Genomic DNA, 104858 nt, shown 5'->3' with positions numbered 1-104858 from the left:
CGGCGCCCCCCCGCGCCGCGGGCCGGCGCCCCCCGCCCCCCCCCCCCCCCCCGCGGCCCCCCCCCCCCCCCCCCCCCCCCCCCCCCGGCCCCCCCCCCCCCCCCCCACGAACGGAGGTGTGGCGGCACAAACGAAAAGGGCCGACCCTTTCGGGCCAGCCCTTTACACGTTCCGGGTAAGGAGGATCAGCCTTCGACGTGTTCTGCCAGAACCGTCAGGCCGTTCGCGCCGACTTCGGCAAAGCCGCCCTGAACCTTGATCTCTTCAGGGGCAGCGCCCGCCGACTTGTAGACCTTGATCGAGCCGTCCTTGACCGTGGACATGAACGGCGCGTGGCCTTCCAGTACGCCGAACTCGCCGTCGGTGCCGGGCACGACGACCATATGGACGTCTTCCGAACGGACGAGGCGGGCCGGGGTGACGAGTTCGAAGTGGAGCATCTTGGACCTCTACTCCCCTCCCGCTTGCGGGAGGGGCTGGGGGTGGGTTTGTTCGTTTCAGGAGCGGGTGCCCAACAGGCCCACCCCCGCCCCCTCCCGCAAGCGGGAGGGGGGAAGAAGGTTAAGCTTCTTCAGCCAGCTTCTTGGCCTTGGCGACGGCTTCGTCGATGCCGCCGACCATGTAGAACGCGGCTTCGGGAAGGTGATCGTATTCGCCGTCGACGACAGCCTTGAACGACTTCACGGTGTCTTCGACCTGGACGAACTTGCCCGAGATGCCCGTGAACACTTCGGCCACGTGGAAAGGCTGCGACAGGAAGCGCTGGATCTTGCGGGCGCGGGCGACGGTGAGCTTATCTTCTTCCGAAAGCTCGTCCATGCCCAGGATCGCGATGATGTCCTGCAGCGACTTGTACTTCTGCAGCGTTTCCTGAACGCGGCGGGCAGTCTGGTAGTGCTCTTCACCGACAACGGCGGGCGTCAGCACGCGGCTGGTGGAGTCGAGCGGATCGACCGCCGGGTAGATGCCGAGTTCCGAAATCGCGCGGTTCAGCGTGGTCGTTGCGTCCAAGTGGGCGAACGAGGCGGCTGGCGCAGGGTCGGTGAGATCGTCGGCGGGAACGTAAATGGCCTGAACCGAGGTGATCGAACCCTTGGTGGTCGAGGTGATGCGTTCCTGCAACTGGCCCATGTCGGTAGCGAGCGTCGGCTGATAGCCCACGGCCGAAGGGATACGGCCGAGCAGAGCCGACACTTCCGAACCCGCCTGCGTGAAGCGGAAGATGTTGTCCACGAAGAACAGAACGTCCTGGCCTTCTTCGTCGCGGAAGTATTCGGCCATGGTCAGACCCGATAGAGCAACGCGAGCGCGGGCGCCCGGAGGCTCGTTCATCTGGCCGAACACGAGAGCAACCTTCGAACCTTCGGGGGTCGGGTTGCCGTCGGCGTCCTTGGCGATAACGCCGGCGTCGAGGAATTCGTGGTAGAGATCGTTGCCTTCGCGGGTGCGTTCACCCACGCCTGCAAAGACCGACACGCCGCCGTGGCCCTTGGCGATGTTGTTGATCAGTTCCTGAATGAGAACCGTCTTGCCCACGCCTGCGCCGCCGAACAGACCGATCTTGCCGCCGCGCGCATAAGGCGCGAGCAGGTCGATGACCTTGATGCCGGTCACAAGGATCGCGGCTTCGGTCGACTGGTCGATGAATTCCGGTGCCTTGGCGTGGATCGGGTTCGACTTGGCAGCGCCGACCGGGCCACGCTCGTCGATCGGTTCGCCGATGACGTTCATGATGCGGCCGAGCGTCATCGGGCCAACCGGCACCGAGATTTGCGAACCGGTGTTGCGCACCGGGTTGCCGCGGGTCAGACCGTCGGTCGAGTCCATCGCGATGGTGCGGACGGTGTTTTCACCGAGGTGCTGCGCAACTTCGAGAACGAGGCGGTTGCCGTTGTTGTCGGTTTCGAGCGCCGAGAGGATCGAGGGCAGTTCGCCGTCGAAGGTCACGTCGACGACGGCGCCGATGACCTGGCTGATCTTGCCGGTAGAGGTGAGCACGGTGGCCATGGTTGTTTCCTTGCCTTCTAAGCCGTCGTCAAAGCGCTTCAGCGCCAGCGATGATTTCGATGAGTTCGGTGGTGATCGCAGCCTGACGGCTACGGTTGTACTGGATGGTCAGCTTCTGGATCAGGTCGCCTGCGTTGCGCGTGGCGTTGTCCATCGCGTTCATCGATGCGCCCTGTTCCGAGGCCTCGCGTTCGAGCAGCGCGCCGAACACCTTGGTGGTGACGTAGCGCGGCAGCAGTTCCTCGAGGATTTCCTCCTCGCTCGGCTCGTATTCGACCACGGCGCCGGATTCGGTCGTGGCGACAGGCGCGGGGACCGGGATCAGCTGGGTGGTGACCGGGTCCTGCGAGAGGACGGTCTTGAACACTGGCGCGATCAGGTGGGCGACGTCGAATTTGCCGGCTTCGAACATGGCGATGACTTCGCGGGCAATAGCACTCGCTTCGTCATAGCCGGGCGTGCGCACGAGGCTGGTGTCGAAGTTCTCGGCGATGGCGTTGGGGTAGTCGCGCTTGATCGGCGCGCGGCCCTTCTTGCCGACGAGGTAGAACGTGACCGTCTTGCCCGCCGCTTCAAGCTTGCGCGCCTGAATCTTGGCTTCCTTGACGATGTTCGAGTTCAAGCCACCGCACAGGCCCTTGTCGGTGTTGACGACGACGAGCAGGTGGCGCTGGTCCGAGCCGGTGCCGCGCATCAGCAGCGGGCCGTTGTCTTGTCCTGCAACCTTGGAGGCAAGGCTGCCCATGACTTCGGCCAGACGGCTGGCGTAAGGGCGCGCGGCTTCGGCAGCAGCCTGCGCCTTGCGCAGCTTTGCTGCCGCGACCATCTGCTTGGCCTTGGTGATCTTCTGGGTCGACTTGACCGAGTTGATGCGGCCCTTGAGTTCCTTGAGTGAAGCCACTCTCGTTTCCTTCCTCTTTCGTCATTCCCGCGTAGGCGGGAAACCAGTTCGGCGGTTCGTCTGTCGATCTGGATCCCCGCCTGCGCGGGGATGACGAAGGTGGACTTGGTGTTGACGAAGTCCGACGTTGCGGCCGAACTTCGACGTTTAACTTACGCGAACTGCTTGCCGAAGGCGGTGAGCGCTTCGACGACCTTGGCCTTGGTATCGTTGCCCATGTCCTTGGTCGTGCGGATTTCGGTCAGCAGATCGGCCTTCTGCGTGCGCAGGAAGCTGAGCAGTTCGGCTTCGTATTCGCCGACGCGGTTCACCGGGATGCTGTCCAGATAACCGTTGGTGCCAGCGAAGATCACGATGGTCTGCTCTTCGAAGCCCAATGGCGAGAACTGCGGCTGCTTGAGCAGCTCGGTCAGGCGCGAACCACGGTTGAGCAGCTTCTGGGTCGAGGCATCAAGGTCCGAACCGAACTGGGCGAAGGCCGCCATTTCGCGGTACTGCGCCAGCTCCAGCTTGATCGAGCCGGCAACCTTCTTCATCGCCTTGGTCTGAGCGGCCGAACCGACGCGCGAGACCGAGAGGCCGACGTTGATGGCCGGACGGATACCCTGATAGAACAGGCCGGTTTCAAGGAAGATCTGCCCGTCGGTGATCGAGATCACGTTGGTCGGGATGTAGGCCGAAACGTCGCCAGCCTGGGTTTCGATGATCGGCAGAGCCGTCAGCGAACCGCCGCCCAGCGAATCGTTCATCTTCGCGGCGCGCTCGAGCAAACGAGAGTGCAGATAGAACACGTCGCCCGGATAAGCTTCGCGGCCCGGAGGACGACGCAGCAGCAGCGACATCTGGCGATAGGCCACGGCCTGCTTGGAAAGATCGTCGTACACGATGACGGCGTGCATGCCGTTGTCGCGGAAGAATTCGCCCATGGTCACGCCGGTGTAGGGCGCAAGGTACTGGAGCGGAGCGGGCTCGGAAGCGGTTGCGGCCACGACGATGGAGTATTCCATCGCGCCGTTCTCTTCGAGCTGGCGCACGATCTGCGCGACGGTCGAGCGCTTCTGGCCGATGGCGACGTAGATGCAGTAAAGCTTCTTGCTCTCGTCGTCGCCTGCGTTCGGACCCTTCTGGTTGATGAAGGTGTCGATCGCGACGGCGGTCTTGCCGGTCTGACGGTCGCCGATGATCAGTTCGCGCTGGCCACGGCCGACGGGCACGAGGGCGTCGATCGCCTTCAGACCGGTCTGGACGGGTTCGGAAACCGACTGGCGCGGGATGATGCCCGGAGCCTTGACTTCGACGCGCTTGCGCTCGGTGTACTGGATCGGGCCCTTGCCATCGATCGGGTTGCCGAGGCCGTCGACGACGCGACCGAGCAGGCCCTTGCCGACGGGAACGTCGACGATGGTGCCGGTGCGCTTGACGACATCGCCTTCCTTGATTTCGGCGTCCGAGCCGAAGATCACGACGCCGACGTTATCGGCTTCGAGGTTGAGGGCCATGCCCTTAACGCCGTTAGAGAATTCGACCATCTCGCCGGCCTGGACCTGGTCGAGGCCGTGGATGCGGGCGATGCCATCACCGACCGACAGCACGCTGCCGACTTCCGAGACCTGGGCCTCGGTGCCGAAGCTGGCGATCTGGTCCTTGATGACCTTCGAGATTTCAGCGGCGCGGATTTCCATTTTCAGCCTTTCACAGAGCCTTGAGGCTTCAAGCCTTCATCGCCATGGCGAGGGAATTGAGACGGGTGCGGATCGAACTGTCGATCATCTGGCTGCCGATTTTCACGACAAGGCCACCGAGAATATCGGGATCGACGTTGGTCTTGAGTTTGATGTCCTTGCCTTCGCGCACCTTGAGCTTTTCAGTCAGGGCGGCAAGCTGGGCATCGTCGAGCGGGTGGGCGCTGGTGACTTCAGCAGTCGCTTCGCCGCGATGGGCAGCAGCGATCATGCCAAAGGCACGGATCATGTCGGGCAGCGCCGAGAGGCGGCGGTTGCTGGCAAGCACGCCGAGAAAGTTCTTGGTCAGCTGCGACAGGCCGAGGAGACCTGCAACGCCATCGATCGCACCGGCAGCGGCCTGGCGGCTCACTTGCGGGTTGTTGATCAAGGCTGAGAGGTCAGCCGATTCGTGCAGCGCCGCGCCAAGCTTTTCGAGATCGCCTTCGACAGCCGAGACGAAGCCCTGCTCATTGGCCAGATCAAACAGCGCCGAGGCGTAACGCCCTGACAAGCTGGCTGTAATGCCGCCGGAATTCTCCACGCGCCGAAGTTCCTTCATCCAAGGATAAGCTTATGCAGACCAAATCCGGGAGGTGAACACCCGGTGGCCTGCAGACGGGGCGCGCCTAGCAACGTCAGGCCAGAAAGACAAGACCGACTTGAGCACATCCGCATAGGTATGAGGACGATGCTGCACTTGCGTCATTTTACGGAGCGACCTGGCAGTTATAGCGCATGCGCTCGTTGGGCTCGGGCGGAAGCAGCGCCTTGATGGCCTGTTGGCTCGATCCGAAGCGTCGCGCGGCGTCTTCGCCCGCGCCGCAAGCAGGTGCGCTGAGCTTTGCGCGTTCGGCGCGGGCCTTGGTCATGGCCTCAAGGCCGACAAGGAATCGCTCAACCGTATAGGTCTGCGTATCGGGGTCGTAGCTGTTCACCGAGATCGTTTCCTCGCCATTGGGAACGAGGATCCGCGACCAGCCGTCCTGAGCGAGGCCATACTGGGTCTTGCCGTTGACGCAGCCCTGTTCGCTCCATTCGAGCGGCACGTCGGTGATCTCCGAGACGGTGACCCGGCTCCGTTGCGGGTCGAGCACGCAGAGCAGCGAGCCGTTGTCGGACTTGGCTGGCGATGCGCTTCCGCTGGCGCTGGTTTCGGGCGCGCCTTGCGCCAGCGCGTCCTTGGCGCGGCTTTCGATTGCCGAAAGTGGCGGGCGAAGGAACCATGTGACGACCGCGGCTAACAACAGAGTGCCGGCCCCGAAGATGTATTTGCGTTCGAAGCGACCGCGATTCTTCGACGCCTGGACCATGCCCCAGCCGCCTGCGGCGAGCGCGCCAACCAGCAGCAGGGCGGCAAGTGCGAGGCCGTTGTCGCGTTCGGAGAAGACCGCGAGTTCGGCTTCGCGCCGGGCTTTGTCCGTGCTCATGCGGCGCTGTTCGGCCTGCGCTTCGGTCTGCGCAGCCCTGCGCGCCTGTTCGCCTGCGGCTCGTTCCGATTCGGCGCGGTCGAGATCGGCGATCGAGCGGCACGGCAGGCCGCTGACGTGCGGTTCGACTTTCGCCCGCTTCAGAAACGCGGCCAGTTCGCGCATCGAGATGGCGAAGTAGAATGCCGAATCGGTGCCGTTATCGCTGACCGTGCCGAACGAATTGATGCCCAGAACGCGGCCGCATGTATCGAGCAGCGGGCCGCCCGAATTGCCCGAGCCGATGGGGGCGGTATGCAGCAGCGTATCGAATGAGCGCGACGAGCGTCCGCCCGAGAGGTAGCCGCGCGTCTTGACCGCCTCCTGCGGCGTCACGAGGTCGGCCATCGACAGGCCCTGCGCCAGATCGACATTGCCGGGGTATCCCAGCGCGTAAACCTCTGCGCCGTCGTCGGGTGCGCCGGGGAATAGCGTGATCGGGGTCAGGGTGCCTCCACCTTCGATCCGGAGCAGGGCAAGGTCGTTGGCGGGGGAATAAGCGATCAGTCTTGCGGGGTAGCCGTTGCGGCCTTCTGCGGGCACGACGCCTGCGATCAATGTGTCGTCGCGGCGCAGTTGCTCGACCACGTGAGCGTTTGTGACGATCAGATTGGGCGTGACTGCGAAGCCCGATCCGTGGGTGATCAGACTGGCGCGATCGCCATCGTTCTGGATGATCACCACGCGCACGACCGAGCGGCTTGCGGCAGATATGTCGGCCGGGTCTGCCAGCGCGATCGGCGCGGACAAAGCCAGCAAGAGTAGGGCAAGGAGGGCAGTTATCTGTTTGGCGACACGCATGGCGCTGCTTCTTGCGCCGATTTGGTTTGACCGCAAGGTGCGGGATGCATCGCCGACTGCGCACCGGCATTGTGTCTCCACAACAAGGAGGACCTCAAATGGCTTATCGTATCGAGGGACTATCGCATCGGTCTTTCAGTCACTTGTTCGGGCTAGGCGTTGATGATCTGGCGCGCGATGGCGTGGTCCGTGTGATCGCGACGAGCGATCGCGGTTTTCCCTGCCGCGTTTCACTGGTCGATGCGCGTAAGGGCGAGTCATTGATCCTGCTGAACCACATCAGCCATGATGTGGGCACGCCCTACCGCAACGCTTACGCCATCTTCGTGCGCGAAGGGGCAGAACAGGCAGCGGCGCATGTCGACTGTGTGCCCCCGGTATTCGAAGGGCGGCCATTGGGCCTTCGCGGTTTTGATAGCGATGGCATGCTGAAGGACGCGCGTCTGGCGCTGCCCGGTGAAGCCGACGCCAGGATTCGTGAATTGCTTGCCGATCCGCTTATCGAATCTATCTATGCGCACAACGCAGCGCATGGCTGCTTTGTGGCGCGGATAGAGCGTGACGACCAAGGAGATGCCGAGTGACATCCGATGACGAAGCATGGCGCGCGGTGCTGGCGCGCGATCGTGCATTCGACGGGCGGTTTGTGACGGGCGTTTTGAGCACGGGTATCTACTGCCGCCCATCCTGCGCGGCGCGCCATCCCCGGCGTGAGAACGTGCGATTCTATGCCGATGGTGGCGCGGCACGTGAGGCGGGATTGCGGGCGTGCATGCGCTGCAGTCCGGATGACGTATCGCGTGATGAACGCGCAGTGCTGGCTGCGATTGCGGCGATCAAGGCGGCGGGGCAGCCGTTGGCGCTGGGCGATCTGGCGGCGCGGTGCGGCTATTCGCCCGCGCACTTCCAGCGAGTGTTCGCCAAGGCTACGGGATTGTCGCCCGCTGCCTATGCCCGCGCGTTGCGGCAGGAGCGACTGGCGGATGTCCTGACAGGGGCGGAGCGGGTAACAGATGCGATCTACGATGCGGGGTTCTCCGGGCCATCGCGATTCTACTCGGCGACAGAGGAGCGGCTGGGCATGACACCTTCGGCTTGGGTCCATGGTGGGCGCGGTGTGACGATTCACTGGGCGGTGGTTCCGACCTCCCTGGGCTCGATGCTGGTTGCCGCGACCGACAAGGGCGTTTGCCGGTTGTCGTTCAACGAGGGTGAGGCGGCGCTCTTGACGCGGTTCCCCCACGCCACGCTGCTCCAAGGCGGTGCCGGGTTCGAAGCACTTCTGGCGCAGGTCGTGGCGGCTGTCGAAACCCCGGGAGACAATGCGAACATACCGCTCGATGTAAAAGGCACTGCCTTTCAGGAGGCCGTATGGCAGGCACTGCGACGCATCCCCACCGGAGAAACGCGATCCTATGCGCAGATCGCAGCCGCCGTGGGCAGGCCCGGGGCGGTGCGGGCGGCGGGATCGGCCAATGGCGCGAACAATGTGGCCGTGCTGATCCCGTGCCACCGCGTGATCCGGTCGGACGGCTCGCCGGGCGGTTATGCTTATGGGCTTGAGATCAAGCAGCGATTGCTGGACAAGGAGCGCGAAGCGAACGGGGGATGAGGATGGACGACGTGCTGGCGCCAAAGCCGGGGATGTTGCGGCGGCTGATTGCGTTTCCGCTGACCCTCATGATCATCGAGTTTTTTGCGGTGGCGATCGGGGCGTCACTTCTCACGGCTCTTTTTCGGCGATTTTTCGTGAAGGATACGCCGGGATATTTCCTCGGCGGACTCAGCGTCGCGGTGCTGGCGATCGTCATCTATCTGGCGGCGCGGCGGTGGATCGAGCGGATTGCCAACGATGAGTTGCCACTGCCGCTCCTGCCGCGCGAACTGCCGCTCGGGCTGTTGATCGGGGCAGGCCTGTTTACGCTGATGACCGGGGTCGTTGCGCTGATGGGCGGCATCGTCGTCGAACGCGTGAACGGCATGGGTGCCTTGTGGGGCATGCTGGCGATGGCGGTGACGTCTGGCACGATCGAGGAGATCATGTTCCGAGGGGTACTGTTGAGGCATCTCGAGGCGCTGCTCGGGACATGGGCAGCGCTTGCCATCACGTCGGCGCTGTTTGGTCTCGCGCATTTGACCAATCCGGGAGCGAGCCTGTTTGCAGCATTCGCGATCGCGATGGAGGCGGGCATCCTGCTGGGCGCAGCCTATTTGTGGAAGCGGCGGCTGTGGATTCCGATCGGCATCCATGCAGCGTGGAACTTCACGCAAGGCTGGGTGTTCAGCGTGCCGGTTTCAGGGGGCAAGGCGCCAGAGGGATGGCTGATCACATCGCGCAACGGGCCGGAGTGGCTGACGGGCGGAGCATTCGGTCTGGAGGCCAGCGTGATTGCGATGCTCGTGGCTACCGTGGCGGGGCTGTTGTTGCTGTTGCGGGTGGCGAAGCAGGGCGGGATCAGGCCGCCGATGTGGGTGAAGACAGCGCCCGAGCCAATCACGTACCATTGATCAGCTGCGGGCCCAGCCTGGCTCGGCGGGTTCAAGAGTCTCCAGAAATGCCTCCGCGCTGTCGAAATACGCCGCACGCTTTTCGTCGCTCATCCGCCGCCACGTGGCGTAGGGGTGGGCGAGGCGGGGGTTGCGGCCTAGCGTCTTTTCGTTGCGCGCAAGAAAGTGCCAGTAGAGCGCGTTGAACGGGCAGGCATCGGGGCCAGTCTTCCGTTTTACGTTGTAGGCGCACGAGCCGCAGTAGTTGCTCATGCGGTCGATGTACGCTCCGCTCGCCGCGTAGGGTTTGGACGCCAGGCGTCCCTTGTCGGCATGAAGGATCATGGCGGCAACGTTGGGAAGTTCGACCCATTCATAAGCGTCGGCATAGACCACCAGATACCAGTCGGCGACCTGCTGGGGGCTGATGCCCGCAAGCAGCGCGAAGTTGCCGAGCACCATCAGGCGCTGGATGTGGTGGGCATAGGCGTTGTCGCGCGTGGTGCGGACGCAGTCGGACAGGCAGTGCATTGCCGTGTCGCCGGTCCAGTAGAACTCGGGCAGGGGGCGTGTGGCATCCAAGCCGTTGGCATCGGCGAGACCGGGCATTTCAAGCCAGTACATCCCCCGGATATATTCGCGCCAGCCGATGATCTGGCGGATGAAACCCTCGACCGCCTCCAGCGGCGCGCGGCCTTTGCGCCATTCGGTTTCGGCACGGCGGCACAGGTCGAGCGGGTCGAGCAGGCCGAGATTGATCGCGGGCGATAGCGCGGCGTGGAACATGAAGTCCTCACCCGCGACCATGGCGTCCTGATATTTGCCGAAGAGGGGCAGGCGGTGCTCGAGAAAGTTGTCGCGGGCAAGGTCTGCCTGAGCGCGGGTAGTTGGCCAACCGAAATTGTCGAGCGATCCGAAGTGATTGGCGAACTTGCCTGCAACCATGTCGAGGACTTCGCGGGTAATGGCATCCGGTTCGAACCGCGCGATCGGGGGTGGGTCGAGGTCCTTGTCCGGGCCCCCGCGATTCTCGGTGTCGTAGTTCCACTTGCCGCCCTCCGGCTTGTCCCCTTCCATCAGCAGCCCGGTCTTGCGGCGCATGTCGCGATAGAACCATTCCATCCGCAACTCGCGACGGCCAGCAGCCCACTGGAAGAAATCGGTCAGCGGACAGATGAAGCGCGTGTCGGGCAGAATGCGAACGCGGACGGGGAGGGTGGTGCGCCAGTCCTCCATCACCTGTGCCACACGCCATTCGCCCGGTTCGGTTACCAGCACTCCGCGAGGCGTGTGACGCGCGACGGCGCGTGTGACTTCGCCGGTGAAGCTCCCGGTGTTGGCGGGGTCGTCGAGGCGGACGTAATCGACGGTCCATCCAGCCTCGCGCAGCTCCTCTGCAAAGTGGCGCATGGCCGACAGGATCAGCGCGATCTTTGCCTTGTGGTGGCGGACGTAAGTCGTCTCCTCTGCGACTTCCATCATCAGGATCAAGGTGTCGTCTGGCGTGCGGTCGGCAAGGCTGGAGATATCGAGCGATAGCTGGTCGCCGAGGATGGGTACGAGGACGGGGCCGGTCATCATTATGCAATGGCCGAGCGGCTGATTGGTTCAACCTGCCCGTTGGGGTCACACGAAGCTATAAGGATCGATGTCCACCGCCACGCGCACGCCGGGCGGGAAGCGCAGCGGATCGAGCCATTCGCGGATCACGCGCTGCAGTTCGGTCGAGCGGCGGGCGTTGATCAGCAGGCGGTAGCGGTAGCGGCCGCGCAGCAGCGACAGCGGGGCTGGTGCCGGGCCGAGGATCATCACGTCGGCCAAGTTGGGCGCGGTGCCGCCGATGCCGCGCGCCGCGTCGCGCGCTTCGGCCTCGTCCTCGCTCGATACGATGATCGCCGCCCAGCGCCCGAACGGCGGGGCTCCCGCATCGCGGCGGGCTTCGGTTTCGGCGGCGTAGAAGGCGTCACGGTCGCCGCTGGCGAGAGCCTCGATCACCGGGGCTTCGGGATGGCGGGTCTGGATCAGGACCTCGCCGGGTTTCTCGCCTCGGCCCGCGCGCCCGGACACCTGGGCGATCTGCTGATAGGTGCGCTCGGCCGCGCGCAGATCGCCGCCCTCGAGGCCCATGTCGGCGTCGATCACCCCTACAAAGGTGAGTTCGGGGAAGTGATAGCCCTTGGTGACCAGCTGCGTGCCGACGATCACGTCGATGGCTTTGGCACTGGCCCTTTCCACGAATTCGGCGGCCTTGGCGGGGCTGGTCAGCGTGTCCGACGTAACCAGCGCGACGCGGGCTTCGGGCAGGATCGCGGCGACCTCATCGGCGATGCGTTCGACGCCGGGGCCGCAGGCGACGAGGCAATCGGGCTCGCTGCATTCGGGGCAGGCTTCGGGCGTAGGCACTTCGTGGCCGCAATGGTGGCAGGCGAGGCGGCGCGAGAGGCGGTGCTCGACCAGCCACGCCGAGCAGTTGGGGCACTGGAAGCGATAGCCGCAGGTGCGGCACAGCGTCAGCGGCGCGTATCCCCTGCGGTTGAGGAACAGCAGCGACTGCTCGCCCTTTTCCAGTCGCTCCTTCAGTGCGCGAACCAGTGGCGGCGCGATCCAGTGGCCGCGTTCGGGCTGTTCGATGCGCAAGTCGATGACCTGAATATCGGGCATCGTCGCGCCGCCGAAACGGGCGGGCAGGACGACGCGTTCATAGCGCCCGCTCTCGGCCATCTGCAGGCTTTCGAGCGCTGGAGTGGCGCTGGCAAGAACCACTGGCACGCTTTCGAACCGCGCGCGCATCACCGCGACGTCGCGCGCGTTATACCGCACACCGTCGTCCTGCTTGAACGAAACTTCGTGCGCTTCATCGACCACGATGAGGCCGAGCTTGGCGAAAGGCAGGAACAGGGCCGAACGTGCACCGACGACGACCTGGGCATGGCCAGCCGCCACTGCGCGCCAGGCGCGGCGACGTTCGGACGACTTGAGCGAGGAGTGCCAGGTGACCGGGGTGACGCCGAACCGAGCTTCGAAGCGCTTGAGGAAGGTCTGAGTCAGCGCGATTTCGGGAAGGAGGACGAGCACCTGCCGTCCATCCTCGATCGCAGCGGCGACGGCTTCGAAGTAGACTTCGGTCTTGCCCGATCCGGTAACCCCGTCGAGCAGGAACGGCTGGAATTCGTGGGCGTGGACTGCGGTGACGAACTGGGTGGCAACTGCGGCCTGTTCGACCGACAGGTCAGGCGCCGCGTGGGTGGGATCGGCGGCCGGGTAAGGGCGGTCTGAATCGACCAGCACCGCCTCCAACAGGCCGGCATTGACCATCCCACGCAGCACCGCGTCGGACACACTCGCCATTGCTGCCAGTTCGCGAATGGTCGCCTGCTGCCCATCAAGTGCTTCGATGGCCTTGGCGCGCTGAGGGGTAAGGCGGCCCGGTTCCTTGTCGGTTAGGCGATACTCGGTGACGGTGCTGCTGCCGCGCAACGCGCCGGTGCTCGACAGCGCCATGCGCGCGACCGATGCGAGCGAGGCGAGGTAGTAGTCGGCGGTCCACTCGATCAGGCGGCGCAAGGGGGCAGGCAGCGGCGGAACCGGCAAGACCTGCAGGAGCGGGCGCAACTTGTTCGCCGGAACTTCATCTCCGGGCAGCCGTTCTGCGTCCCACACGATCCCGATGATCTGGCGAGGGCCGAGCGGGCAAACCACCACGCTGCCGGGTTCGACGGTCATGCCCTCAGGGACGCGATAGTCCAGTGGACCCAGCGCGGCATTGAAAACGAGGCATCGGACACGGTTCATGTTACGCGGTCTATATGGGGCGGGAACGCGGTGGGCAAAGCCTGCCGGGCACGGAATTGAGGAGAAAACGATGTCGCAGCTTTTGAATGGTGCAAGTCGGCGCGCAGTTCTTGGCGGCATGACGTCACTCGGAGTGCTGTCTTTGGCCGGTTGCGCGACGTTCCCGTCGTTCACACTGGAAGATGCGGTGCGCCGCTTGCTGTTCGTATCGACCGACCGTGCGTTTCAGAGGCTGCTCCAGCCGGGCGGGTTTTGGGACGATCAGGTCGCGCGGCTCGCCTTGCCCGAGGCCATCGGAAGTCGTGGCGGGATCATGCAGCGCATCCTGACCGGGCCGATTTTCCGCGAGCGACTGCAACGCGCGTTCAACGACATGGCCTATGACGCGGCGGAGCGCGCGGCTCCGGCAGTGACCGATGCGGTGCGCACCATCGGCATCCGCAATGCGCTGGCGCTGCTGCGCGGCAGCGATCCGATGGCGGCAACCAACTTCCTCCACCAGGAAATGGGCACGAGCCTGATCGAAGTGATGCTGCCCGAATTTGGCGACGCGCTGCGCGTCAGCCGCGAACCGCTGGTCGGCGAAGTGCTTGCGGCGATGACCGGCGTGGACGTCGGCGCGATCGCCAATTCGCTCGCCTTTGAGGCAGACAATGCGATCTTCCGGGCGATCGGGCGCGAAGAAGCCGCCATCCGCGCCGATCCGCGCTCGACCAACGATCCTGTCCTGATGGGTGCTTTCGGAATCAGGTGATGATTTGGGGGGAGGCCTTGCCTATAGGCAATGGGAATCATTCATCCTGCCCGGGAAGGCCTACCCCATGAAGTTCTTCGTCGACACCGCCGATACTGCCGAAATCGCGGATCTTGCCGCGACCGGGTTGCTCGATGGCGTGACCACGAACCCGACACTGATCGCCAAGGCGGGCAAGGACTTCATCGAAGTGACGCGCGAGATCTGCGGTCTGGTCGATGGCCCGGTTTCGGCAGAAGTCGTCGCGCTCGACCACGCGACGATGATGCGCGAGGCCGAAGTCCTGCGCAAGATCGCCGACAACGTCTGCATCAAGGTGCCGCTGACGATCGACGGACTGAAGACTTGCAAGGCGCTGACCAGCGATGGCACGCAGGTCAACGTGACGTTGTGCTTCTCGGCCAACCAGGCGCTACTCGCTGCCAAGGCTGGCGCGACGTTCATCTCGCCGTTCGTGGGGCGTCATGACGACAACGGCTTCGATGGGATGGACCTGATCCGCGATATCCGCCTGATCTATGACAACTACGCGTTCGAAACGCAGATCCTCGTCGCGTCGGTCCGCCACGGCGTTCACGTGCTGGAAAGCGCGCGCATCGGTGCAGACGTGATGACCGCGCCGCCCGCGGTGATCAAGGGGCTGTTCAAGCATGTTCTTACCGACAAGGGCATCGAGGGCTTTCTTGCCGACTGGGCGAAGACCGGTCAGAACATCGTTTGAATCGACGCGTTGGGCCTGAGGCCCCCGCTTTCGCGGGGGCGCGGGTCCGTGATTTGTGAAAGCTTGCTTTGGCTGACGAAACACCTCTCGACCGCTTTCGCTCGGTATTGACCGGCACGGCGCGCGCAATCTCGCTCGATCCCGAGGTTGAAGTTGCGTGGACCGCTGACGCGCCGGTGCAGTCGGGCAGTTCGATGCGCGTGCCGATGCCGGGGCGTGCGCTACCGGCGGCGCAGGTTGCCGAAGCGCGCGGTCATGCCGATTCGATGTCGCTTCGGCTTCGGCACCACAATGCCGCGCTGCACGGACGTCATGCGCCGTCCGAGGCGCTGGCGCGGGCGTGTTATGACGCGGTGGAGCAGGTACGCTACGAGGCGCTGGGGTCTAACGACTTCGCCGGGATGCGGGGAAATCTGGACGCGGCGCTGGCCATGCGCATGGCATCGGACCCGATCGCGCGCGCGACCAAGCCTGAGGAAGTGCCGCTGCCATCGGCGCTGGCGCTTTTGGTGCGCGAGAAGCTGACGGGACAGGCGTCACCCGCAAGCACCGATGTCGGCATGGCGATGGTGCGCAGCTGGATCGAGGGCAAGGTCGGCGACGATGTCGATCGTCTTGGCGGATTGCTCGATGATCAGCGCGCGTTCCAGCAACTGGCGCTCGACATGCTCCAGCACCTCGAACTCACGCAGTCCGCCAATGAGCAGGACGAGGAGAACGAGGACGAGGAAGGCGAGCAGGACGAGGACGAGGGCGAGGAACAGCCCGATACCTCTGACGATCAGGAGCAGCAGCCGTCTGAGGTCGCGGGCGACACCAGCGAGGGCGACGAGGATTCGGAGTCAGAAGAAGAAGTCGAGCAGAACGACGATGCCGCCGATGCGGACATGGCGGATGAGGGCGAGGAGGGCATGTTGCCAACCCGGCCCAACCGGCCGTGGACCGACCTGCCCGAGAACTTCGATTACAAGGCCTATACCTACCAGTACGATGAGGTGGTGGCGGCGACTGACCTGTGCGACGAGGAAGAGCTGAACCGCCTGCGGGCCTACCTCGACACGCAGTTGAAGGGGTTGCAGGGCGTGGTCACGCGTTTGGCCAACCGGTTGCAGCGCCGGTTGATGGCGCAGCAGAACCGGTCATGGGACTTTGATCAGGAAGAAGGCCTGCTCGATGCCGCACGGCTCGCGCGCGTGGTCATCTCGCCGGGGCATTCGCTGTCGTACAAGGTCGAGCGCGACGTCGAGTTCAAGGATACGATCGTCACGCTGCTGATCGACAATTCGGGATCCATGCGCGGACGCCCGATCTCGATCGCGGCGATCAGCGCCGATATTCTGGCGCGCACGCTGGAGCGTTGCGGGGTCAAGACCGAGATACTCGGCTTCACGACGCGGGCGTGGAAGGGCGGGCAAAGCCGGGAATCCTGGCTGACTGGGGGAAAGCCTGCACAACCGGGCCGTCTCAATGACTTGCGGCACATTGTTTACAAGAAGGCTGATGAACCATGGCGCCGCGCGCGCCGCAACCTCGGCCTGATGATGCGCGAGGGTTTGCTCAAGGAGAACATCGACGGCGAGGCGCTGCTGTGGGCGCACAGCCGCTTGCTGGCGCGGCCCGAGGATCGCCGTATCATGATGGTGATTTCGGACGGCGCGCCGGTCGATGACTCGACGCTGTCGGTGAACAATGCAGGCTACCTCGAACAGCACTTGCGCAAGGTGATCGACTGGATCGAGAAGCAGTCGCCGGTGCAACTTGTCGCCATCGGCATCGGCCATGACGTAACGCGCTACTATCGCCGCGCGGTCACGATCATGGACGCCGAGCAACTCGGCGGGACGATCATCGAGCAACTCGCCGACCTGTTCGAGGACGAATAGGCGCGGTTGACCGGCTCGGATTAACCGGGCAGCAGACGGGCCATGAGCACCATGTCCGTCACCGAAGCAGTCGTTACGCGCCGATCCGTCCGGCGGTTCCTGCCTGATCCGGTCTCGCGCGAGGTGCTCGAGCGGGTGCTGGAGAAGGCCCAGCGGTCACCTTCGGGTGGGAATATTCAACCGTGGAATGCGCAGGTGATTACCGGCGAGCCGTTGGCGCAACTGGTCGCGGGGGTGGGCGAAGTCATTCCGCAAGGGCGCGCGGCGCATTCTCCGGAATATGTGCTCTACCCGGTCGAGCTTGCAGGGGATTACGAGGCGCGTCGTTTCGGGGTTGGTGAGGCGATGTATGCTGCGCTCGGGATCGGACGCGAGGACAAGCGCGGGCGACTGGCGCAGTTCATGGACAACTTTCGCGGCTTCGGCGCGCCGGTGCTGATGCTGGTGCACACGCCGCGCTACATGGGACCGCCCCAGTGGTCGGACATCGGCATGTGGTTGCAGACGGTGATGCTGCTGCTACGCGAGGAGGGTCTTGATTCCTGCGCGCAGGAAGCATGGGCGGTTTACCAGAAGCAGGTGCGCGCCTGCATAGCGATTCCCGAAGACCATGTGTTCTTCTGCGGGATGGCCATCGGATGGCGTGATCCCGGTGCCGCGGTCAATCATTTCGCCGTGCCACGCGCTCCGATCGGCGAAGTCATTGGCTTTGAAGGCTTCTGATGTCGCATTGATACAAGGCCGGTTGCGGGTTCGCGCGTATCGCCGCTGGCAGTAAGGCAGCAATGCGCCTATGGCGTGCGCAACAGCATAAGACTCTTCGGGCATCGCAGTTATTCGTGGCAAAGCGCTGAGCGGCAACGTCGCGGCGCGGGGAGCGGACCGATGCGTTTTCGTGTAGCAGGTACTTGGGCGGCATTGATGGCGGGGGCAGCGCTGCTGTCACTCGCGACTCCGGCAGTCGCGCGCAACGAGTCGTTGTTGCTGAAGGACAGTTTTCCGTTGGGATCGGGCGGCGGCAAGGCGCTCTGCCAGGTACAGTCGCGCACGGTCGATCCGGCAAACCGCAGCCCGATGGATCGCACATGGGCGATTGTCTGCCGGGATTCAGCGCTGCCCGTCGGACATGTCTTCGCATTGCGTCAGGGGCAGGACGACGTGCTTGCCCGGTTGGCCGAGCGCCGCAAGGCGAGCGTGGACTGTGCCGGGGCGATGGCGGCATCTGTCGCGGGCCGCATGAGGCTCGATTGCCGGTGGCGCGATCCTGCACTCGACTATGAAGTTATCAGTGTAAGTCGCGGAAAGACAACGTATGTTGTTGAAGGCTTTTCAGCGTATCATGGTGCGCTCGATCTTGCGTTGCGCTCGATTTATGCTGACCGAGCGATCGACGAACCGATCGAAGTGGCGACGACATCGGTCAACGATTCCGAGGCCTATGCCCGCATTCAGGCTTTGACACTCGATCCGTCGACCGCGCTTGCCGAGGGGTACCGGCGCAACAATTCGGGCGACTATGCCGAGGCGGCGGCGTTTTTCGAGACGCTCGAGCAGCGCCAGGCAGCGGCAGGCGATGTGCCGATCGATCGCGTCGAATTCCTCGTCAATGCCGGGCTGCAGCGATCCAATCTCGGCCAGTTTACCGACGCAGATGCCTTGTTCGCTCAGGCGGCGGCGTTGCCGGCCGGCAGCGGCGTGGTCGAGCGGCTGCGCCGCAATTACGAGGCGATTCACCTGCTCAACAAGGCGCAGTATGACAAGGCGCTGGAGCGATTGGGTGCGCCGCTGCGTCAGGCGAGTGCCTCTGGGGCCAACACTTTGCGCGAAACGCTTGAACTGACACCTTCGGTGTCGCGCCGGATCAACGCGTCGGATGTGACTGCAAATGCAATGGGGCTGGTAGATGATCTCCGGCTGACCGACGACGAGCGGGCGGTGATCCTCGATGCGCAGACGCTTCAATTGCGGGGAACTGCCCTGCGGCTGCTGGGCAAGCGGGCCGAAGCGCGGGTAGCGCTCGAGCAGGCGCAGGCGCGGGCCATTGCAGTACGCAACGGTCGCGTCGTCTCGATTGTGCGGATGCGCGCGCAACTCCTGAACGAACTTGCCACGCTGGCCGAGGATGAGGGTCGTATGGGCGATGCCGAGGCATTGCTGCGCTCGGCCGTCGATATCGTCAGCGTGCAGTACCCGGATACACGGAGCATGGCTGCCACGCAGGCGCGGCTTGCGGCGTTTCTGGTGCGGCATGGCAAGGCCGCGGAAGCCGAGCCAATCTATCGCGAGGTGGTAGCCCGTTCGGTCGAGCGCGAGAATGGCTTGTCCGGACTTTCGAAGCAGATGGCGCCGTGGTTCGACCTCTTGAGCCAAAAGATGGCCACCGATCCGGCAGCGAGCGAGGCGTTCTTCACGGCATCGCAAGTGCTTGTTCGGCCGGGCGTTGCCGAAACACAAGCTGTCTTGTCACGTGAGCTTTCTGGCGGAAGCGACGATGCGGCAAGGCTTTTCCGGCAATCGAACAGCCTCACGCGCGCGATCGAACGGGCGCGTATGACCTATGCAGCATTGCAGCGGCTTGAGGACGCAGCGGCGCGCACGGCTGAGATAGCGGAGGCCGAAGAGCGGGTCCGCGCGCTTGAGGCACAAGAGCAATCGACGGTCATAGAGCTCAGTAAGTTTGCCAAGTATCGCGTTGTTTCGCAAAGGGTTCTTGGGCAAAAAGAGCTCCAGGACGGGCTCCAGCCTGGCGAAGTCTATGCCAAGATGGCGGTGCTTGGCCCCGATGTGTTCGTGTTCTTTGCGAACAAGGACAAGGCGGTTGGCTATCGCGCAACGGTGACGGCTGATGGGCTTGAAGCAGCGGTGCAGAAGATCCGGGACTCGATCTCGCGCTTTGACGGCAAGCAATATGTGACAGGCGAATTCGCTGCTGCAGATTCCTATGCCGTTTATCAGGCGCTGTTCGGGCCGGTCATGCAGGAACTGGCGGCGGCGCATCACCTGATCTTCGAGCCCGACGGCGCGATGTTGAGCTTGCCGATCAACGTGCTTGTCTCGGATGAAGCCTCGGCGAAGGCATACGCGGCACAAGTCGCGAGCCCGGCGGGCGACCCGTTCGACATGCGCGGGGTCAAGTGGCTGGCAAAGGACAAGATCGTTTCGACCTCGGTCTCGGCGCGGTCGTTCATGGACGCGCGCAGGCAGCCGGGATCGATGGCGCGGGAGGCCTATCTCGGGCTTGGACACAACGCGGCCGTATCGTCGGTGGCCGCGCTGGCCCGATCATCGGTACGCGGGGTGGACGGCATGACCATGGCGGACTGCAACTGGCCATTGGCGATGTGGAACCGCCCGATCTCGGAGGCCGAGCTGGTCAAGGCGCGGTCTCTGCTGGGCTCACAGGGCACCGACCTGATGGTCGGAGCCGCATTCTCGGATACCGCGATCAAGTCACGGCCGGATCTCAACAACTTCCGCATACTTCATTTTGCAACGCATGGCCTTGTCACGCCGCCGCAGGAGACTTGTCCGGCGCGTCCGGCACTGGTGACGTCGTTCGGGGCGAGCGGATCGGACGGGTTGCTGAGCTTTTCGGAGATCTTCGACCTCAAGCTCGACGCCGACATGGTCATCCTTTCGGCCTGCGACACGGCGGGGCAGGCGGACGTCTCGGCAACGCGCGATGCGGGCATCGTCAGCGGCGGCGGATCGGCGCTCGAGGGTCTGGTGCGTGCTTTCATCGGCGCGGGAAGCCGCTCGGTCCTGGCGAGCCACTGGCCTGCACCTGATGATTTCAACGCGACCGAGCGGTTGATCAATGGCCTGTTCGAGGCACCTGCCGGAACATCCTCAGGCGACGCGCTGCTCAAGGCGCAACAGGGGCTGATGGCAGACGTGGATACGTCGCACCCGTATTATTGGGCTGGATTTGCGGTGATCGGGGATGGGGCACGGCCACTGGTGTCGCGAGGTGCGCGGATGGCATCGGTCGACGGCGTTGGCGGGGACAAGAGGAACTAGGGGATGGGGGAGCAGGTCAAGGCGCTAAGCTCGGGCCCGAGTGAAATCGGCAGGTCCGCCCGGCGAAGCTTCCGGCAGCTGGGTTGGCAAAGAGTCGGCGTGGCAATCCTGCTGCTGTGCCTGGCGCTGTATTTTGCGTTCAATTCCTGGCGGTTGCCACTGCTCCGCGATGCCGAATCCGCGCTGTACGATATTCGCGCCGCCAACTTTGCGCCGCCGACCGATACCGACAAGCGGGTGACGCTGGTCGTCTATACTGCCGATACCAACCGCGCCACGGGCCAGATCTCGCCCGTAGACCGCACGATCCTGGCCAAGGCGCTGACGCAGATCGATGCGTTGGGTGCCAAAGGCGTGGGTATCGACGTGCTGTTCGACAGCCCGCAGGACGATGACGAGGTGTTGCGCGCCTCGCTCAAGGCGATGAAAACGCCGGTCTACCTCGCCTACGCCGACAATCGCACCAATCCTGAGGCGATCACTTACGAGCAGGAGCAGGATCTCAAGGCGTTCATGGCGAGCGCGCGGACCGCAATGGTCAAGCCTGCAAGTATTCTGCTCGAGACCGATTCTGATGGTGTCGCGCGGCGCTGGCCGCGCCAATATGCCGGGTTGCCACCGCTGCTGTCACTCGCGCTAACCAATGACGGGGCAGATGCGGACGGGCGGTTCGCGTCCTATACTGGGCCGATCCGCTATCGCGTGCCGACGGCAAGCGACAGGCCGGTTTTCGACAAGATCCCGATCGACCTGCTCGCCGACCCGGAGACCGCGCCGTTGGTCGCCGATGTGGTCAAGGGGCGCTACGTCCTGATCGGCGGCGATTTTTCGGACTTCGACCAATTCGACACGCCGTTCACGCGCACGGGCAATCCGGTGACCGGCGAGACGCGGATGATCGGCGTCGAAGTGCATGCCTCAATGCTCGCGCAGCTTCTCGACAAGGCCTGGAAAGCCCCGCCTGCCGAATGGGCGCGGGTGCTCGCGGCGTTGATCGCGGTCGGATTAGGCGCTGCGACCGCGCTGCTTCAGGTCCGCACGTGGGTGCTGGCGCTGGCGGTTATCGGCCAGTTCGCGGCTTTTCTGGCGGTTCCATTCGTGATCGAGCGGGCAGGGTACGACACACTGGGGTTGCCTGCGACCGGGTGGCTGGTCGGGTGGCTGATTGCCTACACCGCCATCAGTTCGAGCCTTCGCGCGATCAATGCGGCGCAGCGCGAGTTTGCGCAGGGCGCACTGGGCAAATATCTGCCGCGTTCGGTCGCGGCCGAAATCATGCGCAACCCGGATCGGCTGTCGCTGCATGGCGAAAAGCGCGAGATATTCTGCCTGTTCAGCGATCTGGAAGGCTTCACCAAGCTGACTCATGCGGTCGAGCCGGAGATGATTGCACGACTTCTGAACGATTATCTGGACCGGTTGAGCGCTGTGGTCCTGCAGTATGGCGGCACGCTCGACAAGTTTGTCGGCGATGCGGTCGTCGCGTTCTGGGGCGCACCGATCGCGTACCCTGACGATGGCGAGCGCGCGGTCAGGGCAGCGCACGCGATGTATCTGGCTGGCGAGGCTTTCCGCAGATCGGTGCCCGAGGGCGCGCCGCCGATCGGCCGCACCCGAGTCGGCCTGCATTATGGCGAGGCCGTGGTCGGCAATTTCGGCGGGGAAGGGCGGATGCAGTACACCGCGCTTGGCGACGCCATGAACACTGCGGCCCGCCTGGAGGGCGCGAACAAGCCGCTCGACACGACGGTGCTGGTCAGCCGGGAGGCAGCGGAACGGTCGGGCCTCGACTGGTTCCGGCCGATGGGCACGGTCACCCTGCGCGGGCGGCGCACTCCGGTAGAGGTGTTCGAGCCGGTACCGGACATGCCCCCAGCGCTGCGCGGCCTTGCCAACGAAGCTGTTGCCGCACATTCAGCCGGAGAAGAGGAACGAGTGCACGCACTCACAGACAAGGTCCTCGAATCGGCGCATGACGACGACGCGATGATCAATTTGATCCAGAGATTGCGGCAGACGCACAAGGGAGAGAGTTATGTTCTTGGTTGAACGCAGGGCCGCGAGGGCCTTGATTGCAGGGCTGGCAGGCGTTGCCAGCCTGGCCATTGCACAAGGTGCATCGGCACAATCGGTGGTCGTCCGCTCGACCGGACCTTCGGCGGGTATGTATGCACAGGGCAAGAAGCTACCCGCTGGCGCATCGGTCGTCCTCAAGGCCGGGGATCATGTGACTGTCCTCGACAAGTCGGGCACGCGGGTTCTGTCAGGACCGGGCACGTTCGCGCTGAACGGTGCGGTCAACCGCGACGCAGCGCCGGGCGGGACTGCGCTGGCGACGATGATGGCGCGCGGCGGTGGCGCGCGGACTCGTACCGGAGCGGTGCGCGGTGCCCTGACGGGGCCGGTCGCACCTGCGCCGACGGGGCCGGAAAACGTGTGGTATATCGACGTCAGCAAGGGCGGCACCTATTGCGTGGCCGATCCGGCGACAGTCGTGCTGTGGCGCCCGGCCAAGACCGAGGACGGCACGGGCAAGCTGTTGTCGCAGGACGGCAGCACTGCCGAAGTCGCCTGGCGCGCAGGCAGTGCGCTCAAGGTGTGGCCATCAGCAAGCGTGCCTTTGGTCGATGGACAGAGCTACACGTTCAACAACGCGGTCGGCGCCCCGGTCAAGATTCGCACGATGCTGTTGAGCGACGTACCGAGCGATGAACTCGACATCGCTGCCGTGATGGCGGCAAAAGGCTGCACGGCGCAGCTCGACCTGCTTGCAAACCTTGCTGTGCCCGTAGCGGCGGGAGGCTGAGGTGGGCCGGTTTCTGAACAGGGCAACCACGCGCAAGTTCGCGATTGGTGCAGCCGCCGTGATCGGCATTGGCCTTTCCGCACAGGCCCTTGCGCAAGCCGTGGTCGTGCGGTCGACCGGGCCTTCTGCCGTGGGTTATCCCAAAGGCAAACGACTGGCGGCCTCCGAAACGGTGGTGCTGAAGCAGGGCGACGTGGTGACGGTGCTCGACAAGGCCGGGACGCGGGTTTTACGCGGAGCGGGTTCGTTCGTGCTCAACGGCACGGTGAACCGCGATCGCAGCGGTGCGGCATTGCTGGCGCGATCGCTCAGCAATCCGGCGTCGGTGCGGGCAGGGGCCGTGCGCGGCGCGGGCGACACTTCGGGTGAGAGCGTGATGCCGGTCAGCATCTGGCTGGCGGACACCGATCAGGGCGGTAACGTCTGCGTTCCGCGCGGTAGCGACCTCTATCTGTGGCGCGGCAAGGGTACCAAGCGCAGCTTCACCTGGCTGACCGAGGCAACCGGCGGCGAAATGGTGCGGATGCAGTGGCCGCCAAAGACTGTCGGCATTGCCTGGCCCAAGACCATGCTGGCGCCGCAGGAAGGCCGCACCTATCGTATCTATGACGAGGCGACGCCCGACACCGTAGCGGAATTCCGGATCGTGATGATCGAGCCCGAAGTGATTCCGGCCGATGCGGCCTCGCTCGGCACTTTGTTGCTGGACAATGGCTGTCGCGCGCAGTTCGATTGGCTCGCAGCGACGCTCGATGAGGAGGACACTGCGCAGGAAGCGCCTTAACGCTCTTCCCCGCAGCATTTTTCCTTGGAAAATGAGGCAAAAATAAGCCTAAGGGACTTGTACATCACGGGTCGCGCCTGATGGAGTTTCGAGTCGAATGGCCGATCGGTATGCAGCGCGGCCCCGTTCAGGGGTTATTTCCGAAGTCTCGATCCGGGGCCTGCTCGGCCCTGAACGAGTGCGACGTCCAAAACTGCGAGGGGGGCGCGTCGCCGCGCTGGCTCTCGCCACGTCGGCGTGCCTGTGGGGCAATCTCGCATTTGCTCAAGCTACGCCTCCGGTCGGCGCGCAGCCGCCGACGCGCGAATCGGTCGAGCGTGGGGTTGCCGAAGGAACCTTGAGCCGCAGTGGCCCGGTTTCTGTCGACACCTCCGAAGTCGAGCGCGCGCCGTGCCCGCTGGCATCGCCCGATTTTGCCGGTATCCGCCTGAAATTGACATCGGTCAGCTTCGGCGGAATGAGTGACCTGCCGGGCTTCGACCTGAGCGGCAGCTACGCCGAATACATCGGCACCGAGCAGCCGGTCTCGGTGATCTGCGAAATTCGCGACCGGGCGGCCACTGCCCTGCGTCAGGCGGGCTATCTCGCCGCGGTGCAGGTTCCGCCGCAGAAGATCGAAAGCGGCGCGGTCAAGCTGGACGTGCTGCTCGCCCATCTTGCCCGTGTACAGATCAAGGGTGATCCCGGGGCCTCGGAAGGCATCCTTCTGAGGTATCTCAACAAGCTGACGCAGGACCCTGTCTTCAACACACATACGGCCGAGCGCTATCTGCTGTTGGCCAAGGACGTCCCGGGCCTCGACGTGCGGCTTGCGCTGCGGCCGATCGAGGGCTCGCCCGGCGAAGTAGTCGGTGAAGTGTCAGTGCGGCGGGTGCCGGTCTATGCCGAACTGGGCCTGCAGAACTACGGTTCGCGCAGCGTGGGCCGTTACAACCTGCTGGCCCGCGCGCAGCTCAATGGCCTGACCGGGCTTGGCGATGCGACCACGTTGAGCTTCTTCACCACGACCGATCTTGACGAGCAGAAGGTGTTGCAGATCGGCCATGACATGCGTCTGGGTGGTGAAGGACTCATGCTCCACGGCGATTTCACGTACGGCTGGACCAATCCGGCGGTGACCGGTGCTGCGTCGGATTTTCATTCGCGCACGCTGTCGGCCTCCTTGGAGGGCGCCTATCCGGTGGTGCGCTCGCAATCGTACAATCTGTCGATTGCCCTGGGCGGACAAATCGCAAACCAGGATCTCGATTTCGGCAACATCCCGCTGACGCGCGATCGTCTGCGCGTGCTCTACGGACGTGTTGAAACCAGCGGCGTGTCGAAAGCGAGCCTAACCGGCCGCGACGGGTTCACGCCTTTCGAACCGCACTGGTCGTGGGGGATGGTAACCGAGGTTCGGCAAGGGCTGAACATCTGGGATGCGACCAATGGGTGCTCGGGAGCGGGTTGCCCGGTGCTGGTCCCGGGCAGGGTGACGCCGAGCCGCGTGGAGGGCACGGCCAAGGGTTTCGTCGTGCGCGCAAGCGGTGTGTTCGACTATCGGCCGGTGCGGGCGTTGACGTTGAGCCTGCAACCGCGCGCGCAGTATTCGCCGGACAGGCTGCTGTCGTACGAGGAATTCTCGGGCGGTAACTACACCATCGGGCGCGGATACGACCCCGGCGCGATCATCGGCGACAGCGGCGTCGGTGTGCGCGGCGAAGTGCGCATCGGATCGCTGATCCCGCGCGTGGCGGGCGGCAACGCGCTCCAGCCGTATGGCTTTGTCGATGCGGCCTGGGTGTGGAACCACGATAGCGGCACACCGAATGATCCGGACAAGATCGTCTCGGTCGGCGGCGGTTTGCGCGCCGCCATCCATGACGCAATCAGACTCGACGTCGGGGTGGCCGTGCCGCTCCGCGAAACCCTCGGTACGAACGTCAAGGGCAAGGCCCGGTTCATGCTCAATCTCTCGTTCCAGCTTCTCCCGTGGAGGCTGTAATGACGGAGGCGACGATGCACAGGCAGGTCACGATTTCGCGCAGCGGTCACATCATTGCGACGGAGGCCTGGTTGCGCAAGCCGGTGCGGCATGAGGTTGTGCGAGCGCAACCGCGTCATAAATCCGCGATGAGCCGACTATTGGCGGGCGTATCGGCCGGCGCTGCGGCGCTGGCGTTTCTGGCCGGGCCGACGCACGTCCGCGCTCAGGCCGTGATCGGCACGCCTACGATCCAGTTCGGTATCGAAAACGTGGACCGCACGGTCCCGGGCACCGACACGGTCAATGTATCGGCGCCCGAGGCTTTGCTCGATTGGACGTCGACCAGTGCGTCGGGCGTATTCCTGCCCGAAGGCTCCACGTTGCGGTTCAGCCGCGACGGCGATTACACCGTTCTCAACCGCGTGACGTCGGCTGTTTCGGGTGGGCCACTGTCGATTTCCGGCCTCGTGCAATCGGACAGTGGCGGCAAGGTCTGGTTCTACAATCCCGGCGGCTGGGTCGTCGGTGCGAACGGCGTGTTCAACGTGGGCAGTCTGGTGCTGACGTCGTTGCCGATCACGGTGGACTCCGCGACGGACACGGTCTCGCGCCTTTTCGGTGACAAGGGTGAGATCCGTTTCGGTGCGGCGACGGTTCCGACGTCGTCCGTCACGATCAGCAACCAGGCCCGGATTAACGCCGATCTTGCAACCGGCAGCTACGTTGCGCTGGTTGCGCCCAAGGTGTCGCAAGGCGGGACCGTGCGCGTCGATGGCTCGGCTGCCTATGTCGCAGCCGAAGCGGCAACGATGACGATCAACAACGGCCTGTTCGACATCGTCGTGGATAGCGGGTCGAGCGACACGACCGGAATCTCACACACCGGCACCACAGGTGGTCCTGCGGGTAGTCTGTCCGACCCGAACCATCGCATCTATCTGGTGGCCGTGCCGAAAAACCAGGCAATGACCGCAGTGGTTGCCGGGTCGCTGGGCTACGACGCGGCGGTTTCGGCTTCGAGCGAGACCGATGGCTCGATCGTGCTTTCGGCTGGCCGCAACGTCCTTGGCGGCTCGATCGATCTGGACAGTGCGGTCGGAACCAACGCTTCGCTGCTGGTCCAGGGACTTAACGCGTCCAACGTCGTGAACGGCGCGGCCTCGGGCGGAATCGGGATAGACGCCACAGCTGCCGACGTGACGTTTGGGGCTGACGCATTCCTCAAGGCGCAAGGGGATATCAAGGTCGATGCGTCTGGTGGCAACGATCTGACTGTGGGCGGTGCGCTCGATCTGCGGACGAGCAATGCCGTCACGTCCGGCGCGATTACGGTCAACGTCGGCAGCGGCAGCGCGTTCGTTGTCGATGGCGACTTTACTGCGAGCACAGTCGCCGAAGGGCTGATTCAGGTCGATCCGGACAACGGCGATGTGTTGCTGGCCGACAGCGTTGGCTCCGACGCGGCGTCAGGCGATGTTCATGTGATCGTGCGCGACGCGGACTTCAGCGTCGGCGGCGAAATGACCCTGCAGTCGATCGCGACCGGGGGCGTAGGCGCCTTGTCGGCGGGCAAGGCCACGGCGGGAAGCGTCTTGTTCTCGGCATTGCAGGATCAGCCGACCTCGCCGACCCGCCAGATCGACCTTGGGCCGGTCCAACTGACTTCCAACGCCGGAACCGCCGGGTTCTCGGCACCGCAGTTGCCGGTGGCCGGATCTGCGTCACAATCTGGCGCTGTCGAATTCTCGGTCGATGGCGGATTCCTTTCGGCATCCAACATCAATCTCTCCACCAGCGCGCAGGCAAGCCTGGGGGTCAATTCAGCACCTCAGCAGGCGACCACGGGAAAGATCGGTTTCAGCTTTGCCAATAGCGACAGCGAAGGCTTTTCCACCGGTTCCCTGAACGCCAATAGCTACGCTTTTGCCGAGAGCGGCGGCTTGGTGACGCAGGGCGATGTCGGACTGTCGCTGGACAATGCGGATCTGGTTTCCGGCGGTGGCATCTATGGCTACATCGGTCTGCGATCGTCGGCGTATGGCACGCTGACCTTGCCCAACACCGTGCGCGTGTCGCTGACCAATGGCTCGACGCTAGACTTGGGCGACGGCTACCTTTCGCTCGAAGCGAGCGGCGGAAACGGCATCGGCATCCAGAAGAGCGCAAACATCGCGATCTCGCTCGATGACAGTACGCTGACCGGCAGCAGCGTCTATGCCTACAGTTCGGCGCGAGGCACCGGAACCGGGGCGAGCGCACTGGCGGGCAACATGTCGTTGTCGGTCGTCAATGGCGGCGCGCTCGATGTGGCCAACTCGGTTTATCTCAACACTGACGGTTATGGCGGCAACGGTGCCGATGCGGGCAATGGCACAGGCGGCAATATCGATGTCGTGATCGATGACGGGGCGATCGGCACAGGCTATTTCAGCGCTTCCTCAACCGGAACTGCAGGATTTCGCGATAGCGGATCGGGTCTGACGGGCACGGGCCGCGGCGGCACGACCACGATTGTTCAACGTGGAGCGAATTCGAGCGTCACCGTCGATACCTTCATTGCCGAGAGCCTCGGTTTCGGGTCCAGAGGCGGCGAAGGCAAGAGTTTCAATAGTCAGGCCAGCAGCGGGGCCGGTGGCGGCGCAGGCATTGGCGGGACGGCAACCTATTCCATCGAGAGCGGTAACCTTACGGCAACCGATCTGTCGGTGCGCGCCGATGGTGAAGGCGGCGAAGGCCGCAGCGTCGAAGGCTTCAGCCCGGCCAAGGGTGGCGAAGGGGGAGGGGGCACGGCTTCGTTCACGCAATCTGGCGGCACGGCAACGATCAACACACTGCGTGTTTCGGCCTCGGGCGTCGGTGGCAACGGCGCGCAATTCGACAGCTACCTGGGCATCGACGGCGGCAACGGCGGCGATGGCTTCGGGGGGTCGGCATCGGTCGGCCTGACCGGCGGAACGCTGTATTCGGATACGCTTTCAGTTGAGGCAAACGGCAACAAGTCGATCGATTACGGAAACGGCTATGTCGCGTATTTCGGCAATGGCGGTGATCTGTTCTACGACAACGGCAGCGCCGGTAACGGCGGCACCGGGCGGGGTGGAGATGCGCTGCTGAGCGTAAACGGCGGTTCACTGCTCGACGCTGCGGACAGCAACGCAGTATCGCTTGCGGTGACCATCAACGCAATCGGCGAGGGCGGTGCGGGTGGTGCAGCCTACATCGAATCCGACGAGATCGCGAATTCCGGTTCGGGCGGAGCCGGGTTCGGCGGTAACGCGACGGCCAGCTTCGCTTCAGGCGCATTCGATGCCACGCGGCTCGACATCAACGCCAACGGTCGGGGCGGCTTGGCGGGCAATGACGCGCAACGCATCTCCAGTGACGCCAACCGTGCCGGCGCGGGCGGAAGCGGGACGGGCGGCAGTGCTGCGTTCGAAATCGGCACCGCGTTCGACAGCCTGACCTCCTCGGACAACGATCGCATCACGACGATAATCGCCAATGGGATCGGGCAGGCTGGCGAAAGCGGGCGTATCGGTGGCGCAGGTGGCGCCGGGACCGGCGGCTCGGCCACAATCCGCGCAGTCGGCGGGATCACCGACCTCGTCGCGCCGCAGGTTTCGGCAACGGGAACCGGCGGAGCCGGGGGCAACGGCAACCTCGACGGGAATGGCGGCGCTGGCGGCAATGGTACCGGAGGCAGCGCAAACATCGTCGCGGACGGCGTCGGCACGCGGCTGAGCCTCAGCAATCAGGCGCTCAGCGCGCGTGGCCAGGCAGGTAGCGGCGGTGAAGGTGGCTCAGGGTCCACACAACTCGATGCAGCCGGAAACGGTGGCGCGGGTGGCGTGGGAAGCGGCGGGACGATCTCCTACCTCGCATCGAACCTTGCACGGCTGGGCGTGCCCGGCCAGACCAATCCCGAGAACCATGATGTTGGTGGATTCGGCGGCGATGGCGGACTGGCGGGCAACGCTACCGTCTTCGAGCAGAACGCGGTGGGCAACGGCGGTGCCGGTGGCGCGGCGGTTGGTGGCAACTTCATCGGTCGTGCCGAAAGTGGCGGCGATCTGACGTTTGGCGCAGTGACCATCGCCGCCGACGGATTCGGTGGCGATGGTGGTCGACTGGGTAATGTATCCAGCGTCCAGACCGGCCCTTCGATCGGAGGCATTGGCGGTGACGGCACGGGTGGTTCGGTCAGCTTGACCACGGCCGGCATCGGATCGTCGCTTACTGTTTCGGCGCTGACGGTCACGGCGAATGGTTCAGGCGGAGACGGCGCAAGCAGCGTCGGAAACAATCTTGCGACCGGTGACGGATCGATCGGCAGCGCTGGTGGTTCCGGAGTTGGCGGAGCGATCACGATCCAGGCTGACGATGAAGCGCTACTGACGCTCGCGCCTGATGCTGTCCGCATTGATCTGATGGCGAATGGCATGGGCGGTTCTGGCGGACGCGGTTCTGCGGCGCTGGCGGGATCCGGTGGGGACGGCGGTGCCGGCGGCGTGGGCGGTCTTGGCCAAGGGGGAGGCATTGCGCTTGCAGCCAATGCGTCGGGCGAAGCGGAAATAGCCGCTGCCGGAACCACGTTCATCATGGCCAATGGCTTTGGCGGATCGGGTGGTCGCGGTGGCAACGGCGCAAGCACGACCGCGCCCAACACGCTCGGTGGCAATGGCGGCGATGCGGGCATCACAGCGCCGGGCGTCGGAGGCACGGTTGCCTTCAACGCTATCGGCGGCGCGCTGACGGTCGGAACGCTCGATGTGGCGGCGCGCGGCTTCACCCAAATCACGACGGGGCCGGGTTCTCCCGGTAACGGGCCGGCAGGGTTCGGAGCGCAGGGCCAACGCAATTTTGCCTTGCCGTTCGGCGGCGATGTGTCGTTTACCTCGGGTGACGACGAAGGTGGCGATACGGGGCGGATGCAGATCGGCGCTGCATCGATCGATGTTACCAGCCAGATCGTGTTCGACGGGTTTGCTTTTGGCGGAGCCGGAGGCAAAGTCGATCTGCTGGCGCAAAGCTCGCAAGCCAGTGGCGCGATGCGGTTCTCACGCCTTGCTATCAATGCTACCGGCATTCCGGTTGAGGGATCGAACGTTACCGTCACCGCCGTATCGGGACCGATCGAGGTCGATTCCGACCTGCTGGTGCAGGCGGCAGGGTTTGTGTCGGTGACCACGAATGGCAGCGCGGGCGTTCTGGTCGGCGGGCTTGCCGACATCTCGGCACCCCTTGGGCTGACGATCACCGGCAACAATGGTGGCCAACTCAGCGCCGACACCATCAACCTGATCAGCAGCGGATCGATCGACATCGCCAGCGTCGATTGTCCGAACGAAACTTGCGCGCCCGTTCATGCCACTTCGCAGCTCAGGGCCCTGGCGGAGGGCGATTTCAACCTGACCGGACCGGCATTCATCGCGGGCCTTGGGTCGGTCGACATATACGCGTCAGGCACGATTAGCGGCGAACGCGGCAGCGGGTATTTCTCCAATGGCGATGTGCTCGTCCGTGGCGCAGGCGATGTCACCGTGCGCAATGCGACCGGAGGCCAGATCAACGTCGCGGCGGGGGCCGTCGAAGACGGAGAGATCTTCTACCAGCCCGCCACGCTGACGCTGGGCGAGGTCGAAGGCGGCGGGCTGTTCGACAGCGCCCACGGTGCGAACTTCGTCAGCGGTGGCGGCATCACGGTCACAGATGGCAATACGATCTCTGCGCGCGCCGAGCTCACATTCTTCAGCGGTAACGACATTGCCGTGGGCGCAGGTAACCTGATCGAGGCAAACACCGATCAAACCTTCGAACCCAGCTCGATCTCATTCCGGGCTGGCGCGGTCGATATCGCTTACACTCTCGCCATCGGCGATATCGCGACGGTCTCGTTCGGCAGCGGTACGACCGTGAATTCCAACAGCGGTGCGATCGATCTGTCGGGCGCGGCGATCGACGCGCGGTTTGCAACGTTTTTCGCTAATCAGCTCCGCGCCGATGTCACCGGGCAACTGGCGTTGACCGATCCGCGTGGCGACGACGGCGGACGGCTCGACCCTGCGTGTCTGGAGGGTGCGATCTGCATCGGCAGTGCAACGACGTCGGGCAACATCCTGATCGGCAAGGGCGGCATCAGCCCGCTGGACGTGCTGGCAACCGGAAGCCTGTCCGGGCGAAACGTGGGCATATCCGCGTTGGGTCGCATCGCTCTCGACCCGGCGGCACAAGTGCTCGCGGTCAACTCGGTAAACATCGCTTCGGCGCAAGGTGACATCGCGCTTGGCGCAGGCGCGCTCGTGCGCGGCGGGACGGTTGCGCTTTCGGGAGCGGGCTCGCTTACCGGCAGCGGTGCTATCGAGGCGACGTTCGACGATGTCGGATTGACCTTCGGTGGTGACATCGATGCAGCGTCGATCAGCGCCGCGCGTGAGCTTACAACCGCCAGTCTCGTCGGCGGAGTTACAGAAGGCTCGTTCCGGGCGCCGGGATCGTTGCGCGTCGGACAACTGACGCTGGGCACCGACGCCGATATCGGCGCGCGGGATGACCTCGTGATCGGCAGCATCGCCCTTGGCGGCAAGAGCGCGCTCCTGACTGCCGGTGGCTTGCTCGATCTTTCGGCAACGCAGAACGTACTCAATCTGGATCTGTCTGCGCCGACCGTGACATTCGGTGCGCTGAATGTGGCAGGCGACGTGTCGATCGAAGGGGGCTCGGTCTCAGGCATGGCGGCCGTTGCAGGTGGCACCCTGACGGTCGATGCAGACGACCTTTCGGCACAACAACTGCAGTCGGCGGGCGATCTGAGCCTGACGGTAGTCAACACCGCCGCCTTGGGCACGGTTGCTTCGACAGGTGGGTCGGTGACGATCGATCCTGCGCTGCTGACGTTCGACGCGATCACTGCGGCTGATGCTGTCAACCTTGCCGGCGGCACGATTACCGGCGGAACGGCGTCCGCCGGAACCGGCCTCGATATCACGGCAACCGGCGCGCTGACGCTGACGTCGGCGTCCTCTGGCTCGACCATGACGATCAACGCCGCAAGCATGCGTTCTGGTGCGCTGGTGGCGGGCACGGATCTGTCGTTGACCGTTGCTAACGCGGTGATCCTGACCGATGCGGCGCGGGCAGGTGCCAACCTGTCGGTGTCATCGGCCAGCCTGGTTGCACCATCGCTTTCGGCGGTAGGCAACCTCAGCGTGACGGCACCCGGTGCGGCGACGCTCGGCACGGCAACCGCAGGGCAGGCCCTGACCATCGACGCGGGTGATTTGCGGTTCGATGCGCTCAACGGCAACACGATCGGGGTCAAGGCCGGATCGGTGCTGGGCGGTTCGGTGCGGAGCACGGGATCATCGAACATCGCCGCGACGGGGCCGCTTTCGGTCGCTAGCGTTGATGCTGGCATGGCGATTGCTCTGGCAGGGTCGAGCGTTGCGGCAAACGCGCTGACCGCCGGGGCGGGCGTTTCGGTCACCAGCGCTGGCGCGGCCCGCTTCGGTACGGCCTCGGGCTCAGCGATCAACGTGACGACGGGTTCGCTCACCTTCGACACGATCACCTCGCGCGGGATCAGTTCGATTACCACGACAGGCAACGTCGCAGGTGGCACAATCACTTCGGTCGGGGCGCTTGCAGTGTCGTCGGGCGGTTCTGTGGGCTTCACGAAGCTTGATGGCGGGTCGGTTTCCGTAGCCGCTCGGTCGGTTGCGGGTGGAGACGTGACTGCTCGCAACGGAGCGATCCGCATTTCGGCAAGCGGCCCAGTAACCACGGGCGCGCTGTCCGCAACGGGCAACATCGGTCTGGATGCGGGCGCGTTGACGTTCACGACCGCATCGGCCGGTGGGCGTTTCGATGCCAACGTGTCGTCACTGTCGAGTGGCGCGATTACAGCGGCAGGCGACGTGTCGATCTTCTCTGGCGAAGACCTGACGCTTGGCAGCCTGACAGGCGCAGCGGTGTCGCTGGGATCAAGCGGCGTGGTCAATGTCGCGGCGCTTGTCGCCAGCGGCCTTGTCTCGGTTTCGGCCGACGCCGTCAGCCTGACCTCGCCGGGTGCTCTGCAGATCAGTACGATCAATGCATCGAACGGAAATATCGAAGTCATCGCGAACGGCTCGATATTGGGGCAGACCATCAACGCGCGCGGCGATGTCCTTCTGCGCTCGATAACCAGCGATGTTACTGTGACGCGCGTGTCGGCAGGCTACGCCAGTGCGTCGAGCGACAGCCTACGGCCACAAGCGACTGCGGTTTCGGGAGTGATCGGCCAGGGCGATATCCGAATCGAGGCAGCGCGCGATATCCGGATCGACAGCGTCGCCGATGCTGCGAATGCTTTCATTGCGAACGCTGGCCGGACGATCATCCTCAATGGGCTGGCCACCGGCAAGACGATGGCGTTGTCATCGACCGATCTCGGCATCGGCACGACCGGCCAGCTTGGCGAAGCCGCGCATACGACATCGATCGAACTGATCAACTCGGGGCAGGGCGTCACCTATCTCGGCGACAATGCGCGTACCGATGCCAGTGGCGGCTACACTGTTTCGCAAGGCGAATTTTCGCGCATCCAATCGGGCGGCGACCTGCTGGTGCAGGGTGGAAGTGCGATCAGGGTCGGCGACTTGTCAGTCGTCGCCCAGGCAGGGACCACGCCGGGGCAGATCGGACAGACGGGGCGGTTGGCGCTGGCAGCACAAGGCCCGATCACGTTCGTCGGCGGGGTGACCATGAGCAACGCGGCCGGCAACACGCTGGCGGTGAATAGCGGGCAGGCCATCGCGCTTGATGCGACGACGGGGTCGATCCGGCTGCTCGAAGGGCAGGCGCGGGCAGGTACGCTTTCGCTCTCGGGCGGCAGCGTCGCAATGGTGACGGCGCAGGCGTCGGCGGACATTGCCAATGTGACGGACACCGCGCCGATCACCGAGCGGCTTTCGAAGAACGACGGGGTGACTGCCGATCGTACTCTGGTCGAGGCCGAGACGATTTCGCTGCGGTCTGACCGCAAGGTCTACATTCAGAACACGTCTGCCAGCACCGAGTTCGCGGATCGGCGCGGGCTGGTGGCGACCAACCTTTCGATAGACAGCCGTGATGGCGGGACGCTCGATGTCGTGATCAACGGCACGGTGGGCGGTGCAACGGGCATCGACGCGATCGGCGTGATCGGTTTCAACGAGGATCTGACCGCGCTTTCATCGGTCAATGGCTGCGTCGTCGCCAATGTCGAGGCTTGCGGCGTCGACCCGGTCGAGGAGCCGATCATCGAGGAGCCGTTTAGTGCGATCAATACGCGTGACGTGATCGAGGAGGTACTGGACGAAGCACCGGAAGACAGTGCGCTGGTGGTGATTGACAGCTTCATGCAGAGCCCGCTGATCCAGCTCAACCAGATTGCGCCCGCCGGGTTCGAGCCGCTGATCGACGAGCCGGTGACGGGCACGGGCAATGACGATATGCTCGGAGAGGAGCAACCGGGCGAATAGCTTGACCGGACGCAGGCGCACGGGGCAAGGGCTGGGGTCATGACGACCTCGCATTTGCCCTCCGTCGCTGCGTCCGCGCCGCTGAAGCTGTTCAACAGCCTGACCCGCGCGGTCGAGGCGTTCGAGCCGGTCCATCCCGGCGAGGCGCGGGTCTATTCATGCGGGCCGACGGTCTACAACTACCCGCATATCGGCAACATGCGCGCCTATGTCTTTGCCGACGTGCTCGGACGGGCGCTGTCGTTCAAGGGTTACAAGCTGACCCACGTCATCAACATCACCGATGTCGGCCACCTGACCGACGATGCGGATGCGGGCGAGGACAAGATGGAGCGGATGGCGGCTGCCAAGCAGCAATCGATCTGGGACATCGCCGAACACTACAAGCAGGCCTACTGGGCCGACGTGCGCGCGCTGAACATCCGCCAGCCGGCGCAGTGGACCGTGGCGACGGATTACGTTGCGCAGATGATCGCGTTCGCTGCGGGGATTGCGGACAAGCACTGCTACGAACTCGACAGCGGGCTCTATTTCGACGTCTCGACCGTGGCGGATTATGGGCGGTTGGCGCGCGCCCAGACCGACGATGGGGAAGGCCGGATCGATGCGGTCGAGGGCAAGCGCAACGCGGCCGACTTCGCGATCTGGCGCAAGACCCCAGCCGGTGAAAAGCGCCAGATGGAGTGGGACTCACCGTGGGGCAAGGGCGCTCCGGGCTGGCATCTCGAATGCTCGGTGATGTCGGGCGAAGTGCTCGGCTTTCCGTTCGACATTCACACCGGCGGCATCGATCACCGCGAGATCCATCACCCCAACGAAATCGCACAGAACCAGGCGTTCTGCTGCACCAACGGCCTCGACGTACCCGCCAATTCGGGCGCGCGGGTGTGGATGCACAACAACTTCCTCGTCGAGCGCTCCGGCAAGATGAGCAAGTCGTCGGGCGAATTCCTGCGGCTGCAACTGCTGATCGACAAGGGCTATCACCCGCTCGCCTACCGCATGATGTGCCTGCAGGCGCATTACCGTAGCGAGCTGGAGTTCTCGTGGGAGGGGCTGGGTGCGGCGCTGACGCGGTTGAAGCGGATGGTGATGGCGGTTGCGCAACTGAAGGAGCGCGCTGAGACAGGCGAAGTCCAACCGGGGCCACGTTTCGCGCCGTTCCTCGAACGGTTCGATGCCGCAGTTTCGGACGATCTGAACACCGCAGTCGCGCTGACTGTGTTCGACGAGGTACTGGCGCTCAAGAAGGTCGAACCGGCGGAGAAGCTGGCCGCGCTCGGCATGATGGACGCGGTGCTGGGGCTGGGCGTGCTGACGCTCGAGCGCACCGATCTGCGGATCAAGCCGAAGGACGTGGACGTCGACGAAGCGGATATTGCCGCTACTTTGGACGCGCGCAGGGAAGCCCGTGCCGCAAAGGATTTTGCCCGCTCTGACGCGCTTCGCGATGAACTCGCGGCCAAAGGCGTTGAGGCGATGGACGGCGATCCGCTGGGCTGGGAGTGGAAACTGGCGTAATGCTCCGTCAGCGTTAAGACGACGTAGCCAGCGGGAGAGCTCATTATGACCGTCCTTGTAATGAACTCCCTTGCTGCGCCGATGGTTCAGAGCCGGTTGCCGGACTGGGTGAAGCCGCGCTTTTTCAGCACGACGCAGGAGTTGCTCGAGCTGGCTCCCGACGCCGAAATTGGGTGGATGGATCTGAACGAGAAGGACGCGATGGTGACGGCTATTGCCAGCGCGACGCGGCTGAAGTGGCTCAATTCGATCTATGCGGGTGTCGATGGCATGCCGCTCGACATGCTGCGCGAGCGCGGGGTGGTGCTGACCAATGGCGTCGGGATCAACGCGATCACGATTGCCGAATATGTCGTCATGGCGTTGCTGACCGTCGCCAAGGGTTATCGCGAAGTGGTGCGCGCTCAGGACCGGCATGAGTGGCTGCTCGACGCGCCGGGCAAGGTCGAGCTGGCGGGAAGTCGCGCGCTGATCATCGGCTACGGCGCGATCGGGCAGGGTGTCGAGCGGCGGCTGGCAGGCTTCGATGTCGATGTGGTAAAGGTTCGGCGATCGGCGGGTGAGGGCGCGCTGGGGCCGGAGGAATGGCGGGGACAACTGGGGGCCTTCGACTGGGTGATTCTGGCGGTGCCCGCAACGGCTGAAACCGACGCGATGATCGGGGCGGCGGAGCTTGCCGCAATGAAGCCGACGGCGACGTTGATCAATGTGGCGCGCGGAAGCGTGATCGATCAGGACGCGCTGGTTGCGGCGCTGACGGCAGGACGCCCGGGCAGCGCGTTTCTCGATGTAACCACGCCCGAGCCTCTGCCAGCCGACCATCCGCTGTGGAGCCTGCCCAACGCGCATGTTTCGATGCACCTTTCGGGTCGTTCGCAGACGCGCATGTTCGAGCGGTCGGTTACGCGCTTTCTGGAAAACCTGGACCGGTTTGGACGCGGTGAGCCACTTCAGCCGCAAGTTGACCTTTCTTTGGGCTATTGAACGCATGGCGTGACACCGCCGCTATGGTTTGTTAGGCCTGTCCGCAGGGGCAGGTGCGGCGGCCATAACGGTACGCACCGATGACACGCTCCGTGGGGTCGCATCCAGTTTGGGAAGAGAGGCGCTGGCTTGCCCTGCGTCTCCTTGCAGGAGCGACGCGATAATGTCCGAAGGCAGCAATCATTCCACCGGTGGCCAGAAGGCTTCCGATCTGTTCATCGAGTGCCTCGAGGAAGAGGGCTGCGAGTACATCTTTGGTGTCCCGGGCGAGGAAAACCTCGACTTCCTCGATTCGCTGTCACGCTCGACCAAGATCAAGCTTATCCTGACGCGGCACGAACAGGGCGCGGGCTTCATGGCCGCGACTTATGGCCGTCACACCGGCAAGACCGGCGTGTGCATCGCGACATTGGGCCCGGGCGCGACCAACTTCGTGACCGCTGCTGCCTATGCCACGCTGGGCGGCATGCCGATGATGATGATCACCGGGCAAAAGCCGATCAAGAAATCGAAGCAGGGTCGCTTCCAGATCCTCGACGTGGTGTCGATGATGGGGCCGATCACCAAATTTACGCACCAGATGGCGTCATCGGACAACATCCCCAGCCGCGTGCGCGAAGCGTACCGCTTGGCCGAGGAGGAAAAGCCCGGCGCGACGCATATCGAGCTGCCCGAGGACATCGCCGACGAACACACCGATTCGCGTCCGCTGAAGCGTAGCCTGGTCCGGCGTCCCAACGCCGACGCCAAGTCCATCGCGCAGGCGATCGAGGCATTGCACGGTGCCAAGGCGCCGGTGCTGGTGATCGGCGCGGGTGCCAATCGCAAGCTGACCGGCAAGATGTTGAGGGAATTCGTCGAAAAGTCGGGCATCCCGTTCCTGACGACGCAGCTTGGCAAGGGCGTGATCGATGAGCGGCACCCCAAGTTCCTGGGTTGCGCGGCCCTTTCTGCGGGCGATTTCGTCCATCGTGCAGTCGAAGATGCCGACCTGATCATCAACGTCGGCCACGACGTGATCGAAAAGCCGCCGTTCTTCATGCGTGAAGGCGGGACGCCGGTGATCCACGTCTCGACCAAGACCGCCGAAGTCGATCCGGTCTACTTCCCGACGATCGAGGTGATCGGCGATATCGCCAATGCGATCTGGCAGATGAAGGAAGCGATCACGCCGAATCCTGCCTGGAACTTCGACCATATGCTGGCCTACCGCGCGGCGGAAGTTGCCCACACCGCACCGCTTGCCTCCGATGCGCGCTTCCCGATCTTCCCGCCGCATCTTGTGCAGGCGATCCGCGATTCGTTGCCGGAGGACGGGATCATCTGTCTCGACAACGGGGTCTACAAGATCTGGTTCGCGCGCGGATTTACCGCCTATCATCCCAACACGGTGCTGCTCGACAATGCGCTCGCCACGATGGGCGCGGGGCTGCCGTCGGCGATGATGAGCGCGATGCTCTATCCCGATCGCAAGGTCATGGCGATCTGTGGGGACGGCGGGTTCATGATGAACAGCCAGGAGATGGAAACAGCGGTCCGGCTCGGGCTGAATCTGACGGTGCTGATCCTCAACGACAGCTCCTACGGAATGATTCGCTGGAAGCAGGCCAATATGGGCTTCGAGGATTTTGGACTTACTTATGGCAACCCCGATTTCGTCAAGTATGCCGAGGCTTACGGCGCGAACGGGTATCGCGTGGAGAGTGCCGCGCATCTGCGTGAGCTGCTCGATCACTGCAACTCGACGCCGGGGGTTCATCTGATCGACTGCCCGGTCGACTATTCGGAGAACGACCAGATCCTGAACAAGGATATCAAGGAACTGTCGAAGGCGCTTTGACGCGTTTTCCCCCTCCTGCTTGCGGGAGGGGGCAGGGGTGGGCATATCTGCTGCCCCAGCAAGGCCCACCCCCGGCCCCTCCCGCAGGCGGGAGGGGGGAGAGATCCATGACCCAGCTCAAAGACGTCTATCCGCTCTATCTCAACAACAAGGCAGTGCAGCCCAACACCGACCTCAAGGTGACCGACAAGTTCACCGGCGAAGTCGCGTTTCGCACCGCTCTCGCCACGCCCGACGTGATCGACGAAGCAATCGCGGGCGCGGTGCGCGCGGCCGAGCCGATGGCGCGGTTGGCGAGCTATGAGAAGCGCGACGTGCTCGACCACTGCGTAAAGCGGTTTGACGAGCGCAAGGACGAGCTGGCCTATGCGCTCTGCGTCGAGGCGGGCAAGCCGATTGCCGATTCGGAAGGCGAAGTGGGCCGCTTGATCGACACGTTCCGCATCGCTGCCGAAGAAGCGACGCGCAATTATGGTGAGGTCCAGCCGCTGGATATTTCGCCCCGCGCCAAGGGTTACATGGGCATGTGGAAGCGCGTGCCGATCGGGCCGTGCAGCTTCATCTCGCCGTTCAACTTCCCGCTGAACCTGGCTGCGCACAAGATCGCCCCGGCCATCGCGATGGGCTGTCCGTTCGTGATGAAACCCGCTTCGCTGACGCCACTGGGCGCGATCATCATGGGCGAAGTGCTGGCCGAATGCGATGTGCTGCCCGAGGGCGCGTTCTCGATCCTGCCGGCCAGCCGCGACGGCGCGGACCTGTTCACCACCGATGAGCGGCTCAAGCTGCTCTCGTTCACCGGATCGCCGGGCGTGGGCTGGGAGCTGAAGGCCAAGGCGGGCAAGAAGAAGGTCGTGCTGGAGCTGGGCGGGAACGCTGCGGTGGTGGTCGACAAGGACGCCGATCTGGATCACGCGCTCGCGCGCGTGATCTTCGGCGGGTACTATCAGTCGGGCCAGTCGTGCATCCATGTCCAGCGTGTGATCATCCACGCCGATATCTATGACACGTTCCGCGACAGGTTGGCCGATCAGGTAAAGGCGCTCAAGTCCGGGGATCCCAAGGTGCGCGAGACGTTCATCGGACCGATGATCTCGGCCAAGGAAGCGCAGCGCCTGAAGGACTGGATCGACGCGGCGGTGGCTGGTGGCGCGCGGTTGCTGGCAGGCGGCGGGTGCGAGGGCAACATGCTCGAGGCGACGCTGCTCGAAGGCTGCACGCGCGAGATGGACGTCTATACCGAAGAAGCATTCGGCCCGGTGGTGATTCTGTCGAAGTTCACCGACTGGGATGCCGCGCTCGACGAGGTCAACGACAGCAAGTTCGGCCTGCAGGCGGGGCTGTTCACGTCCGATCTGCACAAGGTTATGGACGCGTGGGACAGGCTCGACGTGGGCGGAATCGTGGTCAACGACGTGTCGAGCTACCGCGTCGACAACATGCCTTATGGCGGGGTGAAGGATTCGGGCCTGGGCCGCGAGGGCATCCGCTTTGCCATGGAAGACATGTCAGAAATCCGCAACATGGTCATCCGCCGTCGGTAAAGGTTCTGCAAAGCGCCGGAAATCTGTCGGAAACATGAATAGTGACTTGAATCGCAGGGGCATCGTGCCCTAGTCTGTCCATATCGGGGTCGCATTGCAGCACTTCCGGCAGCGCATGATAAAGGGCAAAGCCCGATCATGCGGGGACCGGTGGGGACGAGGGGCAATGCTCGATATTTTCGTGTCTTTTCGGCGGCTAGCGGCGTGGTGCCGCGCTGTGCCTCGTGCAGGAGCGCTGGCTGTCGCCGCGTGCCTGGCTATGGCCGGTGCTGCGTTGGGCGCTTCTGCGCTGATTTCACCCGCTGCGGTCCAGGCGCAAAGCGCCGGGGCGACGTTGCGTGGACATCAGGGCGTAGCCTCGTGCGCGGGATCGACATGCCACGGTCGCAGTGCGGCGGACGGCACAGTTGTGCGCCAGGACGAAGTTTTGCGCTGGCAGGAGGAATCCTCGCCAACGGGTTCGCACAGCCGCGCCTGGGCATCGGTGCAGGAACCCCGCGGGCAAGCGATCGTGCGGCGGATGGGTCTCGATGCGGCAGGCGTTCAGCGCGAATGCGCCGGATGTCATGCCTCGCCAGGAGCCGCGCGCGCGTCGGACGGCGTCGATTGCGAAGCATGTCACGGCGCGTCAAGCGGCTGGCTCGCCTCACATTACACGGTCGGCGCAAGCCACGCGCGCAATGTCGCGCAGGGCATGACCAATCTCGTCAACCCCCAGGTCAAGGCGCAGGTCTGCCTCGATTGCCACTTCTCGGGCGACGCCAAGGGGCAGTTCATCGCGCACCGGATCATGGCGGCCGGCCACCCGCGGATCTCGTTCGAGCTCGACCTGTTCACGACGCTGCAGCAGCATCACGATGAAGACGCCGACTATGTGCGGCGCAAGGGCGGCAAGACCAATTCGATGCGGATGTGGGCTGTCGGGCAGGCCGAGGCGGTCAAGCGCAGCCTCGAACTGTTCAGCCAGCCGGCGCGCGCGATGGACGGGATCTTCCCCGAATTTACGTTCTACGATTGCCATTCCTGCCACCGCCGCATCTATGACAACGAGGAAGGCGGTGTATCTGCCGTCGCCAACCCGGGTCGCCCGATCGCGCGGGGCATGCCGCCCTACAACGACGAGAACATGATCATGCTGCTGGCAGCGGCGCGCGCTGTCGCCCCGGATGCGGCGGCTGCGTTCGACGCGAAGAGCAAGGCGTTCCACCGCGCGATGGGTGCAAACCGTGCGGAGACGGTCGCTGCGGCACAGGCCTTGCGCCAGTCGGCCGATCAGCTCTCATCGCGCTTTGCGTCGGCGGCATTCACCCGCGAGCAGACCTTTGCGATCATGGATTCGATTGCCAGCGATGCCATCGGTGAGCGGTTCACCGACTACGAAGGCGCGGTGCAGTCGGTCATGGCAGTGGACACGCTGCTCAACGGACTGGTCAATCAGGGCATGGTGCCGGCGGGGTCGGCGACCAACCTGCGCGTGCAGATCAACCAAGCCTACGCAGCGGTGCGTGACCCTAATGGCTTCCAGCCGCTTGCATTCCGGCGCGCCCTTGGCGGAGCCGTGCGATCGATCCGGAGCCTGCGTTGATGCGTCTGCCCTTGGCCCTGCGCCAGACCACGGCGATTGCCCTGTCGTTTTCGCTTGCGCTGGCAGGCTGCGGGGGCGGCGATTCTGGCTCTGGTACGACGTTCGAACCGACGCCCACGCCAGCCGCCGCATCGCGCTTCTTTGCCGACCCTGCGCAGGAATCGCTGTCGGTCAGCGAAGTTCAGCAGATCGTGGCCCAGGCGGTGGGTGAGGCGCGCGCGCTCAACTATCCGGCGATCATCGCCGTGGTCGATCGCGTCGGTAATGTGCTCGCGGTGTTCCGCATGAATGGCGCTGCGACGCGGATGTTCACCAGCCGCCGCACCGCAACGGGTGAGATTTCGCCGCGTGAGGTCGATGCACAGGGGCTCGAAGTCGAAGCGACGATGGGCGCGATCTCGAAGGCTGTTACAGCCGCCTACCTGTCATCGAGCGGCAATGCCTTCTCTACCCGCACCGCCAGCATGATCGTGCAGGAGCATTTCCCGCCCGCGCCGAATACGCCGGGACTGGAGTCGGGCCCGCTGTTCGGTGTGCAGTTCAGTTCGCTTCCGTGCTCAGACCTGGCCGCGCGGTTCAGCACAGGCAACGCGGGCGCTGCGGCGTTCATCGGTCCCAAGCGCGCGCCGCTCGGCCTCGCGGCCGATCCCGGCGGGTTGCCGCTGTACAAGAACGGCGTGGTCGTGGGCGGCATCGGCGTGATGGCCGATGGCGATTACGGCTTCGATCCGAACGTGACCGACGTCGATGGCGATCCGGAAGAGTTCATGGCACTCGCCGGGATTCAGGGTTTCGCGCCCGCCGCTGACATTCGCGCGGACAGGATCACGGTCGACGGATCGACGTTGCGCTTCGCCGATGCGCGGATCGAAGGACTGCACCCGCTTCAGACCAGCTTCGCCGCGATCAGTGGCTCGATCGGTACGCTGATTCCGGTGCGGGGCTATTATGATGGCACCGGCGTTGTCGCTGGTACGCCCTATGGCACGGAAAAGTCCGGCATTCGCCGCGCGACTTCCGCCGAGTTTTCACTTGCCGATGCCTATGTGCTTTCGAACGGGTCGGGCGCCAATCGCTACCCTGTCAAGGCAGCGACCGACGGCGGCACGACCAGCCAACCGCTGACCGCTGCCGAAGTACGCGCCGTGCTGGAAGAAGCGTTCACGATCATGACGCGCGCCCGCGCGCAGATCCGCCGCCCGCTCGACAGCCGGGCGCAAGTCTCGATCTCGGTCGTCGATACATTCGGCGAGGTGCTCGGGCTGGTGCGCGGCCCGGACGCGCCGATCTTCGGGATCGACGTTTCGTTGCAAAAAGCGCGAACCGCCGCGTTCTTCTCGAACAGTGTCGCCGCGCAGCAGTTGAATGATGACACCGACGCCGAGATTCCGGCGTTCGTGCAGCGCGCGCGCGACTTTTTTGGGGACCAGACCGCGTTGACCGGCAAGATCGCGTTCGGCGACCGGTCCGGCGGCAATATCTCGCGTCCGTTCTATCCCGATGGCGAAGTGGGACGCCCCCATGGCCCGCTGTCGCGCCCGATCACCGATTTCAGTCCGTTCGCCACCGGCTTGCAGATCGCGCTGGTCAAGGCGAACCTGCTTCAGCACGCGGTGTTTGTCGAAGGTCGGCTGAATGCGCGCGATGTCGTCCAGACCTGTACTGCCGTGCCGGACGGCCCGACCGGCAAGAAGCGCCTCGCCAATGGCATTCAGATCTTTCCGGGCTCGGTCCCGATCTATCGCGGCAACCAGCTTGTCGGCGCGATCGGAATTTCGGGCGATGGCATCGATCAGGACGACATGATCTCGTTCCTGGGCACGCACAACGGCGGGTTGAAGGTGGGCGGTATCGGCAATGCGCCCAAGGCCATCCGCGCCGACACGCTGACGCCGGCCGGGGTGCGGCTGCGCTACGTCAACTGCCCGTTCGCGCCGTTCCTCGACACCCCTGAACAGAACGCCTGCGAGGGCAAGTGATGCAGCAGGTCCTTGCCTTGATCGCACCAGCGCTGGGGATTGGTCATCCGGCTCCCTTGCCCGCGAATATGCCGTATCGGGCGCTTCTGGCGCAGCAGGCGGGTGAAGCTGGGGCGATGGCGTCGCAAGAGGCTCCGGCTGCAGAGCAGCTGGTCGTCGCGCTGCCACCTTTACCCGATGCCAACGCATTGCCCGGGGGCGAGACCGAAGCGGATCAAGCGCTGATCGACGGTCGCCGCCGTCCCGGCTTCAACAAGCAGCTTCCCGATCGCGTCGAGCAGGACAATCCCGGCGCAGTCGGTGCGCCACCGCCCGAAGCGTTCTACGACAAGTACGAAGGCGAGGGGCCGGTCGGCGATCTCGGGCTGGACGTAGCGCTTCCCGATCGCTGGCGGATCATGTCGAGCCTGTGCCCGCAAAAAGACAAGGCGACCGGGCAGACGGATCGTGCGCTGTACACGCTGTTTCCCAAGCTGGCTTATGTATGTCACTCCAAGCTCGATCCGTTTCATCACAACCTGCTGAAGGGCGATTTGCCGCTGGCCAAGGGTAAGCGGCCGGGCTTCCTGAAGGGTGAGGACTGGTTCCTGCTGCTTGGAGGTGTGTCGGACACAGTGGTCGAGCCGCGCAGCTTCCCGATCCCGGTCGGCAACCAGACGACGACCAACCCGAACGAAATCGATACGTTCGGGCGCAGCCACAGTCTGGTGCTGTCGCAGACGTTCATTGTCAGCGCGTCGCTGCTCAAGGGCATGACCGCTTACAAGCCGCCGGTCGTGGAATATCGCATCGCGGTGGCGGGCAACCTCAACCATGTGCAGGTGCCTGAACGCCGTGTGCTGTTCGTCGAGCCGTCGAAGGGCACGCGCCGCACCGATGGTTTCATCGGCCTGCAGGAAGCGTTCATCGACTATCACATCGGCCGGTTCGACACGAAGCGGTACGATTTCGTCTCAGTCCGTACCGGCATCCAGCCGATGCAGTCCGATTTTCGCGGGTTCCTGTTCAACGACAACCAGCTTGGCGTGCGCCTGTTCGGCAACCGCGACAACAATCGTTTCCAGTTCAATCTGGCAGCGTTCTGGCGATTGGAGAAAGAGACCAACTCCGGCCTCAACGATGTCAGCCGCGCGCCGCGCAACGATTTCGTGTTCATGGCGAACCTGTACCGTCAGGATTTCCCGGTCGTCGGCCTGACCAGCCAGATCTCGGCCACTTACAACATGAACCGTGAGCGCAACGAGATTACGGTCGATACCAACGGCTTCCCCGTGCGCCCTGCGCTGTTGGGCGACTTGCGCGGGCGCGAATACGATGTGGTCTATCTGGGCTACGCTGCCGATGGACGCATCGGACGCGTCAACCTGACCGGCCAGTTCTATGCCGCACTGGGCGAAGATCGGAACAACTTCCTGACCAGCCGCCCCGCTGAAATCCGCGCGTTCATGGCGGCGGCCGAAGCCAGCTATGATATCGACTGGACCCGCATCCGCCTGTCGGGGCTGTGGGCGAGCGGCGACAGCGACCCTTATGACAAGGTCGAAGGCGGGTTCGACGCGATCTTCGAGAATCCGCAATTTGCGGGCGCGGACACCAGCTACTGGATCCGCCAGACCATCCCGTTCGCAGGTGGCGGGCGCGCGGTCTCGCTTAACGGTCGCAACGGCATCTTGAACTCGGTGCGCACCTCGAAAGAGCAGGGGCAGTCGAACTTCACCAATCCCGGCACGATCCTGGCCGGGCTGGGAGCGGACTTCGACCTGACGCCGACCACGCGCGTCTCGACCAATATCAACCACTTGTGGTTCGCCAACACCAAGGTGCTGCAAGTTCTGCGCAACGAAGGCTCGATCGCGCGCGATATCGGGTTCGACGTCTCGGTCTCGGCAATCTGGCGGCCGAATGCGTCGCAGAACCTGGTATTCCGCCTGTCGGGCGCGGTGCTCGAGCCCGGTGGCGGGTTCGATGACCTGTTCGCCCAGCAGGGCAAAGCCACCCGTTTCTACTCCGTCCTCGCCAACGCGACTCTGGCTTTCTGATGACCCAACCCATGACCCTTCAGCGCCGCAAACGTTCGATCCCCCTGGCTTGGGCAGTGGCGGCGCTTGCTGCGCTGCTGGTGCCGAGCGCGCTTTACGCCTCGGGCGAGGAACCGGCGCAGAAGGTTACGCATACGCGCGCGCCGGCCGCACCGCGCGGCCAGCCGGGTGATACGCCTGAAGAGCAGTGGGCCTATGTCGACAAGCAGAATACAGGCTGCGTCAGCTGCCATACGCAAAGCGATCACCGTACGATGCACGCCAGTCCGGCGGTCGTGCTGTCGTGCGTCGATTGTCATGGTGGCGATACCAAGGTCGTCGCCGATCGGTCGTGGAACCCGAAATCGATGGAGTACATGGGCGCGCTGAAGGATGCCCACGTGCTGCCCAAGTATCCCGTTGCATGGGGCTGGCCGTCGTCGGCTAACCCGAAACGGTCGTACGCGTTGATGGGCAAGGAAAGCCCTGAATTCATTCGTTTCGTCAACCCGTCGGACTACCGCGTCGCGCGCGATTCGTGCGGCGCGTGCCACATGCAGATCATCGAGGCGTCGGAACGATCGCTGATGACGACGGGCGCGATGCTGTGGGGCGGCGCGGCCTATAACAACGGCATCGTGCCGTTCAAGAACTACCTGTTCGGCGAAAGCTTCACCCGCAACGGCGAGCCTGCGCTGGTCAAGTCGGCGTCGAAGGAAATCGGCCCGGACGGTAAGCCAATGTGGGGCACGGTCACCCCGAGGGAGAAGGCGCGCGGGGCGCTGCCAGTCATGTATCCGCTGCCTCGCTGGCACACGATCCCGCCGGGCGACGTGTTCCGCGTGTTCGAGGATGGTGGCCGCACGATCAATCCGCAGTTCCCCGAAATCGGATTGCCCAACTCGACCGGGTTGATCCAGCGTCTGGACGAGCCGGGCCGTCCGGACCTCAAGCAGTCGAACCGTGGTCCTGCGACGGGCTTGCGCGTGGCAATTCCGGTGCTGAACATCCACAAGACGCGCCTCAACGACCCGTTCCTGTACCAGATGGGCACGAACGACCAGCCGGGCGATTATCGCTCGTCGGGTTGTGCCGCGTGCCACGTCATCTATGCCAATGACCGCGAACCGCGCCACAGCATGAACTACGGCAAGTGCGGGCGTGACGGTCAGACGGTTACCGCCGATCCCACGATCAACGGCTTGCGCGAAGGCGAGCATCGCAAGGGTGCCTACGGCAGCTACGATGCAGCCAAGGAAGAGCATCACGACAAGGTTCGCGGCACCGTGCTTGGCGGCAAAGCCGCTTACAAGGGCGGCGATCGGTCGGATCCGGAGCAGTCTGCCGACATGGAAGCCGACTGTGCCCGCGCAATCTCGTCGGCCGAGCAACTGGTCTACGCGCCTGCGAAGGGCGTTGCCCCGCATGGCACGATGGACAGTGGCAAGATGGATCAGGCGTCGGCCCACGCGATGGCGGGGCTGGACGAGAAGGGCCATGCCAAGACCGGTGATCATGGTGATGAGCATGGCGCTGGCGGCCCGGTGAAGTTGCAGGATCGCGAACGCGGACACCCGCTGGTCCACGCATTCACGCGCGCGATCCCCACCGCGCAATGCATGAACTGCCACATGCACCAGCCGAACATCTTCCTGAATTCCTACCTCGGCTACACGATGTGGGACTATGAATCCGACGCGCCGACGATGTGGCCCGGGCCCGAGAACAAGGCGCCCAAGCCTGCGGGCATGTCGGACGAGGATTACGCCAAGACGTTCAAGAAGCAGTTCTATCCGAACATCGACGAGCAGCGTGAAGTGCTCGACCGCAATCCCGAGGGTGCGTCCACCCGTGGGCTGTGGCGCGATGTCGAGTTCTTGCGCAACGTCTATGACGTGAACGATCAGACCAAGGACACGCAGTTCGCCGATTACCACGGCCACGGCTGGAACTTCCGCTCGATCCTCAAGCGTGACCGCCGCGGCAACCTGCTCGACGAGGACGGCGACATGACGTCCTACGGCACTGACACCGCGCACATCATCGACCCGAGCGACCCGCAGAAGTTCCGCAAAGCTGGCGAGGGCAAGTTCGTAGATGCCGGGGAAAATCCGGGCAAGAGCGTCCACATGATGGACATCCATGCCCAGATCGGGATGCAGTGCGCCGATTGTCACTTCTCGCAGGACAGCCACGGCAATGGCATGATCTATGGCGAAGTAGCCAACGCGGTCGAGATCGGATGCAAGGATTGCCACGGCACGCCCGACGCCTATCCGACGCTGCTCACGTCGAACTTGGCCGCGCCCGAAAAGGGCAACAACCTGTCGCTGCTGCGCAACGCCGATGGCCAGCGCCGCTTCGAATGGTCGAATGAAGCCGATGGTCGGCGGACGCTGACACAGCGGTCGATCATCGATCCGAACCTGTCGTGGCGCGTCAGCCTGGTGAAGGATTCAGTCGACGCGCGCTATGCCGGAACGATGGACGCTTCGGGCAAGCCGATCTTCAATCCCAAGGCGGCGCGTGCCAAGCTGATGGCCAAGTCCGCGTCGGATACCGGCGAATACAAGTTCGGCACGGGCATTCCCAAGGCCGAGCGCGCGCATGGCGACGACGATATGGCGTGCTTCACCTGCCACCTTTCGTGGACAACCTCGTGCGCGGGCTGCCACCTGCCGATCGAGGCAAACTGGAAGTCGGCCACGCACAAGTACGAGGAAGACTACACCCGCAACTACGCGACCTATAACCCGCAGGTCGCGCGCGATGATATGTTCCAACTGGGCAAGCATCAGCGCAACAAGTCTTCGGGCAGCGATCCGGTGAAGTTCGACGCCAGTGGCAACCCGGTTTCGGGCAAGGCGATTACAGCGCCGATCCGTTCGACTTCGGCGCTGATCCTGTCATCGACCAACATCAACCGCGAGCGCATCTATGTGCAGCAGCCGCCGATTTCCTCGATCGGTTACTCTTCGCAGGCCTTCGCACCGCACTTCCCGCACACGGTTCGCAAGAACGAAACCAAGCAATGCACCGATTGCCACGTCAGCAAGGATGACGACAACAACGCGACAATGGCGCAGCTGCTGTTGCTCGGCACGAACTATGTGAACTTCGTCGGCATGAATGCGTGGTTCGGACTCGATGGCGGGTTCGAGGCGGTACGCGTGACCGAATGGGACGAACCGCAAGCCGTGATCGGATCGTACCTGCACCGCTACGCCTACCCGGATTACTGGAGCCAGCACGTCGACAAGAACGGGCGCGAGCTGAAGAACTGGACGCGTGGCAAGATCATAGATGGCAAGCTGTCGGGTGAAACCACCGGGCAGGAACAGTTCGCCAACGTGGTCGAAGGCACCAAGGACTCGGTCCGCTGCTTGCAGATGCGCGGCGAATACATGTTCGTGGCCGAGGGCAAGGGTGGCTTCCGCGCCTATGACATCGCGGCCATTGGCAACAAGGGCTTCTCGGAGCGGATCGTCAAGGCACCGTTCTCGCCGCTCGGGCATGACACGCACGTCGCCTCGACCAACGCCACCTGCATGGCGCTGCCGACCAATCAGGCGATCGCGCCTACCCGCAGCACGCCTGAACTGCGCGGGCTCAACCAGGAACAGCCGTTCTCGCCGATCTACCACTATGCGTTCGTGACCGATGCGGTCGAAGGGTTGATCGCGGTCAATGTCGATACGCTGGCAGATGGCGAATTCCGCAACAACTACTTCGAACGCGCACTGACCTTCAATCCGGACGGTGTGCTGAGCGGCGCGCGTCACATCACGCTGGCAGGCGACTACGCCTACGTCGTCACCGACAAGGCACTGGTGACTGTGCACCTCACCAAGCCGTGGTCACCGGACAAGCCCTGCGAGGTAAGCGCGGCCAAGGGTGGTGAAACCTGCCTCGATCCGCGCATTACCTCGGTAGTGCCGTTGCGCGACCCGCGCGCTACGGCGATGCAGTTCCGCTACCTGTGGGTGACGACGGCCAATGGCCTCGAGCTGATGGACGTGACCAACCTGGCGCAGCCAAAGGCGGTTGCGGGCGCGGTGGTGCCACTGGCCGATGCCCGCCGCGTCTATCTGGCGCGCACTTATGCCTATGTCGCTGCCAAGTCGCAGGGGCTGGTGATCGTCGATATCACCGCGCCGACGCGGCCGTCGATCTACGCCAGTTATACCGCCGACGGGCAATTGAACGATGCCGAGGATGTGATCGTCGCATCGACCAACGCCTCGCTCTTCGCGTATGTCGCCGATGGTCGGAACGGGATGAAGGTGCTGCAGCTGACATCACCATCGAGCCAGCCCAACTTCTACGGCTTTTCGCCGGAACCCAAGCCCGAGTTGATCGCCTGGGCGCGGACGCCGACGCCGGCACTGGCGTTGTCGAAGGGGCTCGACCGCGATCGCGGGGTGGATGAGACGGGCGGACAGATGGCGGTATTCGGCCGCCTTGGCTCGCGCCCGTTCAACCGAGCAGAAATGGAAGAGCTGTTCCTCAACAGCAAGGGCGAATTGTTCCGCGTGTCGAATGCGGTTGATATGACCAAGTGGGTCGGCGCGAAGCCAGCGCCGATGCTGGCACGCTCAGCACCCTGATCATCCGAGATGGAGAGGGCTGGGCGCCAGTGCTGGCGCCCAGTGTGCCCTTAGTCCTCGTCGAGCAGGAGGATTTCGCACTCGACTTCCATGAGCGGGGCAGGGAGCAGTTCGTGATCGACGCGCACGACGCTCGCGTCGGCGACAAGCTTGCCCCGCAGCCGAAACTCATGATCGGGCAGGAGCGCGATCAGACGTTCGCCGTCGCTGACAGCATCGCTTCCGGAAAAGCGCATGACGATCGCGTGGCGCGCACCCGAAAACGTTATGCTGGCCCACGGGGATTCGCGGTGTTCGATCAGCTCGACCAAGGGGCCGGCAAGTTCGCGGACCTCGCGCAGCAGGCGTTCGCCGGGTGGCAAGCGACGTGGGGGGAGAGTTGTCGTTGCTTCGGACTTGGTCTCGAAAGCCGTAACGTCAAGCAGCATGGACATATCCTCCAAATTCGTTCATGAAATGTTCCACGCGCTGCACCATCGCGGTACGTGGCTCGCGGCCGTTGCGCAGGTCGCCCACAAGGCGGGGGTCCTGCGCAGCCAGACGCCCGAATTTGGTCACCGGCATGCCAGTGCTGCTGAGGAATTTCTCGATCTTGCGAATGAGCATCGTAGCGGACCTGCCGAAGAAAACTGTGAACCGACTCGAAATAGGATTTTTCCTATATTGACGACGAAGTCCTACAAGGCTAGGAAAAGTCCTTCGACAATGGAGTGACGGTCATGGAAGCTGAAACTGATGCCGGCGCGCGTTCGCGATTGGTCGTGCTCGCGGCAATGCGCGGTATCAGCCTGGCTTCGCTGTCCGCGATGATCGGTCGCAACCAGACGTACCTCCAGCAGTTCGTACGCAAGGGAAGTCCCCGGAAACTCGAGGAAAATGACAGGCGCACGCTGGCCCACTTCTTCGGTGTGAACGAAGCGGAACTGGGTGCACCCGTGGCTGCGAAGATCATCGGTGGTGGTCGCGAGGCCGCGGCCAGATCACCTGCGGCGTATCGCGCCTCGCTCGCCGAATGGGCTGACGTGCCGCGCCTGCCGCTGGGTGCCTCTGCGGGGCCGGGGGCGCATGCGGCGGAGGAAATTCCCTCTGGCCGCCTGCGCTTTTCGAACCGCTGGCTCAAGGCGCAAGGGCTTGAGCCAGTGATGCTGTCGGTAATCGAGGTTGAAGGCGATTCGATGGAGCCGACGCTGCGCGATGGTGATGAGATTCTTGTGGATCGGACGCCGCGACCGCTGCGCTCGGGCATCCATGTGATCAGGCTGGATGACGTGTTGCTGGTCAAGCGGCTCGAAACAGGCCCTGGCGGCACCTTGCGGGTAATCTCTGACAACGCGGCTTATCCGCGCATGGAGCGATCAGCGCTGGACGTCGAGATCGTCGGCCGCGTGGTGTGGAAGGGTGGCAGGCTTTGATTTGGCGGCCATTGCAATTCGCGTGAGCAGCCGCCAAATCCAGCTGATGACCCAGCCAGCACTCGCGCCGCCTATGAAGGTGGCGATCATCCCCGTTACGCCGCTTCAGCAGAACTGCACGTTGGTGTGGTGCACGAAGACGATGCGCGGGGCGTTCATCGATGCGGGCGGGGATATCGACAGGCTCAAGCTGGCGGTGGAACGCTCCGGCGTGACGATCGAGAAGCTGTTGGTGACGCATGGTCACATCGACCATTGCGGGATGACCGGTATCCTCGCTCGCGATCTCGGCGTGCCAATCGAGGGTCCGCATGAGGCCGACAGGTTCTGGATCTCGCGGTTGGACGAAGATGGCAAGCGCTGGGGCATCAACGGCGAGGTGTTCGAGCCGACCCGTTGGCTGAACGATGGCGACACCGTCACGATTGGCGAGCTTGAGCTCGATGTAATCCACTGCCCAGGCCACACGCCGGGCCATGTCATCTTCCACCATGCGCCCTCGCGCTTTGCGATCGTAGGCGACGTGTTGTTTCAGGGCTCGATCGGGCGGACCGATTTCCCAATGGGAAATCACCAGGATCTGATCGACTCGATTACGCAAAAACTCTGGCCGCTCGGCAATGACGTGACGTTCGTGCCGGGACATGGCGATACCAGCACGTTCGGGCGCGAGCGCCAGACGAATGCCTATGTGAGCGACTACGCGCTGGCTTGAACTGCGGCGGGCCCGCGCGAGCCCGCCAGCGCTCTTACATGTCCAGTGCGATCGATACCGCCCAGACGCCGAGGCCGAGCAGCGTGAGCATCGTGATCAGGGTGCCGACGGCGCGTAGCGAGCCGAGCTTGCCGCCGTCCATGCCGATGCCGTGGGCGACGCGGCCCAGCATGTAGAGTGCGGTGACGCCTGTCAGGAACGGGTTTCCGGTGCGCGCGAGTTCGATCACCGCAATCATCACCAGCACGATTGGCGTGTTTTCGATGAAGTTGGCCTGCGCGCGCATGCGGCAGACCAGGTCGGCATCGCCGCCATCGCCGATGCTGATCTTCTTGGCGGATCGAACCATGCCGATGCGCATAGACAGCCAGATGTTGATCGCGGCGGCTGCTGCGACGGCGCACAGTGTGATTGGCAGAATTGTCATGTAAACGTGGACTCCCCCTCGGGCGGCCAATTTCGACCGGCTCCCGTGACCTTGCTAGCGCGCGCGAGCTTGCAAAGCATCAGGAAATCCGTATAGGCGCGCCTTCGCCTGCGTTGGGCGAATCCCGTTCCTGTTGCGCTTGTCGCAGCGTACGGGTCCCGACCCCGACTTTCATGGTCGGGTTGGGGCTTGTGCGAGGGTACGGTTTTCCCTATCGCGCCCGAGACAAACGTTAGCAATATTCAGGAACAGGTGCCGAAATGGCCGTCCCCAAAAGAAAGACTTCGCCCTCCCGTCGGGGCATGCGCCGCAGCCATGACGCGCTGTCGCCCGATGCATTCCATGAATGCTCGAACTGCGGTGAACTGAAGCGTCCGCACAACCTGTGCAACGCTTGTGGCCACTATAACGGTCGCGAAGTCATCGCCGTCGGGCTCTAAGCCCATCAACGGGGGGGTATCGGGATCATGAGTCTGCCGCGTATCGCCGTCGATGCGATGGGCGGCGACGTGGGCGTGCGCGTGATGATCGAAGGCGCGGCGCTCGCGCGTCGTCGTCACGATCGTTTCAAGTTCCTGCTGGTCGGGGACGAGGAGCGCATAAAGCAGGCGCTTGAAAACCACCCGAATTTGCGCGGCGCGTCGGAGATCCTCCACGCGCCCGATGTCGTCAGTGGCGACGAAAAGCCGACACAGGCGCTGCGTCGGGCCAAGACCACATCCATGGGCTTGGCGGTCAACGCAGTGAAGGTCGGTGACGCCGGCGCTGCGGTCAGTGCGGGCAATACCGGCGCGCTCATGGCGATGGCCAAGCTTGCCCTGCGCACGATGCCGGGGATCGATCGGCCGGCGCTTTCCGCGCTGTTGCCGACGCTTGGCGATAACGACCTCGTGATGCTCGACCTTGGCGCGAACACCGATTGCGACGCACGCAACCTGGTGCAGTTCGCGATCATGGGCGCGGCTTATGCGCGCATCGTCAGCAATCTCGATGCGCCCCGCGTGCGGCTGCTCAACATCGGAACCGAAGAGAACAAGGGCACCGATTCGCTGCGCGATGCGGCGAACCAGCTCAAGGCGCTGGCGGACGAACTCGCGATGTCGTTCGATGGCTTTACCGAGGCGGACAAGCTTTCGCGCGGCGATGTCGACGTGGTCGTGACCGACGGATTTTCGGGCAATATTGCGCTGAAATCGATGGAAGGTGCGGCGCGCTTCGTGGCCGATCTGCTGCGCCGCAGTTTCTCGTCGTCGTTACGCTCGAAGTTCGGTTTCCTGATCTCGCGTCCGGCGACCGAGCTACTCAAGCATCACCTGGACCCGAACAATCACAATGGCGCGGTTTTCCTTGGACTTAACGGCATCGTGGTGAAGAGCCATGGCAGTGCTTCGGCCGGTGGCGTGGCCAATGCGGTTGCGGTTACTGCCCGATTGCTCGAGGAAAATCTGACCGAACGCATCCAGGCCGACCTCACTCGCGTGGGTGCCGAAGCGATCCGCACAACCGGGCGCGGACGGTCTGCAGCAATGAGCAACGAGAGCGCAGCATGACCATTCGCGCAGTATTTCGTGGCAGCGGTTCGGCCCTGCCAAAGCGGGCGGTGTCGAACGCCGAGATGGCGACGATGGTGGACACGAGCGACGAATGGATCGTCGAGCGCACCGGCATTCGCAATCGCTATATCGCAGGTGAGGGCGAGACCACTTCGACGCTGGCGACCGAAGCTGCGCGCAAGGCTTTGGAATCGGCTGGTATCGAAGCGTCTCGCGTCGATCTGATCGTGCTTGCGACCGCCACGCCCGACCAGACGTTTCCGGCTACCGCGACGATCGTGCAGGACAAGCTGGGCTGCAACGGCGGCGTGGCGTTCGATGTTGCGGCGGTGTGTTCGGGCTTTCTCTATGCGCTGGCGACTGCGGATTCGATGATCCGCACCGGCATGTCGAAGTGCGCGCTGGTGATCGGTGCGGAGACTTTCAGCCGCATTCTCGACTGGGAAGATCGCACCACCTGTGTGCTGTTCGGCGATGGCGCGGGCGCGGTCGTGCTTGAAGCACAGGACGTGGACGAGAGCGATGCGGCGGCCCCGGGGATCATTGCGACCCGGCTGCATGCCGATGGCGCGCACAATGAAATGCTGTTCGTTGATGGCGGGCCTTCGACCACGGGAACGGTCGGCAAGCTACGCATGAAGGGGCCTGAGGTGTTTCGCCACGCGGTCAAAAATCTGGCAAGCGTCCTTGTCGAAGTGCTTGATGCGTCTGGCAAAAAGTCCGACGATATCGACTGGGTCGTGCCGCATCAGGCCAATCTGCGCATCCTCGATGCCACTGCGCGCAAGCTCGGGCTGCCATCCGAAAAGGTCGTGGTGACCGTCAGCCAGCATGCCAACACCAGCGCAGCGTCGGTGCCACTGGCTTATGACACGGCGGTGCTCGACGGGCGGATCAAGCCGGGTGATCTGGTTATGTTCGAAGCGATGGGCGGCGGCTTTACCTGGGGTGCCTGCCTCGCGCGGGTCTGAAGTCTCAAAGTCGGACATATCCCGTCCCGGCAATTCCCGTGCGATTGCATTGCGTTCCATGAAAATGACGTTATCCTGCGTGATGGTGGGTCGTTTTGAAATCAGGGAGAGCGGGGGGAATGCGTTCCATAGGTACTTTGACGCGGGCCGATCTGGCCGAGAGCATCAACCGCAGGGTTGGGCTTTCGCGGGCGGATTCGCTGGAGATGGTGGAGTCGATACTCCGCCATATGTGTGGGGCGCTGGCCGACGGCCAGAACGTCAAGATTTCGGGCTTCGGCACGTTCCTGTTGCGCGACAAGGCGGAGCGGGTGGGGCGCAATCCCAAGACAGGTATCGAGGTGCCAATCACCCCACGCCGTGTCTTGAGCTTCCGCGCCAGTCAGATGCTGAAGGACCGTATCGGCACGGCCTGAGTGCCGTGACGTGAGCGCATCCGAACACACTGATTCTGCGGCAGAACTTCCCGATTTCGGGGATGGGAAGGACGCTGGTGCCCTGCGCACCATCGGTGAGGTGACGAGTGCGCTCGGCATCAAGCAGCATGTTTTGCGGTACTGGGAAGAGCAGTTCCCGACCCTTCGTCCGCTGACGCGGGCGGGGGGGCGGCGCTATTACCGCCCCGAAGATATCGCATTGATAATGCGGATAAATCGCCTGCTGCACCACGAAGGCTATACTATCAAAGGTGCCAAACAGGCGCTGAGTGGAAAGTATGGGGGTTCACGGGGAGGTACCGGGGAGAAGTCGGGGAGACCTACCGGAGATCCGGGTGAAACCGCACGCGTGGCGGCGGGGTCGGTGGCTGGCGGAGAGCCGGATGCCGCATCGTCGAATCCGTTGGCAGAGATACTCGCTTCGATCCGCGAACGGTTGGCTGCTGCGATCGAGGATTAGATCGCCTATTGCACAGCTGAGACGTGCTGAACCCTTGCTCCATGACAAGGCCTGAGGCCCCCGCCTTCGCGGGGGAGCGGTGATAATAGACGGGACGCGCTGTTGCTGTCGGTGCGCGCTGCCGTCAGTCCACCAGTTGCGGACCGAGCGCCGGGTCCAAGTCCCGCGGGCGCTTCAGTTCCACCAGTCGCGCGCCGCCTTCCGCCAGATCCGACCAGCGGTCGATGTCCAGTTCCAACACGGCGAAAGTGGCGGTGGGGAACTTTTCTTCGACCAGATCGCGCAGCGGCGAGCTGCCGTCGTCGGGCACCAGATCAAAAATCAGGTCTTCGAGGCCGGGGTTGTGGCCGACCATGAGGACGCTGGCAGGATCACCCTCTATTTCCTTGAGCAGGTCGATCAGGGTGGCCGAGCTGGCGAGATAGATGCGGCGGTCCCATTCGACCTTGAAGGTGCAGCCCCAGGCTTTGCTCGCTTCTTCGACCGTTTCGGCGGCGCGGACGGCGGGGGAGGCGATCATGCGGTCGAAGGTGCGGCCCGTGTCGCGGATGTAGGCACCCATCGCCTGTGCGCCGCGTTGACCGCGCGCATTGAGCGGGCGATCGAAATCGCGGGCGCGGGCATCGCTCCAGTCCGACTTGGCGTGGCGGAAAAGGGCGAGTGTCTTCACGAAATCCCCTCGGGTCGCTTGGCGGCGGCTTCGGCTCCAGAAACACTGGCGGCGACGCTTTGTAAAGCCGCATCCAGCGTAACGCGGCGGATCGGCGTGCCGGGCGGGAAGGCGCTGAGCAGGCGCGAGGGAAAGGCCGAGGACAGGACGACGAAGTGGCCCTTGTCGTCTGCAGAACGGATCAGGCGACCGAATGCCTGGGCAAGGCGAGCGCGGATGATGCGGTCATCATAGGCCTGGCCACCGCCCCCTTTGCCATGGTTGGCGAGGCGGCGGGCGCGGTGGAGGATCGAGGGTTTGGGCCATGGCACCTGTTCCATGATCACCAGCCGCAGCGAGTGGCCGGGGACGTCGACGCCATCGCGCAACGCGTCGGTGCCGAGCAGCGAGGCGCGCGGATCGTCGCGGAAAATGTCGACCAGCGTGCCGGTGTCGATCGGATCGACGTGCTGCGCGAACAGCGGCAAGCCCCCGCGCGCCAGTCGGTCGGCAATGCGGCCATAGACCGCGCGCAACCGGCGGATCGCGGTGAACAGGCCGAGCGCGCCGCCGCCCGAGGCTTCGATCAAGCGACCGTAAGCAGCGGCAAGGCCGGGAATATCGCCCTTGGCGACATCGGTGACGATCAGCACTTCGGCCTGATTGGCGTAATCGAATGGGCTGTCGGCGGCGAACAGGCGCGGGGCGAGGTCGAGGTGGGGTGCGCCGCTGCGCTGGACTGCGCTGTCCCAGTCGTCACCATCGCGCAGGGTGGCCGAGGTCATCATCACGCCGTGGGCAGGAGCGAGGACAGTTTCGGCGAACGGCTTCATCGGATCGAGATAATGGCGGTGCAAGCCGACATCCCATTCGCGCCCGTCCGAGCGTTCGACGCTGAGCCAGTCGACGAAATCGGGATCGCCGGGGCCGCCGAGGCGGGCGAGCAGCGCGATCCATCCGGCTAGCAGGTCGGTGCGCCAGCCGATGGCACCGCGTGCGCCTTCGATGCGGGCGCGGGCAGGGCCGTCGAGCCAGTCGGGGCCGTCCTCTATCAAGGCTTCGAGGCGGAGCCCCAAGCGGACCAAGGGTTTGCGCAGCGATTCGAGCGCTTCCTGCGCGCGTCCTGCGACTTCGATGAACGCGCCGTCGAGTTGCGCGACTTCGGTTTCAAGCGCGTAGCCCGCGTCCTGTCCGCCGCTTTCATCGCGGGCGTAGGTAAGCGCGCGTGCGGCGCTGAGCAGGTCCTCGATCGGGCCGAGGGGTGTGCCTTCGACGATGCGGGCGAGCCAGCCTTCGGACGGCAGGGCTTCGGCGGCATGGCGGGCCTGTTCGACGGCACGGCCGCCCTCTTCGTCATAGCTGGTGACATCGGCGAGGCGGGCGGAGAGGCCGCGTCTGCGCCCGCGCGATTTGGCTTCGGGGCCGATGACCCAGCGACGCAGCTCGATGGTCTCCGCGCCGGTCAGGGCGGAGGAGAAAGTGGAGTCCGCCGCTTCGAACACGTGGTGGCCTTCGTCGAACACGATCCGCGTCGGGCGTTGTGCCGGATCGCGTCCGCGTGCGGCGTTGACCATGACCAGTGCGTGATTGGCGATGACCAGTTCGGCCTGCGCAGAGGCGCGCGAAGCGCGCTCGATGAAGCATTTGCGGTAGTGCGGGCAGCCGGCGTAGACGCATTCGCCGCGCTGATCGGTCAGTGCCGCAATGCCGCGCTTGCGGAACAGCGTACCGAGCCAGCCGGGCAGGTCGCCGCCGATCATGTCGCCGTCCTGCGAATAGGCGGCCCAGCGCGCGACCAATTGTGCGAGGATTGCCGCGCGTCCGCCAAACCCGCCCTGGAGCGCATCTTCGAGGTTGAGCAGGCACAGGTAGTTCTCGCGGCCCTTGCGCACGACGACGGGCGGCTTGCCGTTACGCTCTGCCGGGAAGGCGCGGCGGCTTTCGCGGCGAAGCTGGCGTTGGAGGGCCTTGGTGAAAGTCGAGACCCAGACGGTGCCGCCCGACTGTTCGGCCCAGAGCGAGGCGGGGGCGAGGTAGCCGAAGGTCTTGCCGGTGCCGGTGCCTGCTTGCGCCAACACGACGTGCGGCTGGCGCAGTGCACCGCGCGGGGCGAAGGTGCGCCCGGTTTCCCGGGCGTATTCGCGCTGGGTGGGGCGGGTTTCTGCGCCTGCGCCGGTAAGTTCGGCAAGGCGGGTGGCAATGGCCTGATCGCTGAGCGTGACTTGCGCGGGCTGCGGGCGTTCGGGCGCTTCTTCCCATTCGGGCAGGCGTGCGAAGAGCCAGCGTTCGGCTTTCTCGGGCTTTTTGATGCGCGGAGTGAGCAGGGTGGACCACGGCCAGCGCATGCGGACCAGCGATTGCAGCGCGGTCCAGGCGCCTTCGCGTTCGGCCCAGTCGGTTCGCTCACACGTGGCGAGAAGGGCTTCGGCGGCTTCCTGCAGCAGCAGGGGCACCTTGTCGTCAGCCACCGGCTCATCCAGCCCTAGCGCGTGGGCCAGGCCCTTGGGGGTGGGGACGACGAACCGGGCTGGGTGAATAAAAGCGTAGAGTTCGAGCAGGTCCAGCCCGGACAAGTCGGGATAGCCGAGGCGACTGGCGACGAGCGGGGCGTTGATCATCAGCAGCGGCGTATCGGCTGCGGCGACGATCGCCTCACCCTTGCCGACACCGCGCGTGCTGTCAGCCATGCCGCCGCGCAGCCAGCAGCCGCCGTGGCTGGCATGGATCGCGGGCAGCGAGAGGGCGGGGCGGACCGTCACCCGCCCTCGATAGAACAGGAATGGAACACGGGGCAAGGGTCCAGCGGCTCGGGCCGGGTGAAATCGGCTTATTTACCGGCGGGCTTAATTCACCCGCCCCGCCGCCGTCCTATGCATCAGTACCAATCTGCAGGGTGTTACTGGCCCTGCCCCATAGTGGAGAATGGGCAATGGCTGTCATCAATACGAACATCAGCGCAATCCGCGCGAGTAACGCTTCGAATTCCGCCAACATGATGCTGGGCACTGCGATGGAACGCCTGTCGACCGGCAAGCGCATCAACGGTGCCAAGGACGACGCGGCTGGCCTGGCCATCGCAACGACCATGACCTCGCAGATCAAGGGCATGGGCCAAGGCATCCGCAACGCTAACGACGGCATTTCGCTCGCTCAGACCGCAGACGGTGCGCTCAACGAAGTGACCGCGATGATGCAGCGGGTTCGCGAACTTGCCGTTCAGGCCAAGTCGGCAACGTACCAGAACACCGACCGCGGTTACATGGACGCCGAGGTTCAGGAACTGAACACGCAAATCAACGACGTGCTCAGCAACGTGAAATTCAACGGCAACAACGTGTTCGGCGCCGCGGACCAATCGTTCACGATCCAGGTTGGCGCGGAAACGACCGATACTGTCGATGTCGTCAGCAAGGGCATTACCGCTGTTGCATTCGATGTGACATCGGTTGCCACCGCCACCACGACGATTACCGGTGTGGACACCTCGCTTGCCGAAGTCAGCGCCGCGCGCGCTTCGTTCGGTGCGGCGCAGAACCGCTTGGAATCGGTGATCAACAACCTCAACGACAATGTCACCAACCTGTCGGACGCACGGTCGCGCATTCAGGATACCGACTATTCGGCAGAAACCACTGCGATGGCCAAGGCCCAGATCCTTTCGCAGGCCTCGACCGCGATGATTGCGCAGGCCAACCAGTCAACGCAGAACGTGCTTTCGCTCCTGAAGTAATTGCCTCCCTCAGGAGCCTCCATGGAAGGGCGGGACCGCGTGAGCGCGGCTCCGCCCTTTCGTTGTGACAGCTTTTGCTTGCGAAACGATGCCCCCCGCGCAAAAGGGCGGGCATCATGACAGACGCCCTGCACACCGCCGCACAGACTTCGAAGGCCTGGCCGTTCGAGGAAGCCCGCAAGATCGTAAAGCGGTATCCGGGCGGCAAACGCGATGCGGCAGGCGTGCTGGTGCCCGTGCTGTTCGAGACCGGCTATGGGCCGTCGGGCCTTCCGCATATCGGCACGTTCCAGGAGGTGCTGCGCACCACGTTCGTGCGGCGGGCTTACGAGACGCTGACCGGGGGGCACCCGACGCAGCTGGTGGCATTTTCGGACGATATGGACGGGCTGCGCAAGGCACCTGACAATGTGCCGAACAAGGCGCTGCTGGAAGCGCATCTTGGCCATCCGCTGAGCCGTATTCCCGACCCGTTCGAGAAGTTCGAGAGCTTTGCCCATCACAACAACGCGATGCTGCGCGCGTTTCTGGATCAGTTCGAGTTCGACTACGAATTCGTCTCGGCATCGGACCGCTACAACGCGGGTGGTTTCGACGAGGCGCTGAAGAACGTGCTGCGCAATTATCAGGGCATCATGGACATCATGTTGCCGACACTGCGCGAGGAACGCCGCAAGACCTACTCGCCGGTGCTGCCGGTGTCGCCGACCAACGGTCAGGTGCTGCAGGTGCCGATCGAAGTGGTCGATGCCGATGCCGGCATCGTGCGGTTTGAGGACGTGACCGGCGAAACGATCGAGCATTCGATCCTGGGCGGCTGGTCGAAGCTGCAGTGGAAGGTCGACTGGGCGATGCGCTGGGTCGCATTGGGCGTCGATTATGAAATGTGCGGCAAGGACCTGACCGACAGCGTCACGCAATCGGGGCGGATTGCCAAGGTGCTCGGCGGACGGCGTCCCGAAGGTTTGATCTACGAGCTGTTCCTCGACGAGAAGGGCGAGAAGATCTCCAAGTCGAAGGGTAACGGCCTGACGATCGAACAGTGGCTGGACTATGGCAGCGAGGAATCGCTGGGGTTCTACCTGTTCCGCGAGCCCAAGAGCGCCAAGTCGCTGCATGTCGGGATCATCCCGCGTGCGGTCGATGAGTACTGGCAGTTCCGCGAGAAGCTGGCCGAGCAGCCGGTCGAACAGCAACTGGGCAATCCGGTGTGGCATTTGTTGCGCACCAATGGCGAGCGCGCAGGGGCGGGCGAGCGGTTGCCGGTGACGTATGGGCTATTGCTGAACCTGGTCGGCGTGCTGGGGGCGAGTGCGACGCGCGAGCAAGTGTGGTCGTATCTTGGCAATTACGTCGAGGATGCGCGGCCCGAGGCGCATCCGGCGCTTGACGTGCTGGTGACCTGTGCGCTGGCCTACAACCGCGATTTCGTCGCGCCGACCCTGCAGAGGCGCAAGCCGGAGGCGGGCGAGGCGCTGGCGCTGGCGGCGCTCGACGAGGCATTGGCGGGCATGTCGGACGATGCGACGGCGGAGGAATTGCAGAACATCGTCTATGAGATCGGCAAGGACCCGCACTATGGCTTCGAGGCCTTACGCGACTGGTTCAAGTGTCTTTACGAGACGCTGCTGGGATCGGCGCAAGGGCCGCGCATGGGCAGCTTTATCGCATTGTACGGCGTGGGTAATACGCGCAAGCTCATTGCCGAGGCGCTTGACTAGCCTTTAGTCCTCGCGATCCACGCGCGGACTTTGGCTTCGAGCACGGGCATCGGGAGCGCGCCGCTGCCGAGCACCTGATCGTGGAACTGGCGGATGTCGAAGCGGGGGCCGAGGGTGGTTTCGGCTTCCTTGCGCAGGCGCTGGATCGTCAGTGCGCCGATCTTGTAGGCGAGGGCCTGGCCCGGGTTGGCGATGTAGCGATCGACTTCGGCCTCGGCATCGCTGCGGCCCATGCCGGAATTGTCGAGCATGTATTTAACCGCCTGTTCGCGGCTCCAGCCCTTGGTGTGGAGGCCAGTGTCGACGACCAGCCGCATGGCGCGGAGCATCTCGTCATCGAGCGTGCCCCAGTGTTGCATGGGGTCTTCGTAGAAGCCCATCTGGTAGCCCAGCGTTTCGGCATAGAGCGCCCAGCCTTCGATGTAGGCGGTGTTGCCGCCGAAGCGCTGGAAATCGGGCAGGCTTTCGTTTTCCTGCGCGAGGCTGATCTGGAAGTGATGGCCGGGCGCACCTTCGTGGAGGTAGAGCGTGGCGACGCCGGTGAGGAAGCGGCTTTTCAGGTCATAGCTGTTGAAGAAGAACACGCCCGGTTGGCTGCCGTCGACCGAACCCTGCGCGTAGCTGCCGCCCGCTTCGAAGCGGGCGCGGTAGGCGGGGTAGGACTGGATCTGCAACGGGGTGCGGGGCAGATGGAGGAAGTAGCGCGGGGCGAGCGTATCGACCTTGCGGCCGACCGCGCGGAAGCCCTGCGCCAATTCTTCCTCGGTGCGGGGGTGATACTTCGGATCGGTGCGGATGCGTTCGAAGAACGCGGGGAGCGGGCCGGTGAAGCCGAGCTGGAGCTTGACCGCCTCCATCTTCGCCTGGATCTGCGCCACTTCACGCAGCCCGAGATCGTGTACCGCAGCGGGATCAAGGTCGAGCGTGGTGTGGACGCGGGCCAGCAGGCGGTAAAGCTTGTCGCCGCCGGGAAGTGACGAAAGACCGACCGTTTCGCGCGCGGCGGGGCGGTAGTCCTCGGCGAGGAAGCGGCGCAGGGTGCGGTAGGCTGGGTAGATGCCGTGCGTGGTGACATCGGTGAGTTCACGCGTCAGCTTCGTCCGTTCGGCTGGTGGGATCGAAGCCGCAAACTGGCGGGCGGGCGCGGTGAACGGGGAACGCGCGACCGGCTGGGCCAGCAGGCCGTCGATCTGGACAATCATGTTGTCGACGGTCAGGCGCGGTTCGGTCACGCCGCTGGCCATGCCTTCGCGGAAGCGGGCTATGGCCTGGTCGATCACGCGCGGAAAGGCGCGGTGGCGGGCGATCAGCAGGTCGTAATCGGCAACTGTATCCAGCGCGAGGCCGCTACCGGGGGCGGACAGTTCGGGGTATGCTACATGGAAGCCGCCGAAATGGTTGAACGGCTGCACCGCGAGCTGGGCCTGAACATCGCGGGCGAGCACCGCGCGTTCGCTGCGTTTGGCATCTTCGAACACGGCGCGCGAGATGCGGTGCCGATCATCGAGCCGCGCGGCTTCGATGCGCGCAAGGTCTGCGAGCGCGCGGGCGTTGGCATCGCGCCGCAAACGTTCGAGTTCCGGGGTGAACAGCAGTTCGAACTGGCGCACGGGTACGTGCTGGCCCTGTTCGAGCGCGCCCAGCGGGTCGAGTGCCATGCTTTCACGCGCGTCTTCGGCAAAGATCCGGTCGAGCGCGGTGTTGGCCGAAAGCTGCGGGGTCGCGGGAGGGGCACCATCGATCCTTGCACGGGGCGTGGGTTCGAGCGGGGGTACTTTGCCGGAGAGGGCAGGGGCGCAACCCGATAGTGCGAACGCCAGCGCGATCGCGGCAAGGATAGGGCCGCGCTGGCTTACGACCACGGCCGCGCCCGATACCACCTTGTCAGAACGTATTTCGTGCCATGAACGACCGGAGTCCCGGCGTGCATCGCGTTGGGGTTGGGTGAGCCGTCGGGCTTCATGTTGTTCCAAATCAGGAGGGCACCGGGCTGTGGTGGAATCGTCAGGTCGAGGCGGGTAAATTCGGTGATCCCACCCTCCTCGACGTGATTGAGATAGGCCATCGCAGTCCAGCTACGCTGGCCACCACGCTTTTGTTCCGAATCCCAGAATGGCTGACTGGGCAGGAAGTGGTCGTAATGACTGCGAAATTCCTGACCTGGCGTATAGCGCTGTCCCTGGATGGTCTCGCCGAACGTTGGGTCGATGCCCATCAAGTCGTCGATACGGCGCTGGAGCATGAGGACGAAAGGGTCGAACGGATCGACATCGCCGCTATAGCTGGTGCGGCCGCTGCCATCGGTACCTTTGTATGTGTGTGACGGTCGTGCGACGCTATCCACGATTGCAATCAATCGCGCACATTCATCCCATGTGAAAAAGTCCGCGACGCCGAATATCTCGAGCCCATCGACCGGGATGCGATAGGCGCCCGGATCACCGGACAGGCGCTTGCGCACAGTATCGCCGACCTGCCGCAGCGACTTCTGTTCCGATGAAATGGCTGATTTGCGGTTGAAGATCGTCATGGTCCAAGACGACATGCTTGATCAGCCGGATCAGCGCAAGTCCACGTTGATTGGTCCGGATTGGACACATGGTGACGATTCCATCAAGCATTTAGCGTCACGATCGTTTAACCATGATGACAACGTGAAATCGATTGGGTCGCCGATCGCATTGCTTGTGGTTTCGATGGCTGCCGCTTGGGCAACGGCAGTGTCGAACGCTTGGCCGGGGGGTCGGGATAAGCATGCGGCCGAAGTTTGGAAGGATTGGGGCTTGAGCGCCTACATCGATACGCAGCCTGCAGGCTTGCAGCTTGCCGTTTCGCTATATGCTCTTCGCCGGAAGCGCGATGCTGTAGCTGATCGCAAGGGTCTTTTCGGCGAACCGGGTTGGGACATCCTCCTGGATCTGTTCATCGCTGAGAAGCGCCGGTCCGAGCTGCAGGTGTCGAGCGTCTGTCTCGATGCCAGCGTGCCTTCAACCACGATCCTGCGCTGGATCGCCAGGCTTGAACGTGATGGCCTGATTTACCGTATTGCGGACAACAGCGATGCGCGCCGTCGCTATGTCAGGCTGACCGATGATGGGCGCGCGCTCATGCAATCGGTGTTCAATGCCATTGGCAGCGTCCCCGCCTGACAAAACGAAGACGCCCCGCGCAGGTTGTGCACGGGGCGTCTGTTCGCTTGCCGAAGACTTCCGTCTTGGGCGGATTTACCAGAAGAAGTCGTAGATCACGTCTGCCACTTCGCCCGTGTAAGTGTCCACCAGCAGCACGTCGTCGTAATAGCGGACCCAGCGATACCCGGCGTAAGCCGGCGGCAGACGGTAAGACCACGGATCGTTGATCCAGTAGTTGTTGCCGTAGAAGCCCGAGTTCAGAAAGAACCCGATCGACAGGCGGCTGTAGTTGTAGCCGCGGTACGGCGCGTTGTAGCGCGGCAGCCGGTAGTGGTTGCGATTGGAGCTGCGATAGGAACTCCAGTTGTAGCGGTTGTCGCGACGCCAATCGTTGCTCCAGCGGCGGTCGTTGCGATCGTTGCCGCGCCAGCTGTCGCCGCGATAGTTGTTATCCCTGCGCCAGTTGTCGCCACTGCGGTAGTCGCGGTTGCGATCACGATCCGAGTAAGACGGATTGCGGCCGTTCCAGGTCGTCCCGCGATCGCGATTGGTGCTGCTCCAGTTACGGTCGCGGTTGCCATCGCGATCACGGTTCACATCGCGCGTTTCGGTGCGCGTCGGACCCGAGCCGTTCCAGCGGTTGCCATCCCAGCCGCGTTCCGGGGTGCGGGGCGTGGCTGCGCGCTCGGCCTGCTGCGGGCGGTTTACCGTGCCGCGTTGCCAATCGCGGCCGGGGCGCTCGGTGGTTGCGCGATCCTGCGTGCCCCAACGGGGTGCGTTTTCCGCATTGCCACGGCCTTGCCAGTTCTGCGTAGCAGGGCGTTCGACGCGAGCCGGTTGACCTGGCTGCACGACGCGCGGTTGCGGTGCTTGCTGCGTACGGACCTGGGCCTGAGCTTGCGCGCGATAATCGCCACCGCCGCGTTGACCGTCATTGCGCTGGCCCCGTTCGCCGCCGCGCTCGCCGCCCCACGAACGACCGCCGCGTTCCTGACGCTGCTGGTCTTGCGCAAAAGCGGTTGCGGGAAGCGCCGTCGCGATCATCGCTATCGCTAGCGCACCCAAGGCGCTGTTCTTGAAGAATGATTTGCCGGACATGGTCGCCGACCCTTTCCCGATCTGGTGCCGCAAACATTTTGCGACTTGATAACCGGGGTTTAACCGATTCGCGCTGTCCGATGTCTGAACCGCCTTGGTAGCCTTTCATTCAGGTTTGCGGTTGGTTTGATGAATGGGAGAGGGAAGGGGTAAAGGGGTTCGCGCAGAGGCGCAGAGGAGGCAGAGAGCGCGGAGGAGGAAGGCGCGAGGGGCTTGTCTCCGGCCGATAGGCCCTTGCCAATTCGGTACTGGCTCCCAGTATGTCCTGGGTTGTTGCGGCTTCGCCTAGCGCTAGATTCTGTTAGCCTTCTCCGCGCTCTCTGCCTCCTCTGCGTCTCTGCGCGAAACCCTTCCTGTGTCTCGACTTCGCTCGACACCAACGGGAGCGGGTTTACAAAGACTGAGCGTGGGAGGCATCGTTGCGCTCGTTGGTCGGTCTCCATAGGGGGTGGTATCATGAAGTTCGCGCTGTTTGCAGTTGCTGCGTTCGTTCAGGGTTCGGTTGCGATGGCGGCACCTGCTGCGACATTGGCCGACCTGTCGTGGCTGCAGGGGTCATGGGAAGGCGAGGGGATCGAGGGTGCGCCTGCGCTCGAGGCCTATGCTTCGGCGGCGGGCGGCCAAATGGTCGGGCACTTTCGCCAGTTGAACAAGGATGGGTCGGTGATGTTCTACGAACTGATCACCATCGTCGAGCAGGGCGGGTCGCTGGCCTACAGGCTCAAGCATTTCAACGCCGACCTGACCGGCTGGGAAGCCAAGGACGAAGTCGAGGCCTTCCCGCTGACAGCACGTGGCAACGGGCGCTGGGATTTTTCGGGGTTGGTCTACGAACGCAGCGGACCGGACGCGATGACCGCGAGCGTTGTGGTCAACGGAGCTGGTGGCAAGCAGGAAACGCTGGTGTTCCGCTTCCGCCGCAAGTGAGCGGAGCGGAACACCTGTAGCGACGGATCAGCGCGTCAGCTTCTTGTAGGCAAGGCGCGTCGGACGGTCGGCGGCATCGCCGAGGCGGCGGCGCTTGTCTTCTTCGTAGGCCGCGAAGTTGCCTTCGAACCATTCGACGTGGCTGTTGCCTTCGAACGCGAGGATGTGCGTGGCGAGACGATCGAGGAAGAAGCGATCGTGGCTGATGACCACGGCGCAACCTGCGAAGTTCTCGATCGCGTCTTCCAGCGCGCCCAAGGTTTCGACGTCGAGATCGTTGGTCGGTTCGTCAAGCAGGAGGACGTTGCCGCCGAGCTTGAGCATCTTGGCCATATGGACGCGGTTGCGTTCACCGCCTGAAAGCTTGCCGACGTTCTTCTGCTGGTCCTGGCCCTTGAAGTTGAACGCACCGACATAGGCGCGGGTGGACATCTCCTGCTTGTTGACGGTCATGTAATCGTGACCGTCGGAGATTTCCTGCCAGACGTTGTTCTTGGGGTTGAGGTCGTCACGGCTCTGGTCGACGAAGCCGAGGTGGACGGTCGAGCCGATTTCCACGGTGCCCTCGTCAGGCTGTTCCTTGCCGGTGAGGATTTTGAACAGCGTCGATTTACCCGCGCCGTTCGGCCCGATGATGCCGACGATGCCGCCCGGGGGCAGCATGAACGACAGGTTTTCAAACAGCAGCTTGTCGCCATAGGCCTTGGTGATGCCCTTGGCTTCGATCACCTTGCCACCGAGACGTTCGGGGACTTGAATGACGATCTGGGCCTTGCCGACGGCGCGGTTGTCCTGCGCGTTCTGCAGTTCCTCGAACTTGCGGATACGCGCCTTGGACTTGACCTGGCGCGCGGCAGGCGTCTGCCGGATCCATTCGAGTTCGCGTGACAGTGCCTTCTTCTTGCCGCTCTCTTCGCGGTCTTCCTGTTCGAGGCGCTTGGACTTCTTCTCGAGGTAGGTCGAGTAATTGCCCTCGTAAGGGAAGTACTTGCCGCGATCGAGTTCGAGAATCCAGCCGACGACGTTATCGAGGAAGTAGCGGTCGTGGGTGATCATCAGCACCGCGCCGGCATATTCCTTGAGGTGGTTTTCGAGCCATTCGACGGATTCGGCGTCGAGGTGGTTGGTCGGCTCGTCGAGCAGGAGGATGTCCGGCTTCTGGATGAGCAGGCGGGTCAACGCGATGCGGCGGCGTTCACCGCCCGAGAGGCTGTCGACCGGCCAATCGCCGGGGGGGCAGCGCAAGGCTTCCATCGCGATCTGAAGCTGGTTGTCGAGCGTCCAGCCATCGACTGCGTCGATCTTGTCCTGAAGCTCGCTCATCTCCGCGCCGAGGGCGTCGAAGTCGGCGTCTTCCTCGCCCATCTCCATGCCGATCTGGTTGAAGCGATCGACCATGTCGGCAGTAGCGCGCGCGCCTTCCTTGACGTTTTCGAGCACGGTTTTGGTCGCATCGAGCTGGGGTTCCTGCTCGAGATAGCCGACGGTGATGTGTTCGCCCGGCCAGGCTTCGCCGGTGAAGTCCTTGTCGATCCCGGCCATGATCTTGATCAGCGTGGATTTACCCGCGCCGTTCGGGCCCACGATGCCGATCTTGGCACCCTGGTAGAACTGCAGGCTGATGTCGCTGAGCACGGGCTTTGGAGCACCGGGGAAGGTCTTCGTCATGTTCTTCATGACGTAGGCATATTGGGCAGCCATATCGGGTCCTTGGGAAAATGGCGGAAATGAGTTGCGCCGCCTCTATCCGAGCGCGGGGGCGCGGGCAAGCGGGGTTCATTTGGGAAGGGCTTCGGTGGGGCTTGGCAGGGGCTGAGTGGAAATATAGGCTCAGTTTCATGCGAAACAAACTTTGCGCCGCTGCGCTCTCCGTCCTTGTCCTGTCCACCGCTACACACGCGCAGGAGATGAAGGGCGACGTTGCATGGGACATTCTGGCGGGCCTGACGAGCGAAGTCGGGCCGCGCATGGCGGGCAGCGAGGCCGAGGCGCGGGCGCGGGTCTGGGCGCAGACGCGGTTGACCGCGCTGGGCTTTACCGGGGTGGCAAGCGAGCCGTTTCCGATCCGGGGCTATGTTCGCGGGCGCGATGAGGCGAGCCTGACTGCGCCGATGCCGTTCAGGCTGGCGGTGACCGCGCTGGGCTATAGTGAGACGACGCCGGACAAGGGGATCGAGGGCGATGTCGTGTATTTCGCCACGCTCGATGCGCTCAAGGCCGCGCCTGCCGGATCGCTCAACGGCAAGATCGCGTTCATCGATCATGCGATGAAGCGGAGCCAGGACGGCAGCGGTTATGGGCCTTATGGACAGGTACGACGCGCGGGGCCTTCGATCGCTTCGACAAAGGGCGCGGCTGGCGTGGTCATCCGGTCGATCGGGACCGACAGCCACCGCAATCCGCACACCGGGGTGACGAACTTCCCAGAGGGCGTGAAGCCTATTCCGGCAGGCGCGGTGTCGAATCCGGACGCGGACCTGATCGCGCGGATCGCGGGCAGCGGAAAGCCGATGCGAATATCGCTGACGCTTACGGGCAAGACTACGCCCAACATGACATCGGGCAATGTGATCGGCGATCTGGTCGGGAGCGACCCTTCGCTTCCGCCGATCCTGGTCGGATGCCATCTGGATAGCTGGGATCTGGGGACGGGCGCAATCGACGATGCGGCCGGGTGCGCGATCATCACTGCAGCAGCGTTGAAGGCGCAGGAGGGCGGTAAGCTGCTGCGCACGATCCGGGTGTTGTGGGCAGGGTCGGAAGAGATCGGCGGCTTTGGCGGAAAGGCCTATGCGGACAAGCACACGGAGCCGCACGCGCTGGCGATGGAGAGCGACTTTGGCGCGGCGAAGGTGTGGCGGGTTAACACCAACTTCTGGACGAGCAACAAGGTGCTGGCCGACAGGATCGCCGACTCGCTTTCGCCGATGGGGATCGTTCGCGGCTCGGGTCCGGTAGAGGGTGGCACCGATGTCGAGCCGGTGATCGAGAAGCAGAAGCTGGCGGTGGTCGATCTCAATCAGGACGGGACGCACTACTTCGATCTGCACCACACGCCCGACGATACACTCGACAAGGTCGATCCGGCTGAACTGGCGCAGAATGTCGAGGCGTGGTCGCGAGTGCTGAAGATCGTGGGCAACGAGCCGGGGGTTATCGCGCCCTAATCGAGGTCTTCGGGGAACTCGACTACCGTCGTGACCCCGTTGCTGCCATCGACGTACAGGGTGCCGTTGAGCTGCGAGGCGAAGCCGCGGATGATCGTGGTGCCCAGGCCCTTGGTCCTGGCCGAGCTTTGGTCTTCCTCGATGAAGCCGCGCCCGTTGTCGGCGACGGTCAAGCGCAGGCGGCCCTCATCGATGCGGGAGAGGGTGAGGTGGACCTGCCCGGGCTGGCCTTCGGCGAAGGCGTGCTTGATCGAATTGGTCAGGACTTCGGTGACGAGCAGCATCAGCGTCATCATCCGGTCGACCGCGATGCGGGCATCGACAGCCTCGACCGTGACGGCGACGTGGGTTGCGCCCGCGACGTCCTGCGCCTGCCGAACGACCTGGCCGATCTGGTCGGTGAGTGCGGTCTGGCGTGCGGCGGGATCGTAGAGCTGGCGGTGGACGCGGCCCATCAGTTCGATGCGGGCGTTGGCGCTATCGACCAGAGCAAGCGCCGAGCCGGGTTCGCGTTCGATCCGGCGGCGTTGCAGGCGCAGCATCGACGAAATCGAGGCGAGGTTATTGGCAACGCGATGCTGCAGTTCTTTGAACAGCAAGGTCTGATGGTTGGCCATCTCTGAAAGCTGGCGCTGGTTTGCGACGAGTTGCTGCTGGCGGCGCAAAAGCCCGTCGATCAGTGCGATGTCGACCGCCACCACGAACGCATAAAAGGTTAGCGCGGTTAGAACCGGGCGATCGGCGTGAAACGAGTGGAACGGCGGAATGAACCAGTACCACGCGGAAAGCCCGCTGAGTATGGCGCAGAGCACGCCGGGGCCGCGACCCGCGATGAACGTGCTCAGGATTACGACCGGGAAGAACGTCAGGAAAGGGAAGCCGGGCGGCAACATGCTGTCCGACGCAAACCGGACGATCGTGGCCAAGCCCGCCAGCAGGATTGCCGCGCCGTAACGAGGCACGATGCCGCGAATGGGGCGAAAAATTGTACGCGGCACCGAGTTCATCTTACGCGTCTGTGCCAGCGACTTTTGCCAATTGCAAATAGTTCGCGAAAAGGGCCCCTGCAGCGGGGGCCCTTCAACACGGTTCGTTGTGGGAACACCCAGTTCAGATGCGTTCGATGATGATCGCTGGCGCCATGCCGCCCGCCGCACACATCGTGACGAGACCGTAGCGTCCGCCCGAGCGTTCGAGCTCATCGAGCGCAGTGCCGATCAGGATCGAGCCGGTTGCGCCGATCGGGTGGCCGAGCGCCATAGCGCCGCCGTTGATGTTGACCTTCTCACGCGGCAGGTCGAGATCACGGATGAACTTTTCGGCGACGACGGCGAACGCCTCGTTGATTTCCCAGACGTCGATGTCGGCAACGGTCAAGCCGGCCTTGGCGAGGACCTTCCTGGCGGCGGGCACGGGCGCGTTGAGCATCAGCGTGGGATCGTCGCCCTGGTTGGCATAGGCAACGATGCGCGCGCGCGGCTTGAGGCCGTGCTTTTCGGCATAGGCGGGTGAAGTGATAAGCAGCGCGGCTGCGCCATCGACGACGCCCGACGAATTGCCGGCGTGATGGAAGTGCTGGATCTCAAGATCCGGATAGCGGCGGTTGATCTGCTTGCGGAAAGTGGTGCCGCCAAGATCGAAATCGGCAACGCCTGCAAAGCTGGGCTTGAGCGCGGCGAGGCCTTCGGCAGTGGTTTCGGGGCGGGGAAATTCCTCACGGTCGAGTGCCACCGAGCCGTCCTCGTTAAGGACCGGGACGACCGACTTGTCGAAGCGGCCTTCCTTGATCGCCATGTCTGCCCGCTGCTGGCTGACCAGCGCCAACGCATCGAGAGCTTCGCGTGAAATGCCTTCGATGGACGCGATAGCGTCGCCGCATACGCCTTGGTGCGATTGTGGATGCAGCGCGTCCAGGGCCATGTTGCCCGAGCCCATGCCGAACGGCTTGAACCCGGCGTTCGCCTGTTCCGCGCCGTGGCTGGCTTGGAAGCTCATCATCTCGGTGCCGCCCGCGATAACGCAGTCTTCCATGCCGGACATGACCGACGCGCATGCAAGGTTGACCGAGGTGATGCCGCCGCCGCAGAAGCGATCGAGCGTGGTGCCGCTGGCCGAGATATCATACCCCGCAGCAAGCGCCGACATGCGGCCAAGATCGCCGCCCTGCTTGCCGACTTGCGATGAGGTCGACCAGATGATGTCGTCGACCGTCGCGGTATCGAGATCGTTGCGATCCTTCAGCGCCTTGAGCACGGTCGCGGCAAGGTGCTGCGGATGCAGGTGCGAAAGCGCGCCCTTGCCGGGCTTGCCTACGCCACGCGGGGTGCGAACGGCGTCGATGATCAGGGCGTCAGGCATCGGGGCTCTCCGTCGAGTTGTTTAATCAATCGATTAACCTGCGAGGCTGGCGCGCGCAAGTACAATTCGAAGGCTCGACAGTGTTTCACGGCCATGCCAGCAGTGTTGTGAGACTTTGGCAAAGTGAGAGAGGGTTAAGCTTGATCTGGTGGAACAATGAGATGCCGGCGATGGAGCGACTGACTGCGCTGGGTGATGGCCGTCTTTCGGGGCATCTGGGTATCGAGTTCGTCGATTGCGGCGATGATTGGCTGCGTGCGCGAATGCCGGTCGATCAACGGACGCATCAGCCTTACGGACGCTTGCATGGCGGGGCTTCGGTGGCGCTGGCAGAAACCGTCGGGTCGGTCGCCGGGGCATCGGTGATCGATCCGGATCGGTTCGGCGCCGTCGGCATGGAGATCAACGCCAATCACCTTCGGCCGGCGCGCGACGGCTGGGTCTATGCGACCGCCCGGCCCGAGGCCATAGGCCGTACCACGCAAGTCTGGTCGATCAGGATCGAGGACGATGCGGGCAAGCTCGTCTGCATTTCGCGGCTGACCCTGGCGGTCATTCCGCTGGACCGCAAATAACCTATGATAATGAACTAATTATCGGAACCAACAGGCGGCACCGGCATTTGAGGCGGCAGGTGCCACAGACATGCATGATAATCGTACAGACAAAAATTTCTTTTCCGGATCTGCAACTCACGCCGACATACCGCTCGATCCAGCGGTGACCGGATTTCGCGAGCGGCATCCCGACGATACATTCGAAGGGGCCTCCGGCGTGTTGTACGAGCAAGCAATGGCCAAGACGCGTATGGCGATATGCCTTTGTGATCCCCATCAGGCCGACATTCCCATCGTGTTCGCAAACGCTGCCTTCAGGGACCTGACCGGTTACGAACAGGACGAGATCGTCGGCCATAACTGCCGTTTCTTGCAGGGGCCGGATACGGATCGCGACGCCGTGGCACGCATTCGAACTGCCGTCGAAAAAGAAGAAGTCTGCGTTGTCGAATTGCTGAATTATCGCAAGGACGGCACGCCGTTCTGGAATGCGCTGCACCTTGGCCCGGTCTATGACGCGGATGGTCGGCTGGTCTATCTGTTCGGCAGCCAGTGGGACGTGACCGAAGTGCGCACCGCGCGCGCCGACGAACGCCATGCGCGCGAGTTGGCGCGGGAACTCTCCCATCGCATGAAGAACATGTTCGCGGTGATCGGTGGTATCGTCAACTTTACCGGGCGCGCACGCGGCATCGAAGGTGAAGCGCGCGAGATCAATGAGCGTATCCAGGCGCTGGGCCGTGCCTATGAAACGACGCTTGACGACTCGCACCGTGGCTCGGTCGAGGTCGGGCAGGCAGTTCGCGCGGTGCTGGCGCCTTACGACCCAGATGCGAATTGCTTTGCGTTCGACGGCAACGGGCTGCGATCCGACTTCGCGTCGGTATCGGTGCTGGGGTTATCGCTGCACGAGCTTGCCGTCGATTCGATCAGGCATGGTGCGCTTGCGAGCGCAAGTGGCCGGGTGTTTGTCAGCTGGACGAAAATGACGACTGACGAGGGTGCGGCAATCCGTATCGACTGGGTCGAACAAGGTGGCGGGCCGCGCAAGGTGCCAGCCGCGCCGTCCGACGGGATTGTCGATCGAATGCTGGAATCGGCAAGAGGGGGCATCGTGCGCGAGTGGCATGAGGATGGAATGCGGGCATGTTTGAACATACCCCTGAGGGAGACCGCGCAGTGACGCTGTTGCGGTCTTCAGGCAACGAACCCTGTCGCGTGCTGGTGCTCGATGACGAGCCGCTGATCCTGCTCGACCTGGAGTTTGCGGTCGAAGATGCCGGTTGCAAGCCAATGACCGCGCTCGATTTGGTCGAGGCCTTACGGATCGTCAAGAACAACGCGATTTCCGCTGCCATTCTTGATGTGTCGCTCGGGCGCGGCCAGACTTGCGAGCAAGTCGCGCGGACATTGTCCGCGATGGGTGTGCCCTATGTCCTGCATACGGGCGATCTGGATCGCATGGATGAGACGGTTCGCGAACTGGGCGGGACACTCGTACCCAAGCCGACGCCGGCAGCGGTGGTCGTCGCGCGCGCGCTCGAGCCGCTCTCGAAGCGATTGTCCTGACGGTTTTGCGCTTGTGCGGGTTGCCAGTGTCGCGCCAATGACGGACCATGATGGCATGGCGTCGGGGCCGGACTTCAGGGACGATCAGACAATGCAGGACCGCGTTCTCCCGTTACGGGGAATCCACAATTTTCGGGACTACGGCGGATATGCGGCGCGCGGCGGTCGGCTGCGGCGGGGCGTGCTGTGGCGTTCGGGTCAGCATTGCGATGCGTCGCCCGAGGACCTGGACGTGGTGCACGAACTGGGATTGGGCACGGTGTTCGATCTGCGCGGGGACAGCGAGCGCGCCGCCAATCCGTGCTTGAGGCATCAGGATTTCGCGGGCGAAGTGCTGTTTCATCCCGGCGAAACCGCGAGCGAACACGGGCGCGCGGTGCACGAAGAAGCAGCGCGCGGCGTGGTAACGGCCGAAGACGCGCGAAAGGCGATGTTGCGGTTGTACGAACAGCTCGCATATCGCGAAGTCCTGGTCGGGACGTTCCGGTTGTACTTGAAAACGCTGGCAACTCGCGATGCACCCAGCCTGCTGCATTGCCTTGCGGGCAAGGACCGGACCGGCGTTGCCGCCGCGATCGTGCACAGCGTGCTTGGGGTTCACCATGACGACATCGTCGCGGATTATCTGCTGACCAACACTGCGGGCGATGCCGAGGCGCGGATAGCAGCGGGCGCTCGGCATGTGCGCAGCGGCTTTGGCCGGAGCATGGACGATGCTGCCGTGCGCGTGCTGATGGGGGTGGAGGCTGCGTTCCTCGACCGCGCGTTCAAATCGATGACAGAGCGGCACGGGTCGGTCGAGGGTTACGCGCGCGATATGCTGGGGCTGACGCCGGAAATGCTGGCCGGGCTCGAAGCGCGGCTGGTCGCCTAGAATTTCTATACGATAGCTGCGGAAAAAGAGGGGTGGGCGGACTCGCTTTTGGGCTCGGTCCTGCTTATCTCGCGGGGCTCTGGAGGAGTTCCCATGGCGACGACGCACAAGACCCGCATGCTGATCATCGGTTCCGGCCCGGCTGGGCTGTCCGCGGCCATCTATGGCGCGCGCGCCGGGATGGAGCCGATCGTGGTGCAGGGGCTGCAGCCCGGCGGACAGCTGACGATCACCACCGATGTCGAGAACTATCCCGGTTTCCGCGACGTGATCCAGGGGCCGTGGCTGATGCAGGAGATGCAGGCGCAGGCAGAACACGTCGGCACACGGATGATGTGGGATACGATCCTCGACGTCACCATGGACGGATCGCCGTTCCGCGCGACGGGCGATAGCGGCGACATCTACGAAGGCGACGTGCTGGTGATCGCCACGGGCGCGCAGGCCAAGTGGCTGGGCGTTGCCGGAGAGCAGGAGTTTTCGGGCAAGGGCGTTTCGGCCTGCGCGACCTGTGACGGGTTCTTCTATCGCGGCAAGAAGGTCGTGGTCATCGGCGGCGGCAATACGGCGGTCGAAGAGGCGCTGTACCTGACCAACCATTCGCCCGACGTGACGCTGATCCATCGCCGCGATTCCCTGCGTGCCGAGCGTATTCTGCAGGAGCGGTTGTTCGCGCATCCCAACGTCAAGGTGCTGTGGAATCAGAAGGTCGACAGCTTCGTGGGCGAGGTGGGCAAGGGCCTGACCGGCGTAAAGCTGGTCGATACGGTGACCGGCGCTGAATCGGTGGTCGATACTGATGGCGCGTTCGTCGCGATCGGGCATGCGCCCGCGACAGAACTATTCAAGGACAAGCTGGAACTGGACGATGGCGGCTATATCGTGGTCGAACCCGGCACGCCCAAGACGGCGATCCCAGGCGTTTTCGCGTGTGGTGACGTTATGGACCAGATCTACCGGCAGGCGGTGACGGCGGCGGGTACGGGCTGCATGGCCGCGCTCGATGCCGAGCGGTTCCTGGCCGAGATGGAGTTCAAGGCCTCGCAGGCGGTTCCGGCGTAAGCGCCGCGACGAGCCGCGCGAACAGCCATTCGCGCGATGTGTCGTCGGAAAAGCTGTGCGAGTGGCTGTCGATCCGCGTGATGCGCGGGTCGGCTGGATCCCATGCATCGGCAAACATCTGCGCGGTGCGATCGCCGGTTGCGAGCAGGATCTGGACGGGGCCGGTGAAGCGATCGAGTGCGGCCTGCATCTCTGAGACCAGCCCTGCGGGAGCGGCGGACGGCGCGGCGGCGCTGCGCAAGCCTTTGGCGAGCTTGGCGAGATTGACCCCGCCGGTGAGCAGACGCCAGATTTCGCGCGGGTTCGTCAGCTTGGCGAGGTAGCGGCTACGGATGGCGGCGGCGGGCATCGCATCGGGCGCGGATTCGCCGTCGATGGTCCACGGATTGGCAAGCACGAGCGCGTTTATGGGCAAGCCTTGCGCGAACAGCATCAGCGCTGCGGCGGCGTCGCAATTGCCGAACGCGACGATGTGGGTGAGGTGCGGCGCAGCGGCGAGGAAAGCTTGGGCTGCGGCGGCGATGTCGGGCCTGGAGTGGCGGAAGGTGGGGTTTTCGCCGTTGCTGTCGCCGACGCCTCGGCGATCGTAGCGGAACACGGGGAAGCCTGCGTCGGCAAGCCGCGCGGCGAGTTGCGCCTGCCCGTTCCACGCGCCCGAGCGCAGTTCATTGCCTCCCGAGACGAGCAGCAGGCCGGAAGAGCCGCTGGCCGCGCCGATATCGAGCGTGCCCACGAGTGTTGCACCTTCGCACACGAATGTGAGGTGTCGGCGGGTCATGCGGGCAGTTCCGCTGCGATCAGCCGCGCGAGACTGGCGGACTGTTTGGGGGCAGCGGCGGGTTCCGCGCGGAGCCATAGGCCGCCGCCGCCGACTTCGCCCTGCATGATGATCCGCTGGCTTTCAATTTCGGGCAGCGCATTTTCAAGCCCGGCAATCAGCGAGGCGCCGAAGCGGTAGCCGGCGAGTTCCAGCCCAGCGGTGCGGCCTTGTTCGAGCAGGGCGGCGGTGTCCTCGCTGCGCCCGGCCTCGCGCGCGGCGATGGTGCGGGCGCGCAGCAACTGGCGCAGGATGTTGGGGCCTTTTGCGGGCTCGTAGACGATGCCGGGGAGGGTTTGCGGCATGACCAGCACGCCGCCGCGAATGGTCAGCACGCAAGTGGCGCGGAAGTGGCGCGCGGCGTGCTGCATGGCGGTTCGCCAGCCGTGGAGGCTCTGTCCGGTGAAGTTCTGGCGGCTTTCGTTGCAACCGGGCAGGTCCGGCAGGAAGCTGTCGATCCCGGTGGCGTCGAGCAGGCGCATCGTTTCGACGATCATGCGCCGCGTGCGGTTGGCTTCGTCGAACAGGGCGGGCACGATCAGCAGGCGGCGGGCGCGGCCTTGATCGAATGAGAGCGCGTATTCATCGGTCTGGCCGGACGGGCCGGGGCAGGGCCACGCGGCGATCACGCGGCGAGCTTGTCCTCGACGAAGCCGAGCAGGTTGCCGTAGGTTTCGAGCAGTTCGCCATCGACTTCATCATCGTCGATGACGATGTCGAGCCGGTCCTCGATCTCGGTCAGGAGGCCTGCGACGGCCATCGAATCGAGTTCGGGCAGATCGCCGAACAGGCCGGTCGAGGCATCGAACCGGGCGACGCGTTCCGCCGAAAGGCCGAGAACGTCCTGAAGGATCGCGCGCAGGGTACTGTCGGTCTGGTTCATCTTAGCCCTGATAAAAGTGGGACGTTCAATTGCGCCCTTAACCATCGCGGTTCGGCGAAACAAGGGGTCGGAGCACTTTGCGCCCGAACGCCCTTGCCAGCGAGGGCCAATGCCGCATTGCCAAGGGACGCCAGGCGCGCACCCGCCAGCGGGTGCGCGCCTGTTCCATCCAGTCGCGCTTGTAGGGATCATCGCCCGTGCCGAAATCGACGAGGGTGACGCGGTCGGTGTCGATCACGTGTTCGAACAATGCGGCGGAAAGCAACGTGCCGGGTGACTGCTTGCGGAAGTTTTCATCGTGCGCGAGCTTGTGAATGAAGGCGGTGCCCCCTTCGACGGTCCAGAACTGCGCAGCGACCGGCTGGCCCGAGATTTCGGCAATGCCGAGGCGCAGACGTCCGGTCGCGGCGTCCATCAGCGCCCACTTGCGCAGGAACTCGGGGCTGCCTTCGCCGGGTTTCCAGCTGAGTTTGTAGACGGTTTCGTAGGCGGCCCAGTCCGCTTCGGAAAATTCCGTGACGATGCGCAGCGCGACGCCGCCCTTCTTGCCCTTGCGGCGGACAGTTTCGCGTAGGGCGCCGGGGCGTTGTGCCCAGTATTCGGCGAAGCTGCGGCCTGCAATGGGGAGGACGTGGTTGGTGTCGCAGGGGTCTGACAGCACGATCCAGCCTGCACTGCGCAGCGCCTTGACGAGGGCGGTGGCATCGTCTTCGGGCATGGGTGCGAAAGTAAGCCGACCGTGAGGCAGATTTTTCGCAAGGGCCGGAAGCAAGGCAGGATCGCCCAATGGACGGATGTAGAAGTTGTACCAGTTAGCGAGCGATTCGATGTGACCGTCGGCGTCTTGCCATGGCAGCATGGCCGTGCCGGTGTCGCTGGTGACCACGCTGAAGCGGGCGGTGGCCGGGTCGAGGCATTCGTCCGCCAGCAGCGCCAGCCAGTCGAGCCGTTCGAACGGAGAGGCACCCGCTACAGAAAGGGCGCGCGGGTCCGCTTGCGCTTCTTTAAGACTGTGGTGATAGACGTTCACTCAAGATCCAGTCCTATGCCGAGACCCGCGCGTGCCCGCTGTCCCTGATTCTAAAGTATTTCCGCTCGATCATCTGGCCCTGCGAGGGGACCGTGATGCGCCAGCGCTCGTGCTTCGGAACGCCACGCTTAACCATGAAGCGTTAAACGCGCGTGTAGGTCTGCTTGCGGGCTGGCTGCAATCGCGCGTGGGCGAAGCGGGTGGCAGGGTCGCGACGTGGCTGCCCAAGACCGAGCTTGCCTGCCTGATGCCGCTGGCGGCGGTGCGGGCGGGGCTGGTGCATGTGCCGGTCAATCCGCTGCTCAAGCGCGCGCAGGTGGCACATATTCTGGGCGATAGCGGGGCGGCGCTGCTGATTTCGAACAAGGCGCGGCTGGATTCGCTGGAGGCGGGCGATGTTGCCTGCCCGATGATCGACGAACCCAGCGCTTGGAACCAGGCCGAGTCGTTGGGCAGTGTCTTGCCGCCATCCGACGCTTTGCCAGATAGCCTTGCCGCGATTCTCTATACCAGCGGATCTACCGGGCGTCCCAAGGGCGTGATGCTGAGCCAGGCGAACCTTTGGCTCGGCGCGGTCAGCGTGGCGCATTACCTGAAGCTTACACCGGACGATCGGGTGCTGGCGGTGCTGCCGTTGGCGTTCGATTACGGTCAGAACCAGTTGCTTTCGACGTGGTATGCAGGCGGGGCGGTGGTGCCGCTCGATTACCTGACGCCGCGCGATGTGATGAAGGCGGTGGAGCGGTTCGGCATTACGACGATTGCGGCGGTGCCGCCGTTGTGGCTGCAACTGACGGAACTGGACTGGCCTGCGGATGTTGCGGGCCAGCTTCGGCGGCTGACAAATAGTGGTGGCGCTTTGACGGAATCGCTGGTGAGGGGGTTGCGGGCGAAGTTTCCGGCGGCAGACCTTTACCCGATGTACGGGCTAACCGAGGCGTTTCGGTCGACCTATCTCGATCCGGCGCTGGTCGATGCGCATCCGACTTCAATCGGTGGGGCCATTCCGTTTGCCGAGATACTGGTGGTCAATGACGCTGGCGAGTTGGCCGGGCCTGACGAGGAAGGCGAACTGGTTCACACCGGGCCGCTGGTTGCGCAAGGCTATTGGCAGGATGCCGCGCGCACGGTGGAGCGGTTCAGGGCTGCGCCTGCTTTTTCGGCTACGGGCGGAACGGCGGTGTGGTCGGGGGACCGGGTGCGGCGCGACCGCCAAGGTCTGCTGCACTTCGTCGGTCGGCGCGATGCGATGATCAAGACGAGCGGCAATCGCGTCAGCCCGCAGGAGGTGGAGGAGGCGGCCATCGCTACAGGGCTTGTCGCCGAGGCGGTCGCGCTGGGCTTGCCCGATGCGCAACTGGGGCAGGCGATCCATCTGGTCGCACGGGCTGTTGCGGGTAGCGATCGCGATGAACTCATCCCTGCGCTGACGCGGGCGCTGCCAAATTTCATGGTTCCGCGCCATGTTCATTGGCGCGAGGAAATCCCGGTCAGCCCGAACGGCAAACTTGACCGTGTCGCGCTCGCCAAGGAATTTGAGGCATGAAACCGCTTGGGCCGATTCCACCGGGATATATCGCGATCGACGGCGAACTGGCGATTTCGGGAAACATGGCGTCGGCCTTGGTCGAGAGCGCGGGCGAGACGCCGTTGTTCGTGTACTCGCGTGACATGCTGACGCAGCGGGTCGCGGCTTTGCGTGCGGCGATGCCAGCGCGGCTGGCGATCCATTATGCCGTGAAAGCCAACCCCTTTGGCCCGGTACTCGACCATATGGCGGGGCTGGTCGATGGCTTCGATATTGCCTCGGGCGGGGAACTCGCGATCGTGTTGCGGGCCGGGATCGATCCCGCTCGCGTGAGCTTTGCCGGGCCGGGAAAGCGCGATTCGGAACTGGAAGCGGCGATCATCGCCGGTGTGACGCTTAATCTGGAATCAGAAGGCGAGGCGGCGCGGGCGCTGGCGATTGCGGGCCAGATCGGGCGCAAACCATGCCTGGCGATCCGGGTCAATCCGGACTTCGACCTTAAGGGGTCGGGAATGAAGATGGGCGGCGGGGCCAAGCCGTTCGGGATTGATGCGGAGCGCGTGCCGGCGCTTGCCCGCCACTTGATTGCGCAAGGCGCCGAGTGGCGCGGGTTCCACATCTTTGCGGGAAGTCAAGCGCTCTCGGCCGATGCGATCATCGAGACGCAGGGGCAAACCCTGGATCTTGCCGCGCGGTTGGCGGAGGAGACCGGCGTGGCCTTGCCCAAGTGCAATCTGGGCGGCGGGATGGGGATTCCCTATTTTCCCGGTGACGAGCCGGTCGATGTCGCGCGTGTCGGCGCGGCGCTGGCGGAGCGCTTCGAAGCGCTGCCCGAGGTGTTGCGCGACACCCATTTCTGCATGGAGCTGGGCCGCTATCTTGTTGGCGAAGCTGGCGTTTACCTGACCACGATCGTCGATCGCAAGGTGAGTCATGGCGAGACATACCTTGTAACCGATGGCGGTCTACATCACCAGTTGGCCGCCAGCGGCAACTTCGGCACGGTCGTGCGACGGAACTACCCCAGTGCGATCGCGACAAAGTTCGGCGCGCCGGTCGAGGAAGAGGCGAGCATCGTGGGATGCTTGTGCACGCCGCTCGACCGCCTGGCCGACAAGGGTGGCTTCCCGCGTGCCGATGTCGGCGATCTTGTGGCGATTTTCTGTGCCGGCGCTTATGGCGCAAGCGCCAGTCCGGCGATGTTCCTTGGACAAGGCCCAGCGCGGGAAATCCTTGTCTGACAAGGTGATGCCGCAAGTGCGTTAACCCGCGTTCGGCGACAAGTCCTGTTACGGGACACCGCGAAATCCGTGCTTTGCGGCTGCCTTAACTGCAATCAAGGCTAACGCAATCTTCACCCTTTTTGGCGATAGCTGACGGTGAATTGCGGTCCTGCGTCCTTTGCCTGTGTGGGCATGTGGGCGCCATGGTCGCAGCAAGCAAGGACAGGCCATGCCGTTGAATTCGCGCGTTACCCGTATGCTCGCAGGCACGGCGATGTTGAGCCTTGCGCTGTCGGGATGCGGTGGCGTGGGCGCAGGTGCACAGCTTCCCCCAGCCTCGTTCGTTGCACTGCAGGAAGGCCCGGGCGAGGAATACGTGATCGGGCCGCTTGATGAGCTGACGATCTTCGTGTGGCGCAATCCCGAACTTGGCGCTTCAGTACAGGTGCGGCCCGACGGGCGCATCACCACGCCACTGATTACCGACATGCCGGCAGTCGGCAAGACGCCTTCGATGCTGTCCGAGGACATCAAGCTCCAGTTGTCGCAATACATCCAGGAGCCGATCGTCTCGGTCATCGTCAACAAGTTTGCCGGCACGTTCAGCCAGCAGGTGCGGATCGTCGGTGCGACCGAAAAGCCCGCCTCGATCCCGTTCCGCGCAAACATGACGCTGCTGGATGCGATGATCGCTGTCGGCGGTTTGTCGGAATATGCGGCCGGCAACAAGGCGCGGCTGGTGCGCTTCGACAAGCAGACCGGATCGCAGAAGGAATATGCGGTGCGCATCGGCGACCTGCTGCGCAAGGGCGATACCAAGGCCAATGTCCTGCTGATGCCCGGCGATGTGATCATCATCCCCGAGAGCACGTTCTGAGCGGCGGGCCGGGGACATGACCAACATCTATGAAGAAGTGCGCATCGCGCTACACGGCATCTGGATCCGGCGCTGGATCGCGCTGGGGATCGCCTGGGGCGTGTGCATGCTGGGCTGGCTGGTCGTGGCGATGGTTCCCAACAGCTATGAATCCAAGGCGCGGATCTTCGTCCAGATCGACGACGTGCTGGCCGACCAGATTGGCATCGGCGGCGATCGCAAGCGCGACATCGAGCGCGTGCGCCAGACGCTGACCAGCACGGTGAACCTGGAAAAGGTGATCCGCGCGACGCGGCTGGGCGACAAAGTGACGACGGACAAGCAGATGCAATCTGCGGTCGGCAGCCTGAGCAAGCACGTCACCGTCGTCAGCCAGCAGGACAACCTGTTCGAAATTACAGGCGTCGCGAGCGGCGGCGGCAACAACGATGGCGTCAATGCCAAACTGTCGCAGGACATCGTGCAGAAGATGATCGACATCTTCCGCGAGGAAAACCTGGCGGGCGGGCGCGGCGAGATGACCGATACGCTGGCGTTCATGGACCAGCAGCTGTCGGACCGGAAGAAGCTGCTCGATGCGGCCGAACTGAAGCGCACCGAGTTCGAATCGCGCAATGCCGACATGATTCCGGGCAGCGGTTCGCTGACGACGCGGCTCGAAGCGGCGCGCGGTGAGATGCGCGATATCGATTCGAACCTGCTTGCAGCGCAGAGCGCGTTGGCCTCGATCAACGGCCAGCTTTCGGGCACGCCGCAGTCGATCGCCATTCCGGGCGTGCAGGGCGGTGCCAAGGGTGCGCTGGCGCAGGCGCAGTCAGATCTCGGTTCGATGCGCGCACGCGGCCTGACCGACAGCCATCCCGATGTGATCGCTGCCAAGGCGCAAGTCGCCAACCTGCAGCGCTCGGCCAATGCCGAAGGGCCTGGCGGTGGCACGCCTAATCCAGCCTACAGCTCGCTGATCTCGATCAAGGCCGACCGCGAGGCAAGCCTGGTGGCGCTGCAATCGCGCAAGGCCTCGTTGCAGGCCGAAGTCGCACGGCTTTCGGCGCAGCAATACGGCGAGCCCGCAATTGCGGCAGAAGCATCGAGGATCGGGCGCGATTACGACGTGCTCAAGGAACAGTACGACAAGCTGCTGCGTGACCGCGAGGCATTGCGTCTGCGCGGTCAAGTCGAGACCGAGCGCGATGCGGTGAAGTTCGAGGTGATCGATCCGCCGACGCTGCCGACAGGTCCCGCCGCGCCTGACCGTCCGCTCTTGCTGATGCTGGTGCTGATCGTGGGTATTGGTGCGGGCTGTGGCGGTGCGTTTGCGCTCGGCCAGCTGAAATCGGCCTATTCGACGACGGGTCAGCTTGAGCGAGCGACTGGGCTGCCGGTGCTCGGCTCGGTCTCCGAGGCGATCACCCATGCGACGCGTGCAGCGCGTATGCGGCAGCTCAAGTGGTTTGCCGGCGGATTTGCTGGGTTGTTCGTGGTCCTGTTCGTCCTGCTTGGCGTTGAAATGCTCAAGCGCGGCATGGTGGCATGAAGGGGAACCGGCCAATGACCGACCAGACCAAGATCCCCGTGCCGCCCTCGGGTCCGTCGCTGATCGAGCGCGCCTCGGGCAGCTTCGATTTCCGCACGCTGACGCGTCCGCCGATCACTGACCTGCCGCCGCCCGCAATTGTGCCTGCGCCAGTAATGCCGGTTGAGCGGGTTGAAGCGGTTGCTCCCGTCACTCCTCCAACGCCTGCTCAGCCTGCTCCAAAACCGTTCACGGGCGTGTATCATGCCATCGACCGCGCCCATCTGCGCGAACAGTGCCTGATCGAGCCGGAGAGCGCGGTTACGAGCGTGCTGGAAGAGTTTCGCATCGTGAAGCGGCAACTCCTGCGCACCGCGCAGCAATCGGATGCGCCCCACGCCGAGCGCATCCTGATCTGCTCGGCCCATCCGGGTGAGGGCAAGACGTTCTGCGCGGTCAATCTCGCTTTGTCGATCGCGGCCGAGAAGGACAATGAGGTCCTGCTGGTCGACGCCGATTTCGCCAAGCCTTCAGTGCTCTCGACGCTCGGCCTGCCGGGAGGTCCGGGGCTGATGGACGCGTTGGCGGATCCCTCGATCAAGGTCGAGGATTGCATCATCGGCACGGATATCACCGGGCTTTATGTGCTGCCTGCGGGCAATGCGACGGGTTCGGACACCGAATACTTGGCTTCAACGCGCACCGACGAGGTTCTGGCGCGGCTGACCAGCCATGCGCCCAATCGCATCGTGATCTTCGATTCGCCGCCCGCGCTTGCAGCCTCGCCTGCATCGGTGCTGGCGAACCACGTCGGGCAGACGGTGATGGTCGTGCGCGCGGACGTGACCGGCGAGGCCGCACTGCGCGACGCGGTGAACCTGCTGGCTGCGTGCGACGATATCAAGCTCCTGCTGAACGGAACCCGCTTTTCGACGACGGGTCGTCGCTTCGGCACTTACTATGGATACAAGGAATGACCCGTCCGGTGATCCTGACGCGCCACGCACTGGCGGTGGGAGTGGGGATGATCCTCGCCGCGCAGCCGTTGCATGCGCAGACGATGTCCTATGAACCCGTCGATGGCGAAAGCGCGTCTTCGGACAAGGGCGAGAGCCGTGGCGGCATTTCGGCGCGCGGTGCCGGTGGTGGCGCGCGGGTGACGATCAAGCCGTATATCGAGGCGACGCAGAATGTGCTCGCCGAACTGTCGCCCGGTGACGAGGTGCTGACCTACAGCACGATCGCGGCAGGCGTTGACATGGCGCTGAACGGGCGCCGCACGCAGGGTGCGGTTTCGGTACGTTACGAACGCCGGATCGCGCAGGGCAACAACCTGACCGATGGCGATACGCTGTCGGGCCTCGCGCGGGTCAAGCACGACCTGATCCCGCGCACGCTGTCGGTCGAGGCTGGCGCGCTTGCCGCGCGTACCAGCGTCGAGGGAAGTGGTGCGTCGTTGCTCAACCCGTCTGCCAATGGCGATGCGGTGAGCCAGGTTTATTCGCTTTACGCCGGACCGGCTTTGTCGACCCATGTCGGCGATGTGGCGCTGTCAGGCTCGTATATGCTCGGCTACACCAAGGTTCAGCAGAAGGACGCGATTCAGGTCGCGCCGGGTCAGCCGCTGGTCGACGTATTCGACGATTCGATTGCGCATTCGGCGCAGGTTTCTGCCGGAATAGCGCCGGGAACGGTGCTGCCGGTGGGCATCACCGCGAGCGGATCGTTCTATCAGGAGGACATCTCGAACCTCGACCAGCGCGTACGCGATGCTCGCGCGGGAGTTCAGGTGACACTGCCGGTCAGCATGGAATTGGCGCTGATCGGCGCGGTTGGGTATGAGGACGTCTCGGTTTCATCGCGCGATGCGGTACGCGATGCCAATGGCGATCCGGTGATCGGCCCCGATGGTCGCTACACCACCGACAAGAGCCGCCCGCGCCAGTTGGCCTACGAGACCGATGGGTTGACCTGGGACGCAGGCGTGATGTGGCGCCCGAGCCGTCGTACCGCGCTGTCCGCCTTCGTCGGACGCCGCTACGACAGCATGACCTACTACGGCAGCTTCTCGTACAAGCCCAATGCACGCAGTTCGCTGACCGTCTCGGTGTTCGACAATGTCTCGGGCTTCGGCGGTCAGGTTAGCCGCGCGCTGCGCGATCTGCCGACCGATTTTCAGGTCAACCGCGACCCGTTCAACGGCCAGATCAGCGGTTGCGCGATCGGGTCGCAAAGCGGTGGTTGCGTCAACAACGCGCTGTCGTCGGTCGCGGCATCGGTGTTCCGTGCGCGCGGCGTCAACGCGACCTATTCGCACCGGATCGGCCGGATGCAGGCCGGGGTCGGCGCTGGCTATATCCGTCGCAAGTATATCGCGCGCGACGATTCGGTGCTGGGCGTGGCCAACGGTCAGGTGGACGAGAGCTTCTATGTCGATGCCGGGTTGAACGGCCCCATCGACCGGCGATCGAGCTTTGGCGTGTCGGCCTATGCTGCTTGGTTCCAGAGCGGGGCGTCGAGCCTTGGCGATGTCAGTACGATCGGGGCGAATGCGGCGTACTTCCGCAACCTGACCGATCGGCTCGTGGCAACCGCAGCAGTCGGTTTGGACTCGGTTAACCGAAAAGTGATTGAAGATGAAGTAATTGCATCGGGCCAGGTTGGCCTGCGCTACTCTTTCTGACGCCCGGAGACGGCTTCGATGTACGATGAATTCTATGGCCTGAGCGGCCGCCCGTTCCAGCTGACGCCCGATCCGCGCTTTTATTTCGAGAGCGGAACGCACCGCAAGGCGCTGTCCTATCTCGGCTATGGGCTCGCGCAGGGTGAGGGCTTCATCGTCATCACCGGTGAGGTCGGCGCGGGCAAATCAACGCTGGCAGCGCACCTGATGGCGTCGGTCGATCGGGCGCGGCTGACGGCGGCGCAGATCGTGACCTCGGCTTTGGACGGCGAAGAACTGATCCATGTGACCGCGCGTGCCTTCGGGCTCGAGGTCGCGGGCCACGACAAGGCCACCGCGCTCGCCAGGATCGAGGCGTTCCTGCATCATGAAGCGCGCGAAGGCCGTCGCTGCCTGCTGGTGGTGGACGAATCGCAGAATCTTTCGGTCGAAGCGCTGGAAGAGCTACGCATGCTGTCGAACTTCCAACTGGGCGCGCATCCGCTGCTGCAGATCCTGCTGCTGGGCCAGCCTGAATTCCGCACGCTGTTGCAGACCTCGCCCGAGCTGGAGCAGTTGCGCCAGCGGGTGATTGCCACGTACCATCTCGATGCAATGGAGCCTGAGGAAGTCGGCACTTATGTCGAACATCGCCTCACTTGTGTCGGGTGGAATGGCAATCCGAGCATCGACAGCCAGGTGTACGTTGATCTGGCACGCGCCAGTGGCGGCGTGCCGCGCCGGGTCAATCAGATCGTCAACCGCCTGTTGCTGATGGGCGCGGTCGAGCAGCGTCCGCATATCGATGCAGCGATGCTTCAGGCCGTGTTGGCGGACCTTGCGGGCGACAGCGCGGTGTGCGCGCCGCAGCAGGTCGTTACGCCGGCTCAGGCGGTTCAAGCTCCTGCGGTCGAAGCACCGGCGGTGCAGACCTTCGCAGCACCCGCTTTCGACGACAGCGCGTGGCGCGCGGCACTGGCCGAGCGCGATGAGCAGATTGCAGAATTGCAGCAGGCGATCATCGAACTGGCCGACATGCGGCCTGCGCCGGTCGAAGCGCCTGCCGTCGATGGCGAAATCCTTGCGCAGTTGGAAGAAGCCAACCGCCGCATCGCGGCGCTCGAGACTCGCGATGGCGACGAAGCAGTGTTGGCTGCCCTGTCCGAGGCCAATCGCCGCATCGCGGCGCTCGAAAACCGGACCGCTGAGCAGGAGCTGGCGATCCGCCATACCCTGACCATGCTGATCGAGTGGATCGAGACGGAAGACTACCAGCGCGCCGCCGCCTGAGGACTGAACAAATGACCGCGCCGCCCATTCTCAACGGGCTTTCCGTCGACGTAGAGGACTGGTTCCAGGTCGGCGCGTTCGAGACGGTGATCGACCGGAGCGACTGGGACGGTCTGGATTGTCGCGTCGAGACCAATTGCGCTCAAATCCTTGCGCTGTTCGAAGCGGCGGGGGTCAAGGGCACGTTTTTTACCCTGGGCTGGGTGGCGCAGCGCTATCCTGCGATGATGCGTCGCATCGCCGACGCGGGTCATGAGATCGCCAGCCATGGCTGGGATCACCAGCGCGTGTTCGTGCTGGGTCGCGATGCGTTTGCGCAGGATGTTTCGCGCGCGCGCAAGGTGCTGGAAGACACGACCGGCCAAGCCGTGACCGGTTACCGCGCGCCTAGTTTCTCGATCGATGCACGCACGCCCTGGGCGCATGAAGTGCTGGCCGAGCAGGGCTATGCCTATTCCTCGTCGGTCGCGCCGATCGTGCATGACCATTACGGCTGGCGCGAGGCACCGCGCTTTGCGTTTCGTCCCGTGGCGGGGGCGGATTTCATCGAGATTCCGGTTACGACGGCTGAAGTTGCCGGTCGGCGCATGGCTGCGGGGGGCGGCGGGTTCTTCCGTCTGCTGCCGTATGCCGTATCACGCTGGGCGATCCGGCAGGTCAACTTGCGTGACCGGCGTCCTGCGGTGTTCTATTTCCACCCGTGGGAAATCGATCCCGATCAGCCGCGCCCGCAGAGCGCGCCGCTCAAGTCGCGGTTGCGGCACTATACCAATCTCGACGTGATGGCGGGCAAGCTTGACCGGGTGATCCGCGAATTCCGCTGGGGCCGGATGGACGAGGTTGCCGCAATCGAGGCCGCGCGCACGCCCGCGGCGATGGCCGCATGAACGCGCCGTTCGTGCCTTCGCGCGTGGCGGTCCGGCTGGCTGATCCTGGTGATCGGCTCGCGATCGCGCGGTTTCTGGGCGAGCGTCCCGATACGACGGCATTTCACCGGCTCGAATGGCTCGATGCGGTGGAGCGTTCGACCGGCCATGGCACGCACATTTTGCTGTCCGAGCAGGGCGAGGCGATCCGCGCGGTCCTGCCGCTACATGAGGCGCACAGCCCGTTGTTTGGGCGCGCGCTGGTCTCCACCGGTTTCGCAGTCGACGGTGGCGTGGTCGGCGAGGCCGATCCGGCGCTTTTCGCAGCGGCGCAGGAACTGGCGCTGCGTCTCAACTGTCCGAGTTTGGAGCTGCGCGGCGGGCCGTTGCCGGAAGGAGAGGGCTGGCACGTCAAGACCGACAGCCATGCGGGCTTTGTCCGGCCACTTGCCGCTGACGACGAAGCGCAACTGCTTGCTGTGCCGCGCAAGCAGCGGGCCGAGGTGCGGCGCGGGCTGGGCCATGACATGGAAGTTCGTATCGGGACCGACGCGTCAGCGCGGGCGATGCATTATGCGGTTTACTCTGAATCGGTGCGCAATCTGGGTACGCCCGTGTTCCCGCGCGCCCTGTTCGAGGCGGTGCTCGATGGGTTCGGCGATGATGCGGACATCCTGACCGTGCTTCACGAGGGGCAGGCGCTGGCGTCGGTGCTGAGCCTGTATCATCGCGGCGCGGTGATGCCGTATTGGGGTGGCGGTGTACCGGCCGCGCGGACAATGCGCGCCAACGACGTGATGTATTATGCGCTGATGAACCACGCGCGCGGCAAAGGCTGCGACCGGTTCGATTTCGGGCGGTCCAAGACCGATACGGGCGCATATCACTTCAAGCGCAACTGGGGTTTCGAGCCGCAGCCGCTGTCCTACGCCTGCTGGACGGCCGACGGCGTGGCACCGCGCGACATCAACCCGCTCAGCCCGCGCTACAAGGCGAAGATCGCGGCATGGCAGAAGCTGCCGCTGCCGCTGGCGAACCGGATCGGGCCGCTGATCGCGCGAGGCCTCGCGTGAGCGAGGTTCTGTTCCTTGCCCACCGCATTCCGTTTCCACCCGACCGGGGGGACAAGATCCGCTCGTGCCATGTGCTGCGTCATATCGCCGCGCTCGCGCCGGTGCATGTGGCGTGTTTTGCCGACGACGAGACCGACCTTGGGCATGAGCCGGAGCTTGCTGCACTTGCCGCTAGCCATTGTCTGGTGCGCCGTACGCGCTCGCTGCCGGTGGCGGGACTGGCTGCGCTTGCTACAGGAAAGCCTGTCAGCCTGACCGCCTTTGCCGACGATGCTCTGCATGCATATGTTGCGCGGGTTCTGGCCGAGCGACCCATAGCGGCGATTTACGTGTTCTCGGGCCAGATGGCGCAATACGTGCCCGCCAGTTTCGCGGGACGCGTGGTGATGGACTTCGTCGACGTCGATTCGGCCAAGTTCGAAGCTTATGCCAAGTCCGGCGGGTTCGCCGCGCGCACGCTGTACGAGCGCGAGGCGCGTTTGCTCAGCCGCTTCGAAAGCCGGATCGCGCGTCGCGCCAGTGTCAGCCTGCTGGTCACGCCCGAGGAGACCGGCCTGTTTCGTGCGCGCCTGTCCGATGGGGACGAGCCCGTCCTTCAGGCCATGTGCAACGGTATCGACACGGAATTCTTCGACCCGCAAGATGTGCCCGGCGCGCTTGAAATGGCGGGCGAGGGGCCGCAAATCACGTTCACCGGGCAGATGGATTATCCACCCAACGTGGCCGCGGTCGAGATGTTTGCGCGCGATGTCATGCCTGCTATCCGTGCCGTGATACCCGACGCGCGGTTCAATGTCGTTGGTCGTGCGCCGGCGCCCGCGGTCCGCGCGCTCGATGGTGTTCACGCGACCCGCGTGACGGGAGCAGTGCTGGACGTGCGCCCTTGGGTGGTGGGGGCCGATCTTGTCGTGGCGCCGCTGACGATTGCACGCGGCGTCCAGAACAAAGTGCTCGAGGCGATGGCGATGGCGCGTCCGGTCCTTGCAACGCCACAGGCCGCAACCGGAATTGCGGCGCGTGATGGTTTCGAGCTGGTTGTCGCGGAGGGCGCGGAGGCGCTGGCGCGTCAGGCGCTCGCGCTGCTCCACGATCCTGTCCGCTCGGCAACGATAGGCCAATCGGCGCGGGCATTTGTCCTTCGCGAGTGCGGCTGGAACCATGTGCTGGCACCGCTCGCCGGGCTCCTCGGCCTGGGCGATACGGGCGGAGGGGCGCGTGTTGCCGCCTGAGATCGCGGTGAGAGCCCCGTTGGCGCGCGCCTGGGCCGCGATACCCGCTGCGTGGCACCGGCCGCTGGTGCTGCTTGCTCTGGCGTGGGCGGGGAACGTCGCGCTGTTCTTTGACGACTGGCGCGCCATGGCGCTGCAGTGGTGGGACAGCTCGACTTACAACCACATCCTGCTGATCCCGTTCATTCTAGCCTGGCTGCTATCGTTGCGGTGGCGCGAAGTTCTGCGCATCGAACCGCAAGGCTGGTGGCCGGGGCTGGTGCTGTTCTGTGGTGCGGGCTTTTTCTGGCTGCTCGGCGATTTTGCGGGGCTCTCGCTGGCAACGCAGCTTGGCGTGGTGCTGATGGCGCATGCCAGCGTGTTGACCCTGCTTGGCCCGCGCGCGTCGGTTGCGGTGCTGTTCCCGCTTGCGTACATGCTGTTTCTGGTGCCCGCAGGCGACGAGCTGATCCCGGCGCTGCAGACGATCACTGCCTCGATCACGATGGCGCTCCTAGATCTGTCCGGCGTGCCTGCGCACATTGAGGGCGTGTTTATCACCACGCCCGGCGGCTATTTCGAAGTTGCCGAGGCCTGTTCGGGCGTCAAGTTCCTGATCGCGATGATCGCCTACGGCGCGCTGGTGGCGAATGTCTGCTTTCGTTCTTGGCCGCGGCGGATTGCATTCATGGCGCTGAGCGTGGCCATGCCGATCATGGCCAACGGCGTGCGCGCGTGGGGTACGATCTTTATCGCCGAGCATCGCGGGATCGAGTTTGCCGCAGGATTCGACCACATCTTCTACGGCTGGATCTTCTTCGCGCTGGTCATGGCGCTGGTCATGGGGACGGCCTGGCGTTTCTTCGATCGCGCGATCGACGATCGCATGATCGACGTTGACGCCATCACTTCGAACACAATCCTCACCCGCTTGACCAATATGGCCATAGGCCCGCGCAAGGGTCTGGCCGCGATGGCGGGGGCGGCGCTGCTGTTTACCGGATGGGGCACGTGGGCGGCCCGGCTGGAAGCGCCGCTGCCGACGCAGATACATCTGCCGAACGTGCCCGGATGGCAGCAGGTCGACTATGCCCCGCTGGCATCATGGGAGCCGCTGCATAGCGGCGCGGAACACACCCTGTTGGGGCGCTTCGTGGACGCCCGGGGGCATGTCGTGGACGTGTCCATCGCGCTTTACGCGGCGCAGGAAGATGGGCAGGAAGCTGGCGGTTTCGGGCAGGGTGCCGTTCCGCTCAACGGGCGCTGGGCGTGGGAAAGTTCGCCGCCGCCGATTGCCGGTGGCCATGCCGATCGCATCCAGACGGCAGGCCCGGTGCACCGTCTTGCCGAGACGTTCTATCGTTCGGGCAATCTGTTCAGTGGCAGCAATACGCGATTGAAAATTCAGAACATGCAGGACCGATTGCTGTTGCGTGAACATGCCACGATGACGCTGATCCTGTCGACCGAGGATCAGGTCTCCGGGAGACCTCCCGCAACAGAGGCTTTGCGCGCGTTCGTTACTGCAACCGGTCCGGTCGATGCGTGGATGGACCGCGTGGCGTCTGGCCGCTAGGCACCGGGCTATGTGCGGCATTGCAGGAATTTTTCACACCGAGGGGCTCAAGCCCGTCGATCCCGATCGCGTCCGGCTGATGTGCGATGCGATCGCGCATCGCGGCCCGGATGGTGAGGGGGTTTGGACAGCGCCGGGCATCGGCCTCGGCCACCGCCGTCTCTCGATCATCGACCTCGCCGGATCGCCGCAGCCGATGGCCTCGGTCGAAGGCGATGTGATGATCGTCTTCAATGGCGAAATCTACAACTTCAAGGAGTTGCGCAAGGATCTTCAGGCTCTGGGTGCACACTTCCGCACCGACGGCGACACCGAAGTGATCATCCAGGCGTGGCGTCACTGGGGCACGGATTGCCTGCCCCGGCTCCACGGCATGTTCGCTTTCGCGCTCTACGACTTGCGCCAGCGGACGATGATGCTGGCGCGCGACCGGCTTGGCGTGAAGCCATTGTTCACCGCGCGGCTGCCCGATGGCTCGGTGATTTTCGGCTCGGAACTCAAGGCATTGCTGGCACATCCTTCGTTTCGGCGCGAGATCGATCCGCTGGCGATCGAGGACTACCTGACCTGGGGCTACGTGCCCGATCATCGCGCAATGCTGAAGGGCGTCGAGAAGCTCGCCGCGGGTCATTATCAACTGCTGCGTCATGACGCGCCACCCGCGGCGCCGGTACAGTGGTGGGACGTCTCGTTTGCCGAACGTGAGCGCGGCAACGCCGATGATCTCGGAGCGCACCTGCTGCACCACATGCGGCAAGCGGTGACGTCGCGGATGATTTCGGACGTGCCGCTCGGCGCGTTTCTGTCGGGCGGGGTAGATAGCTCCAGCGTTGTCGCGTTGATGGCCGAGGCGAGCTCGACGCCCGTCAAGACCTGCTCGATCGGTTTCGATGTCGCGGCACTCGACGAGACTGCCTATGCTGACAGGGTAGCTGAGCAGTTTCACACAGAGCATTGGAAAGACACGGTTTCGGCCGATGACTTTTCCCTGATCGACAAGCTTGCGGGCATGTTTGACGAGCCGTTCGCCGATGCCTCCGCGCTGCCGACGTTCCGTGTTTGCGAACTGGCGCGTCGGCATGTGACAGTCGCGCTATCGGGCGATGGGGCGGACGAGGCATTTGCCGGTTATCGCCGCCAGACCTTCCAGCATCGCGAGGAACAGCTGCGTGGGCTACTGCCTGCTGCGCTGCGCGGACCGGTGTTCGGGACACTGGGGCAGGTGTGGCCGAAGGCCGATTGGGCACCGCGTCCGCTGCGCGCCAAGGCCACATTGCTGAGCCTGTCTGCAAGCGGCGAGGAGGGCTATGCCCGTGCCTTGGCGGTTACCGGATCCGAGCAGCGCGATACGCTCTACAGCGCCGAGTTCCAGCGCCTGCGCGGCGACTACCGCGCCGAGCAGCCGTTTGTCGAACTGATGCGCAATGCGCCTGCCCGCAGCGGGCTCGATCGCGCGCAGTATGCCGATCTCAAATTCTACCTGCCCGGCGATATCCTGACGAAGGTCGATCGCACGAGCATGGCTGTCAGCCTGGAGGCGCGCGAGCCACTGCTCGATCACCGGCTGGTCGAATTCGGCGCGAGGCTGCCCGAACGCATGAGGGTGCGAGGGACTACGGGCAAATGGCTGGTGAAGCAGACGATGCGACGGTATCTGCCGCAGGACGTGCTGTTCCGCCAGAAAATGGGTTTCGTCACTCCAATCGCGCAATGGCTGCGTGGTCCGCTGGCAGGCGCGGCGCGGGGGCTTGCATCGGACGGGGTGCTGGCGCGCAGCGGTTGGTTTGATGCGGCGCGGATCGATGCCCTGGCAGAAGCGCACATCAGTGGGCGAGCCGATCACAGTCGGTTGATCTGGCAACTGCTGATGTTGCGGAAATCGCTCGAACAGCTTGGTTGATGCGTCATTAAGCACGCGTTCTGGTAAGGCGATCTTCACCATTGCGGACTAATCGGGTGTAGAAACAACAGCCGAATGTCCATGCTGAAGAAACTGCGCTCACCGCTGTATCTCGCGCTGCTCATCCCGGCGTTGCTGACTATTGCCGGCGATTGGCTCGCGCCGCTGGATCACACTTTTCGTAATGCCCGCTCGAAAATCGGGAAGCACGAAGCGTCGCAATCCATCGTTGTGGTTTCGATCGACGACGGTACCAGTCGGCGAGACGCCTCGGCCACATCGAGCAAAAATCTCGCGGAGGTCCTTGAAGCGGTTAGGCGCTACATGCCTCATCGGGTGTTCATTGATGCACCGGTAAACTTTGGTCAGGACCGAACGGGTGATGCCGAGCTGGTGGCAGCGGTTCGCGACCTCGCACCCGATGCAGCGTTCGTCGTCAGGAACGAGAAGTTCGTCAGCAGTTCCGATGAACTGCAGGACCAGGATCTACGCATTCCCGATGCCGCGATTTCGAAATCCGTTCCCTTGGTGGTGTCATCGTGGAACACTAACTTTTTCGATTATGCGATCTCGTCGCCCTATTCGATCGATTGGCACGGGCAAAGACTGCAGTCTTTCTCCTCTGCACTGGCAGGAGCGGATTCCGGACCTCAATCCACATTCCGGCCTGATTTTCTGCTCGATCCGAAGACAGTTTCCAGGATCAGAGCCAGCTCTCTGACCAGTGGAAACTTCACGCCCGGGCTGCTCACGGGCAGGACCGTCGTCGTGACCTTCGAAGGTACCGTACCTCCGATCGGGTACTATGGCAGCGGTCGGCGTTTTCCCCTTGATCTCGATATCGCCGGAGCGGCGGCGCTCACAAAGCCGGTCGCGCTGTCGCTCGGCGCCTTGCCTCTTCTTTTTCTAGCTTGGCTGCTGATCCGCGCAGGCAGCCGGAGCATACGCAAGCGGGCAAAGGTTGCGTTGCACGGCGCAGCGTTGCTGTCAGTGATCACTCTGCCTGCGGCACTTGAGCCTCTGGGTGTGACCCTGGAAGTGAGCGCAGGATTGCTTGCGGTGGCGATCTACGGGTTTTCGCGCTTGTGGCAATATCGCATTCGCCGGGTGCAGCTGACTAGCGCCTCGGGGTTGCCCAACCTGCTCGCGCTCAGTGCAGAGCCGCTTGAGGTCGGTCAGGATGTCGTGGTCGCGGTGATTGCGCGCTATGAAGAGTTTCTCGCAACCCTTCCCAAGGACCTGCACGGCGAATGTGCCCGGCAAATCGCGCGCAGGCTCGGAGTCGGATCAGGCATCGACAGGGTCTATAACGGTGAAGGCGGGCACTTTGCCTGGACCGAAGAGGCGCGACCGCTGGAAATGCAGCTGGATCATCTTGAAGGTTTGCGCGCGTTGTTTTCCGCGCCGCTCGAGATCGGCTCGTATACCTTCGATACCAACATCCACTTCGGTCTTGATCGCAATGAAGGCCTCGATGCGCTGACCCGTGTCAACTCGGCACTCGCCAGTGCCAACGATGCGTTGGCCAGCGGCCGGGCGATCGAGCTTTACGAAGCCGATCGACTGGCCGAGGCAAGCTGGGAATTGTCACTGCACGCCCGGCTTGATGAGGGCCTGCGCAATGGTGAGATCTGGCTCGCCTATCAGAGCCAGTGGGACATGCGTAGCGGTATGCCGTCCGGTGCCGAAGCGCTTATCCGATGGAGCCATGCGACGCGAGGGCCAATTCCTCCCGACGCCTTCATTCTCCAGGCCGAAAGGGCCGGACGGATCGATGCCCTGACCTACTGGGTCTTTGAAGAAGCGATAACCGCGGCCCTGGCTCTAAATGCGATGGGCCAGCGCTTTCAGATGAGCGTCAACCTATCGGCGCAAATGGTCGACAAGCCCGGGCTGGTCCCCACCCTGATCGAAATCGTCAATCGGCGCGGAATCGACCCTGGGCTGCTGACGGTCGAAATTACCGAGACATCCAGCGTGCGCAACCGCCCGGCTGCGGTTCACAACCTTACCCACTTGCGTAGAGTCGGCTTCCGGCTCTCGATCGATGATTTCGGGACGGGTGAAGCGAGTCTTGCCTATCTGGCCGATCTGCCAAGTGACGAATTGAAGCTGGACCGGCGCTTTATCTCGAAAGTCATCTCGCATGAGCGCGAACTCAAGATCGTCAAGAGTACGATCGATCTTGCCCATGCGCTCGGTCAGACCGTCGTAGCCGAAGGTATCGAAGACGAGGCGACGTGGCTCAAGCTCGTGCAGTTGGGTTGTGACGTCGGACAGGGTTATCATCTGGGCCGACCGATGGCGTTTCAGGATTTCCGCAAAACCATTCTCAAATTGGGACACTTCCATTTGGGAAGTGTTTAGATGTTGTTAACCAGTTAGCTCCGTGTTAACCATTCGCGTCAACTCGTGGATGGAGGCACTTATGTTCGCAGCACTTAACTTGGCGTGGAGCGTCTGGGATTGGCTCTTCCGTTAAGGGCCTTTTCTGGTATCTCATTGAAATACCAACATATTAATAACTGAAGCGCTGCTGCATCGGTGATGCTCGGCGCTTTTGTTATGTAAGCGACCGGCCTGGCGGGCCGATTCGTGGTTAAGGAAAAATGGCAGGGCAGGCGCCGTTTGGCGCGGCTGTACGTTCTTTGATGAGCGAGCGAGCGCTTTGCGCCAGTGCTACTGTTCTTCGCCGTGGCCGAGTGCCAGATATTCCTGGCTCTGCATTTCCATCAGGCGGCTGACCGTGCGGTCGAACATGAACCGCCCTTCCTCATCGCCTTTTCCGGCCCAATCGTACAATTCCGCCGGCTCTGCGTCCGCGGTGGCGATCAGCTTGACCTTGTGCTCGTAGAGCGCGTCGATCAGCGTGATGAAGCGCGCCGTCTCGTTGCGCAGTTCAGGGCCGAGGCGCGGTATCGCGACGACGATCGTGGTGTGGAAATTGCGCGCGATGGCGAGATAATCCGCTGCGCCGCGGGCTTCGCCGCATAGCCGCTTGAAGCTGAACACCCCCACGCCTTTCAGACTTTTGGGGACATGCAGCATGCGCCCGCCACCGACATCGAGTTCGGCGCTGGGCACGTGTTCGCTGTCTTCGGGGGGGTAATCGGTAAGCTTGAAGAACGCCTCGCGCACGGCCTCGGTCGCGACGGGACCGACGGGGACATGCCATGTGCCGACGCCTTGCATGCGCTGCAGGCGGTAGTCGGTCGGGCCGTTCAGCCTCAGGACGTCGAGCCGCTGCTCGACGAGCGCGATGAACGGCAGGAAGTGTTCGCGATTGAGGCCGTTCTTGTAGAGATCGGAAGGCGCGCGGTTGGACGTGGTGACGATCGTGAGGCCGCCTTCGTTGATCAGCGCAGTGAACAGGCGGCTCATGATCATCGCGTCGGCGCTGTTGTTGACGACCATTTCATCAAAGCAGAGCACGCGTGTTTCTGCGGCGATCGAGCGGGCTACGGGCGGGATCGGATCGCCGGTTTCGCTCTTGCGGGCCTCGCGCAACCGGGCATGCACGTCGAGCATGAATTCGTGGAAATGTGCGCGGCGTTTCGCGGTGATGGCCAGGTTATCGTGGAACAAGTCCATCAGCATCGACTTGCCGCGCCCGACGCCGCCCCACATGTAGATGCCGCGCGGGGGTGGGGAGGCTTTCTTGCCAAGAAGTTTTGCCATGAAGCCCGGAGCGGATGCGGGCTCTTCCAGTTCACGCTGCAACTGCGCGAGGCGTGCGGCGGCAGCGGCTTGTTCGGGGTCGGCCCTAAGTTCTCCCGCCGCAATCAATTCGTGGTAGCGGGCAAGGACGCCAGTCATCGCCGGGTGGGCTTGCGGATCGTGCCGTTGAACGCGGCGATCGTGTCGTCGCCCTGTACGACCAGTCCGCGCAGGAAGACGAGGCGACCGGTTTCGCGCAGGACTTCGACGACCGCGTCGAGCGGTTCCCCGAGGCGGCCCGCGCCGATGAACTGGGTGGACAAGTCAAGCGTGACCGAGCCGCCCGCATCACCATCGAGAAGCGTGCGCATGGCGGCAAACATCGCGATGTCGATGAGCGCGAGCGTCACTCCGCCATGGACCACGTCAAGCAGGTTCGAGTGGCGGCGCTCAGGAAACATTCGCAGGCGCGCGACCTGACCGCCATCAGCGCGCTGTTCGATCCGCGTGAGCAAGCGCCCCATCGTCTGGGCGTTGAACCTGGTTTGATCGGTCAGGTTCCAGTTGAACCAGCCGGGATGATCCTCGGCCGGCCCATACTCGAATGCGGTTTCCGCCATGCCGATCAGACCAGGCGTTCTGCCTGCATCTTCTTGATTTCGGCGATGGCGCGCGCGGGCGAGAGGCCCTTGGGGCAGACGTTGGCGCAGTTCATGATCGTGTGGCAGCGATAGAGGCGGAAGGGATCTTCCAGTTCATCCAGGCGCTCACCGGTCATTTCGTCGCGGCTGTCGGCCAGCCAGCGATAGGCCTGAAGCAGGATTGCCGGGCCAAGGAACTTGTCCGAATTCCACCAGTAGCTGGGGCACGAGGTGCTGCAGCAGGCGCACAGGATGCATTCGTACAGGCCGTCGAGCTTTTCGCGCTGTTCGGGCGACTGCAGGCGCTCCTTGCCCGAAGGCGTTGGCGTGACGGTCTGCAGCCACGGGCGGATCGAGGAATACTGTGCGTAGAAGTGGGTGAAATCGGGGACGAGGTCCTTGATCACTTCCATGTGCGGAAGCGGCGTGATGCGCACTTCGCCCTTCAGATCCTCGATCGCAGTGGTGCAGGCAAGGCCATTGCGGCCGTTGATGTTCATCGAGCACGAACCGCAGATGCCTTCGCGGCACGAGCGGCGGAAGGTGAGCGTGGGATCGGCCTCGCTCTTCATCTTGATCAGCGCGTCGAGCACCATCGGGCCGCACTGTTCGAGATCGATATCGAAGGTATCGTAACGCGGATTTTCGCCGCTGTCGGGATCGTAACGATAGACCTTGAACTTGCGGATCTTGCCTTGCGTGGGGGCCGCGTGATGACGGGCCTTGCCGGTGATCGTGGAGTTCTTCGGAAGCGAGAAGGTCGCCATCGTCATATCCTGTGTTTCGTGCCTTGAGTCGTCCTTAGCGATTGCAGCGCGGGGGGCAAGAGGGTCCGGGGTGCGGTTTTGTGGTGGAGAGTGATGGGTTACCTCTTGCGGCTGTAGACGAGCTTTCCGCCGACCCAGGTCTGATCGACCAGCGTTTGAAGCAGTTGCTCTGCCGGGACGGTCAGCGGGTCGCGGTCCAGAACGATGAAGTCGGCGAATTTGCCGGGTTCGAGGGTGCCTTTCTTGGCTTCGTCCCAGGCCACGGCGGCGGCTTTGGCGGTGTAGAGGCGGATGGCCTGTTCGCGGGTGATGGCTTCGGACAGGGCGAACTGGTGGCCGGTCATGCCCTTGCGCGTCACGGCACTGTAAAGGCCGACCATCGGCCCGATCGGCAGGTTGTCGCTGCTCATCACCACGTTGACCCCGAGGCCGATGGGCGTGGCCATGGGGTTGATCGTGTCGAGCCGTTCGCCATCCAGGACCTGCAGGTAGCGGCCTTCGAGGTTGTAGGTGAAGTTGGGCTGGGCGGTGGTCCACACGCCGTCTGCGGCCATGGTCTTCATCGTCTGCTGCGTCGGCATCATGGTGAAGTGCGAGATGAACCAGCGATGGTCCTGCTTCGGGTGCGCGACGAGGTTTTCGTGATAGGCCGCCGCAACGATGTTTATCGCCTCATCGCCGATGGCGTGGATGCCGAGTTGCCAGCCGAGCGCGGCGGAAGTGTCGATCATGTCCTTGAGCGCGGGCTCGGTCATGAAAGTGGTGCCGCGAAAGCCGGGCTGGCCCTTGTAGTCCTTCGATGTGCGCGCGGTAGGGCCGGTGAAGCCGCCGTCATATGCGCTTTCGCCGATCGGGCCGAGCTTCAAACGATCGTCGCCATAGCCGGTGTGGTGGGGGAACTTCTTCAGGCGTTCTGCGCCCGGGTACATGATGTAGAGCGTGGCGCGGGGAAGCGACTCGCCTTCTTCGGCGTAGATCGCGGACAATTGCTTGAACGTGTGGCCGCGCACCGCGTTGCCACCGCCGCCGGATATGCCGCCCTGCTCGACCGGCTCATCGTCGATGGTGGTCCAGGCTTCCATGAAGCTGGTGATGCCAAGTCGCAGCAGGTCCTTTAGCGAGTTGACGTAGCTGGGGCGCATCTGCGCCGGGCTGTCGGCGGGGACCAGCTTTAGCACGAGATCGGTGCGTTCGCGGATTATGCCGCTGGGTTGACCATCCGGCCCGCGTTCGATGACACCGCCTGCGGGGTTGGGCGTATTCGCGTCGATGCCGGCAAGCTTGAGCGCGAGCGAATTGGCGACTGCGCTGTGGGCACCGGCGCGGACGAGGACGACCGGATTGTTCGGTGCGATGGCATCGAGGTCGGCACGGCTGGGATTGCGCTTTTCGGCGAGCAGGGCTTCGTCCCAGCCAGACCCGGCGACCCATTCGCCGGGGCCGAGTTCGCGCGCCTTGGCGGCGACCATGGCGCCGAGTTCGGCGATCGAGCGGGCCTTGTCGGGTTCGATCGAGCGGTGCGACAGGCCCTTGAGATGCAGATGCGTGTCGATGAAGCCGGGCATCAGGGTGCGGCCCTGAAGATCGACGGTGCGTGGGGCCTGCCAGTCCTTGGCGAGTTCCGGGCCGCCGGTGGCTGCGATCTTGCCATCCTTGATCGCGATGGCCGTATGGATGGCAAAATCCTTGTCGACCGTCAGCACCTTCCCGTTGACGAACAGCACGTCGGCCTGCTGCGGCGCGGCCATTGCCGGGAGCGGAAGTGCGGCGAGGAGAAGTGCGAGGCGTTTCATGGGCGTGCTCTCAGGTGGGGGCGGCGCAGGATTATCCATGCGCCGGCGACAATGGCGACGGTGACCGCGCTGGCGACGAACTGCGGGCGCAAATCGGGGACGAAGGCCATGGCGATCAGGACGATGACGATCGCGGCGATGGTGGCGTAGCTGAGGCTCGGGAATAGCCACATGCGCAGGGCGATCGTCTCGGGTGCGGTGGCTTCGACCTGGCGGCGGAGACGGACCTGCGCGATGCAGACCATCAGGTAGATCACCAGCATCAGCGCCCCCGAGGCGCTGACGAGGAAGCTGAACACGCCTTGCGGTGAGAGGATCGAGGCGGCCATTGCGCCATAGCCGAACAGGCTGGCGATCAGTGTCGCGCGCGCGGGCACCTTGCGCTTGTTCAGGCGGATCAGCGCCTGGGGCGCATCGCCGTGGCGGGCCAGGCCGAACAGCGCGCGCGAGGTGACGTAGAGGCCGGAGTTGAGGCACGACAGCACGGCGACGAGGACGACCGCGTTCATGATCGTGGCGGCGAAGGGGATGCCCATCAGGGCGAGCGAGCTGGCGAACGGGGATTGGCCCGGAACGACTGTGTTCCAAGGTTGGACCGCGACGATGAGGATCAGCGAGAGCACGTAGAAGAGCAGGATGCGCAGCGCGACCGACCCGGTCATGCGCGCGATGACTTTGGCCGGGGCCTTGGATTCGGCGGCGGCGACCGTGGCGATCTCTGCGCCGCAGAGCGCGAAGATCACGCTGGTCACACCGCCGACGACGGCGCCCCAGCCCTTGGGGGCAAAGCCGCCGTGCGCGGTGAGGTTGGCGAAGGTGTTGCCGGTGGGCGATGTGACACCGAACGCCCAGAGCGCGGCGATGACGATGAAGCCGACGATGGCGACGACCTTGGCGGTCGACAGCCAGAACTCGAACTCGCCGTAGGAGCGGGCGGAGAACAGGTTTACCAGCGTCATCAGCGCAAGCAGGACGCAGCCGATCTGCCAGACTTCGAACGGCAGCCATTGCGCGATGATCACTGCGCCGGCGATGGCCTCGATCGC

General features: G+C 63.9%; 79 protein-coding genes (1 of these 79 cut by a window edge). 51 read left to right on the top strand and 28 right to left on the bottom strand.

Annotated features, from left to right (window positions below; translation table 11 throughout):
• Positions 1-185 precede the first annotated feature (185 nt).
• From GGQ88_RS09260 to GGQ88_RS09235, 6 genes are all read right to left on the bottom strand, one after another.
• Positions 186-440 (bottom strand): ATP synthase F1 subunit epsilon, encoded by a 255-nt coding sequence (locus GGQ88_RS09260; protein WP_183612854.1) that lies wholly within the window; start codon positions 438-440, stop codon positions 186-188.
• Between the two features lie 121 nt (positions 441-561).
• Complete coding sequence (gene atpD / locus GGQ88_RS09255) at positions 562-2007, bottom strand: F0F1 ATP synthase subunit beta (RefSeq protein ID WP_183612853.1); 1446 nt, start codon at positions 2005-2007, stop codon at positions 562-564.
• 28 nt (positions 2008-2035) lie between these two features.
• Positions 2036-2908, bottom strand: a complete 873-nt coding sequence (locus GGQ88_RS09250; protein ID WP_183612852.1) for a F0F1 ATP synthase subunit gamma — start codon at positions 2906-2908, stop codon at positions 2036-2038.
• A gap of 152 nt (positions 2909-3060) precedes the next feature.
• Entirely contained in the window at positions 3061-4590 is a 1530-nt protein-coding gene (gene atpA, locus GGQ88_RS09245) for a F0F1 ATP synthase subunit alpha (RefSeq protein ID WP_183612851.1), read from the bottom strand.
• Positions 4591-4618: 28 nt separating this feature from the next.
• Entirely contained in the window at positions 4619-5173 is a 555-nt protein-coding gene (locus GGQ88_RS09240; RefSeq protein WP_183612850.1) for a F0F1 ATP synthase subunit delta, read from the bottom strand.
• 166 nt (positions 5174-5339) lie between these two features.
• Positions 5340-6899, bottom strand: a complete 1560-nt coding sequence (locus GGQ88_RS09235) for a S1C family serine protease (RefSeq protein ID WP_246385700.1) — start codon at positions 6897-6899, stop codon at positions 5340-5342.
• Between the two features lie 98 nt (positions 6900-6997).
• Here GGQ88_RS09235 and GGQ88_RS09230 point away from each other — a divergent pair, with 98 nt between their 5' ends.
• The 3 genes from GGQ88_RS09230 to GGQ88_RS09220 are packed head-to-tail and all read left to right on the top strand — an operon-like array spanning position 6998 to position 9407.
• On the top strand, positions 6998-7483 hold the full coding sequence (locus GGQ88_RS09230) for a DUF1203 domain-containing protein (protein WP_183612848.1): 486 nt from the start codon (positions 6998-7000) through the stop codon (positions 7481-7483).
• A complete protein-coding gene (gene ada, locus GGQ88_RS09225; protein ID WP_183612847.1) occupies positions 7480-8511 on the top strand; it encodes a bifunctional DNA-binding transcriptional regulator/O6-methylguanine-DNA methyltransferase Ada in 1032 nt (343 codons plus the stop codon). Before GGQ88_RS09230 ends, ada begins: the two co-directional genes overlap by 4 nt.
• Before the next feature lie 2 nt (positions 8512-8513).
• On the top strand, positions 8514-9407 hold the full coding sequence (locus GGQ88_RS09220) for a CPBP family intramembrane glutamic endopeptidase (protein ID WP_183612846.1): 894 nt from the start codon (positions 8514-8516) through the stop codon (positions 9405-9407).
• Here GGQ88_RS09220 and GGQ88_RS09215 read toward each other — a convergent pair whose 3' ends face one another.
• Both GGQ88_RS09215 and GGQ88_RS09210 read right to left on the bottom strand, forming a co-directional pair.
• Entirely contained in the window at positions 9408-10967 is a 1560-nt protein-coding gene (locus GGQ88_RS09215) for a cryptochrome/photolyase family protein (protein ID WP_281372432.1), read from the bottom strand. It abuts the gene before it with no gap.
• Between the two features lie 45 nt (positions 10968-11012).
• A complete protein-coding gene (locus tag GGQ88_RS09210) occupies positions 11013-13178 on the bottom strand; it encodes a primosomal protein N' (RefSeq protein WP_183612844.1) in 2166 nt (721 codons plus the stop codon).
• 118 nt (positions 13179-13296) lie between these two features.
• Here GGQ88_RS09210 and GGQ88_RS09205 point away from each other — a divergent pair, with 118 nt between their 5' ends.
• From GGQ88_RS09205 to GGQ88_RS09120, 18 genes are all read left to right on the top strand, one after another.
• Positions 13297-13932, top strand: a complete 636-nt coding sequence (locus GGQ88_RS09205) for a DUF4197 domain-containing protein (RefSeq protein WP_246385697.1) — start codon at positions 13297-13299, stop codon at positions 13930-13932.
• A gap of 67 nt (positions 13933-13999) precedes the next feature.
• The gene (gene fsa / locus GGQ88_RS09200; protein WP_183612842.1) at positions 14000-14653 is read left to right on the top strand and encodes a fructose-6-phosphate aldolase; all 654 of its coding nucleotides are present in this window, start codon (positions 14000-14002) and stop codon (positions 14651-14653) included.
• A gap of 68 nt (positions 14654-14721) precedes the next feature.
• Positions 14722-16536, top strand: a complete 1815-nt coding sequence (cobT, locus tag GGQ88_RS09195; protein WP_183612841.1) for a cobaltochelatase subunit CobT — start codon at positions 14722-14724, stop codon at positions 16534-16536.
• Positions 16537-16578: 42 nt separating this feature from the next.
• Positions 16579-17259 (top strand): nitroreductase, encoded by a 681-nt coding sequence (locus GGQ88_RS09190; protein WP_221214579.1) that lies wholly within the window; start codon positions 16579-16581, stop codon positions 17257-17259.
• 162 nt (positions 17260-17421) lie between these two features.
• Positions 17422-20556 (top strand): CHAT domain-containing protein, encoded by a 3135-nt coding sequence (locus GGQ88_RS09185; protein WP_183612840.1) that lies wholly within the window; start codon positions 17422-17424, stop codon positions 20554-20556.
• Positions 20557-20559: 3 nt separating this feature from the next.
• Positions 20560-22605, top strand: coding sequence for a CHASE2 domain-containing protein (locus GGQ88_RS09180; RefSeq protein ID WP_183612839.1), 2046 nt, complete (start codon positions 20560-20562; stop codon positions 22603-22605).
• On the top strand, positions 22598-23362 hold the full coding sequence (locus tag GGQ88_RS09175; protein WP_183612838.1) for a hypothetical protein: 765 nt from the start codon (positions 22598-22600) through the stop codon (positions 23360-23362). Before GGQ88_RS09180 ends, GGQ88_RS09175 begins: the two co-directional genes overlap by 8 nt.
• 1 nt (position 23363) lies before the next feature.
• On the top strand, positions 23364-24146 hold the full coding sequence (locus GGQ88_RS09170) for a hypothetical protein (RefSeq protein WP_183612837.1): 783 nt from the start codon (positions 23364-23366) through the stop codon (positions 24144-24146).
• A gap of 97 nt (positions 24147-24243) precedes the next feature.
• Positions 24244-26130 (top strand): ShlB/FhaC/HecB family hemolysin secretion/activation protein, encoded by a 1887-nt coding sequence (locus tag GGQ88_RS09165; protein ID WP_183612836.1) that lies wholly within the window; start codon positions 24244-24246, stop codon positions 26128-26130.
• Complete coding sequence (locus GGQ88_RS09160) at positions 26130-35612, top strand: hypothetical protein (protein ID WP_183612835.1); 9483 nt, start codon at positions 26130-26132, stop codon at positions 35610-35612. Before GGQ88_RS09165 ends, GGQ88_RS09160 begins: the two co-directional genes overlap by 1 nt.
• A gap of 39 nt (positions 35613-35651) precedes the next feature.
• A complete protein-coding gene (gene cysS / locus GGQ88_RS09155) occupies positions 35652-37133 on the top strand; it encodes a cysteine--tRNA ligase (RefSeq protein WP_183612834.1) in 1482 nt (493 codons plus the stop codon).
• A gap of 45 nt (positions 37134-37178) precedes the next feature.
• Complete coding sequence (locus GGQ88_RS09150) at positions 37179-38117, top strand: D-2-hydroxyacid dehydrogenase (protein ID WP_183612833.1); 939 nt, start codon at positions 37179-37181, stop codon at positions 38115-38117.
• 163 nt (positions 38118-38280) lie between these two features.
• The gene (locus GGQ88_RS09145) at positions 38281-39957 is read left to right on the top strand and encodes an acetolactate synthase large subunit (protein ID WP_183612832.1); all 1677 of its coding nucleotides are present in this window, start codon (positions 38281-38283) and stop codon (positions 39955-39957) included.
• 107 nt (positions 39958-40064) lie between these two features.
• On the top strand, positions 40065-41501 hold the full coding sequence (locus GGQ88_RS09140; protein WP_183612831.1) for an aldehyde dehydrogenase family protein: 1437 nt from the start codon (positions 40065-40067) through the stop codon (positions 41499-41501).
• 166 nt (positions 41502-41667) lie between these two features.
• Entirely contained in the window at positions 41668-43086 is a 1419-nt protein-coding gene (locus GGQ88_RS09135; RefSeq protein WP_183612830.1) for a multiheme c-type cytochrome, read from the top strand.
• The gene (locus GGQ88_RS09130) at positions 43086-45065 is read left to right on the top strand and encodes a heme-binding protein (RefSeq protein WP_183612829.1); all 1980 of its coding nucleotides are present in this window, start codon (positions 43086-43088) and stop codon (positions 45063-45065) included. Before GGQ88_RS09135 ends, GGQ88_RS09130 begins: the two co-directional genes overlap by 1 nt.
• Positions 45065-47104, top strand: coding sequence for a hypothetical protein (locus GGQ88_RS09125; RefSeq protein ID WP_183612828.1), 2040 nt, complete (start codon positions 45065-45067; stop codon positions 47102-47104). Before GGQ88_RS09130 ends, GGQ88_RS09125 begins: the two co-directional genes overlap by 1 nt.
• An 11-nt stretch (positions 47105-47115) precedes the next feature.
• Positions 47116-51690 carry a hypothetical protein gene (locus GGQ88_RS09120; RefSeq protein WP_246385694.1) on the top strand — a complete coding sequence of 1525 codons (4575 nt, stop codon included), beginning with the start codon at positions 47116-47118 and terminating at the stop codon, positions 51688-51690.
• A gap of 50 nt (positions 51691-51740) precedes the next feature.
• Here GGQ88_RS09120 and GGQ88_RS09115 read toward each other — a convergent pair whose 3' ends face one another.
• Together GGQ88_RS09115 and GGQ88_RS09110 are read right to left on the bottom strand one after the other, a co-directional pair.
• Positions 51741-52118, bottom strand: a complete 378-nt coding sequence (locus GGQ88_RS09115; protein ID WP_183612826.1) for a hypothetical protein — start codon at positions 52116-52118, stop codon at positions 51741-51743.
• The gene (locus tag GGQ88_RS09110) at positions 52108-52296 is read right to left on the bottom strand and encodes a hypothetical protein (protein WP_183612825.1); all 189 of its coding nucleotides are present in this window, start codon (positions 52294-52296) and stop codon (positions 52108-52110) included. The genes GGQ88_RS09115 and GGQ88_RS09110 overlap by 11 nt, the downstream gene beginning before the upstream one ends.
• A 113-nt stretch (positions 52297-52409) precedes the next feature.
• Between GGQ88_RS09110 and GGQ88_RS09105 the strand changes: the two genes are divergently transcribed.
• Both GGQ88_RS09105 and GGQ88_RS09100 read left to right on the top strand, forming a co-directional pair.
• Entirely contained in the window at positions 52410-53102 is a 693-nt protein-coding gene (locus GGQ88_RS09105) for a S24 family peptidase (RefSeq protein WP_183612824.1), read from the top strand.
• A 46-nt stretch (positions 53103-53148) separates the two neighbouring features.
• Positions 53149-53817 (top strand): MBL fold metallo-hydrolase, encoded by a 669-nt coding sequence (locus tag GGQ88_RS09100; protein ID WP_246385693.1) that lies wholly within the window; start codon positions 53149-53151, stop codon positions 53815-53817.
• 34 nt (positions 53818-53851) lie between these two features.
• Here the strand turns inward: GGQ88_RS09100 and GGQ88_RS09095 are convergent, their stop codons facing one another.
• Positions 53852-54244, bottom strand: coding sequence for an MAPEG family protein (locus GGQ88_RS09095; RefSeq protein ID WP_183612823.1), 393 nt, complete (start codon positions 54242-54244; stop codon positions 53852-53854).
• Between the two features lie 260 nt (positions 54245-54504).
• Here GGQ88_RS09095 and rpmF point away from each other — a divergent pair, with 260 nt between their 5' ends.
• The 5 genes from rpmF (at position 54505) to GGQ88_RS09070 (ending at position 57665) form a co-directional block, all read left to right on the top strand.
• The gene (gene rpmF / locus GGQ88_RS09090) at positions 54505-54684 is read left to right on the top strand and encodes a 50S ribosomal protein L32 (RefSeq protein WP_183612822.1); all 180 of its coding nucleotides are present in this window, start codon (positions 54505-54507) and stop codon (positions 54682-54684) included.
• 27 nt (positions 54685-54711) lie between these two features.
• Positions 54712-55794, top strand: coding sequence for a phosphate acyltransferase PlsX (gene plsX / locus GGQ88_RS09085; protein WP_183612821.1), 1083 nt, complete (start codon positions 54712-54714; stop codon positions 55792-55794).
• Positions 55791-56768, top strand: a complete 978-nt coding sequence (locus GGQ88_RS09080; RefSeq protein WP_183612820.1) for a beta-ketoacyl-ACP synthase III — start codon at positions 55791-55793, stop codon at positions 56766-56768. The genes plsX and GGQ88_RS09080 overlap by 4 nt, the downstream gene beginning before the upstream one ends.
• Positions 56769-56887: 119 nt before the next feature.
• On the top strand, positions 56888-57184 hold the full coding sequence (locus GGQ88_RS09075; protein WP_183612819.1) for an integration host factor subunit alpha: 297 nt from the start codon (positions 56888-56890) through the stop codon (positions 57182-57184).
• A 10-nt stretch (positions 57185-57194) separates the two neighbouring features.
• Entirely contained in the window at positions 57195-57665 is a 471-nt protein-coding gene (locus tag GGQ88_RS09070; RefSeq protein ID WP_183612818.1) for a MerR family transcriptional regulator, read from the top strand.
• 124 nt (positions 57666-57789) lie between these two features.
• Here GGQ88_RS09070 and GGQ88_RS09065 read toward each other — a convergent pair whose 3' ends face one another.
• On the bottom strand, positions 57790-58335 hold the full coding sequence (locus tag GGQ88_RS09065; protein ID WP_183612817.1) for a histidine phosphatase family protein: 546 nt from the start codon (positions 58333-58335) through the stop codon (positions 57790-57792).
• Complete coding sequence (locus tag GGQ88_RS09060; RefSeq protein WP_183612927.1) at positions 58332-61001, bottom strand: ATP-dependent DNA helicase; 2670 nt, start codon at positions 60999-61001, stop codon at positions 58332-58334. Before GGQ88_RS09060 ends, GGQ88_RS09065 begins: the two co-directional genes overlap by 4 nt.
• Positions 61002-61243: 242 nt before the next feature.
• Here GGQ88_RS09060 and GGQ88_RS09055 point away from each other — a divergent pair, with 242 nt between their 5' ends.
• Positions 61244-62044 (top strand): flagellin N-terminal helical domain-containing protein, encoded by an 801-nt coding sequence (locus tag GGQ88_RS09055; RefSeq protein WP_183612816.1) that lies wholly within the window; start codon positions 61244-61246, stop codon positions 62042-62044.
• Positions 62045-62160: 116 nt separating this feature from the next.
• Entirely contained in the window at positions 62161-63765 is a 1605-nt protein-coding gene (locus tag GGQ88_RS09050) for a lysine--tRNA ligase (RefSeq protein ID WP_183612815.1), read from the top strand.
• Here GGQ88_RS09050 and GGQ88_RS09045 read toward each other — a convergent pair.
• The gene (locus tag GGQ88_RS09045) at positions 63762-65627 is read right to left on the bottom strand and encodes a DUF885 domain-containing protein (protein ID WP_343057141.1); all 1866 of its coding nucleotides are present in this window, start codon (positions 65625-65627) and stop codon (positions 63762-63764) included. The two genes, GGQ88_RS09050 and GGQ88_RS09045, sit on opposite strands and share 4 nt — an antisense overlap.
• Positions 65618-66310, bottom strand: a complete 693-nt coding sequence (locus GGQ88_RS09040; RefSeq protein WP_246385691.1) for a prolyl hydroxylase family protein — start codon at positions 66308-66310, stop codon at positions 65618-65620. The genes GGQ88_RS09045 and GGQ88_RS09040 overlap by 10 nt, the downstream gene beginning before the upstream one ends.
• Here GGQ88_RS09040 and GGQ88_RS09035 point away from each other — a divergent pair.
• On the top strand, positions 66282-66914 hold the full coding sequence (locus GGQ88_RS09035; RefSeq protein WP_246385688.1) for a MarR family winged helix-turn-helix transcriptional regulator: 633 nt from the start codon (positions 66282-66284) through the stop codon (positions 66912-66914). The genes GGQ88_RS09040 and GGQ88_RS09035 overlap by 29 nt on opposite strands.
• Before the next feature lie 75 nt (positions 66915-66989).
• On the opposite strand, the gene GGQ88_RS09030 is transcribed toward GGQ88_RS09035, so the two are convergent.
• On the bottom strand, positions 66990-67994 hold the full coding sequence (locus tag GGQ88_RS09030; protein WP_246385685.1) for an RcnB family protein: 1005 nt from the start codon (positions 67992-67994) through the stop codon (positions 66990-66992).
• A gap of 456 nt (positions 67995-68450) precedes the next feature.
• Between GGQ88_RS09030 and GGQ88_RS09025 the strand changes: the two genes are divergently transcribed.
• Positions 68451-68921 (top strand): DUF6265 family protein, encoded by a 471-nt coding sequence (locus GGQ88_RS09025; protein ID WP_183612813.1) that lies wholly within the window; start codon positions 68451-68453, stop codon positions 68919-68921.
• A 27-nt stretch (positions 68922-68948) separates the two neighbouring features.
• Here GGQ88_RS09025 and ettA read toward each other — a convergent pair whose 3' ends face one another.
• Entirely contained in the window at positions 68949-70622 is a 1674-nt protein-coding gene (gene ettA / locus GGQ88_RS09020; protein WP_183612812.1) for an energy-dependent translational throttle protein EttA, read from the bottom strand.
• Between the two features lie 137 nt (positions 70623-70759).
• Between ettA and GGQ88_RS09015 the strand changes: the two genes are divergently transcribed.
• Entirely contained in the window at positions 70760-72088 is a 1329-nt protein-coding gene (locus GGQ88_RS09015) for a M28 family peptidase (RefSeq protein WP_183612811.1), read from the top strand.
• Here the strand turns inward: GGQ88_RS09015 and GGQ88_RS09010 are convergent.
• Entirely contained in the window at positions 72085-73095 is a 1011-nt protein-coding gene (locus GGQ88_RS09010) for a sensor histidine kinase (protein ID WP_183612810.1), read from the bottom strand. The two genes, GGQ88_RS09015 and GGQ88_RS09010, sit on opposite strands and share 4 nt — an antisense overlap.
• Positions 73096-73198: 103 nt before the next feature.
• The gene (locus GGQ88_RS09005; protein ID WP_183612809.1) at positions 73199-74446 is read right to left on the bottom strand and encodes an acetyl-CoA C-acetyltransferase; all 1248 of its coding nucleotides are present in this window, start codon (positions 74444-74446) and stop codon (positions 73199-73201) included.
• A gap of 170 nt (positions 74447-74616) precedes the next feature.
• On the opposite strand from GGQ88_RS09005, the gene GGQ88_RS09000 reads away from it, so the two are divergent.
• The 5 genes from GGQ88_RS09000 (at position 74617) to trxB (ending at position 78508) form a co-directional block, all read left to right on the top strand.
• Positions 74617-75021: a hotdog fold thioesterase gene (locus GGQ88_RS09000; protein WP_246385683.1), complete on the top strand. Its 405-nt coding sequence runs from the start codon at positions 74617-74619 to the stop codon at positions 75019-75021.
• 145 nt (positions 75022-75166) lie between these two features.
• A complete protein-coding gene (locus tag GGQ88_RS08995) occupies positions 75167-76186 on the top strand; it encodes a PAS domain-containing protein (protein WP_425490428.1) in 1020 nt (339 codons plus the stop codon).
• On the top strand, positions 76183-76572 hold the full coding sequence (locus tag GGQ88_RS08990) for a response regulator (protein WP_183612807.1): 390 nt from the start codon (positions 76183-76185) through the stop codon (positions 76570-76572). The genes GGQ88_RS08995 and GGQ88_RS08990 overlap by 4 nt, the downstream gene beginning before the upstream one ends.
• Before the next feature lie 37 nt (positions 76573-76609).
• Positions 76610-77446, top strand: a complete 837-nt coding sequence (locus tag GGQ88_RS08985) for a tyrosine-protein phosphatase (protein WP_246385680.1) — start codon at positions 76610-76612, stop codon at positions 77444-77446.
• Between the two features lie 93 nt (positions 77447-77539).
• Positions 77540-78508 carry a thioredoxin-disulfide reductase gene (gene trxB / locus GGQ88_RS08980; RefSeq protein WP_183612806.1) on the top strand — a complete coding sequence of 323 codons (969 nt, stop codon included), beginning with the start codon at positions 77540-77542 and terminating at the stop codon, positions 78506-78508.
• On the opposite strand, the gene GGQ88_RS08975 is transcribed toward trxB, so the two are convergent.
• From GGQ88_RS08975 to GGQ88_RS08960, 4 genes are read right to left on the bottom strand one after another with little or no spacing between them, the layout of a single operon-like run.
• Complete coding sequence (locus tag GGQ88_RS08975; RefSeq protein WP_183612805.1) at positions 78480-79286, bottom strand: hydrolase 1, exosortase A system-associated; 807 nt, start codon at positions 79284-79286, stop codon at positions 78480-78482. The two genes, trxB and GGQ88_RS08975, sit on opposite strands and share 29 nt — an antisense overlap.
• Positions 79283-79954 (bottom strand): alpha/beta hydrolase family protein, encoded by a 672-nt coding sequence (locus tag GGQ88_RS08970; protein ID WP_183612804.1) that lies wholly within the window; start codon positions 79952-79954, stop codon positions 79283-79285. Before GGQ88_RS08970 ends, GGQ88_RS08975 begins: the two co-directional genes overlap by 4 nt.
• Positions 79951-80208, bottom strand: coding sequence for a phosphopantetheine-binding protein (locus GGQ88_RS08965; protein ID WP_183612803.1), 258 nt, complete (start codon positions 80206-80208; stop codon positions 79951-79953). Before GGQ88_RS08965 ends, GGQ88_RS08970 begins: the two co-directional genes overlap by 4 nt.
• Before the next feature lie 37 nt (positions 80209-80245).
• Positions 80246-81238, bottom strand: a complete 993-nt coding sequence (locus GGQ88_RS08960) for a GNAT family N-acetyltransferase (protein ID WP_183612802.1) — start codon at positions 81236-81238, stop codon at positions 80246-80248.
• A 31-nt stretch (positions 81239-81269) separates the two neighbouring features.
• Here GGQ88_RS08960 and GGQ88_RS08955 point away from each other — a divergent pair, with 31 nt between their 5' ends.
• From GGQ88_RS08955 to GGQ88_RS21260, 13 genes are all read left to right on the top strand, one after another.
• On the top strand, positions 81270-82784 hold the full coding sequence (locus tag GGQ88_RS08955; RefSeq protein WP_183612801.1) for an acyl-CoA ligase (AMP-forming), exosortase A system-associated: 1515 nt from the start codon (positions 81270-81272) through the stop codon (positions 82782-82784).
• Positions 82781-84007 (top strand): pyridoxal-dependent decarboxylase, exosortase A system-associated, encoded by a 1227-nt coding sequence (locus GGQ88_RS08950; protein ID WP_183612800.1) that lies wholly within the window; start codon positions 82781-82783, stop codon positions 84005-84007. Before GGQ88_RS08955 ends, GGQ88_RS08950 begins: the two co-directional genes overlap by 4 nt.
• Positions 84008-84218: 211 nt before the next feature.
• Positions 84219-84866 carry an XrtA/PEP-CTERM system exopolysaccharide export protein gene (locus GGQ88_RS08945; protein ID WP_183612799.1) on the top strand — a complete coding sequence of 216 codons (648 nt, stop codon included), beginning with the start codon at positions 84219-84221 and terminating at the stop codon, positions 84864-84866.
• 16 nt (positions 84867-84882) lie between these two features.
• Positions 84883-86400 (top strand): XrtA system polysaccharide chain length determinant, encoded by a 1518-nt coding sequence (locus GGQ88_RS08940; RefSeq protein WP_183612798.1) that lies wholly within the window; start codon positions 84883-84885, stop codon positions 86398-86400.
• 14 nt (positions 86401-86414) lie between these two features.
• Positions 86415-87356: an AAA family ATPase gene (locus GGQ88_RS08935; protein ID WP_183612797.1), complete on the top strand. Its 942-nt coding sequence runs from the start codon at positions 86415-86417 to the stop codon at positions 87354-87356.
• Positions 87353-89062, top strand: a complete 1710-nt coding sequence (locus tag GGQ88_RS08930; RefSeq protein WP_246385677.1) for a preprotein translocase subunit YajC — start codon at positions 87353-87355, stop codon at positions 89060-89062. The genes GGQ88_RS08935 and GGQ88_RS08930 overlap by 4 nt, the downstream gene beginning before the upstream one ends.
• An 18-nt stretch (positions 89063-89080) precedes the next feature.
• On the top strand, positions 89081-90331 hold the full coding sequence (locus GGQ88_RS08925; protein WP_183612796.1) for an XrtA/PEP-CTERM system-associated ATPase: 1251 nt from the start codon (positions 89081-89083) through the stop codon (positions 90329-90331).
• Positions 90332-90342: 11 nt separating this feature from the next.
• A complete protein-coding gene (locus tag GGQ88_RS08920; RefSeq protein ID WP_183612795.1) occupies positions 90343-91218 on the top strand; it encodes an XrtA system polysaccharide deacetylase in 876 nt (291 codons plus the stop codon).
• Positions 91215-92270, top strand: coding sequence for a FemAB family XrtA/PEP-CTERM system-associated protein (locus GGQ88_RS08915; RefSeq protein ID WP_183612794.1), 1056 nt, complete (start codon positions 91215-91217; stop codon positions 92268-92270). The genes GGQ88_RS08920 and GGQ88_RS08915 overlap by 4 nt, the downstream gene beginning before the upstream one ends.
• Positions 92267-93499, top strand: a complete 1233-nt coding sequence (locus GGQ88_RS08910; RefSeq protein WP_183612793.1) for a TIGR03087 family PEP-CTERM/XrtA system glycosyltransferase — start codon at positions 92267-92269, stop codon at positions 93497-93499. The genes GGQ88_RS08915 and GGQ88_RS08910 overlap by 4 nt, the downstream gene beginning before the upstream one ends.
• Positions 93486-95054: an exosortase A gene (xrtA, locus tag GGQ88_RS08905; protein WP_343057139.1), complete on the top strand. Its 1569-nt coding sequence runs from the start codon at positions 93486-93488 to the stop codon at positions 95052-95054. The genes GGQ88_RS08910 and xrtA overlap by 14 nt, the downstream gene beginning before the upstream one ends.
• Positions 95055-95064: 10 nt before the next feature.
• Positions 95065-96954: an XrtA/PEP-CTERM system amidotransferase gene (locus tag GGQ88_RS08900; protein WP_183612920.1), complete on the top strand. Its 1890-nt coding sequence runs from the start codon at positions 95065-95067 to the stop codon at positions 96952-96954.
• Between the two features lie 75 nt (positions 96955-97029).
• On the top strand, positions 97030-99321 hold the full coding sequence (locus tag GGQ88_RS21260; protein WP_246385674.1) for an EAL domain-containing protein: 2292 nt from the start codon (positions 97030-97032) through the stop codon (positions 99319-99321).
• 312 nt (positions 99322-99633) lie between these two features.
• On the opposite strand, the gene zapE is transcribed toward GGQ88_RS21260, so the two are convergent.
• From zapE to GGQ88_RS08870, 5 genes are all read right to left on the bottom strand, one after another.
• The gene (zapE, locus tag GGQ88_RS08890; protein ID WP_183612791.1) at positions 99634-100770 is read right to left on the bottom strand and encodes a cell division protein ZapE; all 1137 of its coding nucleotides are present in this window, start codon (positions 100768-100770) and stop codon (positions 99634-99636) included.
• Positions 100767-101231 (bottom strand): PaaI family thioesterase, encoded by a 465-nt coding sequence (locus GGQ88_RS08885; protein WP_183612790.1) that lies wholly within the window; start codon positions 101229-101231, stop codon positions 100767-100769. The genes zapE and GGQ88_RS08885 overlap by 4 nt, the downstream gene beginning before the upstream one ends.
• Before the next feature lie 5 nt (positions 101232-101236).
• Positions 101237-102019, bottom strand: a complete 783-nt coding sequence (locus GGQ88_RS08880; RefSeq protein WP_221214598.1) for a succinate dehydrogenase iron-sulfur subunit — start codon at positions 102017-102019, stop codon at positions 101237-101239.
• A 98-nt stretch (positions 102020-102117) separates the two neighbouring features.
• On the bottom strand, positions 102118-103812 hold the full coding sequence (locus GGQ88_RS08875; RefSeq protein WP_183612789.1) for an amidohydrolase: 1695 nt from the start codon (positions 103810-103812) through the stop codon (positions 102118-102120).
• On the bottom strand, positions 103809-104858 hold the 3' portion of the coding sequence (locus GGQ88_RS08870; protein WP_183612788.1) for an amino acid permease. The gene runs 327 nt beyond the window's last position; only the last 1050 of its 1377 coding nucleotides appear in the window; its start codon lies beyond the right edge, outside the window; it ends in the stop codon at positions 103809-103811. Before GGQ88_RS08870 ends, GGQ88_RS08875 begins: the two co-directional genes overlap by 4 nt.

This window comes from Novosphingobium hassiacum (assembly GCF_014196055.1).
Lineage (GTDB): Bacteria > Pseudomonadota > Alphaproteobacteria > Sphingomonadales > Sphingomonadaceae > Novosphingobium > Novosphingobium hassiacum.
Note: the sequence above shows the minus strand (reverse complement) of the source record. Positions and strands in the feature narration are given on the sequence as shown.

What these genes read in the sequence shown, in the direction of transcription:
- GGQ88_RS09260 (WP_183612854.1), bottom strand. Translation starts at nt 440, where the DNA reads ATGCTCCACTTCGAACTCGTCACCCCGGCCCGCCTCGTCCGTTCGGAA.
- atpD (WP_183612853.1), bottom strand. Translation starts at nt 2,007, where the DNA reads ATGGCCACCGTGCTCACCTCTACCGGCAAGATCAGCCAGGTCATCGGC.
- atpA (WP_183612851.1), bottom strand. Translation starts at nt 4,590, where the DNA reads ATGGAAATCCGCGCCGCTGAAATCTCGAAGGTCATCAAGGACCAGATC.
- GGQ88_RS09235 (WP_246385700.1), bottom strand. Translation starts at nt 6,899, where the DNA reads ATGCGTGTCGCCAAACAGATAACTGCCCTCCTTGCCCTACTCTTGCTG.
- GGQ88_RS09230 (WP_183612848.1), top strand. Translation starts at nt 6,998, where the DNA reads ATGGCTTATCGTATCGAGGGACTATCGCATCGGTCTTTCAGTCACTTG.
- GGQ88_RS09220 (WP_183612846.1), top strand. Translation starts at nt 8,514, where the DNA reads ATGGACGACGTGCTGGCGCCAAAGCCGGGGATGTTGCGGCGGCTGATT.
- GGQ88_RS09215 (WP_281372432.1), bottom strand. Translation starts at nt 10,967, where the DNA reads ATGATGACCGGCCCCGTCCTCGTACCCATCCTCGGCGACCAGCTATCG.
- GGQ88_RS09210 (WP_183612844.1), bottom strand. Translation starts at nt 13,178, where the DNA reads ATGAACCGTGTCCGATGCCTCGTTTTCAATGCCGCGCTGGGTCCACTG.
- GGQ88_RS09205 (WP_246385697.1), top strand. Translation starts at nt 13,297, where the DNA reads ATGACGTCACTCGGAGTGCTGTCTTTGGCCGGTTGCGCGACGTTCCCG.
- fsa (WP_183612842.1), top strand. Translation starts at nt 14,000, where the DNA reads ATGAAGTTCTTCGTCGACACCGCCGATACTGCCGAAATCGCGGATCTT.
- GGQ88_RS09190 (WP_221214579.1), top strand. Translation starts at nt 16,579, where the DNA reads ATGAGCACCATGTCCGTCACCGAAGCAGTCGTTACGCGCCGATCCGTC.
- GGQ88_RS09185 (WP_183612840.1), top strand. Translation starts at nt 17,422, where the DNA reads ATGCGTTTTCGTGTAGCAGGTACTTGGGCGGCATTGATGGCGGGGGCA.
- GGQ88_RS09180 (WP_183612839.1), top strand. Translation starts at nt 20,560, where the DNA reads ATGGGGGAGCAGGTCAAGGCGCTAAGCTCGGGCCCGAGTGAAATCGGC.
- GGQ88_RS09165 (WP_183612836.1), top strand. Translation starts at nt 24,244, where the DNA reads ATGGCCGATCGGTATGCAGCGCGGCCCCGTTCAGGGGTTATTTCCGAA.
- GGQ88_RS09160 (WP_183612835.1), top strand. Translation starts at nt 26,130, where the DNA reads ATGACGGAGGCGACGATGCACAGGCAGGTCACGATTTCGCGCAGCGGT.
- cysS (WP_183612834.1), top strand. Translation starts at nt 35,652, where the DNA reads ATGACGACCTCGCATTTGCCCTCCGTCGCTGCGTCCGCGCCGCTGAAG.
- GGQ88_RS09150 (WP_183612833.1), top strand. Translation starts at nt 37,179, where the DNA reads ATGACCGTCCTTGTAATGAACTCCCTTGCTGCGCCGATGGTTCAGAGC.
- GGQ88_RS09145 (WP_183612832.1), top strand. Translation starts at nt 38,281, where the DNA reads ATGTCCGAAGGCAGCAATCATTCCACCGGTGGCCAGAAGGCTTCCGAT.
- GGQ88_RS09140 (WP_183612831.1), top strand. Translation starts at nt 40,065, where the DNA reads ATGACCCAGCTCAAAGACGTCTATCCGCTCTATCTCAACAACAAGGCA.
- GGQ88_RS09135 (WP_183612830.1), top strand. Translation starts at nt 41,668, where the DNA reads ATGCTCGATATTTTCGTGTCTTTTCGGCGGCTAGCGGCGTGGTGCCGC.
- GGQ88_RS09130 (WP_183612829.1), top strand. Translation starts at nt 43,086, where the DNA reads ATGCGTCTGCCCTTGGCCCTGCGCCAGACCACGGCGATTGCCCTGTCG.
- GGQ88_RS09125 (WP_183612828.1), top strand. Translation starts at nt 45,065, where the DNA reads ATGCAGCAGGTCCTTGCCTTGATCGCACCAGCGCTGGGGATTGGTCAT.
- GGQ88_RS09120 (WP_246385694.1), top strand. Translation starts at nt 47,116, where the DNA reads ATGACCCTTCAGCGCCGCAAACGTTCGATCCCCCTGGCTTGGGCAGTG.
- GGQ88_RS09115 (WP_183612826.1), bottom strand. Translation starts at nt 52,118, where the DNA reads ATGCTGCTTGACGTTACGGCTTTCGAGACCAAGTCCGAAGCAACGACA.
- GGQ88_RS09110 (WP_183612825.1), bottom strand. Translation starts at nt 52,296, where the DNA reads ATGCTCATTCGCAAGATCGAGAAATTCCTCAGCAGCACTGGCATGCCG.
- GGQ88_RS09105 (WP_183612824.1), top strand. Translation starts at nt 52,410, where the DNA reads ATGGAAGCTGAAACTGATGCCGGCGCGCGTTCGCGATTGGTCGTGCTC.
- GGQ88_RS09100 (WP_246385693.1), top strand. Translation starts at nt 53,149, where the DNA reads ATGACCCAGCCAGCACTCGCGCCGCCTATGAAGGTGGCGATCATCCCC.
- GGQ88_RS09095 (WP_183612823.1), bottom strand. Translation starts at nt 54,244, where the DNA reads ATGACAATTCTGCCAATCACACTGTGCGCCGTCGCAGCAGCCGCCGCG.
- rpmF (WP_183612822.1), top strand. Translation starts at nt 54,505, where the DNA reads ATGGCCGTCCCCAAAAGAAAGACTTCGCCCTCCCGTCGGGGCATGCGC.
- plsX (WP_183612821.1), top strand. Translation starts at nt 54,712, where the DNA reads ATGAGTCTGCCGCGTATCGCCGTCGATGCGATGGGCGGCGACGTGGGC.
- GGQ88_RS09080 (WP_183612820.1), top strand. Translation starts at nt 55,791, where the DNA reads ATGACCATTCGCGCAGTATTTCGTGGCAGCGGTTCGGCCCTGCCAAAG.
- GGQ88_RS09075 (WP_183612819.1), top strand. Translation starts at nt 56,888, where the DNA reads ATGCGTTCCATAGGTACTTTGACGCGGGCCGATCTGGCCGAGAGCATC.
- GGQ88_RS09060 (WP_183612927.1), bottom strand. Translation starts at nt 61,001, where the DNA reads ATGGCTGACAGCACGCGCGGTGTCGGCAAGGGTGAGGCGATCGTCGCC.
- GGQ88_RS09055 (WP_183612816.1), top strand. Translation starts at nt 61,244, where the DNA reads ATGGCTGTCATCAATACGAACATCAGCGCAATCCGCGCGAGTAACGCT.
- GGQ88_RS09050 (WP_183612815.1), top strand. Translation starts at nt 62,161, where the DNA reads ATGACAGACGCCCTGCACACCGCCGCACAGACTTCGAAGGCCTGGCCG.
- GGQ88_RS09040 (WP_246385691.1), bottom strand. Translation starts at nt 66,310, where the DNA reads ATGTCGTCTTGGACCATGACGATCTTCAACCGCAAATCAGCCATTTCA.
- GGQ88_RS09030 (WP_246385685.1), bottom strand. Translation starts at nt 67,994, where the DNA reads ATGTCCGGCAAATCATTCTTCAAGAACAGCGCCTTGGGTGCGCTAGCG.
- GGQ88_RS09025 (WP_183612813.1), top strand. Translation starts at nt 68,451, where the DNA reads ATGAAGTTCGCGCTGTTTGCAGTTGCTGCGTTCGTTCAGGGTTCGGTT.
- ettA (WP_183612812.1), bottom strand. Translation starts at nt 70,622, where the DNA reads ATGGCTGCCCAATATGCCTACGTCATGAAGAACATGACGAAGACCTTC.
- GGQ88_RS09015 (WP_183612811.1), top strand. Translation starts at nt 70,760, where the DNA reads ATGCGAAACAAACTTTGCGCCGCTGCGCTCTCCGTCCTTGTCCTGTCC.
- GGQ88_RS09010 (WP_183612810.1), bottom strand. Translation starts at nt 73,095, where the DNA reads ATGAACTCGGTGCCGCGTACAATTTTTCGCCCCATTCGCGGCATCGTG.
- GGQ88_RS09005 (WP_183612809.1), bottom strand. Translation starts at nt 74,446, where the DNA reads ATGCCTGACGCCCTGATCATCGACGCCGTTCGCACCCCGCGTGGCGTA.
- GGQ88_RS09000 (WP_246385683.1), top strand. Translation starts at nt 74,617, where the DNA reads ATGGAGCGACTGACTGCGCTGGGTGATGGCCGTCTTTCGGGGCATCTG.
- GGQ88_RS08985 (WP_246385680.1), top strand. Translation starts at nt 76,610, where the DNA reads ATGACGGACCATGATGGCATGGCGTCGGGGCCGGACTTCAGGGACGAT.
- trxB (WP_183612806.1), top strand. Translation starts at nt 77,540, where the DNA reads ATGGCGACGACGCACAAGACCCGCATGCTGATCATCGGTTCCGGCCCG.
- GGQ88_RS08975 (WP_183612805.1), bottom strand. Translation starts at nt 79,286, where the DNA reads ATGACCCGCCGACACCTCACATTCGTGTGCGAAGGTGCAACACTCGTG.
- GGQ88_RS08965 (WP_183612803.1), bottom strand. Translation starts at nt 80,208, where the DNA reads ATGAACCAGACCGACAGTACCCTGCGCGCGATCCTTCAGGACGTTCTC.
- GGQ88_RS08950 (WP_183612800.1), top strand. Translation starts at nt 82,781, where the DNA reads ATGAAACCGCTTGGGCCGATTCCACCGGGATATATCGCGATCGACGGC.
- GGQ88_RS08945 (WP_183612799.1), top strand. Translation starts at nt 84,219, where the DNA reads ATGCCGTTGAATTCGCGCGTTACCCGTATGCTCGCAGGCACGGCGATG.
- GGQ88_RS08940 (WP_183612798.1), top strand. Translation starts at nt 84,883, where the DNA reads ATGACCAACATCTATGAAGAAGTGCGCATCGCGCTACACGGCATCTGG.
- GGQ88_RS08935 (WP_183612797.1), top strand. Translation starts at nt 86,415, where the DNA reads ATGACCGACCAGACCAAGATCCCCGTGCCGCCCTCGGGTCCGTCGCTG.
- GGQ88_RS08930 (WP_246385677.1), top strand. Translation starts at nt 87,353, where the DNA reads ATGACCCGTCCGGTGATCCTGACGCGCCACGCACTGGCGGTGGGAGTG.
- GGQ88_RS08925 (WP_183612796.1), top strand. Translation starts at nt 89,081, where the DNA reads ATGTACGATGAATTCTATGGCCTGAGCGGCCGCCCGTTCCAGCTGACG.
- GGQ88_RS08920 (WP_183612795.1), top strand. Translation starts at nt 90,343, where the DNA reads ATGACCGCGCCGCCCATTCTCAACGGGCTTTCCGTCGACGTAGAGGAC.
- GGQ88_RS08915 (WP_183612794.1), top strand. Translation starts at nt 91,215, where the DNA reads ATGAACGCGCCGTTCGTGCCTTCGCGCGTGGCGGTCCGGCTGGCTGAT.
- GGQ88_RS08900 (WP_183612920.1), top strand. Translation starts at nt 95,065, where the DNA reads ATGTGCGGCATTGCAGGAATTTTTCACACCGAGGGGCTCAAGCCCGTC.
- GGQ88_RS21260 (WP_246385674.1), top strand. Translation starts at nt 97,030, where the DNA reads ATGTCCATGCTGAAGAAACTGCGCTCACCGCTGTATCTCGCGCTGCTC.
- zapE (WP_183612791.1), bottom strand. Translation starts at nt 100,770, where the DNA reads ATGACTGGCGTCCTTGCCCGCTACCACGAATTGATTGCGGCGGGAGAA.
- GGQ88_RS08885 (WP_183612790.1), bottom strand. Translation starts at nt 101,231, where the DNA reads ATGGCGGAAACCGCATTCGAGTATGGGCCGGCCGAGGATCATCCCGGC.
- GGQ88_RS08880 (WP_221214598.1), bottom strand. Translation starts at nt 102,019, where the DNA reads ATGGCGACCTTCTCGCTTCCGAAGAACTCCACGATCACCGGCAAGGCC.
- GGQ88_RS08875 (WP_183612789.1), bottom strand. Translation starts at nt 103,812, where the DNA reads ATGAAACGCCTCGCACTTCTCCTCGCCGCACTTCCGCTCCCGGCAATG.